Here is an 82,929-nt window from a genome sequence, read left to right as displayed (position 1 = left end):
AGCTCCCCTTGCTGAAATTTTGTCACGATCCGTTTCGCCAGAGACATAATTTACATTATTATATATATCTGTTTGAAAAAAACCTGGCTCTACCAATACAACATTTATTCCTTTTCCTTGAAGTTCATAGCGAATGGACTCGCTCCATCCTTCCATCGCGAATTTGGAAGCGCAGTAAGCACTCAAGGTAGCTGCTCCTATCAGACCTAATATAGAAGAAATGTTTATAATAGTACCTTGTTGCTTTTCCAACATAAATGGCAGTACACCACGTGTACAATTTAGAACTCCATAGAAATTGGTATCTAATTGCTTATGAAAATCATCGTTACTACTTTTACTAAATTCTCCGACAACTGCAAAACCGGCATTGTTGATAAGGACATCTATGCATTGTTCTTTTTTAAGTATTTGTTCAACACAGTCATCTACGCTTTCTGTATCACAAACATCTAATTGACAAATATGAATCGGAGTATTTTGTTGTTGGCTGGCGGCAAGCAAACGCTCTTTTTTTTGCAAATTGCGCATGGAGGCATAAACAATGTAACCTTTTTTCGCAAGCCACAAAGCAGTTTCATAACCAAGACCACTTGAACACCCTGTGATGAGTACGACTTTACTCATTGCGTTTTGTCCAAGCCAAAACACCCACTAACGAAAATACACCTATTTTCATCGGAACTGTTTCTAGAATAAGTTGGTCATCTTCAAATTTAAAGTAGCGAACATAGTCCTTTCCCACTTCGTTGGGAATTATATGACTTTCGATTTTGTGTTTCACAGTATTGTCTTCGACAGAAAAGCGACCACAGTACGTCACATAGTTACGTATAGTATCGTTCACTTCTGTTTTTTTTCCAACCCCTACCATCGCCAATGACGAACTAAACATCTTGCGCTTTTGTTTGCTCAGATGTACGGACATGTAACCACTTTCTGTGTATATTAGAACCCCGAATGGTTTTTTCCCTAAAGGATAAAACTTCACAGCACCACTTTTTGTGGACATTGTAAATCGTTCTAACTGCCAAACACCATAAAATTTGTCCATATCTTTAACTACCAATTATTCTTTCTCTGCCCAAAAAAAGTACCATCCCCAGTTTCTTTTCATTAAGCTTGGTCGTGCAAACATTCTGGCTAAGTTGAGAATAGAAGGTCTTGCCCAGAAGTAATTCTCATATTTAAAAGGTTCCAATACCGTTTTATACTTTTCGGCCTTACTCAAATCCCACGTTTTGACAAAAGCAGTCTCTGTAACATCGAGAGTTTCAATATTTGAAAAACCATGTTTTTTCATGAGTGCTTCGTACTCGCTAACCTTTTGCATAAAGCTAACGTTAAAGGTAACTGTTGCAGCAATTTGCTTTGTAAGCCATGAACTCTTCTCACCTAAAATGGGGTCACTAAAAGCAATACCTCCACCTTTTTTCAGTGCTTTAAAGGCATTCGCAAATACGGCATCTTTGTCGGGGACATGCACCAGAACTCCCAAAGAAATCACATAGTCGAATGTTTCTTCTGGAAAATCCATATCACATGCATTTAAGGCCCGGTACTCCAAACGATCTTCTAAATCGAATTTTTTCGCAAACTCTCTGGCGTGTTTTATTTGCGATTCGACTAAATCAATTCCGAGAACACGACAATCCAAGTTTCTTGCTAGCCATACAGATGTTTCCCCAAAAGCACAACCTATATCCAAAACGTACGATCCCTTTTTGATGTGCTTTGTCACTTCTCTAATGTATCTTTTTTGTGCGTCAGGAAGTGGGATTTCAGGTTCTCCCGGCGGATAGAAACCAAAATGTCGTGACGGAATTTCATCACCGATCTCACCTAATTTTAAACCATAGATTTGTTCCATTGTTTTGTCGTAAGATGTCATGTTTTTTTCCTATGAAATTATTTTATATAGTAAATTTTTTCTACTGTTAAATCGGACACGCCCTAATTCAATTGTAGACAATGATTCCACTATACATACTGTTTTTTTGAGTGTCAAGTAAATACGGCCTTTGTACTAGTTGTGATGCTTGACTAAATTTGGCTCAGCAAATACTCCACCATTTGTGGCCCTAAATCATACAGAGATAACAATAATATCAAATTATTATAATCTCAACATTGTAATATTTGGTGCATTATATTATAGTAATTTATTATTTTCATAAAAATATCGCACGGAGAAAAAAAGACCTAGGGAAAGATATGGATGCAAAAAATAGTTATATAAAAAAGCCTGTTCATGTCATTTTTGAAGAACAAGTATTGACTTTCGCGGACAAAACAGCTATACGATTTGAAGATACCCAACTCTCTTACGAACAACTCAATTCTAAAGCAAACCAGTTAGCTCACTACCTACGCGATTTAGGGGTTCAGCAAGGTGACTACATAGGTATTTTTATCGAACGTAGTTTAGAAATGGTGATATCTTTTTTGGCCGTTCTAAAATCGGGAGGCGTATATGTTCCTCTAGATCCCGTTTACCCAAAAGAACGTTTGGAATTTATGATCGAAGATACACAAATTTCGAAGTTAATTACCCACCGTCAAAATGATGAAACATCCATAACACAAATTTCCTTAGCAGACATTTCACTAGAGGAATACCCAAAGTCAAATTTAAACCTAGATTCTACCGCAGAAGATTTAGCCTACATAATGTACACTTCTGGTAGTACCGGCAGACCAAAAGGCATCTGTATTCCCCACAAAGGTATTGTACGTTTAGTGAAAAATACCAATTACATCGACATAAAACCAACACATATCTTTGCACAGATCTCCAATGCATGTTTTGACGCGGCTACTTTCGAAATATGGGGTGCATTGTTAAATGGTGGGCAATCAGTTATTATTGCCCGAGAAAATGCACTTGTGGCCTCGCGGCTAAAAAAAGCCTTTACCGACTACAATATAAATGTAAATTTTATCACAACCGCTCTATTCAATCAGTTTGTTTCCCAAGAGCCCAAAATTTTCCAAAACCTAGATTATCTCTTGTTCGGAGGAGAAGGTGCAAACACTTATTGGGTACAAGAGGCCTTTAAAAACAAACCACAACACTTGATGAATGTTTATGGACCAACGGAAAACACCACATTTTCCACCTACTATTGTATAGAAGATATAGACAGTATACAAACAACTGTCCCCATAGGAAAAGCCATCAGTTATACAGAGACCTATGTTCTTAACTCTGACTTGCAACCCGTGGTAAACGGAGAAGTCGGAGAACTTTACCTCGGAGGAATGGGCCTTGCCCATGGATACTTAAATCGCCCACAAATTACCGAAAAAGCTTTTGTAAAACATCCCGATACTCAAGAAACAATATATAAAACAGGTGACTTAGTCCGACTCAACGATAAACAAGATATAGAATACATTGGACGTATAGACCACCAAGTAAAAATACGTGGTTTCCGCATTGAAATGGGTGAAATAGAAAACAGTATAGCTCATATACCAGGTGTCAACAAAACGTTGGTTGTTGCGGAAGACACTCAATTCAGTCATAAAAAATTAGTGGCTTACGTAGAGCAAAAGAAAAATATGACTCTAACCAAGCATGAAATTCGCAATGCCTTAAAAGCAAAAATTCCAGACTACATGATACCGTCAGATTTTGTGATTATGGATAAGCTACCTATTAACGAAAATGGAAAAATTGATCGTAAAGCTATTGCGAAAATGGATTTTACTTGCCCACCACCAAAATTCGACAATGAAACACAAAGCAAAATTTATCGCTTATGGCAGAATATTTTATCTTTAGACCACATAGAACTCGACGATAATTTTTTTGAAGTGGGAGGTAACTCACTATTAGCCACACAAATGGTTTTTGACATTCAACAACAATTAGGATGTTCACTTCCCCTAGAGTCATTCTACAGTCAAGCAACGATAAAAGAGATAGCAGAACTAGTTACCAACAGCGCTCAAGACAATAACCCGTACATTGTATTGTTAAAAAAGGGAACATCTACACCTATTTTTCTATTTCCCGACTTGGCGGGAGACAACGCCCTGTATGCGGATATCATCAAATATTTATCAAATGAACAAACCGTATACTGTTTTCGTCCCATAGGTATTCACGATGAAAAAAAACCATTGAAATCCATCGCTGAAATGGCAGAATTCTATATAGAACAAATGAAAAAGATTCAACCGCAGGGGCCTTACATATTAGGTGGACTTTCCATGGCAGGTACAGTAGCTTTTGAAGTCACACAAAAACTCAACAAACAACAGGATCGTGTATCTTTGCTCTTTCTACTAGACACTGATTCGGGTCTAGATTTTAGTTTGGTCACCCTAGGCAACGTTTTTCGCATGCTTCCGTCGGTAGTTCATAACATAATATATCAGATCTACCGTCCTAAAAAGCTAAACAATAGACTCATTAAAGACACGCTACTGGCCATTCAACTTATATACAATGTGGAGATTTCCCCGAACGAACTTGCAAATTGTAAAACAGAACAACAACAATATGAGTGCATCTTACATCGACTGAAGCAGGCAAATAAATTTCCGCAAAGTACGACAATCGAAAAATTCAAAAAGATTTCCGATTTGGTAGGCTTAAACTTTTTAGCGGTTCTATCGTACTTTCCCAAAAAGTACCAAGGAAAAGTTGTATTTTTCAAACCAACGGAGAGTCCGAAACATTTTACAGCGGTAAATTACAAAAAATGGCACAAACTACTCAATAACATGGACATTCATGAGGTACCAGGCAACCATTTCAATTTTTTTCTACTCCCTTCCGCGGAAACAATAGGTAAAACTATGCAATCTTATATAACAAAGGAGTTGCAATGAAATACATACTGATGGTCACACTACTCATTTGTATATCTGCCCAAGAGGTTACCAAGCAAAGTGTCGACAAAGCCATCGCAAAAGGCATTAAATATCTTTTTGCAAAACAAAGTAGTGAAGGATTTTGGTCGAAACACAACCATGATCTCTATCCGATGGGGCAAACATCTCTTGTTGCGTATACATTGATTAAATCAGGTGTATCTCCCGAAGACTCGCGTATCGAAAAAGCGTTTAGTTATTTAGAGAAATTGCCTCTAAAAAAAACATACAGTGTCGCTCTATATTTAATGGCAACAGAAGCCAAGTATAGCGCGCTGGGTAAAACAAAGTTGAGTGAGCGCAAGCAACAACTTTTGAAAAAAAGAAAATATCACCCCTTTAGGTTGCTCGCCAACAAAAAAGAGCAAAAAAACATCCTTCGCGCAGTCAAATTTTTGGAAACATCCACGTCCACCGGTACATGGGGATATCCACAAGGGGTAGGGGATTTATCCAATACACAATACGCCTTGTTAGGTTTGTTTTCTGCGGAGCGCCTTGGTCTACCTGTAGATAAAAAAATATATTACAAAGTAGTACGCTTCTTTATAGATGCACAAGAAAAAGACGGCCCCACTATTCGCAGACCTTTTGTTGTTCCCGCCGCTGACCAGCCGATTGATTGGCAATGGCGAAAAAAACTAGAAAAACAAATTGCCAAACTCAAAAAACGCAACAAGACAGACTCTTTAAACAAACTATACCCACGCTCTAGTGTCACCGTCGTCACCATGCGCGCGCGCGGTTGGAAATATCGCGAAGATCATGGAAAAGTCACCGGAAGTATGACGACAGCAGGAGTCGCGTGTATGGTAATCGCTAAAGCTTATCTGGAGAAATGGCGAAGTAGTCGTTGGAAAAAACTTCTGCCGCAAATAAACGAAAGTATACGCGATGGATGTGCATGGATTGCGCATAATTTCAAAGTAAATAGAAATCCCAACGGTGGACATTTATACTATTACCTATATGGACTAGAACGCGCTGGTATATTATCAGGTGTAGAACACTTTGCTTCACATAACTGGTATATTGAAGGGGCAAAAAAAATGCTCAAAGACCAAAAAAGAAATGGCAAATTCAAAGATAATATTATCGATACGTGTTTTGCTTTGTTATTTTTAAAACGTGCAACGGTTCCGGTGCGCATCGAAACGCAAGCGGACGAATAGAATGTCAAAGAAGTCGACAAATTCAGAAATTGACTTTCTGCTAGAAAAGCCTGAAAGCGCTATAGACAAATACGAAATAATCAAAGTATTAGGTCAAGGCGGTATGGGTATTGTTTACTTAGCTCACGACCCACAGCTAAATAGAAATGTCGCATTAAAAATTATCCATCGCAAAAGCAGTACAACCACAAAACGCTTTCTACTCGAAGCCAAAGCCATTAGTATGTTGGATCATCCAAATATCGTCAAAATTTACCATTTATCAAATACGGAAAAAGGTGCCCCCTATATTGCCATGGAATATATAGAGGGCACTACTCTAAAAGATTACCTCAAAACAAATCCACAACTTACCATTCAGCAAAAAGTGCAACTTATCACCCCTATCTTAGATGCCATACACTACGCACATCAAAAAGGTATTATCCATCGCGACATAAAGCCAGCAAATATTCTTATTGATCGCAAAGGTAATCCTCTCCTCATGGATTTTGGACTTGCCAAAGCACTTGACCTCACTGATGAAACCTTAACTCAAGAAGGTATAGTCGTTGGTACGATAGGTTATATGTCGCCAGAACAAGCATGGAGTGCCTCAGTGAAAACAGATAGTCGAACAGACATATACTCTTGTGGAATTGTACTGTACGAAATGTTAACCAATAAAACACCGATTTCTGCCAAAAACATCATCGAATACATTCAATACCTTTCCGACAGAAAAATCACCCTACCACGAAAGCACAACAAAGAAATACCTTTGGCGCTACAAAAGATCTGTTTAAAAGCGTTAGAAAAAAATAAAAGGTTTCGTTACCAAACAGCACAACACTTTGCAAAAGATCTGCGTATCTTTTGCCATCAAAGTAACTTACGCAATGTTTTGCATTTTCATTATAAATATTTGCTAGCGATCACTTTACTAGTGATAATTGGCATCAACTGGACTATCTTTCAAAACATCGCCCTGCCCGTAGTAAAAGAAGAACCGCCTATTGACATCATTGTGCGGTGGACACAAAACGGATTTTACGACAAGGCGCGTCAAGAGCTAGACAAGATCAAAAAAAAATTACCCGACCATGTTTACCACCAATATAGATGTATGCTAGCGGCGAAAAAACAAGATGATCTGTCATTACAGCAACACTATAATTTACTCGCCGAAAAACACAAGTATGCCGATATTGTACAGCTAGCTCTTGCAGAAAACTACATGACAAAAAAGATGTGGTCACAAGCTTTACAAGCTCTTAGTAAGGCGAAAGGAAAGCTATCTGCATTTTATGTTCCGTACTACACAGGAAAAATCTACTACCATATGGAGAAATTTTCGCAGGCACGCAAACAATTTCTTCTCGCCAAATCAGTACAAACTCAAAATGACTATATCGATATTGAAATTGCCAAGTGCCATTTACAACTCCGCGAGTATGCAAAAATTTATAACGCGCTTATAAATATGCCAGACAAAGCTCGTTTTCCCGAAGTATACTTCTTACTTGGGCGCTCTGCTATTGGACAAAATCAATACTCTCGTGCACAACGTTTTTTCCAAAAACAATTACAAATCACTCAACCACAAAGTAAAAGTTATTACTGGTTAGCCAAAGCGCTCATACATCAAAAAAAGTATCGTGAAGCAAGTACGTATTTACAAAAAGCCCGCTCGCTTGCACCGACAAATTTGGAAATTTTTAAAGAATACACCAGTATCGCCATTTACGACACGAACCTAGTAAAAGATCGTTATCTAGAATTTTTTACGGCTTTGGAAAAATGGCGATATACTCCTCAAACAGCCATCAACGCTGCCATTACCAACATCCGCGATAAAAATGCTCCACATTATTTACAAATGAAAACACTTTCACAACAGAAATTCTCTCAACAACAATGCGCATTGTTCGTACAAAAACTTTCCAACGTCGCAATTGCACATCACGCCAAAAAAGCTCTGTTTCTTATGCGTTATAGTAAACACATTCATATAATGAAAGAAAAATTCCCGCGCCTCTACAATGAAATCATCGCGGTAAAACGCCAAGAACTACAAAGTGCCTTATACTATCAGTTGGCCAGCATAAGTTTAAATCCCAGCTACCAGCATAGCCTATCTATTTCGCAAATAAAGAATGTAGCAACAAATAATAAACTTTCTACCTTACATCGCTACATTGCCGTAAAATCATTGGTTCATTTATTGCAAATAAAATTTGTCAATACATTACGCCTTGATGCCATTCAAAGTCGTGATATTCACTCAGAAGCGATTTACGACTGTGCTTTGCGCTCCGTTAGTATCCATCCCCATCTTTCCCGAAGAAAGTTGCCCTATTTACCTGACGCCGAACTCATATTGTTGCCTAATTTTTTTCTGTTCTATCAACCGACCGATAACGACATACAAATTTTGCTTAAACAACGCAACTCGATCACGGCGGTCATCACCGCCTTAAATCACTATCGTCTAACGTCTCATCACAAACAGAGTATGTCAACAATACGCAAATTCATATTTGCAGAAGATTCGTCGATTTCCGACTATACTATATTTAATTTTTTTAGCTCCATGTCTCGTAACTCAACAAATTCGTCTCATAAAGAACTTTGGACAAATTTAGTTGTACGCCTTCCCATAATCAATGAACAAAGCTGCCAGGCAGCTCTACAAGTGGCCATCAACAAAGAAATGTTCATTCCCACAAAGATTATCCAACAGTTACTAAAAAAACAACCGTCTATACCCACAGCAATGCTCATATTTAACTACTTGGCGAAAACCAAACAAGACAAAGAGATTCAAAATTACTATACCAATGCCACACATAACTCCAACTTAAGACTTTATGCCTATTATAAGCATTTCACCACAGAACTATTGACCAAGTATCGAGGAGTTACACCGCAAATATTCTTTAAAGAAAAAGACGATTTTTTGCGAAGTTATGCTTACATTATGTATGCCCACCTTGGGGAAGAAATACTACATTTTATTGAAAAAGAACCTCCTCATATGAAGGCCTTTATGTTAAAAGCTTCCGTGTTACCTGTGCTACCAATTATTGGAAAAGCCAATGCAAGATTACCAAAGGATGTTCGGTACGCCATTATGCAAAAATACAGAAGTCATACCAACGACCATGTGAGAAAACACGCTTACAATGCCGAGATCTATGCACGCTACGACAGTGAAAACCTCGATGAGTTTATCGAAAACTGCATTCAGACACAAGATATGATAGTACGCGTGGGTGTCGCCAACGCCATTCGCGACCGATTGATCTCCAATATAGAGATAAATGACAGACATTTTATAGAACAACTACTGTTCTTCACTCAAAAATACCACCCGCAAGCACCTATACATATACACAGGTACTTTAAAAATTCTCTAAATAAAAATATGGCTGTTTACAAAAAAATGTTATGGCAAATAAAAAGATTAGATAAGTGGAGTGCCGGGGATTTTTATAGAAATGCGATGATTCTCGATAAGGACGGGCAGAAAAAACAAGCCATTCAGTCTCTTAAAATGGCTCTGAGTATGGATAACAACATTTTGTATCATATTGAACTAGCAAAACTTATTTATTCACAACAAAAAAGTGCCGTAGAAGATACACTAGTAGATATATATAAACTCAATCAGCAACATAGAATATACCCAGAGTATCATGTTCCTTTACTAAAAATAGAAAAAAGTGCGCTTTTGGAAAAAATTTTATTACTCAACTATATCCAACAAGCCTACAAAGGATCTCATATAGCAGCACGTCTATACGCTTTGCAAAATTTAGTAACGTACTACCGCGATACAAAAAATGACAACGACATGAAATTTTACCTGGGTGTTCTTCGCCATCAACGAAGCATAGCCCCAAAAGACTATTGAAAAATTAATGTTCACAGAAAGTCTGCTCAAGAAAACGGTACCGTCTTCGGTATTTGCGTTCCTCATGAATCGTTCGTCGGCAATAAATCGCAATTATTCGACGGCGCGTATGGTCCACGACCAGAGTAAGAAAGTCTCAAACGCCACTGCTGCATTTTCTCCATATGCTGAATTCTAAGTACCGCAATGGCTAAACCTACTGAAAACCAATAGTGAGCGTTCGCCATAAAGTTGTATATAACACCCCCTAGTATAGCTCCTTGGGTTAAACAGGCCACGGGAAAAATTAAAATAATACGTAAGGAATAATTTTTCGTACGAAAGAAAACCCCCCACACCCAAATCATAATAATGATACGTAGAACCATCACAATACAATAACCAACAAAACCAATGCCTGCCACCAAGCGGTCTTTTTCCCCCTCAAAAACAACATCAAATTGTTTACGGATGTCAAGAATCCGAGAAATTCCCTGAAACTCTGTACCAATTCCGTAGCCCAATAAACCAGCATTCTGTAACCGAGCAATGCGCACCATGTTGTACACTCGGGAAGAAACTCTTCCTCTCTCAAACCTCTTCACTAAGAGTTCAAAACTTTTCTGTCCAGATGATGAAACAGTGAAAGCAACAACGGTGAGTATTCCCACAAGTAATATACGCAACACGAACTTCTGCCAGAGAGCATTGCGGCGAGATACAGAAAGTAAGATAAAACCTATCGTTAGTATAGCACTTACGGCAACGACTCCACGCGAAGCTGTCATAAATACATTTAACCAAGCCAGTACGAAACAGCAATAGTAAACGGCAGATAGAAATTTGTTGTTTTCTTGTATAATTAAAACCATTAGAAAGCTCAGTAATACAAATAGATACTGGCCAAACGGCGCTATGTAGGAAAAAGTAGAAATAATGCGAACTTTCCCCATAAAGCCTGCGATGGAAGTACTGTCTCCGACGTACTTGTTCAAATAATGACTTGGAGGTAGGGAGTATTGGTATACACCTAATAACAGAATAGGAATCGCAAGGAATGCGGCCCAGCGAAAAAAACGCAAAATCTTTTGCTTTGTATTTAATACGGCGGGTACGGTGACAATTAAAGTGATAAACGAGTAATGAATCATCATTCCCACAAGAAAGATGCGTATATCACTTGTTGCACTCCAATTAAAAAACTCGATAATGCCCCAAAAAAAATAGAAGAAAATGATTGGGACAAAAGGATAACTATAATTTGCTTTATTTTTCAATAAGCAAAGCATGAACGGTCCTACAACAATCGCATATTTTACAAATATGAGTACCGTTGATAGGCCTGGCAAAAACCACTTGCGGAATGCGCCTTCGACAAGAAGCCACACAAAAAAGAAGTACATGGACCATCGCCACTGAAAAAAACTAATTGCTAAGCATACCATACCCAGTAACAGTAAGGAAAAATACAGTGTGATAGAACCGCTCATACCGACCTAATTCTTATCTTTGCTTTGTTTTTTATTGGGGGATTTTAACTTAAAAGAATTACGAATGCTGTACATTGTCGCCCACGTTTTATTTTCGGATGTTGGTTTGTGAGGCGAAACACATGCAAACAAAATGGATTTACTATTGTCTTCGCTATGAAACAACTCTATATCCATATGCAAAGATAATTTTTTACCGGTAACAAAAGGATCATACCAATCTACTACCGCTAAATACTTGACTTTTTTAGACTCTTTTTCTTTGGTTTTTTCCACAGAAACTTTTATATCGTCTAAATTTAACTCTAACTTTCTCTTTTCAGCAACGGCTTTACACAAACCTTTATAGTACGCCAAAAGAATTTCATGTATCTTTTTCTGATCAAGAGAAACTTTCTCTTCTATCCATAGAAAAAACACGTAGCAAAAATAGTCGTCTTTTTCTGGACTAAACATCCCAGGAGCAAAACGCAGCTCTTCAAAACCATCGTATTTTATCTCGGGAGCAAAAGATAGAGGAAAAGCAATGCGTTCTGGTCGCCAATCTTTCGGGGCAGAGAACTCAAAGGGATCTTTGTCGTCAGCAAATAACATACATCCCAAGATAAAAAGAATTATATACTTTTTCATGTTAGCACTTCCTATTTTTTGAACATTTGTTTTATCTTGTCTAATATCTTATTTGCTACATCATACTTCGACATCAAAGGTAATTTTTTACCTTTTTCTCTCGTTATAATATAAACTTCGTTCTCATCGCTGTTAAATGTTGGGTTTTCTCCCGAAATATCATTTGCGACAATTAAGTTTAATTTTTTCGATACCAGCTTTTGCAAAGCATTTTCGATGATGTCCTCGGTCTCAGCAGCAAAACCTACCTTAAAGATATCTTCGTTTACTATTTCCATCAGAATATCGGGATTGCGAATCATTTCAATGTTCCATGTTTGCTGTTTCCCTTTTTTCATCTTGTTGTCGCGAACGTCCTGTGCGCGCCAATCAGCGACGGCAGCTGCCATTACCAAAATATCATTTTGCGACGCATGCTCTTTTACCTTCTCACACATTTCCATCGCAGACTCCACGTGAATCGCTTCTACCCCCATGGGTACTTCTAAATGATTTGCTGCTGTAATTAACGTAACTTTAGCTCCGCGATCTCGCGCTGCCGTGGCAACGGCATGCCCCATTTTTCCAGAAGAGCGATTTGCCAATATGCGTACCGCATCTATTTTCTCCCGCGTTCCCCCTGCGGTAACAAGAATACGTAAGCGCGATAAATCACCATTTTCTCCCAAAATACCATTAAGATGATGAAGTATATCTTGTGGTTCGGTCATACGTCCCACACCTGTCTCTCCCGAAGCCAGGTAACCCTTCTCCGGTCCGACAATAATCATCCCGTTTTCTTTCAGTTTTTGGATATTCTCCTGTACAATAAAATTTTGGTACATGTGTGTTTCCATTGCTGGAGCGACAATAATGGGACCTGTTGTTGCCAACACTGTACATGTCAATGGATCATCACTGAAACCATGTGCCATTTTTGCAATCGTATTCGCGGTTGCTGGTGCAATCACCACAGCATCTTTTTGCGACAAGGCAATATGATCAGCCCCCAAAGACGAGTTGCCATCAAACCAATCGGTAACGACATTTCCCCTTGTTATTCCGCGAAAAGTGGAGGGGTGTATAAACTTTTGTGCTCCCGATGTCATAATAACGTCAACGTTAGCACCTTTTTGAACGAGTAAACTGGCGAGCATGGCACTCTTATAGCACGCAATACTCCCTGTTACTCCCAAAACGATATTCTTGTTTTTTATATTCATTTTTTACTCATTCGGGAAAAAACACGCGGCATAGTGACCGGGACTGAATTCTTGCAAAGCTGGTTTTTCCGCACTACATTTATCTTGTGCTTTCGCACAACGCGTACGGAAAGGACATCCCGACGGTGGATTTAACGGACTAGGTACGTCACCTTGTAACACAATTCGTTCACGAGTTCTTTCCACTTCGGGGTCGGGAACATTCACCGCAGAGATGAGAGCTTCAGTGTACGGATGACGTGGTTTTTGCTTAAATAGTTCATCAGTAGGTGCTAACTCCACAATGTTTCCAAGGTACATAACAGCTATTCGTGTACACATGTGCTTGACAACACTTAAATCGTGAGCGATAAATACGTATGTAAGATCGTATTCTTTTTGTAAATCCACAAATAAGTTCAAGACCTGTGCCTGGATAGATACATCCAGTGCCGAAACAGGTTCGTCGGCCAAAATAATTTTAGGAGAAGAAATTAAAGCTCGTGCAATTCCAATTCTTTGACGCTGTCCTCCGGAAAAAGCATGTGGGTAGCGGTTGCGAAACCGTGGCTCTAATCCTACTTTTTCCATCATGCTTACTACAGCAGAGTTGAGCTCTTCTTTACTTTTGTATATACCTAAAATCTTTGCCGGTTCACCGATAATCTCTCCCACGGTCATACGCGGATCTAGAGAAGCATAAGGATCTTGAAATACCATTTGTATTTCACTACGATGCTTCTTCATCTGCTCTTGCGTCAGCTGTGTAAGATCTTCTCCATGAAAAATCACTTGTCCAGACTTAGGACGATGCAGTTGGATGATGTTACGTGCTGTCGTCGACTTCCCACAACCACTTTCACCTACAAGTCCTAAGGTTTCACCTTTATACAGATCAAAACTCACACCGTTTACCGCACGTAGTATCTTGCGCTCTTTGGAAAACAAACCACCACTTCTGCCAACGTCAAACTCCACATGTAAGTCTTTTACTTGTAGTATTACCTCTTTATTTTGTGTCATATCTCAAACCTCTACACCTCAAGATTTATATAAAATACACGCGGCTTTGTGCTGCCGTTCTTCATCCAGAACCACATATTCTGGAAGCCCTTGTAGACACTCGTCTTTCTTCTTCGGACAACGTGTGTGGAAAGGACAAAAATCGGGTTTTTGTAATAAATATGGAGGAGATCCCTTTATCGTTGTCAGTCTTTCTTGTTTCTCGTGTAATTTAGGGATAGAACTCAATAACCCTTGAGTGTAAGGATGTCCCGTTTTTGCAAAAAGCAAATCTGTTGGTCCACTCTCAACAATTGTTCCGCCGTACATCACAAATACTTTATGACTAACTCCCGCAATAACTCCCAAATCGTGCGTAATAAAAATAATAGACATCTTGAGTTTTTCATTCAACTCTTTCAGGAGCTCTAAAATTTGCGCCTGAATGGTAACATCAAGAGCTGTTGTCGGCTCGTCAGCAACAAGTAGTTTCGGATCACACATGAGTGCCATTGCAATCATTACCCGTTGGCGCATACCACCGGAAAATTCGTGGGGATAACTATTTAAACGATTTTTTGCATCGGCGATTCCTACCAAATCTAGCTTTTCAATAGCTAGATTCACAGCGTCTTTTTTCGACAATCCCTTATGCAACATCACCGCTTCGATCATTTGTGTTTTGATTGTCAAAAACGGGTTCAATGAAGTCATGGGGTCTTGAAAAATCATGGTAATGTCGTGACCACGTAACTTGTTCAGTTTTCCTTGATCTAACTCGCCATTCTTATTCAGGAGGCTCTCTCCACAAAACTCAAGTTTATCAGCCACTACGCGTCCTGGGGGTATTGGTATGAGTCCCATAATAGAAAGACATGAGACACTCTTTCCGCTACCACTTTCCCCTACCATACCAACAATTTCCCCTTCGCGAATCGTATAAGAAATTCCATTGTTGGCATGCACAGTACCTTCGTCTGTTTTAAAGGTAGTCTGCAAATTTTTTACTTCAAGTACTATTTTGCTATCTTCGCTCATATGACATACCCTATTTCATTTTTGGATCTAGTGCATCACGTAGACCATCACCTAAAAAGTTCATGCAAAACAACGTTATGGATAAAGCTAACCCTGGAAAAATAATAAGCCATGGCGCTGTTTCCATAACACTTGCACCATCAACGCATAATTTTCCCCAGCTAGGATTAGGTTCTTGAATTCCCAACCCCAAAAAACTGAGAAATGATTCAACAAGAATTACCCGAGGAATCGTGATTGTCGTATACACGATTACCGTTCCTAGTGCATTGGGAACTAAGTGTTTAAAAATAATAGTTGCGTGAGACGCCCCATATGAGCGTGCAGCCTCAATAAATTCTTTTGCTTTTAGTGACAATATTTGTCCACGAACAATACGTGCCATCGTGAGCCAACTTACAGCTCCAATTGCCATAAAAAGAATATATTCGTTTTTACCGAAGACCACCATGAGTATGATCACCAAAAACATATATGGTAAACTATACATTACATCGACAAAACGCATCATCAAATTGTCAATTCTTCCTCCCGCATACGCAGCGGTTGCCCCGTAAGTAATACCAATAGATAAACTAATTAGCGTACATAAAATCGCAATTTTAATTGAAACTTGCCCACCGTATAAAACACGCGTAAAAGTATCGCGACCTGTGGGATCAGTACCAAAAATATGCTCACTACTTGGTGCTTGCTTAAAAGCTTTATAATCAATTTGAGAGTAGTCATAGCTTGAAATAAATGGTGCTCCAAAGCACGCTAGAATCATAAGTCCTAGAACTACCAATGAAAATACCGCCATTTTGTTTTTTAATAAACGTTTCCAGGCATCTTTCCACAAGCTAAGTCCATGCTCGTCGGCGGCCTTTTGTAATTTTGTATTTTTATCCATATTATTTCTCTTCATGCAATTTGATTCGTGGATCTATAAAACCGTATGCAATATCTACAAATAAGTTAAAAGTCATCACTAATATACTTACCAATATTACAGTCCCCATGACCATAGTGTAGTCGCGATCAATTGCTCCCATAACGAATTCACGACCAACTCCAGGAATGCCAAATATCTGTTCAACAACGATAGAACCTGTGATAATGAAAGCTGATGCAGGACCTACATAAGAAACGATAGGTAACAAGGCCCCTTTCATTGCATGACGTGTAATGATAGTCCAATCACTTAGCCCCTTGCTTCTTGCCGTTTTAATATAGTCCTGACGAATAACTTCTAGCATACTACCTCGCGCAATACGTGCGATGATAGCAATGTAGTAACAAGATAGAGTGATGACCGGTAATATATAATGTTTTAATTCTCCCCAACCAGCAACAGGAAGCCACCCCAACCATAAACCAAAAGTTACCGCTAATATTGGTCCTAGTACCAGATTCGGTACAGAAATACCTAAAATTGCAAAACTCATACATGTGTAGTCAATAAAACTATTTTGATTCAGCGCAGCGAAGAATCCAATTGTAGTTCCTAAAAGCAAAGCGATAAACATTGCCATAAAACCGATGCGTAATGAAACAGCAAACTTCTCTTTTATAATGCCGACCACTGTTTTGTTTTCATATTTCATAGAGGGGCCTAAGTCCCCTTGTAGAATCATCCCCAAGTAGTAAAAATATTGTACAACTAAGGGCTTATCCATATGATATTTTTTTTCGAGATTCTTTTTAATTTCTGCAGACAACTTTTTCTCCGACGAAAAAGGACCGCCTGGAGCAAAACGCATGAGAAAAAAAGTAACTGTAATGATAACAAGCAAAACCGGTATCATTCCCAAAATGCGTTTACAAAAATATACAAACATATAATTCTCCGTTTATCTATCTCCCCTTTGAATTGCTAGGTGTTTGCCAGTATGTGATGCCCTCTCGCCGGCGGTTAGCCGATTGTGGGGGGGCACCAAATGCCAGCATATTTATACTAAAATAGTGTACATACCTAGTTATTCATTGAGCAAATGATTACTTAACTCCAAAATATTTTTTCTTCTCTTCCATATCAATATACGCATCGCGGAAGACGGCACGCGCTTGAAGATCATAAAAACCTTGCTCTACATCTTTTTTGTTACTTGGATAAAAATTCTTCACATATGGCTTTACCAATGTATCCGCAACATAAAAGTAGATAGGCATAATAGGCATTTCGTCTAAAGCTATTTTCTCTGCTTCCTGCATTACGGCTAATCGTTTTTCAGGGGTACTTATTTTTCGCGACTTTAAAAACAATTCATCATATTTTTTGTGTTTCCAAAAAGTATCGTTGTTTTCGCTTTCACTATACATAAGTTCTAAAAAACTGTCTGCGTCATTGTAATCACCAATCCAACCAGCACGTGCAACTTGGTAGTCACCATGTCTACGTCTATCTAAATATGTTTTCCATTCTGCGTTTTCAATTTTAACATCTATGCCCAAGTTTCTCTTTAGCATATCACTTACAACAATCGCAACTTTTTGATGGTTTTCATTTGTATTGTACAAAATAGTCATTGTTGGAAATTTCTTTCCACCTTCCCCATAACCAGCTTCTTTCAAAAGTTGTTTCGCTTTTTCGACATTCTCTTCTAAAGATGCTGCGGTTTTATAACCAGCTGTACGTGGTGGAACAATGAATTTTGCAGGGATATATCCGATGCTTAAAACTTCCGCCAAAATTTCGCGATCAATCGCCATAGAAATAGCCTTGCGTACTTTAGCATTATCGAAAGGAGCTTCTTTTGTGTTGAAGATGTAATAATAAATACCAAGGTATGGTGCCATAACCCATTCTGGATTATTTTTAATACCGGGATATGCAGAAGAAGCCAATCCTGTTACGTGATAATCGGCAGCATTTGCACGAAACATTCGCAATCTAGTTTCGCCATTATCCGTGGTAAAGAAAATAATTTTGTCTAATTTAACCTCATCTTTGCCCCAATAGTTTTCATTTTTCACAACTTCCGTACGATCATTGCGACGACGCAGTACTACTTTAAACGGTCCATTGGAAACAATGTTTTCTAGCTCTGTCCATGCATTGCCATGTTTATCAATAACATGTTTTGGTGTCGCATAAAACGGGACTAAAGATAGCAGGCTCATAAAGTAACCAGTGGGGCTTTCCAACTCTATTTTGAGAGTGTAGTCGTCCACAACAAAAACCCCGAGTTCTTCCGTCTTTTTTTCGTTCTTTAAAACAGCTCGTGCATTTTTAATCACAAAATACAAACTAGCATTGCGCGACTGAGTAATAGGATCTACCGCACGGCGATATGTAGACAAAAAGTCATTTGCAGTTACAGGTTTTCCATCAGACCATTTTGCATCTTTACGTAAGAAAAAAGTATATGTTGTACCATCTTCAGATATCTCCCACCTCTCCGCAACTCCAGGAAGATATCCTCCAGTTTTATTGTTTACACGTACTAAACCTTCAAAAATATTGGACAACATACTTGTCCCAGGCGTTCCTTCACGTTTGATAGGGTCTAAAGTCGCTGCTTCGGCACCGTTTAGAACGCGTAAAACCATTTTTCCTTTGTCATCAGGCATAGGATACTTTGTCTCTCCGCTAGGGCATCCCGTCAACAGCAAACACAAGCCCAAACATAAAATAACTATACTTTTCATCGTTTTATTTTTCTCCTATACCTAAGTACTTTTTCTTTGCCTCCATATCAATCCATACACGTGTAATAGGGTGATTATCGGCAATGTTATAGCGACCCGCCTTGATGTCTTCTTGTCCGTGATTCCCGGTATTTCTTGGATAAAAACCTCGAACATATGGTTTAATCATTTGGTCAGCAACATAAAAATAAATCGGTATAAGCGGCATATTATCTAGCAATATCTTTTCGGCTTTTTGAAACAGAACTTCGCGCTTCTTTACATCTGTTTCTTGTTTTGTCGCCAGTACCAGATTATCATGCTCCGCATTCCACCAACCGGTATTGTTATTTCCACCGTCTTTCATGAAGAGTTCCATAAAATTATATGCATCATTGTAGTCGGCAATCCAACCGCGGCGAATTACATCATAGTTCATTGAATGCATCCTGTCAATGTAGGTTTTCCACTCGTTGTTCTCAATCTTAACAGGGATTCCCAAACGTGTCTGCCACATATTTTGAATGATAATACATATTTTTTGATGGTCTTCGCTGGTGTTGTATAGAATAGTGAACTCTGGAAAACCTTTGCCATCTGGATATCCAGCTTCAGCAAGTAATTTCTTGGCTTCCTCTATGCTTTCGTCTAATTTATGAGGAGACTCATAATTAAACGTTCCTTTCGGTACATAGTTAAAAGCCGGTAATTGTCCTCCCATAGCAACATTTTCGGCAATAATTTTTCGATCAATGGCAATACTCAATGCTTTGCGTACACGTACATCATCAAACGGTTTTTTTGAGGTGTTGAAGCAGAAAAAATATGTCCCCAAGTATGGAGGAGCCATCCATTCAGACTCTTGTTTTATCGTGGGGTAAGCACTTTTCGGCACGGGGCTACTCAACCAATCCGTCATACCACTGCGAAACATCCGTAGTTGTGTCTCTTGATTTTCTGTGGTAAATGCCACAATGCGATCAAGCTTCACACGGTCCTTTTCCCAATAATGCTCATTTTTCTCAAAAATCATCTGGCTACCCATGACCCTTTTTTTCAAGACAAAGGCACCATTGCCTACAATATTTTCTACTTCAGTCCATTTACTGCCATATTTTTCAACTACGTGCTTAGGAACGGGATAAAAAGTATAGTGTGTTAGGAGGTCAATAAAATATGGTACAGGTTGCTTTAAGCGCAACTCTAAAGTATGATCATCAATTGCTTTTGCCGCCAAAGCACTTAGATCTTTTTCCTTACCTTCGTTGATTTCTTGGGCATTGATAATGTCATACAACATGTAAGCATATTCGGCTCCGGTATTTGGATTTAAAATGCGTTGGTATGCCGCGACAAAATCATGTGCTGTTACAGATGTGCCATCTGACCATTTAATATTCTTTCTCAAGGTAAAAACGTAGGTTTTTTGCTCATCTTTGGTTTCATACTTTTCCGCAACACCTAACTCGGAATATTCGCCTTTGTCTCCATAACGAATAAGTCCTTCAAACATCAAATTAATGATACGATTTTCATATACTCCTGTCGCTTTAGATAAATCTAAAGTTGCAGGTTCTTGGGCATTGCTAAAACGAAATACTGTTTTGCCTTGTTTTTCCAATTCGGTCAGCTCTCCTTTGCGGCCTTCGGAATTACAAGAGCATAATGCCAACATAGCAACACACAACAATACACTATACAGTTTCATAAAAAAAAACTCCCGTTATACTATTTCCAATAAATCTTGAACATCTAACATTCCAATGCAGCGATGTTCATCATCGATGACTGGAATTTCATCAATTTTCTTTTCTTTCAACAGGTGACACGCTTCCTCAACGAGAAGAGTTGACTTTATGGTAAAGGGATTTTTTGTCATCACTTCCGCCATGGTAATTTCTTCGAGGTTAATGTTTTCTTTTAAGTGACGTCGCAGATCACCATCGGTGAAAAACCCGAGCACATGTTGTTCCTCGTCAACAACGGTCACTGCCCCAGCACGCGCCGTGGTAATTGTGGTAATGGCATCCATAACACTGCACTTTGGACCAATGACCGGATTGTATTTTCCGGTACGCATCACTTCAGCGACGGTCATGAGGCGTCTCCCCAGACTTCCTCCAGGATGATACAATGCATACTCTTCACGGGTAAATTTGCGTTCTCTTGATACACACATCGCGAGGGCATCTCCTAGAGCCAACATAGCGGTAGTACTTGCTGTTGGTGCCAAACCGAGAGGGCATGCTTCACTAATTTTCCCAATACTCAAGGTTAAATCACTACAATTTGCCAATGTCGAATGAGGCTTTCCCGTAATCGCAATCACTTTTGCGCCAATTTTTTTTAATAACGGCAAAAGACGTAAAATCTCTGCTGTTTCACCACCATTAGAGATCGCAATTACGATATCTTCTTGAAGAACACGCCCTAAATCTCCATGAATGGCCTCCGCAGGGTGTAGTGACAACGAAGGTGTTCCTGTTGATGCCATCGTCGCGGACAATTTCTCGCCAATAAGTCCCGATTTCCCCATACCCGAGACAATAACGCGTCCCTTGCACTCTAAGATCCACGATACCGCCTTCACAAAATTTTCATCAACAAGAGGTATCACTCCCAATATAGCATCCGCTTCGACGCGAAGCACTTTTTTTGCATATTCTATTGCGGGCATTTTATTCCAACTCTTCTAGTTTTTGATCAATAATTGCCAAACGTTTACGATTAATATTTTTGAAAAAGTGATATGCACGCGTAAAATTGTTGCGCGCTTGCTCAATTTGCGCTTCACGTTCATAAAGTTCGCCTAGTTGATAACTCAACTCAGCGACATACTCGTCGTGACCGAGAATCTTCCAGTGCACCACCGATTTTTCAAAATTTTCCGTTGCTTTATCCATGCGGTTTAAACGCATGTAAACGCGACCTATGTGCATATGTGTATAGGCCAATCCCTCAACATCTTGCATGTTTTCTTTTAAAATATAACTTTGCGCAAAGTGTTCCATTGCGAGCAAATAATAACCTTGACGAATGAGTACTTCCCCAATGTTATTCAAAATCTTTGAAATTTTATAGCGATCTTGTATTTTTTGGTATAATTCTAAACCTTTGTGGAAATACGAGATGGATTGTTCTAGCTCCTCGGCAAACAAGGCACATCGCCCAAAACCATAGTATGTATCCGCCATTTTCCATTCGGGCAAATCTTGCTTAAGTGATAGGGCTTTTTCTAACTGTGCACTGGCCTCATCGAATTTTTGTAGCTTGCGAAATCCCCGCGCGAGTTGTTCGTGTAACATTGCTTGCATTTCTACGTTTTCTTCTTGTTCATACAACTGCAAACTGCGGTAAAACTCCTTTTGTGCATCATCCACGCGATTCGCCACCAAATGCATGCGGCCTATGTGTAAAATGTCTTGTGCTTTACCATTGAGATCATTGAGTTTGTCGTGAATTTCATAACTATTGAGGTATTGTGTTTCTGCGTCGGTAAAATTTCCTTGTTTAAGATGCAAATGCCCTAAAATGGTATAAGTACAACAACGTTCGAGAAGAACCCCTAGTTTTGTCTGGATGGCGATACTTTTTTCCAAACTTTCATGGGCTTTCTCCCAGTTGCACTCAAAACAATAAATTTTCGCCAATTTATTTAATGTTTGCGCTTCGTAATCGGGGAAAACATCTTGGCAAATCGCCAAACTTCTTTCAAAGAACACCACGGCTTTATTGTTCTCTTTTTGGTGCCAATAACAATCCCCAAGTGAATTCAAGGTCATCACTTGCTTCTTACGCATGCCTGCCACTTCCCAAATCAATGCAGACTTTTCAAACTTAGGCTTCGCTTTTTCCCACTGTCCTTTGTGTAGAAAAAATATACCTATATTTTCCACACACATCGCCTGGCTCACAATATCGCGATGAACACGATTTATTTCAATGGACTCTTCCAATTTCTTACGTGCCAAACGAAAATTTCCCATCTCAACATATAGTTTGCCCTGCAAGCTCAAAACAACGGCTACTTTACTCATATTTTTGGCATTTTTATAATACTTATAGCTATTTTCTAATAAATTTTCGGTACGTTTATAAAAACGTCGCTGAAGTAAAACTTGTGCAAAGTCTAATTCAACTTTCACACGTTGTTCTTGGGCATCGATTTGTTCGAGTAAATTCATGGTCTTTTCATAGAATTCGATGCTGTCATTAATAAGGCCTTGTAAACTATAAATATGGGCAATAAAGTTATAACATTGCACCAAGGCAACCAAATTGTTGTCTTTTTGATAAACTTCAATACAGCGGTGGTATACGTCAAATGCCGCTTGCAAATCTCCTTTTTGCAACAAACACTTTGCCAAGTTGTATAAAACGGCCCCCAAAAAGCGCTGGTCGTCTAGTTTTAAAGCAATTTCTTCTCCGTGCCCTAGTAAATCTAACGCCGCTTGAAATTCTTTTCGTCGTAAATGCAGTTGCACAATGCGATTAATGGCGATAATTTTTTGTTCATTTTCACTAAAATCTCCATGCGCTACTTGTTGGAGGTAGTCGAGCGAATTACTAAAATTTTCTTCTAGACTTTCGATATCGGCCAACAAAAATAAGGCATTTGTGTAATCTTTTTCTTGTTGTTCGCATTCATTTAAAATTTGTAGCAAATATCCTTTTGCCTCGGGCAGTTTTTTTTCTTTTATCAGACAAGCAGATAGGCATGACAAAACTTTGTACTTTTCGCGGACATTTTCTTCTTTGTAAAGATGGGGAAGTGTTTGTCGGCAAAAGAAAATGGCGTTGGCGTATGCCAACTTTTTCTTTTCTTCTTTTGCTGCTAAATAACAGTATTTGACAAATAGAGAAAATTCTTGGGCTTTTTCGCTATGATATATCAACTGTGGTAACAGTGTGCGCAGCGCGTTATTGTGCTTACGGAAACATTGCATGGCTTTATGGTGTATGCCGCGCAGTTCTTCTTCTTCGATACGTTCGTAAATAAATTGTTTCCATAAAATATTTTTAAATCGATAATATTGCCCTATTTGCCCACGATGAATCGTACTTTCTGGAAGTGCGGCAAACAAATCTTTCTCCGGTAGCATAAAATGTTTTTCGCGACGAATGTCCTCCAGATTTTTCAAAGAAAAAATCTGCCCCAAAACGCTAGCACACTTCATTTGAAAAAAGTACGAACGCTTACAACGTATCTTTAAGCGCAAACGCTCTTGAAGTATTTCCTTGCAATCTTCAGGAAAGTAGATATCTTCTACATTTTTTCGGACATTCCATACTCCATTTTTCCACACCACTACATTTTCGTCGACAAAAAGCGCTGCTAGCTCATTCCAAAAAAATGGACTTCCCGCTGTTACTTCTGCAAACTTGTTCATAAACTCATACGAGAAAGTATTGGGGAAAAAACGCTGATGCAAATAGTTCATCGCCAAAGAATTCGACAAACGCGTCAAATGGATGCTTTTGTGTGTTCCCGAAAATTTTTCGGTCACTTCGTCGAAGCAAAGAATAATTTGGATAGGTAACTCACCAACCTCACGCGAGAAAAATTTGAAGAAATCAAGTGTGCTGTTATCACAATAATGAGCGTTATCTATACACAAGACGACTGTGCCATGCTGGGCAATTTTCTTTAGTAGTGACGCAATTTTAAAATACAAAGTCTTTAAATTTTCATTGGACTTAAAAAAGAGAGGTGTTGGAAAATCAATTTTCAGGTTTGTTAGTATCTTTGGTGGGGAACAAAATATTTTGATTAACGGCTCAAAGGCAATATGTTGAGAAATTGAATCACAACAGTTATATCGCAAAAAACAAGTTTTTTGCTGTGACATATTACTTTGAAAAAAGTGCTCCAACAAAAAGGTTTTACCATATCCAGATTCACCATACACAACGCATATATTGCCTTGACCACTACTCGCCTCTTTTAGAGATTTTTCCAGAATAGCTAACTCGGCTTCACGACCTATAATATTCATTGTAGACGTGGGTATCTGATTCTTTGCTTTTTGTTTTGAATATATATAGTTTATTATCCAATCATAAATCTGCATACTCTTACCACTACGTTTCCATTTTGAGTGAAAGCAACCGGCCTCGTCACATTATGACAAAAATTTACTAAAAGTCTAGAAAGGTTTATAATTTTACCATTATTCCAAACGTACGTTAGTGCACAAAAACAACTCGTTCAAATTTTACCCCCTGGCAACGAGGGCAGCTGACGTTTCTTCTTCCTGATTTAACAAAGCCTTGGGCGCGGCATTGCGGACATATTTTCCATTGTTCTTTTTGTATTTGCAATTTGTTGAGCCAGAAAAAACCATGTAGCCATTCTCTCTTTTGTGAAGAGGACTCTTTTTTCCACCAATCTTCGGCACTAATTTTTTGGGAAACAACTCGCCGACCTTGCGACTGCGCCAGCGCTTTTACTTTGGCAAAATTTTCTACCTTTGACGTATCGCGCCCCAAACCAACCACGAAAGTACCACGTCCAAAGTTGTGATTGCTCAAATTGCGTTTTTCGCGCTTTTCAATATAGGAAGTAACTTGTGCTTCAGAGAGCGAGTATTTCGTGGCAACATCTTTGAGTGCTTGATCGTAAACATCCCCTAGTAATTTTTCTTTTGCTTCGTCAATGGTAATTTTACGGTCTAAACTCAACGAGGTAATTTGTGAAGAAATTTTGCTAAAAAACAATGACGCTACATTTTTAGTATAATACGTCGCTTCTTTTTCATCTATTTTTTTTATATACTCTGCGATCTCTTCTTCTGTTTTATAAGTACCTAGTTCCTTTAACACTTCTTTAGCGTCTTTGTAGCGCCCCGCTCGCAAATATAATTGGTACTTGCGATAAATTTTTTGTTCCTCTTGTTGCTCAGAAAACTTATCAAACTCACCAGCTAAAGCTTGCGACTTTTCCGCATACTCCGGGGACAACTCTTGTGCGCGATCAAAATGTTTTTTCGCTTGCTCTACAGCGCCAATGGCAACTAAATAATTTGCTAGCTTCCACTGTTCGTCAGCGTTGTCAAAATCGTAGCGACCTTCGACTTTCTTGTATATTTCACTGACAGAATAAACATCGGTTATCGGTACTTTTGCCTTCTCAACCTTCACGATGTTATTACGCGGAACAGAAATGTTGCCATTCTTGGTTTTCACAACCACTAGATCTCCTTTAGAGACAACACGACCTCGCAGGGTAGCTCCATTGCGCAAATACATGACAACGCCCTTGACCAACTCAACCTGTGGTGTTTTTGTTGCCAGTCCCAATTTTTGCTGTAATTCATCTCTATTTATTTGGTGAAGAAAACTCCAGTAGACTGTAAATTCTCGATTATCAAAGGTTTTTAGAACAAAAGATTCTTCTGTGTACTGAGAAATTACCCCGTGTAGCACCGTTCCATCTTTTAAGGTAATCATCTCCGCAAAAGAAAAACTCCCTAATACACATAGCAAAATCAACCATCTCTTCATGATCGTTTCCTAACAAACATAGAAAATTAACTATACAACTGTATATCACACCGAGCAAGTAGCGATAAATACCTTAATATCACTACCTTACGTTCATTTTTCACTATTCACAGCCAATAAATTTTGTAAATTGACGTATATTATATTATAATAGAATGCTTTACTTCATGAAAAGGAGTAAATTGACTGATACCAATTTTTTGGTGATCACCGTGGTGTTTCATGGGAATGAGCATCTTAATTACCATCTTGCGTGAAAACAATACAAAATATATTCCAAGTTGAACATGTAAACACCTCAGCTAACACGTTTTAAGAAAGGTCTACAGTGGTCTCTGAAAACAATGATGAGCAAAAATTACGCTGGCAAAAAATGAAAAATGATCTCAAAGGAAAATTGGGAAAAGACAACGACGTAAAGCCCAGTAAATTTGACAAGCTCACCGACAAACAAAATTTTAATACTGTCAAAAAGAGAGAGTATCCTGTTGGAGCTGAAAGTATCTTCGTTGAAGCTGGAAGAAATAAAACTCAGCTTGGCGCAGAAGAGCGCAAAAAACTGGCTAGTTTACAAGTATCCATCAAAAAAATTTCGGAAGTACTCAAAAAAGTACAAGTAGAAAAACCACCAGCAGAAGAAATAGTCGAAACTCCCGCAAGAGAGTTTACCACAAATATTCCAAAAGAAGAGTGGGATTTATTGTTTAATAGTTTAACGACAATAAGACAAGGCGAGCAGCCGCTGCTGCATTCAGAATTGTCCTATTTTATCATTAAGCTAAACAAAATTGTCACAGAGCACATTGATGTCATATTGCAACTTCTCAAAAATGACGAAGAGCAACATTCGTTTAGTAAAATACTTTCTCCATCATACTTATCGGTAGCACAACGTAGTGAAAACGATCCTTTAGAGTTGATTATTATTCGTTTTTCCAAAAGTCAAAAGAAACTCATCATGATTTACTTAGATGAGTTGCCAAACGAAAAAGAAAAAAAAGAACTATTGGTGAGTTTTTTACTTGGGCAAAACCCCAAATTTTTAATTACTCACAAAGAAGCCAAAAAACTTGCTTTTCAAAAGAGCGTGGCGAGTAGGAAATTTAAAAACTAATGTGCCATGTCAAAACAGCAATTGATTATTCTAAAAAAAATGTTATCGAAGCTTATTACTACCTAGTAGAACGTTTCGCCCCTGTGGTCTACTTCTCAGCTCTTGTAAAGCTACAAGACCATGATCTAGCACAAAAAACAACAGAAGAAGTTTTTTTTTATGCCTATAACAACATACATCGCTATCAATATAAGATAGGCTTTGTCAAATGGCTTACAATATACACAAATAAAACTTGTCATGAAATAGTACTGGGACGAACACCGAAAACAATGCAAGAGTTACAACAATTAACGCATGTACCTGAAAACCATAAAGTTTGTTTATTACTCAAAAACTCACATTTTTCTACAAGAAAGATAGGTGCCATGTTAGACACCGCGGAACATGAGATTGACTACATACTCAACAAGTACCCACATATACACATGAAAAACGCCTATCTCAATGTAGATGTTGACAAATGCAAAAAAAGAATTACAAACAAATATCGCAACCACCACTTTGCGAATTATCTCAACAATTTTTTTTTGGGGTTTGTCACAATATTGCTGTGTGTCTATTTATTTTTTGCCTCAACACCTCAATTTTTTTATGCTCTCATCATACCGTTTTTCGTTGCGGTTTGTATTTGTAAACTATACTCATTTATCTCACAATACATATACAGCAAATCTTGGCAAAAACTGACTATTTTATTTGCCATGCTCACAATGGCTATTGCCGAACCTAGTTTTTGGGCTGGCGTAGACAAGCAAAAAGTAAACGAGCATGACAAACTCACCTTGACAATACTGTTTCTGGGGAAATCATCGATAAATCCTCCCTCATTCTCATTGGATAACCTAACCTTATCTTCCCAACCACAAACAGTAGTAACAACAGAAGTTATTGACGGAAAACAAATCATTCTTCACAGATATCTTTACACATTATCTCCACGAAAAGTAGGCCCTGCAACTATATCCGAAATACAGTGCCGCTTACAAAAACAAGTATACACTCAGCCGTCAATCACACTAGACGTTACAAAGAACAAAACAGCGGCATTTCCACATTTTTTTGCAGAAATGCGCCCACAAACATTTCAACTCTATATGCAACAAATTTGCCCGCTCGCTTTAACCGTCTATCATCCCTACTCTACAAAAATAGAAAATATCCTATTTTCTTTGAAAAAGTCACCAAATTACAAGAAGGTTGGTACACAATATAAAGTAGAGGCGTTAGAACGACGAGGTCCTTTCTTATATAAAAAAACAGTACATCATCTGTTAGTACTTCCGTTAAAAGCGGGCAAACTCAATATTTCATTAAAAAAGCTCCAACTCGACACTTTTACTACCCAGAAAGAAAACCTGTTTGATAAAGAATTTGGTAAAGATGAAGATTTTTCCGACGATTTTTTTCGCCAAAATCCACTCAACGAAAACTTCGGTGCTGAAAGAATCACTTTACCTTTGAAGGTAGCTGATGTGGCGGTTAATGTAGCTTCCCTTCCAACTTCGCCTACAAATTTTATAGGCGCTGTGGGAGAGTTTTCTGCAACAGCAACGTGGGAGGACTTCGACAAATTGAGCATTACTTTACGTGGCAAAGGTAATCTCGAAACGGTAGAAAACATATTTTTGCAAAAAAATGATGCTTTTACAGTAAAGAAATTCGAGAGCGATTTAATCCAGTATTTATCGCCCAAATCGCAACAAGTACAAAGAACATTTTTTGTAAATTTACAATATTTAAGAAAAGGGAATATTGCTATTCATCCGTACTTTTGCTATTTTCAACCTCAGAAACAAAAATACCAATATATAGATATGGATATACCTCCGATTACAGTAACATTGAGTGCGTTACCAAAGTCAAACGTTATGTTGATTACCCTGTTGACGGTTTTGACGGGCGTTATCATGGGAATTTTTTATAAATTCGTAATACGTGGAAAATAAATTTACTATTCTGAAGAAGTGTGCACAAAACAAATGACCAATAACTTTAACAAGCAACTACTAAAACTATCTCATTCTTTTCTGAGACAATTGCCTACGGCAATTGCAGAAATAGAATTTATTTGGCGGGATATCTGTGATAAGGATTGGAGCCAAGAGCAGTGGTATGAAGTGCAAAAGCAATTTATTGGAATAAAACAAAACTGTAATGTCTTCAATTACCAAGAGTTGAATGATAGTTTAAAAGAGCTTATATATATCTTCAAAAAAATAAACTCTCAAAAAAAGTGCATGCCTCTACAAAAAACGCAAGTACATGTTTACATTGGCGAAATTAAACGTAAAATTTTAAGCAAGATAGAAAGCCTCGAAGAAGTAGAGATTGAGAATCATCATCTACAAGACCATGGGGAAGACTACACCACAGTATTTATTTATCAAAATACACCAGAGGTCACAAACTTAGACATAGAAAAAAATCTCAATTGTAAGGTATTTAATTGCGAAAAAGATTTACTGGAATCTTTGGAGTTGTACATACCGAGATGTGTTGTATTTAATATATTAGATGCAAAAGAAGACTTTCCAATTGCCGAAAAAATTGCCCAAAATAAAATCATTAAAAACTGCACAATTCCCACACTGTTCATTATAGAAAGTAGCCACTTTGCCCTACAGCTAAAAATTGCCAAAATAGGCAGTGTTGCACTTACCAAGCCGTTAGATTCTGAAAAACTGCAACAAGCCATCGAAGAACTGTGCCCTGAAAAAAAAGCCATACCACGCATTTTAGTTGTGGACAGCGACACCGCTTGCGCTACATTTTACTCGTTACTTCTAAAGACATTCGGTTTAAAAACAGAGGCGGCAACAGATCATCAACAAGCGATTACATCGGTAATTTCTTTTAAACCGGATATCATTTTAATGGACTTACACTTTGGTGATAACGATGCTATTTTTATTGCACGAGAGATTCGTGAAATCCGCCAACATAAAAACACCCCCATCATTTTTATATCTTCAGAAACACAAACAGATAAACAATTCCAAGCGATGCAGTATGGCGACGACTTCATTACCAAACCAGTCTCCGCCGATATATTGGTAAAACTCATTCGCGTATGGCTACAATTCAAAGATTCAAAGGTACAACATAGCTCGGTACGTTTAAATCGCCAAAAATTTATTTCGCAAGTCAATTCGAAAGAGCAAGAAGTAAAAAAAGCGCAATCCACCCTTGTCGACTTAGAAATCAAAATTAAACAGTTGGAAAAAGAAATTGGTGATATAAAACAACTTCCGGAAACCAGCGATATTCCTAGGAATACAATTATTCCAGGAACAAAAGGGAACTCGTATACCATAGAAGAAGTGATGGGGCGCGGAGGAATGTCCGTCACCTATATTGCCCGCGAAAACGACAGCAAAAAAAGAGTTGTTGTAAAAGTACTATCTCCCGAGTATACCGCCAATATTAAAGACTCTATGCGTTTTTTACAAGAGGCGGAAACCATCATCAATTTAAACCATCCGAACTTAATCAAAGGATATGATTACTTCCAAAGTCGCAAAATATGCTACATTGTCATGGAGTATCTCCCAGGAACTTCGGTGATGGAAATGATTGAATTAAGTGGACAAATATCCCCCAAAGTTTGTTTGTCTATCGCCAGGTCAATTGCGGAAGCTTTAAAATACATGGAAAGTAAAGGTGTGGTGCATCGCGATATAAAGCCAGAACACATTATTATTACCGAAGATAATGTCACAAAACTCATTGACTTCGGCATACTAAAAACAACACAACGTCCGTGTTCACTTACCACAGTAGGTGTCGTGTTGGGAACGCCATACTATATGTCCCCCGAACAAATATATCAAAGTAATATCGATATTCGCAGCGATATATATTGTTTGGGAGCCACGATGTATCATATGTTAACCGGAGAGGTTCCCTTTACGGGAAACACTCCGATAGATGTTATGCAGCAACGATTGTTTGCCACTCCTGATCCAAGGAAAAAAAACATTCTCATTCCCCAGCAAGTTTCCCAACTTGTACAAAAAATGATGAGTAAAGAACTGAAGTATCGCCACAATACAGTTGATGAACTCATCCAACACATCGATGAAGTGCTAGAAAATTTTGCATCTCCCTCCATAGTAAACCGCAAAACAAAAAGAATTTTCCCGCAAAATCTCGATGGCAATAATTAGGGCAGGTCATTGATGACACGCCCTAGTTTTGATTTTTGACTCCTATTTTGAAGTGTACTTATCTTCATAGCTATTGATGACCGTGCGCCACATTGGCAAACCATTTTCGTCTTCTTCAATGACAGTTTCAATATTTTCAAACGATAGGAAAGTTCCTTCAGAACGCTTCAAATTTGTAATCGCTAAATTATAATCGATCATAGATTTGACTAGCTGAAATTGTGTTTCCAGATAGTTATTTTGCGACTGCAGTAACGCTTGCAAGAAACTACTCACACCTTTATTTCCCTGCAAAACAGTTTCTAAAACACGGCGATTCTTCAGCGCATTTATCTCTTTTTGTGCCGCAACAAAAGCTTTTTGCCGCGCTAAAAATTCTTGGTATGTGGTTTCTACCTCACGAATAGAAACTTTTACTTCAAACAGCACATTTTCCATCGTCGTTTTGAACTGGTTAATGAGTTGGCGCTTTTCCACCTGGCGGCGCGTATGTCGTGCTCGTGCCTTGCGGTTCCATATGGGGTACTCGAACCGAAAGCCGAATCGTGCCCCCGGATCTCCACCTGCAAACTGGTCACCTATTGCTCCGCCCATATCATTTTCGGCGCGCAATCCGGTAAAAGCAAACTCAACAATACCATCTAAGATAGGAAGTAATTCATTCTTTGTCATATTTAAACGAATGGTAGAAGCGCGTATTTGTAAGTATGCCTGTTCTAACTCAGGACGATTTCTCATCGATTGCAAGAGTGATTTTTTTAGCTCGATATCATTCCATTTGGTAAATGGAATGTCTCCGAGTACCAAAGTATCGCTATCATATATGTATTGCGGATCATTTATTAAAGTCAACAAACGATCTCTGGAGTTTTTCACCACTGTTTCCGCACGAATAATACGTGCGCGATGAAATGCCAAAGCTGACTCGGTGTGATATATTTCGCTCTGTAGTGCATCAAGTTCACTGCGCTGTTTTATCTCACGATTGATATCTTCGATATTTTTTACCATTTCCCGACGCAATGTTAAACTTGCTTGTGCGAGATAAAGTGCCCAATATGCGCGTGTTACTTCTAAAAGATGCGTTTCGAGCTGGCGTTTAAATTCTTTTTTGGCAATCTTCGAATCAATCTTTGCCAAACGATACAAACTTTCATTATACTCGATACCTGCGCCACGTAGTAACGGCTGAATAATACTAACCGACAGCGTCGCTATTGACTGCGGGTTTGGATCTGTAAACTCCGAGTTATTTTGAATTCTCTGCAATTTTTCACTTACTTGAACCTCGGTCCCGGGGGAAAATTTCTTTTTAATACCTGCTTCAAAATACAACTCATTTTCCTTGAAGTCATTGTCATCGCCTGTTTTTAAGACATTTCCCACAGGTTCATTCACGCGATTATATCCGCCTTCCGCATAGATGACAGGATCAAACTCCCCTTCGGCCTCTTGTATACCCGTACTACGTATAATGGGTATATCGGAAAAAACCTTTACCTGATTTGAATGATTTAGAGTTTTGACATAAAGATCTTTTAGAGTTACAGGCGCCTTTTTCGACTCTTCACTGTGCATTTTTTTATACCACCACAATTTGTGTATGTCGACGAGGGAGTCTCTGTTGGGTTTTATGTCAACTTGCTGTTGTTTTTGCTGTGGCTTTTGTTTTTTCTCTGGCTCTTTATATTTGTTATTCACGCGTTCTACATAGTCTTCCGTCAATTCCTCACGATACTCTTGAACCGGTTGAACTTCTTCTTTTGGAGAGCCATAAGGTGTACAACCGACGATGATAAGGGCAAGAAGTGAATAATAAAAAAATTTATGCATTTTTTTCCTCCGTTTACAACGGTGTCATGTACAACACCTTATGAATTTTGATTCCAAGTGTTTTGTACCCAGTCTTCCAAAATATAGTAAATATGCATGCCTATGGTTTTTTGTTTTCCATAAATACGTACATAACCGCGATGACCGCATTTCAGAGCGCCATGTGCCGGTAGAAATATATCTGCGCGAAAGTATGGCGCCACAAAATGATAATTTCCTTGCGGATCGTTTCGCACAACAATATCCCCTCCTCCCACAGCGGTCAACGCCGGGTGTATAATCGTTGTTGTCGCTGTAGGACTTATATTGTCGAGTTCCCCTTGGAACTCCTTATCTATGCTAGGAATATACACATGTAGATCATTGCGACGTAAAAGTATCCGATATTCGTCTATGTCATCTTGGTGAATGGCGATTAAAAGTTCTTTTGTTTTCGGATCAAAAACATTCATCACTTCGTCACCCGTTTTCAAATATGCCCCAACCAAGTCATGTAGACGACGCGTTTCGATAAATCCGTCAATAGGAGAGTAAAGAGTCAAAGTTTCGAGCAAATTTCGCTGTTCCACACGTCGTTTTTTCAAATACTTTAGCTTTTCTTTTTCGATTTTTTCTTTTACCAAGTCTTGTTGCCGGAACTGGCGTATTTTTAAATTTGTTTCTTCTATGGCCAGTAACAGTTGTTCGTAATCCGCGCGCGCTTCTTTATTTTCTAAAAGCAACAATTTTTGCCCGCGCTTTACAAACTGTCCGGTTTTGACATACATTTTTCGTACAAATCCAGGACAGTAAACCCTTATTGTCTCTTGTTTTTGATAAACTACGATGCCCGAGGTCTCAATACTTTTCTCCCAAGTCAATGTAGAAAAAATAGCATGAATAAAATAGGCAACACCGCAAATAATAATCGCTGAACGCCATAAAGAAGGTCTCTCCAGACCTTTTCCAAAAAGCATATAATAAAATAACTTTGCGAGTGGCAACACAACAAATACGAAAAAGTATAGTATACTAAGAGCGATACCTGCCCCCAAAAACAATAAACTTGTTGCCAATGCGATACTTGCATATATGACAATTCTCCATAAAAATGCACAAACACCGTATACAAATAAAAGTAGCCGTGTTTTTATGGATGCCTCACTAAAAGAGCAAGTAATGCCAAGTAAATATCTTCGCCCCAGATACTTAAGATAATACTGTGCTCGCGAATATAAATTTACCTCTTCTAGATAATCTGCCAAAGCATAGTAGCCGTCGAAGCGCATTAGGGGATTTGCGTTAAAGAACAACGTCGTCAAACTCGCCATCAACACAATTTCATAGCAAACTTGATTCACAACACCTGCGGAAGTTTCATTCCAAATTATGGCAGCGACCGCCGCGATAAACAATTCAATTTTCATCCCGGCAAAGGCCACATGAATTCTTTTCCATTTGGACGGTAAATTCCAGCAACTACTGGCATCAACGTATCCCATGGGAATGAATAAGATAAACAAAATTCCGGTTTCGCGGACGTCGGCATTGTGATATTTACACACCAAAGCGTGCCACAATTCATGAATAATTTTTAATACCACCCAAACTAGCGCCAAATGCCACCAGTTGTTGACACTCAATATGCGATTGGCGGTACTAGCAAAGTGGGACCATTGACTGAAAACTACATATATAGCATACAATACTACCACAAGCCATATGACAAAAAATCCTTTACCTAAAAATAGACGCGCTAACGGCAACATTTTGTCGAGAATCTTATTGGGGTTACCAAAGGGTACTTTGGGAAAAAGTAACTTGGCAACACCTGCTGAAAATCCCAGCATATTGTCGTCTTCATGAGGTTGGTTTGTGTCTAAAAGCTTTACGCTGCCTAGCCAGTGCAAAATTTGTACGACCTCGTTTTGCATCAATGCATCTTCGCCTAGGGTGTCGGCCATAATGCGCATCGCTTCTGCGACAGATCGATGCCCATTTAATAACGAAATAAATTTATACTCATTTACCCCCACACGATAGTAGCGCGAATTGACCGGATCTTCAATTACATAACAAGCTACGCTTTTAATTATATGAAATGTGAATGTCAAATTGTTGCGTATACGCGGGTATAAATTCTCTAGATCTTGAACAGCAACATCGGCTTGCACACTCATTTTACCACCATACTTTTGTTTTAAACCACGCAATTGGTCGATGTAGCCACAGCCACCATAAAGGTTCTTCACCTACAAGAATTTTTACTTCACCACGCATTCCTGGCAACAACTTCTCGTGCTTATTTCCCATATTCATTTCGCAAACAAAAATATTTTCTCCGTCTTTTATTTCGGAGCTAGGAGCAATATACCGCACCGTACTATTCCAAACTTTATCTGGATACGCATCAACGCGTAACTCGGCGGGACAATCCAAACGCACATAACCAACATCACGTTCATCTACAGACATCTCAATCACTAAATCACTAATCGATGCCACTTCAAAAAGAACTTCGCCCAATGAAACAGGTGTTCCGATAAAATCCTGTAAATCTCCTTGCAACAAAATGCCACTGTGTGGTGCGCGAATCTCTAGATGTCCCAGGCGATACTCTAAAAGTTGTAGTCGCTGCTCATTTTTTTTCTTTTCTACTTTGGCAATATGGTAATCCGCCATTTGTTCTTGTGCAAATAGTAGAGAAAGCTTCTTGTCTGTCGCCGCAAGAGATTGTTGTAACGCGATGTACTCCAAGCGTAATTCGCGATCATCTAACTTCGCGAGTAATTGATTGCGTTTGACAAAATCTCCAGGCTTACAAAAAGCCGACTGCAAAATACCCGCAAAAGGAGCAGCAACCGAGTGGCGTTTTAAAGGGACCACTTGGGATTTTGCACGTACATAATGATTCCAGGGTAACTGTGTTCCCCAAAGAGTAGCACAAACAGCGGCAATGATCACCCATGTTTTTAATCTTTGCATGACAGCGACGCACTTTTTCGCGCTGCGCATCATCAAATTTCCCCGTGTGTTTCTCAGTAAAAACATCACATCGGCAACATGAGGGGTGATTGTTTCAATTAGATTCATATCGTGTTGTTGTGGAGCAAGGTCTTCCCACAAAAACATCCACACAGCAAACACCTGTTCTTTGTCATTAAACATGGGAACTGTGATAATGTAATCACAGGCAGTTTGAATCTTTAACTCTTTGTGTGCTACATCAACTTGTAAAGTATGACTATCTTTTGGTAGCGGATACAAAATCGTTCTTTTTTCGCGTACGGCCTCTTGCATCGCCGCTTCTATTTTTTTTACAAAATTGCTGCGCCGATCAAATTTTTTACTATCGGATATCGCGATTAAGCGACTTCCCCAATTTTTTATGAGCCCCATTGCCACATACTGACATCGTAAGTACTTTTGCAACTTTTCCACGACATTCTGCGAAGATTTGTATAAATCACCTTCGCGAATCGCATGGTTGACAAGCTCCATAGCGACCGCTACGCGTTCGGCGACGATCTCTTTTTTTTGTGCAAGTTCTCCTATGTGTGCAAAGGGAATATATCCCGCAATGAGTTGCAAAATTAGAATAAACGGAGTAAGTTGCTCTTCATCTTCTAGTTCAACCACAAGACACAAAAATTTTTTTGTGGTACTAATGGGAGCAATGGCAAAATACCACTGACGACCACGCAATGACAAGTTCCCCACGTGAGCTTCTTTACCACTATATTTTTCCACACTTTTCACGATGGCTTTACGCACCAATTGCCAATGAGCATTCTCTTTTTCCACCAATTGTTGTGCCATAATTTTGACTTGCTTATTACGCAACTCTAGCAAAAAAACACCGCGTGGATTTGTCAGGGTTGCCACAAACTCAAGAAGAGAATGATAAAAATCCTCCTCGTTTTGGTAACCATCAAAAATTTGCACAATGGTGCTGTGAATCTCCAAAGGATTTATATTTGGCTGTTGTCGTGAAACATTGGCATCCATATAACTACCTGTTTATTTTAGGAAAAGAAGCTGTGGTACTCGACATCGAATTTCCTTTATCTTTCGGAAGTTCGCTTTTCACCACATCTTTAATTTCCCCATATTCGTTCTCGTATTTCTGCACGGTTTCGGCAAGAACAGCGAGAAGGCGTTTCGCATTGACATAATTCATTGCTACCCGGGTATGAACGGGTAACACAATCTCTCCAGGATTGGTTCCTGGAAACAAAGACGCGGCAAAATTCAAGAAGACTTCCTGAGTCGTTGCCTGTACACTAAATTGGCTACAATACGATACATCCGTGCTCTCAAAGCTCAGTTTTACGGGAGCGGAGGTTTGTTTTTTCTGAGAGGGACGTACAGTGATTTTTTTACGCGATTTTTGTTCCGACATTATTTATTCTCCTGTTTTTCACGAGTATCGTATCTAAATTGTCGTTCATTGTCTTCAAATATACGCACATTTTTTTGTAGATTATATGCATCCAAAGATTCATCGAGAATAGTTTCCCAGGTAGGCAAACCTTTTTCATCCTGTTTCTTTTCCTTACGTAAACGTTCAAAGGCAAGAAACGTTCCTTCGGCGCGTTTTAAATTTGTCAGAGCTAAATTGTAATCAATCATAGATTTGATCAACCGCGCTTGAACGTCAACATGCCTATTTTCTGCTTGTAAAAGTAGTTGTAGAAAATAAGAAGTACTCTGGCCTTCAAGTACCGTCTCCAATACACGTCTTTTACTCAAGGACTCTAACTCTTTTACGCTGGCGATGTACGCCGCTTGCTGTGCAATAAATTCTTGGTACGCCGTTTGTACTTCGCGCACCGAAACCTGTACTTCAAATGCAATCCCTTCCGCCGTCGTCTTAAACTGGCTAACAACCTGACGTTTCTCCACTTCTTTACGCAAGTGCCGTGCGCGTGCCACATTATTCGGTGGTGGAAATTCAAAACGAAAACCAACACGTACTCCGAGATTTCCTTCGGAGAATTGGTCCCCCATAGCTCCTTCCATATCGTTCTCGGCGCGCAAACCGCTCAGGGCAAACTCCAAAATACCATCTAAGACCGGAAGTAGCTCATTTTTACTCATATTCAAACGAACCGTCGCAGCGCGAATTTGTAAATACGCTTGTTCTAGTTCCGGACGATTACTCAGCGCACGTTGGATAGACTTTTGCATATCAATCTTTGCCCAGTTGGTCACAGGCAAATCCAAAGGAATAAAGTTTTCTACTTTTATTTCCGTGTATTCCGGTGCATTCACCAGGGAGATCAAACGATCACGTGTATTTTTTACTTCGGCCTGTAAACGAATGATTTGAGCTTCGTGAATCGCGGCGTTGGCTTCAGTTTGATAAATTTGGCTTGCCAACGCATCGAAATTGCCGCGTTGTTTCATCTCCGCAACAATTTTTTGAACGCGTTCATACGACTTCACCTTCAATTTCAAATTCATCTGCGCAATATACAACGTCCAGTACACACGCGTAATTTCTAATAGGTGAGACTCCATCTGCCTCTTAAATTCGTTTTTGGCAATTTCGGTGTCTAGTTGTGCAAGGCGTATAACACTCTCGTTATACTCCACACCTGCTCCACGTAAAAATGGCTGTATAATGGATAGTGTTAGGGTAGCGACAGACTGCGGATTGGGATCGAAAAACTCAGAGTTGTTTTGAATGCGCTGCAACTTCTCTTTTAACTCCACACGGGTCCCAGGAGCGAATTTCTTGCGAATCCCAAACTCACTGTACAGTTCATTTTCCTTAAGACGATTATCCGTTCCGCCCACTTCGAGAACGCTCGTCACCGGACGATTGATGCGATTATATCCGCCCTCGGCGAAGATAATAGGATCAAAATCCCCTTCCGCTTCCATAATACCCGTTTCGCGAATAAGTGGTATATCGGAAAATACCCGTACCTGATTGGAATGCTCTAAAGCTTTTTGGTAAAGATCTTTTAGCAGTAAAAAATCACTTTGATCTTTTTTCGCATGTTTTTGTATTTCCTGGAACCAAGGTAGCTTGTGTATGTTGAGCAATGTTTTTTGAGCAGGCCTTTGTACAGTTTGTTTTGCACGTCTCTCATAGTCTTGTGTCAAAAAATCTCGATATTCTTTTAATGGCCTAACCGTATCTCTTGATGCGCCGTATGGAGTACAAGCACATACACATAAAAAAGTGCACAACACTAATATCATATTACCCATACCACATCCTTACATTTAAGTTTTAGTTGAAAATAGTTCTTTAGAGAATATTTTTTATATGATGACGCTACAATATAAACAAAAAATAATTGCTGTTTTTACTTAGTTATAGTATTATATTCGGATGTACTACTAAATAATAAATACCTAATTTTCTAGTATTTATCAAAATCAGTTATCCAGTGCAATGCTTATTCGCAAAACTCATGCCATAACAACAGAAAACTCATTTTTATGAAATATGTACTACCCTTTTTACTTATCGTAGCCATATACAGCGAAATAAATTTTCCAGGTACGACCAAACCCTTTCGAGAAATCGAAGTTGCGGTACCGGAGGCGGGAATCATATATAAAATAAACGCCAAGGAGGGAGATCTTGTTCGCCGTGGTCAAATCATTGCGTATTTGGACGCCACATTATTGCGTTCTTCTCTCAAAATTGCGATGGCACGTTTTAAAAGCAAGGGTAACATCAATGCGGCACAAACCACACTAAAACTAGCGCGTAAAAAACTACAGAAAATTTTACAACTACAACAACAAAACCACATACGCGCCGAAGAGGTAGAAAAAGCCCAAGCAGAGGTAGACCTAGCCACAGCACGCTTGTTGTCAGCCAAAGAAGCACAACGCATACACTACTACGAGGTACAACGCATAAAAACACAAATAGAACGCCACATTGTTCGTGCCCCCGCGACAGGTATTATTCGCGAATTTTTGAAGGAAAAAGGCGAAAGTATTTCACCCGCGCAGCCTTTGTGTACACTAGTACAACTAGACCCCATTAAAATTATTGCTTATCCGAGTTTTGAAGAAACGCAGCAATTAAAGGTAAAACAACAAGTACAGGTAACCACCTCCTATAACAAAAAAACCTACAGTGGTAGAGTATCTTTTATTGATCCCGTTACCGACGCCGCAAGCAACACGGTGAAGGTAATCATCACCATCGACAATAAAAATCAATCTCTCAAAACAGGCGTTATTTGTACCATAAATACGCAAAGTAAACCTTAAAAAACCTAGAAAAATTTTTCCACATAAACGCACAAAAAACAAACAAGCAACGACGAAATAACGTCAAAAACATAAAATAGACGAAGAAGCGCCACAACAATATTAAGAATGAATACACAATACTTAACATCGATCGTGCTTTAATTTTAAGAAAATAAAGTCTGTAGGTATTCTTTACAAAAAATCTAAAAATAGGCACAATAATTGCGTATTATTACCGACAATATAATATAGTATATATATAGTAGTAGATTTATAACCGCACTCATAAAAATAATGTTCGTATACTTTTAGGGAATACAAAATGGCCAGTCGCAAAAAGAAATTATTATTAGAACCTTTGGAACAAAGGATCATGCTCGACGCGGTTCCCGATGTACAACAACTGGACGTACCCGCAACAGGATTCTTAAACGAAGCCTTCTCGTTTGACATCACCTTTGAAAACGACGGTGACCAAGAGGGTTTTCGTCCCTTTATCGATTTGACGATTCCCAACGGAATTGATGTCGATAGCATTCAGTTTGCTGGCACAGAATTGGCAAAATCAGAAATAGAATTTAAAGACAAAGATGGAGACGGAATCTTTGTCGCGAAGCACCCCATCACTGGTGAAACTTTAATACAAGACACCCAAGAAGGAACAATACCACTCGAAACGGTATTTGCCGTAGAGATTCCTTTTGGTAGTTTTACCAATGAGCAAGTGGTGGACATCACAGTAACGGGAACTCTCAACAACCAATCGTTGTTAGGTGTGCCTCTCGACATCAAGGCCCAAGGGATATTTGCATTTGGAAACGATGCTCTTAATAACCCAGGAGAAGATCCACCGATCCGCGGAGAGTTGAAAACCTCTTCGATTACCCCAACAGTGCTTCAACTTGATAAAGCAAACGATGCCCCAGAAGGCGAAACAGCAACTGGCCCTAACTTTGCACGTACTTTTACTCTAACTATAGATGTCGCCGACCAAGAAACGGTCGACAATATAGTTGTTATCGATACCCTGCCCGACAATCTAGAGTTTTTAGGTGTCACAGATGATGATGGTATTGTTGCCGAAGGTGGCGTTATTAGTTTTGATGCGGCAACAAATCAACTACGGATAGACATCGCGAGTATATCGGGAGAACTTGGCCCAGAAAAAACCATTGACTATCAAGCCTTTGTCAAAGAATTTGATGGCAACAACAACAATGTTGTCGACCCAGTAAATGGTGCCCCAGGTGTTTCGATCAACCAAGCGGTGGTCACCGCGGACTTTACAGATCCCGATAATCTCGTCATCGACACCGATGGCGATGAAATTCCCGATGCGCCAGAAACAGTAGTGATAACTGATGACGCCGAAAGCACGATACAAGACCTTGCTCTGGCCATTCAAAAGAGCGCCACCATTATTGAAAATCCCAACACCAACGTTGTAGGCGTATCTCCGGGGGACACCATCGAGTACACGATCAATTTTCAAGTATCTGATTTTTTTGACCTACAGAACTTGGTTTTCAATGATCAGTTCTCCGACGGACAAATATTTGATAACGCGTTTACACCGACCTTTCAAATATTCAATAATAATGGCCTTGAGGTACCTGTCACACAATTCGCCGCAGAAGACTTTGATGTGGTGGTCAATGCCGACGAAACAACAAATGTTACCTTTCGCATAGACGGTGACTTCACCGGTGGACTGTCCGATGATCCCAATCGTTTGCAAAACAATGGTGGTTTAACCGGACAAATCAAATTCCAAACCACCGTCTTGGAAGAATTTAAATTAGACGGATCAAACCTAGATGCGGGGGACAGCATCACCAATGACATCACAGTCAGTGCAGAAATCGACGGAAATCGTTTTACTTTCGATGACAGCGGTACGGTGCTTACCATCAACGAAATACAAGCGCAGAAAAAAATCATTGCCCTAAATGGTATTGCCGCAGAGGCAGGGTCTGTTGTTCCCGGTGACACAGTAACATTTAGTTTATTCACCGCTTTGCCCACAACAGATGTCGAAGATTTCTTCATCAAAGACTTTTTACCGCTACCTATTTTTGAGGCCATAGAGTTTAACAATGTTAACTTCACCAACGAGATAAGCGCAGATCCACCTGAAGCAGGTGTCATACGTTTTGGTGCACGTACGTCTGGACTACCCACCAATCCCGACGGTACAATTGACGCACAATTTATTCCCGACATCACTGTAGATGCCGCACAAAACTCCATTCTATTTGACTTCGGTGATATAGAATTTGAGAATGCCAACAGCGCAGAGGTTGAAATTGTATTTACCGTGACAACTACCGACGCACCTTTTGGAGAAGGTTTACTTCTTACCAACCAAGCGATCAATAGTTTTTCGGCATTACAAGAACAAAGTATCATCAACTTCAAGGTGCGCGAAGCTGTCCTTGACATCGATAAGGCCGTGGTTTCCACGTCAAATCCCGATGCCAATTTCCTAGACTCCATCGGCCCAGTTGTCTTTGATGATCCGGGAAGTGCTGGCGTGGCATTTTCGGAAACTATTAACTCGCAAAATATCAAAGACAACCGTATCAATTCCAACGTTGAAGATGTCAACGGTGGCGACTTGGTAAAATTTGCCATTGTCGTTGAGAACACAGGAACAGCACGCAATGGTGCTTTCGACATTCTTATTACCGACAACATCCCTCCTGGATTTGAAATTCCCGACATTGCCGATTTTCCACAGGGAATAAATTTACAAGTGACAGATGGCGCTGGAAACGTTCTTGACTTCACCAATGCCAACGACGGAGCCATTGTCGACGGGTTGGAGCTTTTTGCTGATGGTATTAAATTGGTCGACAACCCTGGAGATCCGGCCAACGATATTGAACCTTCAGGTGCCCTTGCTACGGCAGCTTTCTTACAAATAGACCCAGAAAACGGCGAAGTAGAAATTCCCAATACAACGGGTTCCAATATCTTGGTCATCACCTATGATTTAGCTGTTATCGAAGAAGTACCGGCAAATTCCAAACATGTCAATGAAGCATTTATCGAAAATTTTGCCACCGCGGAAGGTGGAGAAAATTTTGCTGTTGCCGACAATGGCAACGCTGGGCTTGATTTAAGCGATAAGGCCGTGGCCATCATCCAAGATGTGCAAATCGATAAGCAAATCATCAATACTTCCGTAGGCGATGACGTAAATCGTGAAGTGGCGATTGGCGAAGTGGTCACCTTCCAACTAGAAGTGACTTTACCAGACGGACAAAACGACCTCAACTTAATCGACAACCTTCCACCAGGATTTGATTTTATTGAAGGCAGTGCGCGCGTTATTACCGATATAGACGGTGATGGAACGGACGATTTTGACGGACAAAACAACGCCGATGGTTCTTTTGATTTTACCGAAGTTATTGTGGGCGATACAGTACTTGCCCCTGAAGTCGACGTACAATTAGAGGCTTTTGTCAACGGTGTTCTTGTCGATAACGCTTTCGATGCTGCAGAAAATACAGAAGGCGGAGATAGCTTAGTCTTTGTCACCACCCTAACCGGCGGTGGTGATGCCGATGCCCTAGATATTGTTCTCACACAAGAAATTCCACCGGCCAGTGTCATCAACAATATCACTCTTGACATACCAGGCACAAGCGAAGGTGCGATTACTTTAATAGAAGACAAACATTTCACTGTATTCGATGGCACCATTATCTTTAATGGAATTGATGACATAGAGCGAAGTCTCATCAATGATCTTGGTCTTGGTGCGCAGATGATTTTCACCATTGATACTACCGTTGCCAACGTAGAACCAAATACTATAGATATTGCACAACAAGCGGAAGTAAACGGGGTTGTACTAGACGCAGATGGTGTTGCAAATCTCCAAGACGGAGATATCATTGAGTTTACCACAACACTTACACATAACGGCACAACACCTTTTACCATAAATCCACCGGTATCTTACTTGGAAACATTGCCCGCCAATACAACTTTTGACCCCAACTCTGTTCGCGTAGTGTCGGAAGGTTTCATTAGTACTTTAAGTTCGGGTTCTTTTGAATTCAATGCCGCAAATAACACCCTAGAAATCACCGAATTTGGTCGTACACAAGACCTAACGATTGGCGAAGTAATGGAGATACAATTTAGTGTTGTTGTCGGAGAAGACCCTGTTGCAGAGCAGGATATTTTAGAGAATGATGTTGTTGTCGATGTAAAACCCGTATCGGTGGAAGACCTTACGGAAATCCCCAGAGCAACATTTGGTGGCGATGTCGCCGGAAATCTAGCCTTTACGTTTCGCGATGTAGAAACGTTTAACGACAGCGGGACATTTTTAGTCGAATACAAAGCCATTGTGACAAACGACGCCGCGAATGTAGGGCTCAACAATCCACAAACGGCCGCCAACGTCACCAACACACAAGTCACACTGTTTTCTTTTGATAGTGAGAAGAATCGCACCACAATCTCTTATCAAAACCAGCTAGAGAACCTGGATACGGACGATGGAGATATTACCAATGAAGACGGGGCGACACGCATTGTTTTCAATGATGTCATTACTGGTAAACTAGATAAAAACTCCATAACAGCCGACGGCATTGGACTTGTCGAAGGTACACACTTTGTGGTGGAAGGTAACAATTTAAAAATATTTGACCTAAGTAGTATAGAAGAACTTGGTCCTGACAGTACCGCACTTATTCGTTATGTGTCCGTCGTCGATGGTGAGTTTAATCAGGTGATCAATGACCAAAGTTCTGTTACGTTCTTAGACGCAGAACAGACTGTCCTCAACAATGAAGTTTTTGCTGATGTACTAAACGATGGTACCGCGGCAGTAAAAGATATCGAACATGTCATCGTCACTGAACCACAACTCATTATCGATAAACAAATGGGCGATGGTATTTTTGATGCGGGAGACACTGTCGAAATTACACTAACAGTAGCAAACCCAAGTACAACAGACCCTTTCACTGGTGCCGAGCTAGAAAACGGAGCCACCGGCGCTGCTTTTGATATTGTCATCGAAGACATACTTGACAACGAACTATTTGTGGCAGGTTCTGTGGTATTCACGGAAACGCCGGCAGGATTTGTTGGTACAGAAACAGATAATGGCGACAACACAAGCACAATCGAGTTTGCCAAAGCGGTAGATGCGACCTCCTCCAACACAATTGGAGTGGACGAGGAACTAACATTTACCTTTAATGTGACGCTTGCCACCACCGTAAACGGTAACGAGTTTATTTCAAACACCGCGCAAATAACGGAATATTCGTCCGTTCCCAATATTGCAGACAGTGTACCTGTTGACGAGAACAACCCTTCAGAAGACGAACTACGTTTGCTCGCTGATGATGCACTTGCCATCGCCAACCAAAGAACTTTTGACGCTGTAGACTCTAACGAAGATCAACTGCGAATCAACACCATTGAAGTGCAAAAAGCAATCGTGGGAGACACTGATTTTACGGTAGGAGAAATCATCAACTATCGTGTCATCATAGATTTACCAGAAGCGACATTGCCACAGTTTACTTTCAACGACATTCTTGATGAAGGATTGGCCTTCGTCGGTGTTACTTCGATTACAGCAGCCACTGGCATTACAACGACCATTGGCAATAACAACTTTGACGTTGTCGCAGCCAACCAAGTCATCAGTGATGAAGGTAATGGTGACACGGCCGTAGCGCGTAAGTTAGACCTTAACTTTGGAACGGTTGTCAATACCAACTTTACGGATGGTCTCGCCACAGATAACAACACTATTACCATTGAATACCAGGCTGTGGTACTCAATGCCAACGTTGTTCAAGACGGTGAAACACTTGACAACACTGTGACCATAAGTTATGAAGGACGTGAGCCAGATAGCGACGACGCCACTGCAACCGTGAACATAGTAGAACCAAACATAAGTATTGACAAAGTGGTCCTCGACGCTGAAACGGGCGATCCTGTAGAAAATACAGGCGGTGATGCGGGAGACCAACTCATCTTCCAGATAACTCTCACAAGTGACGGCAACGCCGATGCTTTTGATATCGTACTTAGCGACGCAATACCCGATGGTATTTCACTGGTACCAGGCACGTTACAAACCGTAAGCGGCACTACAGATCAACTCAACGAAGATATTGCCAACAATAGCATAGAAGTTGTTGTCGAAGAGCTGCTCATCGGGCAAAGCGTCACAGTACAATTCCAAATTGATGTTGACGACGACGTCGTACTGGGTGAAGCAATTCAAAATAATGCGGATGTTACTTTCACAAGTTTGGGAGACGATGCGGAGTTACAGCTTGCCGGCAGCGGAGCGGCAAATATTCTCGCGGTGGAGAGAACTGGTGACCCTAACGACCCAGGGGAAGACAATAATTTTACCGCCGAGGACGATGCGTCGGTCACCATATTTGAACCTGTACTGACGAAATCTATTGTGGCAACTTCCGCTGCTCACACAGACGCAAACGCCTCAGACAACGTGCAAGTCGCCATTGGTGAAGTGGTACGTTTTCGTCTAGACATAGAGTTTCCGGAGACGGTTCTCGACGATACGGTTATCCGTGATCAATTGGCAGAAGGACTTGAATTTTTAGGAAATACAACACTGTCGTTTGTTGCCGAAGAAGACTTTGGCAACCCCGCCAATATCGAAGGTGCCGATAACGATGCCATTCCGCCAACATTTGATCTAGACGCTGTTGCTGGAGCTGTCGTACAAAACGGACAGGACTTACAGTTTAATATAGGCGACATCCAAAACAACGACCGTGATGACAACGCCGAGAGAATTATTATTGAATTCGACGCTATTGTGAAAGATAACTTGGCCATTAATCTCAACAATACACAACACCAAAATACTTTCGACTTAGACGGCGAACAACTACAAGATGTTCGTACCTCAAATCAGGTACAGCTAAATGTCGAAGAGCCGATACTGCAAACAAAATTAACCCAACAAGTGAATGGCGAAACAGTGGACAACGACAAGATCGGTAACTTTGACGCAGGAGACATCATTACCTACACCGCAGAAGTTTCCCATGCCGGTGACAGTCAAAGTGATGCGTTTGATCTCACTATTGCTCTTGACATTCCTGCACAAACAGTGATCGATGCGACGAGTTTTGTCATCGGAGGAATTGCCGTTGATCCAACACCATTTATCGTTGATGATGGTAATGGAAATTTAAGCATCGAGCTAAACGCCGACGACTTAAACAACATCGCGGCCAACTTAGACGACTTAGCGCTAAATGACGCGCTAGTCATCACCTATGATACCGTTGTACAGGACCAGGCGAATCCAGGAGATACGTTTGCCATCGATTTTGATGTAGATTTTACAACGCTACCAGGAGATGTTGATGATGATGCTAACGACCAACTCATTGAAGAGCGCACACGCAGTGTAAATAATTCGATACAAATGGATTCGGTTAAGCAAATTGCCGTAGAGACAAATATTGGCGTAGACAATGACAATGACGGTGTCGTCGACCTCACGGATTTCCAAATCGGTGACGATGTTCCGGTACAAATCGACGCCGACGTCCTCGAAGGTACTAACGAAAACGTTGTCATTACTCAGGTGATTCCCGCAGGAATCGATTTTGACCTCAATACTTTTGTCATCAACCTTGACAATGGCGTTACTGCGGAAAATGTCACCGATAACGGCGATGGTACATTCACCATTGATCCAACAAAAGTGACCACCGCCGTAGACGGTGATGGCAATACCGTTCTCACCATCGAACTCGGTGACGTGGTCAATGAAGGCTCTACCGATTTTAATCCCGAACAACTCGGTGACGCAAACACCCGTGGCGATATTCAGCCGGACATCACCATCAACTTCGATGGTACTGTCCTCGATGATGCAGTCAACAATAACAACGGTGACACCAAAGACTTTGCCACCACCATTACCACAGCCGATGACGCAGGTAATGAAGTCGCTTCTGATAATGACAACGATCAGGTCGCTATCATTGAAGCGGTTCTCGACGTTGCAGTTACACAAGCCGTTACCAACGACGGTGTGACCACCGCGGTCAATGACGATGATGTTTTCGATTTCGATGCCGGTGACACGATTAGCTACACCGCCACCATCAATCACAATGCTGCAAGCGCAAACAACGCCGAAGCTTTTGATCTAAACATTGCTCTGGACATACCCGTGAACACCGAACTGCGAACACTTGACCTCGGTGATGGTAACATCATTAACGATCCAGTTGTCCTCGCGAATTTCACCGTAGACACCAACGGCGACGGTATTGATGATCAAATTCAGATTAGCGACGCACAGCTCGAAGCTGTTGGCTTGGAAAACTTAGCTCGTAACGACACTCTTGTCGTCAACTACAATGTCGAAATTCTCGACACCGCTGTCGTCGGCGACAACTTCGCTGTCGACGCGACTGTTGACTTCGACTCGCAAGAAGACGTTGGACCAAATACCGATGCCGCTGGCAACGAAATATCTCGCGCCGGACAACAAGCGCAAGATAATATTGCGATCAATTCCGCCGCACAAATCGCCGTAGAAACCAACATTGGAGTTGATAACAACAACGATGGTGTAGTTGACCTCACCGATTTCCAAATTGGTGATGACATTCCGGTACAAATCGACGCCGACGTTCTCGAAGGTACCAGTGAAAATGTCATCATTACGCAGGTTATTCCGGCGGGAATCGAATTTGACCTCAACACTTTTGTCATCAACCTTGACCCAGGTGTTACCGCCGAAAATGTTACTGATAACGGCGATGGAACGTTTACCATTGACCCAACAAAAATAATCACCGCTGTCGACGGTGATGGTAACACCGTTCTCACCATTGAACTCGGTGACGTAGTTAATGAAGGTTCTGCGAATTTTAATCCGGAACAACTTGGTGATGCAAATACACGTGGCGACGATCAACCGGATATTACGATTAATTTCGATACGGTTGTTCTCGACGATGTTGCAAACAATAACAATGGTGACGCGAAAGATTTTGCCACCGCCATCACCACAGCCGATGACGCGGGCAATGAAGTCGCGTCTGATAATGACAATGATCAGGTACAAATTGCCGAACCGATATTAGACATTGCACTAGCACAACAAATCAACGGTGAAAGCGTAAACGATGGTGTTGCTTTTGATTTCGATGCTGGTGACACCATTACCTACAATGCCATTTTTTCACATAACAACGCGAGTACTGCAGAAGCATTCGATTTAAATATAAGTCTTGATATACCACAAAATACAGAAATACAGCGTCTTGACATAGGCGGAAATATTCTTGACGTCAACAACGGAGACGATCTTACACCATTCTTGACAGATGATAACGGTGATGGTGTTTTTGACCGCATTACCATTAGTGATACACAGCTCCAACTACTGGGCCTAGATGACTTACCTCTAGGAGATGACCTCCAAGTAAACTTCGACGCCCTACTTCTAGACACGGCAAATCCAGGAGACGATTTCATCGTTAATGCTAATGTTGATTTTGATTCACAAGATAACGTTGGTGACAACGACATTCAGAGACCAAATAACGCTGTAAACAGTATCAACGTACTTTCAACAAATGTCATCAATGTCGAAACGACACTGGGCAATGATACTGCCCAAGTTGGTGATAGTGTACCTGTCACAATTGACACAGACGTTGTCGAAGGGACTACAGAAAATGTCATTATTCGACAAGTGATTCCAGCAGGAATCGAAATTGATGAAGCACAAATTTTGGCTGGCATTACTTTAGGAAACAACATAACAACAGATGATCCACAAGTACAAATCATCGATAACGGTGATGGCACACAAACACTTGTTGTCAATTTCGGTGATGTGGTAAAACAAGGTAATGATGGTTTCAATATCGACAACCTCGGCGATACCAACGATGTCAATGATAACGACTTCGACATTCGCATTGAGTTCGACGCAGAAGTTCTCAATGATGTGGATGTCAACAACAACGGAAATCGCAAAGACTTTCAAACAACTGTAGAAAGCCAAGATGACGCGGGCAACATTAAAGTTTCTTCATTACAAGATGCTGACTCTTTTACGATTGTCGAACCAGTACTCGATATACAACAACAACAGTTTATCGATGACGGTGCAGGAAACCTCGTTGAGGTAAACGATGGTAGTTTGGATGTCGCAGTTGATGCGGGAAATATCATCACATATGTTTCGACCATAAGTCACAATGCTGCTAGCAGCGGCGATGCATTTGATCTTACTTATAGCGAGGTGATTCCAGAGAATACATTGCTTGACACCAACAGTGTCGCAGTTACCTTTACCGACGAAAATAATGTCGCAAATACAGTAAGTTTGGTGGAGAATACACACTTTACCTTTGATGCCGACACCGGAGATTTCATCATCTTCAATCTGGATGATGCTGGGCTCGGCATTACCGATAATCTACCGCAGAACAATACATTGACGGTCACTTACGATACCATTGTACAAGATGACGCAAGACCAGGGGATGTTTTTACCACCAACGCACAAATTGATTTTGATTCTGTCGACGGTGATGATGTCAACGAACGCGATGGCAGTGCCAATGATGATGTTTCACTGGCATCGGCAAAATTTATCAACGTCGAAGCACACGTAGGCGACGGTGTTACCGATTTTCAAATTGGGGATAGTATACCGGTCACTATTGATGGCGATGTCCTCGAAGGAACGACAGAAAATGTCGTATTTACACAAGTAATTCCTGCGGGGATTGATTTCAATCTAGACACATTCGTGATCAGTCTTGACGATGGCGTTACCGCAGCAAATGTTACCGATAACGGCGATGGAACCTTCACCATAGATCCAACGAAGGTAACCACCGCATTGGACGGTGACGGAAACACCATACTGACGGTAGAACTCGGTGATGTGGTGAATGAGGGGAACGCTCCATTTAATCCGGAAGTGTTGGGAGACCCTAACAATGTCAATGATAACGATTTTGACATTCGCATTACATTCGATGGCGAAGTACTAAATGATGACGCCCTCAATAACAACGGCGACAATAAGGGATTTGTCACTTCGGTAGAAAGTCAAGACGACAATGGTGACGCCATCATTGCGTCTGCAGAAGATAACGACACAGTAAACATTGTCGAACCAGTCCTTGACATTGTACAACAACAATTTATCAATAACCGTCTGGTTGAAGTCAACGATGGAAGTCTTGATATTGAAATAGATGCTGGTGACATTATTAGCTATACATCTACCATTACCCACAATGGCAGTAGCGCTGCGGATGCTTTTGATCTAAATTACACGGATGTCATTCCCGCAGGCACACTACTCAAGACCGACACTGTGGTGGTGATATTTACAGATGCACAGGGTAATACAACCGGTGAGTTACCACTCAATGTAAATGAACACTTTACTTTTGACGCCGACACCGGAGATTTTACAATATTGAATCTCGACGGAGTCAATGGTATTAATGATAATTTACCACAAGGCGCAACATTGGAGATTAGATACGACACCATCGTGCAAGATACCGCTAACCCTGGCGATGTTTTTGCCACCGATGCACAAATCAATTTTGACTCCGTCGATGGTGACAATGACAATGAACGTGACGGCAGTGCCAACGACAAAGTATCACTGGCATCCAAACAGTTTATCAATGTAGAAGCCCACGTCGGTATTGACAATGATAATGATGGAGTAGTTGATGTCACTGATTTTCAAATCGGAGACAATATACCTATCACCATTGATGTTGATGTTGTCGAGGGTACGACGGAAAATGTTGTGGTACAACAAATCCTTCCTGCAGGTATTGAGCTAGATGCTGCGGAAATTCTCGCAGGTATTACACGTGGAGCCGACGTAACTACTGATGCTCCGCAGGTACAAATTGTCGACAATGGCGATGGTACACAAACACTTACCGTTGACTTTGGCAATGTCGTCAACGCCGGAAATAATAACGATTTGTTTAATCCAGAAGAATTGGGAGATCCAAACAATGTCGACGACAACAATTTCGACATTCGTATTGAATTCGGTGGTGAAATTCTCAATGACGAAGCGCTTAATAATAATGGTGATAACAAAGCTTTTGTCACTTCAGTCGAAAGTCAAGACAACAATGGTGATGCGGTCATCGCATCTGCAGAGGATAATGACGCCATTAGTATCATCGAACCTGTACTTGATATCGTACAACAACAATTTATCGACGACGGTAACGGTAACATTGTCGAAATTAATGATGGAGATACAGACATTGCACTGGATGCAGGAGATACAATATCATATACCTCCACTGTTACTCACAATGCCAGCAGTACCGCCGACGCATTTGACTTGACTTATACCGATATTGTACCTGAGGATACGTTACTTGACACCGATAGTGTCACAGTTACATTCAACAACGGTGCTCCTATTGCACTTGTGGAAAACGTGCATTTCACATTTGATCCAGTGACACGAGAATTTAATATTTTCAATCTAGACGATGCCAATCTTGGGATTGATAACAATCTTCCACAAGACAATACACTTGCCATTTCGTACGATGTGGTCATCCAAAACACTGCGGTAGTGGGCGATACATTTGCCACCGATGCCCAAATTAATTTTGATTCTGTAGAAGGTGTTGATGCCAACGAGAGAAGTAAGAGTGCCAACGACAATGTCATTTTGGCTGCCGAAGCCAATATCGACCTCGAAGCTCACGTGGGTATTGACGCCAACAACGACGGCGTTATTGATGATACCGAATTTCAGATTGGTGAAAGTGTTCCCATTTCACTGGATGTCAGTCTCGTTGAAGGGGTAACGGAAAACGTCGTCATCGAGCAAATCATACCCGCAGGCATTGAAATTGATGTAAATGATGTTCTTGCAGGAATTACATTTGACGCCGATGCTACTCCAGAAAGAGCGCAACCTATCGTTCAAATTGTGGACAATGGTGATGGGACACAAACATTGAGTATCGACTTTGGCGATGTTACCAACAACGGTAATGACGGTGCTGCCGATCCAGAAGGAGCACTAGGAGATCCGCAAAACGTTGATGACAACCAATTTGACATCAGAATTGAATTCAATGGTGAAATTCTCAATGACAATGCGCTTAACAACAACGGTGATGTCAAGAGCTTTTTCTCCACAGTACAAAGTAGAGACGACAATGGCAATGTTGTTATCGCTTCGGGTGTTGAACAAGACAGCATAACCATCATAGAACCAGTCCTCGACATTGTGCAACAACAGTTTGTAGACAACGTCGAAATAAACGATGGTGACATTGATGTGGAACTTGACGCGGGAGATACCATATCATATATCTCCACGATAAATCATAACGCGAGTAGCACTGCGGACGCATTTGACCTAGTCTACACCGACACAGTTCCAGAAAACACACTACTCGACCTCAATAGTGTCGAAGTAAGCCTTGTTGATCAGAATGGAGACCCTGTTCTCGATGAGAATGGCGCCCCAGTTATTGTTGAACTTCAGGCAAACCAATTCACTTTTGATGAAGTAACACGGGAGTTTACCATTGATTTCGAAGATTTAGGAATCGACAATACGCTAGCGCAAGACAACGCATTTGTCATTTCTTACGATGTCACCGTACAAAACGCAGCAAAACCACTTGATACGTTTGCGACCAACGCCCAAATAAACTTTGACTCCATCGCAGGTGACGATGCCAACGAGCGTAGCGGAAGTGCCAATGACGATGTTAAGCTATCGAGTAAAAATGAAATTAATGTCGAAGCACACATCGGTGTTGACGAAGATAACGACGGAGTCATTGACATAACTGATTTCCAAATTGGGGACACGGTTCCTGTGACGATAGATGTCGATATTGTCGAGGGTACTAACGAAAATGTTATTGTTTCACAAGTCATTCCTGCGGGAATCCAAGTGGATATCAATGATGTTTTGGCAGGCATCGAACCAGGAAATGGCGTTACCACTGATGATCCACAAGTGGAAATTGTCGACAACGGTGATGGAACACAAACACTCACTATTGATTTTGGTAATGTTGTCAACGAAGGCGATCCTGGCTTTAATAATCGAGTTCTTGATCTTGGCCAAATCGACAACAACGATTTTGATATACAAATTAAGTTCGGTGCCGTTGTTCTCAACGATGACGTCAATAACAACAATGGAGAAAATAAAGCGTTTGCCACTACCGTACAAAGCCAAGACGATAACGGCGACGCCATCATTGTATCCAGTACGGATAACGATGCGATTACCATAGTCGAACCAGTACTCGACATTGTACAACAACAGTTTGTAGACAACATCGAAATAAACGATGGTGACATTGATGTGGAACTTGACGCGGGAGATACCATATCATATATCTCCACGATAAATCATAACGCGAGCAGCACTGCGGATGCATTTGACCTAGTCTACACCGACACAGTTCCAGAAAACACACTACTTGACCTCAATAGTGTCGAAGTAAGCCTTGTTGATCAGAATGGAGACCCTGTTCTCGATGAGAATGGCGCCCCAGTTATTGTTGAACTTCAGGCAAACCAATTCACTTTTGATGAAGTAACACGGGAGTTTACCATTGATTTCGAAGACTTAGGAATCGACAATACGCTAGCGCAAGACAATGCATTTGTCATTTCTTACGATGTCACCGTACAAAACGCAGCGAAACCACTTGATACGTTTGCGACCAACGCTCAAATAAACTTTGACTCCATCGCAGGCGACAATGCCAATGAGCGTAGCGGAAGTGCCAATGATGATGTTAAGCTATCGAGTAAAAACGAGATCAATGTCGAAGCGCATATTGGAATTGATGGTGATAACGATGGAGTGGTAGACATCACCGACTTCCAAATCGGCGAGAGCGTTCCCGTTGCCATTGATGTTGATGTTGTTGAAGGTACCACCGACAACGTCATCGTTTCACAAGTAATTCCTGCGGGAATCGAAGTGGATATCAATGACGTTTTGGCAGGCATTACACGCGGTAATGGCGTAACAACTGACGATCCACAAGTGCAAATAGTCGACAATGGTGATGGTACACAAACTCTAACCGTTGATTTTGGAGACGTAGTAAACGTAGGCAACGACGGTTTTAACAACCGCGTTCTTGGAGATCCAGCGAACATCAACGACAATGATTTCGATATTCGCATTGAATTTGATGGTGTGATACTGAATGAAGATGTCAACAATAACGGTGACAACAAGGCATTTGTTACCACCGTGGAAAGTCAAGATGATAACGGTAACGTACTTATTACATCTGCCGCAGACAACGACAACGCAGCCATTGTAGAACCAGCTTTAGATATTACCATTACGCCGGATAACAACACCCCGTTTAATGGTGATACGGTAAACTTTACCGTTGATATTACCCATCTGGCAAATAGTGCCGCCGATGCCCATGATTTGCAAACCACAATAGCGATACCTGACGGATTTACATTTAATGGTGATGCGAATGTGCCTGATGGTGTTGTATTGCAACAAGTTGGTAACGAACTCATTGTGACATTAGAAACCTTGCCACAGGGAGACGCAGTCACTTTTGATTTTGATCTCGACTTACTCAACGTCGCCATAGGCACCAACATTGATGTCGATGCCTCACTGGTGTTTGATTCACAACTAGGTGCGGGAGACAACGATGTACAGCGCACAGGTAATGCAAACGACGACGGCGGCGATGTCAACGATCTAAACAACATCAACAGTACACAATTGACCGTATTTGGTTCTGACCTAGAGGTAACCGTGGACGATGGAGTCGAAGAAGTACTGCCAGGTGATGATGTTAGTTTTACACTGAACATCACAAACAACGGTAACACCAACTCCACGGGTATCGTTCTAGAACACACATTGCCTGCAACAGTTGATATCAACGAACTAAATATCTTAGACGAAAATGGCAATGATATCACCGCAAATGTAAATGTTGTGCCCAATGGTGATGGGACTTTTACCTTAGAATTTCCTAATTTTGATTTAGGTCCTAACGGAAGTACGACAAACTTCACCGTAAACACAAAAGTTCTTGATGTTATTCCGGCGGCAGTGGTCGACTTCAACTCAACGGCAGCTGTAAATGATGATGGTGCAAATGGAATCGATCCAACACCAGAAAATAATGCCAATGATGACGCAGACAATCTAATCGCCGCACCAGATTTATTCATCGATAAATCTACGGATGAAACGGAGTTTTTCGCAGGGGATACTGTTACATACAACATAGTTGTACAAAACAATGGTAATCAAGATGCTACTGGTGTTTCTGTGAGTGACACATTACAAAACGAACTCAATTTTCAATTTGCTACGGCAGTTTTGGCAGACGGAAGTAATGTCTTACTGACAGAACAGCCCATTACAGTGGTTTCTTTTGCGAATCTACCACAAGAAATTGATCCAGAAGACGTCATCACCGAGTTCAACGGCGAATTTGTGGTTGCTCTAGATGATGTACCACAAGAAGTGATTGACAACGGGTTTGCCAATAATACCTTTGATACAACAGGTGCTTTTGACGTCGCGACCAATAATTTTAGTCTTGCCATAGGTGACTTTGCTGTCGGAGACGAAGTAACCATTCAACTTGTTGCCACGGTAGACGATGTTGTGGCGGCCTTTGTAGAAGATATTACCAACACAATCACGGTCACTGACGACGGAGCAAATGGCGAAGACCTAAATGCAGCGGATAATGTTGCTCAAGAAGTCGATTTGCTAGTTTCTACGCCAGACCTACAAATACTCAAAACGAATAATGTTGGTACACTGCAACCTGGTCAGCAGACAACGTATGAACTGACGATTCGCAATCTTGGCCAACAAGAGTCCATTAATATTGAAGTCATCGATACACTTCCTGAGGGTGTTTTTGATTTTGTAGAAGCATCTGATGACGGAGTTTTTGATCCAGATACAGAGCAGATTACTTTCAATATAGATAGTATCGAAGGACTTTCGGAAAAAACGGTCACCGTGACACTACAGGTAAAAGACGACTTATTGAGTAGTGGAATAAGAACCATCACCAATATTGCTTCGGTTGCCGATGACGGTAGCCAGGGAATTGATTTAACACCAGAGAATAATATTGCCCAAGATGTGGACGACTTCTTGTTTTTTGTCTTTGATGCTTTGGATTCTAATCCAGTGTTTGATCCTGCGGACCCATCCGGCAACGACAATGGTTTTGGTGACCCTGTAAGACTGCGCCGTCAACCGTTCTTGACGATTGACCCTATTTACAGTGGGACAGCTGCGCCAAACTCTTCGCAACAAGTGGTGATTTATGGATCGAATGGTAACATCATTGGAACGCAAACGGTCATGGCAGATACAGGAGGAAACTGGTTGGCGACATTCCCGAATACAGTGATCTTTGAGCAGCCTCACCACATAGAGATCGTATCACAACAATCTCATGTGATCGAGGACGCGGGGTACAATATGCGCACCTACTTCTCGTCGGTATTGCACAGTAGTGTCTTTGCAAAGGAATTGTCATCTATCGATGATTTAGAGGCACAACTTACACCAGAGCAGGTAGAGACGTTGGTGGAATGGCAACAACAAGCGTTATTGCAATTGCAAGGAAACAGTGGCTTCCTATACGAATTCTTACCACAAGGAGCTATTCCTTCTACGAAGTAACGAGTTACTTCTTAAGTATAGATAGTCACTAGTATTTGATGCCCACAATCGGCAAGCCGATTGTGGGCATCGCTTTATTCAGAACGTTCCGTTCTAATGCCCGATCATCTGCAACACTTCTTCCACCCAGGTATCAAAGTGAAACATTTTCTTGCGCTGTTCAAAATGTATGGCGTCCAATTGATGTTGCAAACGCGTAAAAATCTTAATGTAATGCGATGGTAATTCACCCTTTGTACTAAATCGTGCTGTTAGTTTTGGTAAGTGTTGCACGATCAAATCATCGGCAAAGGAAATAAAAAACTGTGTGGTACCAACATTTCCCTGACGTCCACATCGTCCAATCAATTGGCGGTCCACACGCTGCGATTCATGGCGCTCGGTTCCTAAAACAAACAAACCGCCCAAACTCTCCACGCCTTCACCTAACTTAATATCCGTACCTCGTCCCGCCATATTTGTGGCAATCGTAATTTTACCTTTTTGACCAGCATCGGCAATAATTTCAGCTTCTTCTGCATCCTGTTTGGCATTTAGAACTTGAACTTCGAGTCCTAATTTTTGCAAACGCAGAGCTAACAATTCGCTGTTTTCGATTGTGCGTGTTCCAATCAGCAGTGGTTGCTGTTTCTCATGTACTTCACATACTTTATGTTCCACAGCTTGCCATTTTGCTTCTAAATTACCAAAAATACGATCTAATAATTCTGTGCGTTGCATGGGTTTGCGCGGTGGAATTTTCATCACCGGTGAGTGATAAAATTTCCAAACCTCCCTCTCACTCCCCTGTGCTGTTCCGGTCATGCCAGCAATTTTTTCATAAAAAGAAAAATATCGCTGTCGGGTAATGCGTGCTGCGGATTTACTTACTTCGGTGATTACCAATCCCTCTTTTGCTTCAATGGCCTGATGTAAGCCATCACGCCATGTTCTTTCCGCAAAACGTCGTCCGGTGTACTCGTCGACGATAACAACTTTCCCCTCATCAACCATATAGTGTACATTTTTTCGAAAAAAATACTGTGCGGATAACGCTTGGCGAATATAAAATGACCAAGGAGTCACCAAACCCTTTGGAGGAGATACTTTATACATTTTTTCGTGTGCGCATGGTAAGATGTCAATGGACTTCTTACTTTTATCTATCACAAAATCTTCCTCTTCCACAAGTCCCTTCGCCGTTTTTTCCGCAAGTTGATAAATATGTGCATTTGGATTTGCACCACCTTGCGCACCGCTAATCACCAAAGGACTTCGCGCTTCATCAAGTAGTACACTGTCTACTTCGTCAATCAATGCAAATGCCAATTCACGCTGCATTTTAAAAGCTTTACGCTGCTTGTAACCATGCATCGAGGCCATAAACGTCTTCCCGAGTTTTGGCTTGGCACTATTTAAAATCGCCAATTGATCGCGCATATAATCGAAACCATATCCTGATCCCACTCCGTAGGTAATATCGCAATCATAATTTTTCTTCTTTTCCACCGAGGTATGTTTTTGGCGAAGCAACCCACATGACAATCCCAAAAACTCATATACGGGTAACATCAATTCAAAATCGCGTTCTGCTAGGTAACTATTTGTGGTATGTACATGAACCCCCTTGCCATGTAAAGCCCACATCGAGACAGGGAGAACTGCGGTAAGCGTTTTGCCTTCTCCTGTGGCCATCTCGGCAAACGCCCCTTCAAAAAGACAAAGTCCCGCCAATATTTGAACTTCGTAATGCCGCATTTTCAAAGTGCGCCATGCGGCTTCCCGTATTAAAGCAAAGCCTTCACTGAGTAACTTTTCGGCACTTTGTCCCGTTTGAATAGCCTCGCGCATCTCTGCAAAGCGCTTGCGAATTTCCTCTGAAGACAACAGAGATATTTTTTTTTCAAGGTGGAGTATTCGTTTTGCGATTTTTTTGTGATAGGAGGAAACATTCAAAGTGCGAGGATAGATCCCCAGGAAATAGCGGCTTAGCATAAATTTCTCTCAAAAAAACTACTTGTAAAATGACAAAAGGTACTCCCTGGGGAGTACCTTTTTTTTGTGCGAGTTGTATTCAAATGGTCATCGTTTTGTCTTTTCGGTGACGGTCACGGTCACGGTGACGACTACGACCCGGTTACGGTGACGACTACGACCCGGTTACGGCTACGGTGACGATATCCGTAATGAGTGTCTATGGTGTTTTTAATAGTCGTCTTTTAGGTATTGTAGACTGCGTAGGTCAATCACCATGTGTCTGTATGGAGGTTTAAATTCTAATTCTCCTAGTACCTCTTCTTCGATAAAAACGTCGTGTTTGCGATTGTAGTCTACCATGTAGACATCTTCTTTGATTTCTTTGATAAAGAGACGAAAACGCAGAGGAGATTTGTGATAGTAGTTTCCTTGTTCAGGCGCAAAATAGCGTGTATAGTTTTTCGTTACTTCTAGCTCAATGAAGCCTTTTTTCTTTACATCAGACAAAGCAAAAGCCTTTTCGCTTACTATATCAAAGTCTGCGCTGAGCATTGTTTCGTTTGTTGTTTTGCGATGTAAATGATATTTCCCAAAACCATCAATGTAAAATTTATTGTGATCTTGCGGATCAAGGGACAGGGTAAATATGATACGCCCTTCGATGACAAAGCGCCCCTGCATCATATCGTCGACAACATCACCAAAGACATAGTGATCTTCGATGATCTTCCAGTTCTTGGGCCCCACCACCTTCATAAAGACATTACGCGCTTGCTCATCATTGTCGAATTTATAATTTTGCGTATAGCGGGCAACTTGTACGACTCGCGCCATTTGAATGGGCACAATTTTGGTGCTACAGCCACACAAAGCGACAAGTAATAATAGGTATATACAACGTAAATACATACATTTAGTCCTTTAACTCTAATTTAATTTCTTTTTCTCTTTCTTTTCCACCTCGAACCATTCTCTTTTGCATTTTTATACCGAGTTTATCCATTATAGCAACAATGTAATCTATTTTGTTTTCCAATTCGGGGGCAGGAGGATTTTTTTTCGAAAAATATACGCATACATTTTGTGTTTTTGTTACACCAACAGGTCTACGCATGTAAAATCCTTTGTCGCGTAAGTGGCTAAAAATTCTTTTGGTATCCTTTGACCTTGTAATTAAAGTAATTTTATACAAAGAGTTCTCAAACTTCACTAGGCGGTCAATTTCATTCTGTAGCTGTTGATTTTGATTTTGTGACTCGGTATATTTTTCTTTCCACAAGGATGTTTGTTGCAGCTTGTTGTTGTCGACTTGCTCGGTAATTTTTTGTTGCAAATTTTGATTTTTCTGTCGTTCGATAATAAGTTGTTTGAGATTGGATTCGTACCTCTGCGTCAGTTCCGTTTTTTGATTTTCCCATTGTGTTGCCAAAACCTTTTTCTTTTGTTTCTCGTCTTGTAATTGAGACTGAAGTTGACGTAATTCTTCGTCATATTGCTTTTTGATTTTTTCAACATCGGTGTTTTTGTCGTTTGCGATATATTGTTGACGCTCTTTTAGTAATTCGATTTGCTGTTTTTGTAAATCGCTTATTTGTTTCTCGTACAAGCTCACTTTAGCTGTCTGCTCTTTGAACTTTGCCTTGTACTCTGCTTTTAAATCAGTTAATTGTTGTTGACGCTGTTTGGCAAGGTTTTCTTGTGTTGTGTGTTTTATTTGGAGTTTTTGCAATTGACTACTATGCTGTTTTTGTAAAAATACCAAAAGCACAGCCATCAAAACCACGACTAAAGCCACCCACCCCAATTTTACTAATTGTGGCCGATGGGAACTGCTGTATTCTCTTAATCGTTCTGCCGTTGCAGAAAATGATATGGGTTTCGAGCGTTCTTCTGTTGATGCTGCGATCTCCATCGTCTCGGCGTCGATGTTAAATATCTTTTCTAAATCTTTCGCCATTTCATACGCAGTTTGGTATCTTTTGTTCAAATCGCGATTTAATGCTTTCATGCAGATTGGTTCTGCGATCTTGTCCCATAAGTTTACCTTTTTGTTTATCCTACTTGGTGACAATATCGGTTTGCGAATAATGGCGTCGGCCAATTGAAATCCAGATAAATCGGCGAAAGGATTTTCTTTAGCGATCACCTCGTAGAGCATTACCCCTAAAGACCAAATATCACTGCGACAATCTATCACCTTCGAATCTTCCCATTGTTCGGGCGACATATATCTAGGAGTTCCCACAGACAAAGATCCGGTTAAGTCGTCTTGTCCAGCTCCCGCCAACCCAGTATTTTTTACCAAACCAAAGTCGGTAATTTTGGGAATCATATCTTTGGTAAAAAGGATATTTCCTGGTTTTAAGTCGCGATGTATTAGTTCCTTCTCATGTGCAAAATGTAAACCTTTGGCAACCTGATATAAATGTTTAATCCCTTCGTAAGAAGAGAAATCTTTTTGCTTGAGCCAACTACTAAAAGACGTTTCTAAATACTCCATAATAAAATATAGTTCATCGGGTTTAGCGTAGTATACCGTTACTATATTAGGATGGTTTAGAGTTGCTATTGTTTCGATTTCACGACAAAAACGATGATAATCCGTTTCGCCCTTACGAAACAATATCTTAATAGCCTCATCTCTTTTTACATTATTGTTGTGTACTAACCAAACAATTCCATAGTTTCCAGAGGATAGTTCGCGAACATACTCATAACCAGGAGGGAGTTGCGGAAGATTTTTATGATAACCTGTGCTCATTTATCGTCCTTTTGCCGATTTGTTTCGTATGGTGAAAATGTCTCACACCACATCTTTACACAAAAATACAGGGATTGCCCAAACATAAGTGATCAAAATTATTTATACATTTGATCGAGAAATACAATTGTATCATATCTCAATGAGTTCACTCTACAGAATAGTGAAATGTATGTTTTTTTTTATTCCGTCTATTCAAATCCAACACGTAAAGCTAGAGATTTCCTATGTAAAGTTTTTCTGATGCTGTACTCTAAGTCATAACATAACAATTATTTATAATAATAAAACTAAAAACATCAAAAAAAAAAGAAGTTTTTTCGAAAAAAGATCTTGACGATGTACAAACCTTGTGATATTATTCTCACATCATTAAGCGAATCGGCCCTGTCGTCTAGCCAGGCCTAGGACACAAGGTTTTCAACCTTGCAACACGAGTTCAAATCTCGTCAGGGTCATTCCTTTTATTTCCCCCCCAAACTCTTCAAAAATTACATCCAGAATTTTAAACGAACTTTATATTATTTATTAATACCTAGCAGAGAGGATTTTTAGTGTCTAAAGAAGAAGCAATTTTAATGGAAGGTCAAGTCTTAGACGCACTGCCTAACACCAAATTTCGCGTTAAACTAAGTAATGGTCATGTTGTCCTGGCACACATTTCAGGAAAAATGAGACAGAGATATATTCGTATTGTACCTGGTGACACCGTACAAGTAGAACTCTCTCCGTATGATTTGGAAAAAGGCCGCATAACATATAGACTACCATCGAAATAAGTTATTTATACATGATATCTGCACCAAGAAGAGATAGCTTTGCCTGTAGATTTTCATAACCTCTCTCAAGATGATGAATATGTTTGATTGTAGTCTCCCCAATAGCGACCAAACCTGCCAATACTAACGCCGCACTTGCTCTTAAATCAGAGGCGAAAACAGTCGCTCCCTTTAATGTTTTTCCTCCTTGGATGTAAACACTTGCCCCTTTTTGTTCTATAGAAGCCCCCATTTTAACCAACTCATTCACATAAGCAAATCGCTGTGGATATATTTTTTCCGTAATACAGCTTTTTCCTAAAACGATCGCCAACATCGAAGCGAGCTGCGCTTGCAAATCTGTGGGAAATCCAGGGTAGGGTTTTGTACATACTTGAGTGGGAGAATACGAATTGTTTCCTTCAACAACAATTCGGTCAAAGTATTCAACAATCGTGACACCTATTCTTTTCAACGTTGTAATAACGCATGCTAAATGAAGAGGGCTTACATTTTGTAACTCAATACGACCTCTGGTCATGGCCGCAGCGATTATAAAAGTGCCGGCTTCTATTCGATCGGAAATGATTCGATATTCTGTACCATGAAGCTCTGCGACACCCTGAATTGTTAAAACATTTGTACCCAGACCACTAATTTTTGCCCCCATTTGATTTAAAAACTTGGCGAGTTCCTCTACTTCAGGTTCGCGGGCCGCATTTTCAATAACAGTTGTACCTTCGGCAAGAGAAGCGGCCATCATTACATTTGCTGTTCCCAGTACGGTAGAACCAAACTCACTTCCTAGAAACATTTTTGCTCCACAGAGAAATTCACTTGTTAATTCAACGTGACTGTCTTTTGTTTCCACATGGGCGCCGAGGTATTGCATCCCTTTCAAATGTAAATCAATGGGTCTCTCACCAATGACGCAACCACCAGGAAAAGCAATTTTTGCTTTTTGACGCTTTGCAAGAAGTGGTCCCATGACACAAATAGAGGCACGCATTTTCTGCACTAATTCACAAGGTGGTGTACAACAACTTTCATTTTTTACGGTACAAACAAGGGCTTCATCTTCACGGCGATATATATCCACTCCAAGAGCATGCAAAATTTTAATAATAATGTTTACATCACTCAGTCGTGGAACGTTGTGTATAACGCTTGTTCCACGACTGAGGATAACAGAAGCCAGAATTGGCAAAGCTGCGTTTTTAGCTCCGCTAATTTTTACAGTCCCACAAAGTGGTTTCCCACCTTTTATACATAACGATTTCATTATCGCAGTTTGCCTTTCCAGGTAAGTTTTTTACCTAGACTTTTCCACAGCATTTCTTATGTTTTTTACCACTACCACATGGACACGGATCATTGCGACCAACTTTCGGAGTAGCACGTTTTATTGTCTGTACTGCCGTAGCGCTAGCGGCCACTTGCGCTTGTTCATACGCTTCACGATCAACGTTACCACCACCAAAATCAACACCAAGCTCATCATGGTTAAATTGCGAAGGATTCCAAATATCTCCTAATTGCTCCATGTCAGGTTCTTCAATTTCCAATTTGAATATAAATTCACAAACATCTTCCTGAACAGCAACAATCATCTTGTCAAAATACTCGTACCCTTTGCGTTTATAAGCTACCTTAGGATCTACCTGAGCATAGGCTTCATAATTGATACTAGAACGAAGAACATCCATCGCGTATAGGTGATCTTTCCACCTTGAGTCTATGGTATCTAAGAGAATATATTTCTCTAGGTTATCCATCATTTCTTTGCCCAACTGTTTTTCGCGTTGGTCGTATTTTTTGCTCAAGATGTCGAGTATCTTTTGACACGTTTCATCAATTTTTCTAGAAGCAATATCACTTGGCTTTACTTCGGTGTTAAATTTGCGCTTTACCCATTCGCAGAGTTCCACAAAATCTTCTTCATTTCCCGTGAGCCTTTCCGGCAGAGTCGAATACACTGTATCTTCAACGCGCTCTTCCATCATGGTCCACACCATCTCGCGAAGGTCTACGCCTTTGAGTACTTTTAGTCGCTTGTCATATACAATCTTACGTTGCTCGTCCATCACCTTATCATAATCGAGTAGCGACTTACGCATTTCAAAGTGAAAGCCTTCCACTTTTTTCTGTGCTTTTTCAATACCACGGTTGATCATTCCATGCTGGATATCTTGACCATCCTGCATACCGAGTTTCTGCATCATTTTAATCATTGTCGGTGGAGCAAATTTTCGCATTAGTGCATCTTCAAACGACAAGAAAAATCTTGAACTCCCTGGATCTCCTTGACGCCCAGAACGTCCACGTAACTGGTTATCAATACGTCGCGAATCATGGCGCTCTGTACCGATAATATGTAGTCCGTTTAGTTCAGAGACTTTTGTACACAGACGCAAGTCTGGTAAGGCCAATTCATCCCATGTTTCACGCAACTCTTTTTGCAATTCATCCAGAGGCGCGTCATCGTCGCGTTTTAGGTAAACTTTCGCCCAGTGACGGGTAATTTTTTCTTCAAATTTATCATCATTTACCGTCAAACGCTTTGGAGCAAGGCCATTTCTCTTCCAATGCTCTAAGAGCTCTTCATGAGTAAACGTCCCTAGTACGATGTCCGTTCCACGACCGGCCATGTTCGTCGCAATCGTCACACTGCCGAGTTGACCTGCGTTGGTGATAATATGCGCTTCTTTTTCGTGGTGCTTTGCGTTGAGTACTTGGTGAGGAATGTTCCGTGCTTGTAGTACCGCAGAAAGTTCTTCTGATTTTTCGATGGAAATGGTACCGATCAACATCGGGCGTCCAACGCTGTGATATTTCATTACTTCGCGAATAATCGCTCCAAATTTTTCTCTTTCCGTACCATAAATCACATCATCATGTGAAATACGTGCCAATGGTCGGTTTGTCGGAATAGCAAAAACTTCCAATTCGTATATCTTGTGAAATTCCATCGCCTCGGTCATCGCTGTACCGGTCATTCCCGCCAGCTTGTTAAACAAACGAAAATAATTTTGTAGAGTAACCGTTGCCAACGTTTGGTTTTCTTCGCGTAACTTCAACCCTTCTTTTGCTTCGATGGCTTGGTGCAGACCATCGCTCCAACGTCTTCCGGGCTGTGGGCGCCCTGTATTTTCATCAATGATAACAATCTCACCTTTTTGTTTGATGTACTCGACATCGTGTTTGAAAAAGTGTAGTGCCCGCAAGGCTTGAGTAATATGGTGCGGCCAATCCATATTCTTGCCTTTGTAAAAAGAGTCGACACCAACTAGTTTTTCGGCTTTTTCGATACCTTCATCGGTAAGCAGTGCCAGTTGCTCTTTTTCTTTTAGCTCAAAATCTTCACCTTCTTTAAGTTGTTTAACAACTTTTGCCGCTTTGTAATATTTTTCGCTGGATTCTTCCGCAGGACCGGAAATAATAAGTGGCGTACGTGCGTCGTCAATCAAAACAGAGTCGACCTCGTCGATAATCGCGAAGTTTAATATACCTTGACTTCTGTCTTGCATCGACATTTTCATATTGTCGCGCAGGTAGTCAAATCCAAATTCATTGTTTGTTCCATAGGTTATATCACACCCATATTGTTTCTGACGTTCCTTTGGACCCATGTACGACTGAATGCAACCCACCGTTAGTCCCAAAAATTCATAAACCGTACTCATCCAATCACGGTCACGCTTTGCAAGATAATCGTTTACGGTAACAACGTAAACTCCCTTACCAGAGAGAGCATTCAAATATGCAGGAGAAGTCGCCACCAATGTTTTCCCTTCCCCCGTTACCATTTCTGCGATTTTTCCACGGTGAAGAATAATACCGCCAATTAACTGTACATCGTAGTGACGCATTCCCAGGGTGCGACGCGCACCTTCTCTTACTGTAGCAAAAGCTTCCGGAAGGATGTCGTCCAGGCTTTGGCCTTTTGCCAAACGCTCTTTAAATTCACTTGTTTTTCCGCGCAGCTCGTGATCACTTAATGTCATCCACTCTTTCTCTAGCGCATTGACTTTATTTACAACAGGAATAACATCTTTTACAACATAGCGCTCATTGTAAGATCCGAAAACACTTTGTATTCCTTTTCCTAATTTTTCGACAAAAGACATAGCTTCTTCCTTATTCTATTGCTGCTAAAACCTATAAATATTTTTATATCAAGAACCACATTCGCTGCGGTTTGTGCCTAAATTTTGCTTGTTTATCAGAAAAAAACTGTTAGGATTTTTTTATTGTATGAAAATCTACCATATACTTCAACCTCTAGGTTTTGGCATGCATAAATACATATTTATTTTTTTTTGCATTTGTAATATATATACGCAAGTTCAAGTTGATCCGTTGTATTCAAATTATTATCGACCAGGAATGTGGTGGCCTGTGCGTTTTATCGCAAAAAACAAAACGCCTCTCAAGGTTTCTGTTGGCAATTTCAATATTGACTTCCCACAAGCGAAAACACAACACATTGGTTACTCTCTTGTGGACAAGCCACTCCTGTACATAAAGGCTGCGCAAACCAAAAAACATATTTCACTACGCGCGTTGCAAAAAACGCAACAACTTGTAGGCATTTACACAGACACCCATTTTATTGCACCACCATCACATAAAAATTTTCATTACGTACGTCTCAAATGGCTTCCTGATCTATGGGAAGGACTTACACCACTCAACTGTTTATTTGTAAATTGCGAGTTAACATCTACCCAACAACAAATGGTTAAAAAATGGGTCGCGGCAGGCGGTTATCTATTTGTAAAAGCAAATTTTATGCCTGAAATAAATTCGACTTTACAAAATACCGCAAAATACGGCTTAGGACAAATTCATTTCCTACGTGAATTCTCTCCCTCTCACATAAAAAATTTTACACAGAAAAGCAATCATTTCATCGCTAAGGCGCAATCGTTAAAAACTATTCCTACATTCTCTTTACAGTTGTGGTCAAATAACTTTTATCTGTACATAGTATTGTTTTGTTCCCTACATATTGTTGTGATATTTTTACTCAAACGTGTCAAAAAAATATGTTATTCATGTCCATTTTGACAATACTAAACACTTTAGTAATTACCTTTTGGCTAAGTAAATATCACTTAGTTCACTATCATGTGACACAATTGCGCGAATGTACCTCTAACAACCCAAATGTTTTCACAACGACAGTCCACAGTTTTATGTCCCCAAAGAATATTGAACTACAACAAAAATTTACGCAACTCCCCATGCCTTTACTTGTAAAACATCCCCAATTTTTGACAAGAAAAGATAATTCGTGGTTTATTACAATTACGAATACACGGCACTACGTTTGTCAAACTTTTCATGTAGAGGAGTACATTGGAAGTGTCGCGTATGATCAGAGTAAATTTATCAATGATAGTGAAAAAGACTGGTTAAATCTTTATTTTCGCGACCAAGACAATAACGTGTTTCTCGGTGATTGCCTAAGTGGAAACTCGGTGGTTCTTTCACAAGGAAAGCAGGCCAAACAACATGATTTCCCCACATTGCTATTGGGTGACCGTGTCATATACAGCTTGCACAAAAAAAACGCGCAAACGATGTCCCATTTCGCTTTTTTTGAAGAATATGAAATTCATTATATCAATGTGGACTAAACAGAGGAGTTTAAAATGAAACAGCAAGGTAACACACGCAAAAAAATGACATGGATAGTGAAATCTATTGTACTTGTTTTCATTTTATGCAGTCTCGCTGTTGCGATATTCTCCGCAATATATCTAAAAGCATGTAGTGACTTGCGCAAACACTATGGTGATAACTACCGCATATGTGCTTTTTCTTTCCACGATTATTTTTCTATTTATATTGCTGTTGGTCAACAAAAATACACATTAGTTGTGTGGCGTACAAAAGATTGGGAAATATCAAAGCTAACTGTAGAAGACCTACCATATTTTCGTAGTGCTCCCGAGCGAACGTTTATCAATTTAAGTTGGCACAATCTTTCACAAGTCCCCCAACCACTCAACAATGTTAACAAGATGTCTGCGTTGGATCTATCAAACAACAACTTGACAGAAATTCCGCCCCAAGTGAACAACCTACAGCAACTGGAGACTCTAGACCTAACAGGTAACCAAATTTCCTCTCTCGCCGCAAACTTTTGTTTATCAAACTTAACGACAGCAAAACTTTCCCATAACTATTTGCAAAAAATACCACACAGTTTCTGTTACCAACAGAAATTACAATACCTAAATTTGCAACACAATGCACTCACTTCATTACCCAAAGACCTAGGCGCGTTAGAAAAATTGACACACTTGTTTCTCACCAACAATAATTTGCAGTTCCTTCCCCAAAGTTTTTCCAAACTCACACAGCTACAAGAATTAACCCTCAAGGATAATCGACTACAGAAACTACCGAACATAAACACGCTTAGAAATATTAAAAGCATTGATATTCAAGGAAATGAGCTAGTCGCTTTACCGGAAAATTTGCGAGGAATGAGTAACCTAAGTCGTTTGGATGCAGCAGAAAACAGCCTAAAATCATTGCCTGTTGATTTCGGTTTTTTATCAAATCTACAGACTTTAAATATATATAAAAATCAATTGTGCGCTTTACCACCACAGTTTGGCAACTTACAAAATTTACGCGAAATCGATTTATCCACAAATTTTTTAGTCGCTTTACCAAAAGAATTTGGCAACCTAAAAAACCTTTATCGACTAAATTTGGCCGACAATCAGTTGGAAAATTTACCTGGCGAATTTGGCTCACTACAAAAGTTAACAATCCTAGACTTAAGTAATAACAAACTGCAATCGCTCCCCCCACAATTTGGCAACTTATCTTCTTTGGAAATTTTGAGTTTAGACAACAACAAACTCCAATCCTTGCCACAGGAAATAAAAAATCTACGTAAACTTTCACAAATTTATTTGATAAACAATAACTTCCCACCACACGAAAAACTCAAAGTGCGCAAGTGGCTACCCAACTGTAAGGTAGTATTTACTCCTAAGGATATGAAATAAATTTTAGGTAACAATTGTACAACATCTTGCTGTTGAAGTAGTTTGATTTTAATAAAACAATAGCTTGCTGTTGGACACAGTAATCCCTGACTTGATCACATATCTGTCAAGCTAAGATGTAAAATATTTCTAAATAAAGACTTACAAAACCGTGTCATTCCTGGCTTGACCAGGAATCCACAAAACAAAGTTAAATTGTATGCGCCTGGATCCCTGATCAAGTCAGGGATGACACTGGTAAGGTAGTTTTTTAGTTTTAGAGAAAAAATGTAGTTCTTTTATTTGTAGTACTTTATGTCTTAGCTTGACAGCCATGCGCTTTCGCGGGAATGACATGGATTCGTAAGTCTTTCATTGAATAACACTTACTTCTTAAGTCAATGGCATTTATGGTCACGGTGACGATTACGGTTACGATGAAAAAACTAGCACCACACGGTTTCACGAAATAGCCAATTGCGATTGTCTTGGTTGTCCCATACTTCTTTTTCGTTGGTAAATGCCAATTCAATCTGTTCGGTTTTGTGTACTTTGTCAACCATGATCATCCAGTTATTCCCACAACGTAGCATTTTTTTTAAAACGTGCGAATTCCATTCATCTGTGGTAAACATACAATATACCTGTTGTGAGTTCTTTAAAAAGCCATTGTAGTAAACGGCTATTTCGTTTTCCGAAAAGGGGAACAGCGTGACAGGTTTATAGAAAAAGCTTCTTCGCATAATCACTGGACGTATATAAATATCTAAATTTACGTAGCCTACACGTAAATTATTTTTATAAATGTATACTTGCTTGTAGTCGAAAAGCGGTAGGGTCAGGGAGCGTGAAAAGGTGAGAATACTTTTGCCCAGCACTTTCATTTTTTCAAAGGAAGTATTTGCGGTAACCAATGTTCCTTCTGGAACTTGTAGAAAATACAGCGTTACCTGTAAGAACTCTCCCACATAGTTGCTGAAAAGGATGTCGTCCATAATAGGATGCCATTTTTTGTTGGAGCGTTGAAGATTGTACAGACAACTTTCGCTTATGTTATCGGGAGAGTGCAGTAGGGGAAAACGACTTTTTGCAATGATGGCTGGGGGTTCATTGTTATTTTGTAGAAATAGATTTTTGCAATGTATTTCTACATATTTACTTAGATTCATTTTTGGGCATTTTTTTTAATGAGAATGTAACGGTAATCGCCGTTCCAACTTTGGGAAGTACATCACTATTCGCATAAAAAACTGTGTCATCTGCACGCTCAGGCAATGGATTGTTCACTATGGCATCGGGATCATAAAAAGTCGCAATAAGTACACCACTGATGTTTGCCATGTAAATACTTTTACCACTTTTTTGATCTTTGTTAAAACGACTTCCTGTAAACACCCATTTACATAATGCCATGGGCTTTTTGGTTCGTTCGTTTTTTACTAATTCTTCGGCACGAAGTAGTTGGCGTTTTTTTCCTTCTTTCCACGAAACGTAGATATACATTTCATCACCGTATATAGGATCGGCATCGCCCTGTTTTTTTCCTCCACCACCTGTTTCTAAACCAAGAAGTAGCAAAGCAGTGTGTAAAAGTGACGGATTGCAATAGAGTTTAAGAACACTTTCGTGTTCTTTTCCACCTGGAGCCGTTGCCAACAATTCCACAAGCCCTTTGTTCATATTAACCACACCATCTATTTCAATGGTTTTTTGTTGTAAATTAACCTTAATGCCTTTTAGGTTAATAATAGGAGAGTCGGCTTTTTGTGCAAAACACCACGAGATCAAAACAATGGTAATAAAAAAAATGCGTTTCATGCCTAACCTTTCATTACATAGCTAACCAAATCACGCCATTTTTTCACTTCTTCGTCTCCAGGAGAAAGAATGGACAAACGTCGGCACGACTGCATCACTTCGCCAAGATCTCCTTTTTCTAAATTGAAGATCGCATATTTCTTATAAAAATTAATGGCTAGGTCATTCTTATTTTGTCGTTCACAAAGTTTTGCCATATCCAAAAATGCCGAAGGGTCATGTTCGGGGGCTAGTTCTACAATGTGAAAGAGTGCTGTAAGGGCATCGTGATAGTTATTGACCGCTTTTGTCATATGGCAAATCAACTTGTATTCTTCAATAGCACTTTCTACATGATTTAATTTATGGAGAAGCTCGGCTCTTTTTTGACGTATTTCTAGATCAAAAGGATTCATGGTGAGTACTTCGTTAAAAGCTTCGAGGGCCTCTTCTTGTAAACGACGTGCGTCATCGGCCTTACCTGCCATTTCTTGTTTTGACGCTTCGTTTAAGCAAATTTCCCCCGTATGAATAAAGTCACGCGCCGCATCATCGAATAAATTCAATCGTTTGTAAATATGCGCCAGTTTTTTCAAGTATGATCTATTCTGTGGCTCAATTTCAACCAGTTTTTGCAAAATAGACAATAATTCTTCTGGATTATTGGCATTTTCTAAAAAGCTCAATAGGTCAACAAGAACCTCTTTAGCTTTATCGTATTCCTTTTTGAAAATGTAGGTATCCGCTAACCACTCACGCGCAGACAGGTTTGTTGGTTCAAATTCAATAATTTTTTCGCAAATGTTAATAAGGTATGTATAGGTGAAAGGATTATCGGAAAAGCCGGCGTCTGTTAAAATATCTCCCAGATGCTTATATTCAGCAATTCCCTTGTCGTGTTGCCCCATGATAAGATATGTATCGGCAAGCTTAATACGCGCTTCGATATTGGCATAATCTAATTCTAGTATTTTGTGATAGGCATCAATGGTATCTTGATACAAACCACGGCTTTTGTATAAATTGGCTACGGTTGTATAAGTGAACATGGCATCGACTGTTTCGCTAAGATCACAATACAGTTTCGCCATCTTCTCTAGAACTTCTGGACTAAGAGGATTATGCTGGTAAGCGTTTTCTAACGCCAATATTGCTCTACGCTTATCAATAATAGATAACTTATCCGAGTAAGTAATCGAAGCTTTGGCTCCATCTTGAAAGTTACCTTTTTTAAACAAAGCATCTATATACTTTTCGTGAGCATCCATGTCATCTTGAAAAACATCGAGTACTTCTTTATATGCTCTTATAGCACCATCATATTGCTCAAGTTCAACGTATTGTTCACCTAATTGTTTGTACTTTCGAACGGCTTTATTGATTAAATCTCCCTGCTGGTAAGCTTCGGCAAGCCATGTAATGGTTTCAATACTATTGTCGCCCAACTCTTCTGCGCGTTCATAGAGTTTTATTCGTTTGAACAAGTCATCGCTAAATTCATCAAGAGAAGCGAGTTCTTTTAATTCCTCTGCGGTACGTAGTGCAATGTATCCTGCTTCGTAAAGCTGTGCAAAAATTTCCCAGGCATGAAATTCAGAAATTCGACAATCTTTGATAATTTCATCAAAATCGTGCACACTGTCTAAAAGAGAAAGAATATGCATAATTTCTGCGGTCAAGTTGTCATCGTATATATCTTCCGATATATAGGCTACATCTTTTCCGGAAGGCAATATTCCGGTAATTTTTTTCCATTCATCAGAGCGTCGTGCGGCTTCCATAAGCAGAAAGTCAACTTCGATGGCGATGGGAAGTGCCAAAAGTTCTTCAGGAAATTTTTCGTGATCTATGTCATCTATTAGCTCTATTTGTAGATCTTCCCACAAAAATAGATCGTATATTTCCTCCGATATTTGGAATCCGCAAACATCGACAATAAAGTTGTCGTCTGCTCCAATTTCTCTTAAGACCGTAGTCAAATGTTTTCCGCTAGAGAGCTGTTCTTGGAATGCAGAGGATAAAGTTTCATCATCAACTAGATTAAAGGCTCTTTGTAGACCTTCTGCAAGCACACTGGAACGGTTGGGAGATGTAACGAGTTTAATGAGACCTTCTTTAAAATAAACATATTTTTCTTTATCATGGTCATTGGAATATGCATACAAAATTGTTGTGCGCCTGTTGTTTTGTAAGTCTTGTAAAACACCAGAGAGGCCAATAATTTCTATACCAACTTTTTTACTGCCTTCACTCATAATGTGATCCTGAGCTTAATGTAGTTTATCGAAACAGAAAGAGGGGAGGTCCTCACCTAAGTTAATATTATAAAACGATGCGCTTACACAGTCAAGAACAGAAGGGCTTTGTAAATTTATTTTTATGTTATTATTAAAGAATTTCCTTTCATTGAGTTGCAATAAAAGGATTGTATCGTTTTTTTCAAAAAAAAATTTTCTTTAGACAAAAACTCCACATTGTGAAGTCTATAGGGCAAACACTCATTTTATTTTAGGAGACTTCACATGAAAAACATGAAAAACAATTTTCTTTCTATCGCAGCATTAATAATTATTATTTTAAGTACAGGCGCCCTTTATATTGTTCGCAATACTACATCTTCAGGGCACTTCACATGGTCAAATATCATACCTTTTGTGGCGATAATTGCCTTGTTTACGTGTATCTATTTCGCAATAAAGCGTTATGGACAACGTTATATTTTGCCGGTTCTACAGTTTACTTTTTCCGCCGGTGTCATTTTTACATGCGTTGTATTGTTTTTTCTTACCGCAGATTCGATTGCGTTTTTTGCTGTAGTAAATATATTTATCGTACTACTTGCCTTTACAACAAAAAACTTCACGTGGATAAAATTTCGCAAAGCAAGTGCCTATATCTTAGTATTCTTCAGTTGCTTCATTTTTTTGACCTTGCATGTGTGGAATATTATAGGGAGTCGCCAATTAAACACCGTTTTAACCCAAATAAAAGATTATGGCTATGCAACATCGACGCAACAAGTAAACCAAATGTATTTAAAATCAGTGGATAGCAAAAACAATGGGGGAGCAATCGTCATCGCCTTGTCGAAAGTTATCGAAGACCGCATGAGTGATTTTTTTATACAAATGAATAAATATGACTACGAGGACGAAAATCAATTATTTTTCACTCATAAAGATATGCAAAAAAATCTACAAAAAATTCTATCGGAATCTAGTAAAGAGTTGTCAATGTTGCAACATGCATTGTCTTATCCGCAGCTCATCATCCCACTAGAGTTTCAAGAACCAGTGTACTCCATGCCACTCCCACACATATCCGCTTTATCGACAATAACAAAGATGCTCAAATATAAATTTTCATACGAAATACACAAAAAACAACGTCAGCAAGCAATTGAGACACTAAAAAACATTTTTAAAGTAAGTGATATGTTCAAGTTCGAGCCAATACTTATTTCGCAACTAGTTAGATATGCCATTGAAAAAAGAACCCTTATGGCCATAGGTCATGCCTTAAATTATGAAGACGACGCGCAAACGATACAGCAATTTATCGAAATTGTAAAACCAAGATGCGAGCACTCCCCTTCGAACTTTGAGGGAGAACTATTGTTATTGTGTAGTATATTCTCGGTAACAGAGAAGGAAACGATTTTCGATTTTGAAGATACATCCGCTCTGGACATACCATTCGTAAATTTTCTTCCGCGTGGATTTTTAAAACAAGACATTGCTTACGGCTTAAAATGTATTTTAAATAATGTTTCATTGAACAAAAAAGGAGAAAAAGCGATACGGCTTTCTTTTGGTCAAAAAGAAAAAAGTAACAACTGGTATCCAATTTCCATGATGACAACGCCTTATTTCAGTGGTATAAACAAAAAAGACCTCAATTGCCTTGCCGTAGCGCGCTGTGTTTTTACAGCTCTGCATTTACGTTTGCAGCAACTCAAGTCACAACAAGTTGACTTCACTGCAATTCAAAAGAAGTACCCTTTGCATACAACAGATCCATTTACGGGAAAAAGTTTACTCAACACAAATACCGATAACGGATACGTGATTTACTCTGTGGGAGAAGACTTAAAAAATGGTGGCGGGATTATCACAAAGCGAGTAGATACGGGGATTTTATTACGAAAAGAGAAATAAGTGGCAAAGTCGACAAAAGAACTGTGGATGGAAAATGTTTTTGATGATTTTGGTGGACTCATACTCAACTACATAAAAACAATTGTAGGTGATGCACATCAAGCGGAAGACGTTATGCAAAACGTATTTATCAAATTGTGGAAAACCGAAATAGAGACATTGAGTAATGTGAAGGCCTATGTCATTACCGCTGCACGCAACGAAGCGTTAACCTACATACGCAAACGTAACAAAACGCATTTGCGCCCCATCGCCAAAGAGTGCCAACTTTTCTCTCGCGAAGAAAATACTCTGCGCAAAATGTGTATCGAGGAGGCTCTTTTAGAGCTTCCTCAAGAACAACGCGAAATTGTTTTTTTAAAAATCTACGCACAGTTGACATTTCAAAAAATAGCGGATACTCTAAATATACCGCTAAATACTGCCAGCAGCCGCTATCGCTATGCCATGGAGAAACTGTCACAAATTTTGGGAGAAAAAAACCATGAGTGAACCGCAATGGAAAAAACTCGAACAAGAAATGTTGGGGTTTCAATTACAAAAGCCCGCACTCGATTTAAAGCAAAAGTGCCTTACAACACCACCGGCCCCAGGAACATTTTTCTCGTGGCCATTGTTAGCCGCCGCTGCCGCGTTGATTATTGTTGCTTCGTGGAGTTCATACGAAAACTTTGCCCAACAAAAAAACTTCAATAACAACGATACTACGTCTGTCAGTCACCTTTTGAAGAATCGGTTAGACACCAACACATTACCAAGATACAAAAAATTTAGTACGACGTTTGTAAAAGATAACAACACTTACACAATTGGTGGGAGTCGCGCTAAGTGGTTACAATAAGTCGACAATACGATCCGCATGACTATAAACATTAAATCTATTCTCGCGGGTAAACCCAATAAGTGTAATGCCACTTTCATTGGCTAGGCGCACTGCTAAACTAGAAGGTGCGCCAACAGCGACAAAAACGGGTATGCCCGCCATCGCACTTTTTTGAATCAATTCGAAACTAGCGCGTCCACTGGCGACAACAACACACTCACTCAGCGGCAAGTTGCACTTTATTAAAGACGCACCGTACAACTTATCAAAGGCATTATGTCTTCCCACATCTTCCTTGATATCCAAAAGTAATGCCTTGCAATCGAATAACCCCGCAGCATGCAACCCTCCGGTGTGTTTAAAATTTTGCTGCGCTGCGTATAATTTTCCTGGTAGGCCACAGATCAAACTACTGTGCATTTGCAGAGGTGATGTTTTCGTTTGTGCAAGAAAAGTACTTTCGGTTACAAGATGTTCGATTGCCGCCTTTCCACAAACACCACAACTTGAAGTCATATAGAAATTTCGTTGATGAATATTTACCTTTACGTTTTGTTTTAGTTTAACGTAAACAATGTTGCGCTGTGTATTTTTTTGGCAATGATAAATACTATGCACCTGCGAAAATTTTTGGATAATTCCTTCACTGAATAAAAATCCAAGTGCCAATTCAAAATCATCCCCAGGGGTGCGCATAGTCACCGCAATACTTTCCCATTCGCGTTCTTCGCGATTTCCATACTCTAAACGAATTTCTAACGGCTCTTCGACAGCGACAACATCAAGTTTTTTTTGGACATTATCTTTATTGTATTTTACAATTTCGACGGAATGAACGGACATGACGACCTCAAAACTTTGTGCGTAAAATCTCACCGAGTTTCGCAAAATTATCGACGACAAAATCGGCGTCTTGTAATTCTTCTACTTTACCAAAACCTTTTGTAAATGCGACGCTTGGTACACCGGCATTTTTCGCTACTTTAATATCCACTTTACTATCACCAATCATGACTGTTTTTTCATTGGTGTATTTTTCGATCAAATACAAAAGCGTTTGTGGATTTGGCTTGAGTTTTTCAGGTTCTTTTCCTCCGACCACTTCGCAAAAATAATTCTCTATTTGCAAATACTTGAGTAATTTATCTGCCATCTCTTGAGGTTTATTCGTTAGAACCGCGCAATGATGATCTCGCAGCGAATCCAAAACTTCCACAACACCAGGATAAAGCTGCGTACATTTTTCTACATTTTCGTAATAGTACGCAAAAAGTATGTCCCATGCCCGGGAGTATGTATCTGGGGTGTTGGCTCCATGGTAATCTAAACAGCGCTCAAGGAGTCTCTTTGAACCGTCTCCCACAAACGAAGCAATGATAGCTACGGATATTTCAGGAAGACCAATTGCTTTCATCGTATGGTTCGCTGCAAGTGCGATGTTTTCCTTGGTGTCTACGAGTGTTCCATCTAAATCAAATACAAATAACTTCATCTAGTCTTTCCTCAAAATTTGCTTTCAACAATAATAACACGATCTATACCAGCGTGATCTTTGATAACATCTTTAAACTGTAATTCTTTGGGGATCATCGCTTTTATTTGCGGAAACTGCAAATACCCCATTTCCATAATGAGTTCTCCCCCCGGTTTCAAATAACCATACGCTGCCTCTAAAATAGTGCGATAAAAATACAACCCATCTTCCTCTGCGGTAAGAGCCATTTGTGGTTCGTATTTTAGTTCTGGGCATAAATTTTCATAGTCGTGAAACGCTATATACGGAGGATTACTGACAATCACATCAAATTGTTGGTGTGCGTCAAAAGGCTGCAACATATCACCATTTACCAAACGAATGCGTTCGTATACCCCATTTACAATAGCATTTTCTTTCGCCTTTTGTAATGCGGCAAAAGACAAATCACTGGCCACAAAAAAGGCCTGTGGTAGGTAGTGCAGAATACTAATAGCAATACAACCGCTCCCGGTGGCCAAATCAAGACCGCAAATCTCTTGTCTCTGGTATGTTTCCATAACATATTCGACAATCAGTTCGGTTTCAGGACGTGGAATCAATACATTTTCATCTACAGCAAAAGACAAAGACATAAAGTTTTTACATTGTAATATGTAAGAAATGGGTATGCGTTGCTGTCTTTTTTCTAAAAGAGTCTGCAAAAGACAATCTTCCTTTAATGTCATCTTTTTTTCGGGAAAGGTGTACAGAAAAGAAGTATTCTCTTGCAAACAGTGCTCGACGAGCATTTGCGACTCAATACCCCGGTCGTCACTAAAGTAAAGATTCAAGTTACTCCACAAAACCGCAGCACGCACAGATAAAGTATCATTATCTGTTATACACGGCTGGCGCATGATGGTATAATTTTCAAACGTAACCGCGGAAGGACTTTCCTTGCTATTTTGTAGCACCAAAAATCCTCCTGGACGCACCAAGGCAAAATAATTTTCGGAAAACTCTGGCGCCAAAATAGCATCAAAGGACTTTTTTTTGTAGCAGTGAACGTCTTCAAGTGTCAAACTTATACATGGAGCCTCTATATGCGAAGAAAAACTTCCAATGTGTGGTTTTTTTTCGGGGTATAGCAGGCGAATAATTGTTGTTATTATTTTCATAAAGATTACAGGAGAATGTAATGAGAGTACTCAATATTGTGTTGGTGATTACTATATGCTTAGGGCTATGTGGGTGCCCATCGGTTCCACATGATGGTCCTTACTATCCTTATGAACCCACTCCAGGTAGCTCACATAAGCTTCAAGGTGTTAAGGTCGCCTTTGTTGCAGACTACGATTCCATGGGACAACACGAACCAAATAGCGATGTCATGTTCGCAACAATCCAAGATCGACTAGGGGAATATCTTACAATAGTCACCAACCCAAATCAAGCGAATGCTTTAATCTATTTGTGGTTAAAAACTTCAAGGCGCTATGACCCTGCTGGTGGTGTAAGTTGTTGGTACGCAAACGTGGGAACACGTGCCGTTCGAAAAGAAACGGGACAACAGTATTGGCGTTTTCAACTCGCTTCCGGAGAGAGATATAGAGAGAGCTATATTGGTTTTGGTTGCGAAAACGAAATAACTGTTGATCCGCAGAAAATAAGTGTTGAAGAAGTTTCGCGAAAAGTTGCTGACAAAATCATAGAAGAAATACACACGGGTAACGCCATTCCCAACACCAATGAATATGAAATTAAATTTATTTACAATACCCGTGAACAAAAAACAAAATTCCGCGATACGATAAAAGATTTGGAAGGTACACTAAATATAGCTCCTGGTGGGGCCGAATCTCCTGGATATTTGGTATACCAAGTCACCAATGTACGCAGTGGCTTATCGCAAGCCGACATCATTAGTATCATTCAAGAAAGAGCTGAATTCAATGAGTTGTTAATTGAATGTGTTAACTCCTCTCCTGGGGTATTGTTGTTCGAAAGCCAAGGTGGGTTTATTGACGAAGATTATTAAAAATTACAGGCGGGCACAATGTCCGCCTTGTAATTTTCAACCACATAATATTTCGTAAAAAACATACACCTTGATTAAGGTAACCATTTGCTTTCGTATTGATAGTTCGCAAAAATATGGACAAATGTTACACTTGTACTACTTATTCCGTCACTAATAAAATCATTTTACGCTTATAAAGTTGCAAACAAATTTTTTCGCAGTACAATTAAATGTTAGTATTTTTTATTGTATATAAAGGCTCTTTTAAATGAACAGTAACACAAACAACCCACATCGACGTAATCGCACGCAGTTTGTCATTGGTCATGTGATTGTGATATGTTGGGCAATCGCATTTCTCGCACCGTTCATACTTTTCTTAATACCGATGTGTACTCCAAATACCTTTTTGTATTGCACATTTGTTTTTGCTTTAGCGATTGTAATTGCGTTAATGACTCCGATCACCGTAAATATGAGTGGTCGTCTGCACGATACAGGCATTCCTGGCTATGACATTTTTAAAATTTTCATTCCGTTTTCTGGCATATTTACACGCCTGTGGTCCAAAGGGGATCAAGAAGCAAACGAATTCGGACCACCATCACAGTACAAAATTCCCTCCATTTTTTATTTCCTCAAAATACTTTTCATACAGGGACTTGTATTTTCTATTGGTACTACTATTTGTTTTTGTTTACCACCGTACATCGTATTAACTTCACCTCTACCGATGGAACTCGAACACGGTGCCACTCTTGACGAAGTACAAGATGCTTACAAAAAAGTACGACAAGCCAAGAAAAAAAGGGGAGTCTGTCTCTTAACCACCAAAGAACTAAATGCTCTCATAAACGCAAACGAATCTTTGGCGGAAAAAATACACGTTCATTCCATGAACGCAAGTGCCGCAACCACAGATAAAATTGAATTTGAAGTGGATGTGAACTGCAGGCTAGATTTTGTACTTGAACGTTATTTAACGGCAAGATTAAAGTTGGAAGTAATGAGAAAAACTACGCCAAAAATGCGATTCTATCTCAAAGAAATGATAGGGAAAGAAGGGAAAGAAAGTCCACCGTGGTTGAACAATCAAGATATTACCAAATATGTATATAAATATTCTTCTGAGTTACGACAACTACAAAAAATACTCAATCAATTGGATATTGATTATGATTTGAGTAGTAAACGACTGAAGGTTACATTTTAACATCGTTCACACTTCACGCACATCGTTTACATCGTAAATCTTATATCAAACGATGTTCAAACGATGTGCGTGCAGCATGAGCCTATGGGCTATTGAAACTAAAGCTACATGACAAAACTTACGTTATTTCCATTTTTAACTGATCCAAAAAACTCTGCAAAAACAGACTGCGCTCTTCTGCCATTTTACGACCAGCTGTTGTTTTCATTTGTTCTTTTAGTTTCAACAATTTACAGTAAAAGTGATCTATGGTGTATAAACGATCATTCCCCTGTCGACTTTCACAAAACGGATCGTCCAAAGAATACAAGTCTAAGTTGAGTTGGGCTCCCGTAATCAAGCAACGCGCAAGACCTACTGCCCCTAAGGCATCTATACGATCTGCATCTTGGACAACCTTTGCCTCCAGAGTTTTCGTTTCAATATTTGCCGAAAAGCTGTGTGCGGCAATAGCGTGTTCAATCGCCGGCAAATGTTCGCGGGGATAGTTAATTTCTTCAAGAAACTCTATCGCTTGC

49 protein-coding genes and 1 tRNA gene (2 of these 50 running past the window's edge) are annotated in these 82,929 nt (G+C 40.0%); 18 read left to right on the top strand and 32 right to left on the bottom strand.

All coding sequences use genetic code 11. The annotated features are described in order from the left end of the window. The 3 genes in view from UABAM_RS18070 to UABAM_RS18060 are tightly spaced (at most 15 nt apart) and all read right to left on the bottom strand, a layout consistent with a single transcriptional unit that may run on beyond the window. Window positions 1–627, bottom strand: the 5' portion of a protein-coding gene (locus UABAM_RS18070) for an SDR family oxidoreductase (RefSeq protein WP_151969413.1). The gene continues 147 nt to the left of window position 1, outside the view; 627 of the gene's 774 nt are visible here — the first part of the coding sequence; the start codon lies at window positions 625–627; its stop codon lies beyond the left edge, outside the window. Then, a complete protein-coding gene (locus UABAM_RS18065; RefSeq protein ID WP_151969412.1) occupies window positions 620–1,054 on the bottom strand; it encodes a lipocalin-like domain-containing protein in 435 nt (144 codons plus the stop codon). Before UABAM_RS18065 ends, UABAM_RS18070 begins: the two co-directional genes overlap by 8 nt. 15 nt (window positions 1,055–1,069) lie before the next feature. Next, complete coding sequence (locus UABAM_RS18060; RefSeq protein ID WP_151969411.1) at window positions 1,070–1,891, bottom strand: SAM-dependent methyltransferase; 822 nt, start codon at window positions 1,889–1,891, stop codon at window positions 1,070–1,072. A gap of 323 nt (window positions 1,892–2,214) precedes the next feature. Here UABAM_RS18060 and UABAM_RS18055 point away from each other — a divergent pair, with 323 nt between their 5' ends. Genes UABAM_RS18055 through UABAM_RS18045 form a run of 3 tightly spaced genes read left to right on the top strand, consistent with a single transcriptional unit; the run spans window position 2,215 to window position 9,951 of the window. Further along, the gene (locus UABAM_RS18055) at window positions 2,215–4,842 is read left to right on the top strand and encodes an amino acid adenylation domain-containing protein (RefSeq protein WP_151969410.1); all 2,628 of its coding nucleotides are present in this window, start codon (window positions 2,215–2,217) and stop codon (window positions 4,840–4,842) included. Further along, window positions 4,839–6,056, top strand: a complete 1,218-nt coding sequence (locus UABAM_RS18050; protein WP_151969409.1) for a prenyltransferase/squalene oxidase repeat-containing protein — start codon at window positions 4,839–4,841, stop codon at window positions 6,054–6,056. Before UABAM_RS18055 ends, UABAM_RS18050 begins: the two co-directional genes overlap by 4 nt. A 1-nt stretch (window position 6,057) precedes the next feature. After that, window positions 6,058–9,951, top strand: a complete 3,894-nt coding sequence (locus UABAM_RS18045) for a serine/threonine-protein kinase (protein WP_151969408.1) — start codon at window positions 6,058–6,060, stop codon at window positions 9,949–9,951. Between the two features lie 62 nt (window positions 9,952–10,013). Here the strand turns inward: UABAM_RS18045 and UABAM_RS18040 are convergent, their stop codons facing one another. From UABAM_RS18040 to UABAM_RS17985, 12 genes are all read right to left on the bottom strand, one after another. Further along, entirely contained in the window at window positions 10,014–11,420 is a 1,407-nt protein-coding gene (locus tag UABAM_RS18040; protein WP_151969407.1) for a hypothetical protein, read from the bottom strand. Window positions 11,421–11,426: 6 nt separating this feature from the next. After that, the gene (locus UABAM_RS18035; RefSeq protein ID WP_151969406.1) at window positions 11,427–12,050 is read right to left on the bottom strand and encodes a hypothetical protein; all 624 of its coding nucleotides are present in this window, start codon (window positions 12,048–12,050) and stop codon (window positions 11,427–11,429) included. Between the two features lie 11 nt (window positions 12,051–12,061). Then, a complete protein-coding gene (coaBC, locus tag UABAM_RS18030) occupies window positions 12,062–13,252 on the bottom strand; it encodes a bifunctional phosphopantothenoylcysteine decarboxylase/phosphopantothenate--cysteine ligase CoaBC (RefSeq protein WP_151969405.1) in 1,191 nt (396 codons plus the stop codon). Between the two features lie 3 nt (window positions 13,253–13,255). Continuing rightward, window positions 13,256–14,254, bottom strand: coding sequence for an ABC transporter ATP-binding protein (locus tag UABAM_RS18025; RefSeq protein ID WP_151969404.1), 999 nt, complete (start codon window positions 14,252–14,254; stop codon window positions 13,256–13,258). 18 nt (window positions 14,255–14,272) lie between these two features. Beyond that, entirely contained in the window at window positions 14,273–15,271 is a 999-nt protein-coding gene (locus UABAM_RS18020; RefSeq protein ID WP_151969403.1) for an ABC transporter ATP-binding protein, read from the bottom strand. A 10-nt stretch (window positions 15,272–15,281) separates the two neighbouring features. Then, window positions 15,282–16,163 carry an ABC transporter permease gene (locus UABAM_RS18015; protein WP_173013399.1) on the bottom strand — a complete coding sequence of 294 codons (882 nt, stop codon included), beginning with the start codon at window positions 16,161–16,163 and terminating at the stop codon, window positions 15,282–15,284. 1 nt (window position 16,164) lies between these two features. After that, complete coding sequence (locus UABAM_RS18010) at window positions 16,165–17,091, bottom strand: ABC transporter permease (RefSeq protein ID WP_151969401.1); 927 nt, start codon at window positions 17,089–17,091, stop codon at window positions 16,165–16,167. Between the two features lie 157 nt (window positions 17,092–17,248). Beyond that, window positions 17,249–18,901 carry a peptide ABC transporter substrate-binding protein gene (locus UABAM_RS18005; RefSeq protein ID WP_151969400.1) on the bottom strand — a complete coding sequence of 551 codons (1,653 nt, stop codon included), beginning with the start codon at window positions 18,899–18,901 and terminating at the stop codon, window positions 17,249–17,251. 4 nt (window positions 18,902–18,905) lie between these two features. Next, on the bottom strand, window positions 18,906–20,588 hold the full coding sequence (locus tag UABAM_RS18000; protein WP_151969399.1) for a peptide ABC transporter substrate-binding protein: 1,683 nt from the start codon (window positions 20,586–20,588) through the stop codon (window positions 18,906–18,908). Window positions 20,589–20,603: 15 nt separating this feature from the next. Further along, window positions 20,604–21,557, bottom strand: coding sequence for a KpsF/GutQ family sugar-phosphate isomerase (locus UABAM_RS17995; RefSeq protein ID WP_151969398.1), 954 nt, complete (start codon window positions 21,555–21,557; stop codon window positions 20,604–20,606). A 1-nt stretch (window position 21,558) separates the two neighbouring features. Then, a complete protein-coding gene (locus UABAM_RS17990; protein WP_151969397.1) occupies window positions 21,559–24,951 on the bottom strand; it encodes a tetratricopeptide repeat protein in 3,393 nt (1,130 codons plus the stop codon). Window positions 24,952–25,066: 115 nt separating this feature from the next. Beyond that, window positions 25,067–26,383, bottom strand: coding sequence for a hypothetical protein (locus UABAM_RS17985; protein WP_151969396.1), 1,317 nt, complete (start codon window positions 26,381–26,383; stop codon window positions 25,067–25,069). Between the two features lie 328 nt (window positions 26,384–26,711). Here UABAM_RS17985 and UABAM_RS17980 point away from each other — a divergent pair, with 328 nt between their 5' ends. From UABAM_RS17980 to UABAM_RS17970, 3 genes are read left to right on the top strand one after another with little or no spacing between them, the layout of a single operon-like run. Then, window positions 26,712–27,497, top strand: coding sequence for a hypothetical protein (locus UABAM_RS17980; RefSeq protein ID WP_151969395.1), 786 nt, complete (start codon window positions 26,712–26,714; stop codon window positions 27,495–27,497). Continuing rightward, complete coding sequence (locus UABAM_RS17975; protein WP_151969394.1) at window positions 27,497–29,446, top strand: BatD family protein; 1,950 nt, start codon at window positions 27,497–27,499, stop codon at window positions 29,444–29,446. The genes UABAM_RS17980 and UABAM_RS17975 overlap by 1 nt, the downstream gene beginning before the upstream one ends. A 33-nt stretch (window positions 29,447–29,479) precedes the next feature. Then, window positions 29,480–31,666 (top strand): protein kinase domain-containing protein, encoded by a 2,187-nt coding sequence (locus UABAM_RS17970; protein WP_151969393.1) that lies wholly within the window; start codon window positions 29,480–29,482, stop codon window positions 31,664–31,666. Window positions 31,667–31,708: 42 nt separating this feature from the next. On the opposite strand, the gene UABAM_RS17965 is transcribed toward UABAM_RS17970, so the two are convergent. From UABAM_RS17965 to UABAM_RS17945, 5 genes are read right to left on the bottom strand one after another with little or no spacing between them, the layout of a single operon-like run. Next, on the bottom strand, window positions 31,709–33,499 hold the full coding sequence (locus UABAM_RS17965) for a TolC family protein (RefSeq protein WP_151969392.1): 1,791 nt from the start codon (window positions 33,497–33,499) through the stop codon (window positions 31,709–31,711). 38 nt (window positions 33,500–33,537) lie between these two features. Continuing rightward, complete coding sequence (locus UABAM_RS17960; protein ID WP_151969391.1) at window positions 33,538–35,730, bottom strand: efflux RND transporter periplasmic adaptor subunit; 2,193 nt, start codon at window positions 35,728–35,730, stop codon at window positions 33,538–33,540. Then, the gene (locus tag UABAM_RS17955) at window positions 35,660–37,486 is read right to left on the bottom strand and encodes an efflux RND transporter periplasmic adaptor subunit (protein WP_151969390.1); all 1,827 of its coding nucleotides are present in this window, start codon (window positions 37,484–37,486) and stop codon (window positions 35,660–35,662) included. Before UABAM_RS17955 ends, UABAM_RS17960 begins: the two co-directional genes overlap by 71 nt. Window positions 37,487–37,490: 4 nt before the next feature. Next, entirely contained in the window at window positions 37,491–37,880 is a 390-nt protein-coding gene (locus tag UABAM_RS17950; RefSeq protein WP_151969389.1) for a DUF3467 domain-containing protein, read from the bottom strand. Next, window positions 37,880–39,700: a TolC family protein gene (locus tag UABAM_RS17945; protein WP_151969388.1), complete on the bottom strand. Its 1,821-nt coding sequence runs from the start codon at window positions 39,698–39,700 to the stop codon at window positions 37,880–37,882. The genes UABAM_RS17950 and UABAM_RS17945 overlap by 1 nt, the downstream gene beginning before the upstream one ends. 234 nt (window positions 39,701–39,934) lie before the next feature. On the opposite strand from UABAM_RS17945, the gene UABAM_RS17940 reads away from it, so the two are divergent. Together UABAM_RS17940 and UABAM_RS17935 are read left to right on the top strand one after the other, a co-directional pair. Next, window positions 39,935–40,723 carry an efflux RND transporter periplasmic adaptor subunit gene (locus UABAM_RS17940; RefSeq protein ID WP_151969387.1) on the top strand — a complete coding sequence of 263 codons (789 nt, stop codon included), beginning with the start codon at window positions 39,935–39,937 and terminating at the stop codon, window positions 40,721–40,723. A 304-nt stretch (window positions 40,724–41,027) separates the two neighbouring features. Then, a complete protein-coding gene (locus tag UABAM_RS17935; RefSeq protein WP_151969386.1) occupies window positions 41,028–58,460 on the top strand; it encodes a DUF11 domain-containing protein in 17,433 nt (5,810 codons plus the stop codon). 93 nt (window positions 58,461–58,553) lie between these two features. Here the strand turns inward: UABAM_RS17935 and UABAM_RS17930 are convergent, their stop codons facing one another. The 3 genes from UABAM_RS17930 to UABAM_RS17920 all read right to left on the bottom strand — a co-directional run bounded on the left by UABAM_RS17930 (window position 58,554) and on the right by UABAM_RS17920 (window position 63,177). Beyond that, complete coding sequence (locus tag UABAM_RS17930) at window positions 58,554–60,434, bottom strand: preprotein translocase subunit SecA (RefSeq protein WP_151969385.1); 1,881 nt, start codon at window positions 60,432–60,434, stop codon at window positions 58,554–58,556. A 210-nt stretch (window positions 60,435–60,644) separates the two neighbouring features. Beyond that, window positions 60,645–61,325 carry a hypothetical protein gene (locus tag UABAM_RS17925; protein ID WP_151969384.1) on the bottom strand — a complete coding sequence of 227 codons (681 nt, stop codon included), beginning with the start codon at window positions 61,323–61,325 and terminating at the stop codon, window positions 60,645–60,647. Between the two features lie 4 nt (window positions 61,326–61,329). Next, entirely contained in the window at window positions 61,330–63,177 is a 1,848-nt protein-coding gene (locus UABAM_RS17920; RefSeq protein WP_151969383.1) for a serine/threonine protein kinase, read from the bottom strand. Between the two features lie 383 nt (window positions 63,178–63,560). Here UABAM_RS17920 and UABAM_RS17915 point away from each other — a divergent pair. Together UABAM_RS17915 and infA are read left to right on the top strand one after the other, a co-directional pair. Beyond that, a tRNA-Glu gene (locus UABAM_RS17915) sits at window positions 63,561–63,635 on the top strand. Window positions 63,636–63,731: 96 nt separating this feature from the next. Continuing rightward, window positions 63,732–63,956 (top strand): translation initiation factor IF-1, encoded by a 225-nt coding sequence (infA, locus tag UABAM_RS17910; protein ID WP_151969382.1) that lies wholly within the window; start codon window positions 63,732–63,734, stop codon window positions 63,954–63,956. A 1-nt stretch (window position 63,957) separates the two neighbouring features. Here infA and murA read toward each other — a convergent pair whose 3' ends face one another. Both murA and secA read right to left on the bottom strand, forming a co-directional pair. Further along, window positions 63,958–65,217 carry a UDP-N-acetylglucosamine 1-carboxyvinyltransferase gene (murA, locus tag UABAM_RS17905; RefSeq protein ID WP_151969381.1) on the bottom strand — a complete coding sequence of 420 codons (1,260 nt, stop codon included), beginning with the start codon at window positions 65,215–65,217 and terminating at the stop codon, window positions 63,958–63,960. Between the two features lie 34 nt (window positions 65,218–65,251). Continuing rightward, window positions 65,252–68,062 carry a preprotein translocase subunit SecA gene (gene secA, locus UABAM_RS17900; RefSeq protein ID WP_151969380.1) on the bottom strand — a complete coding sequence of 937 codons (2,811 nt, stop codon included), beginning with the start codon at window positions 68,060–68,062 and terminating at the stop codon, window positions 65,252–65,254. Window positions 68,063–68,228: 166 nt separating this feature from the next. Here secA and UABAM_RS17895 point away from each other — a divergent pair, with 166 nt between their 5' ends. Genes UABAM_RS17895 through UABAM_RS17885 form a run of 3 tightly spaced genes read left to right on the top strand, consistent with a single transcriptional unit; the run spans window position 68,229 to window position 70,966 of the window. Next, entirely contained in the window at window positions 68,229–69,005 is a 777-nt protein-coding gene (locus UABAM_RS17895; protein ID WP_151969379.1) for a hypothetical protein, read from the top strand. After that, window positions 68,993–69,577 carry a hypothetical protein gene (locus UABAM_RS17890; protein WP_151969378.1) on the top strand — a complete coding sequence of 195 codons (585 nt, stop codon included), beginning with the start codon at window positions 68,993–68,995 and terminating at the stop codon, window positions 69,575–69,577. Before UABAM_RS17895 ends, UABAM_RS17890 begins: the two co-directional genes overlap by 13 nt. A gap of 15 nt (window positions 69,578–69,592) precedes the next feature. Then, window positions 69,593–70,966, top strand: a complete 1,374-nt coding sequence (locus UABAM_RS17885; protein ID WP_151969377.1) for a leucine-rich repeat domain-containing protein — start codon at window positions 69,593–69,595, stop codon at window positions 70,964–70,966. Between the two features lie 425 nt (window positions 70,967–71,391). Here the strand turns inward: UABAM_RS17885 and UABAM_RS17880 are convergent, their stop codons facing one another. The 3 genes from UABAM_RS17880 to UABAM_RS17870 are packed head-to-tail and all read right to left on the bottom strand — an operon-like array spanning window position 71,392 to window position 74,997. Continuing rightward, window positions 71,392–72,114, bottom strand: coding sequence for a hypothetical protein (locus tag UABAM_RS17880; protein ID WP_151969376.1), 723 nt, complete (start codon window positions 72,112–72,114; stop codon window positions 71,392–71,394). Continuing rightward, window positions 72,101–72,763 (bottom strand): YdjY domain-containing protein, encoded by a 663-nt coding sequence (locus tag UABAM_RS17875; protein ID WP_151969375.1) that lies wholly within the window; start codon window positions 72,761–72,763, stop codon window positions 72,101–72,103. Before UABAM_RS17875 ends, UABAM_RS17880 begins: the two co-directional genes overlap by 14 nt. Before the next feature lie 2 nt (window positions 72,764–72,765). Next, window positions 72,766–74,997: a tetratricopeptide repeat protein gene (locus UABAM_RS17870; RefSeq protein WP_151969374.1), complete on the bottom strand. Its 2,232-nt coding sequence runs from the start codon at window positions 74,995–74,997 to the stop codon at window positions 72,766–72,768. Window positions 74,998–75,264: 267 nt separating this feature from the next. Here UABAM_RS17870 and UABAM_RS17865 point away from each other — a divergent pair, with 267 nt between their 5' ends. Genes UABAM_RS17865 through UABAM_RS17855 form a run of 3 tightly spaced genes read left to right on the top strand, consistent with a single transcriptional unit; the run spans window position 75,265 to window position 77,740 of the window. Then, window positions 75,265–76,899: a hypothetical protein gene (locus UABAM_RS17865; RefSeq protein WP_151969373.1), complete on the top strand. Its 1,635-nt coding sequence runs from the start codon at window positions 75,265–75,267 to the stop codon at window positions 76,897–76,899. Further along, window positions 76,900–77,391, top strand: coding sequence for an RNA polymerase sigma factor (locus tag UABAM_RS17860; RefSeq protein WP_151969372.1), 492 nt, complete (start codon window positions 76,900–76,902; stop codon window positions 77,389–77,391). After that, entirely contained in the window at window positions 77,384–77,740 is a 357-nt protein-coding gene (locus tag UABAM_RS17855; RefSeq protein ID WP_151969371.1) for a hypothetical protein, read from the top strand. Before UABAM_RS17860 ends, UABAM_RS17855 begins: the two co-directional genes overlap by 8 nt. Here the strand turns inward: UABAM_RS17855 and fdhD are convergent. Genes fdhD through prmC form a run of 3 tightly spaced genes read right to left on the bottom strand, consistent with a single transcriptional unit; the run spans window position 77,732 to window position 80,356 of the window. Then, window positions 77,732–78,598, bottom strand: a complete 867-nt coding sequence (fdhD, locus tag UABAM_RS17850; RefSeq protein ID WP_229759272.1) for a formate dehydrogenase accessory sulfurtransferase FdhD — start codon at window positions 78,596–78,598, stop codon at window positions 77,732–77,734. The genes UABAM_RS17855 and fdhD overlap by 9 nt on opposite strands. Next, window positions 78,573–79,214, bottom strand: coding sequence for an HAD family hydrolase (locus UABAM_RS17845; RefSeq protein ID WP_151969370.1), 642 nt, complete (start codon window positions 79,212–79,214; stop codon window positions 78,573–78,575). Before UABAM_RS17845 ends, fdhD begins: the two co-directional genes overlap by 26 nt. Before the next feature lie 11 nt (window positions 79,215–79,225). Beyond that, entirely contained in the window at window positions 79,226–80,356 is a 1,131-nt protein-coding gene (gene prmC / locus UABAM_RS17840; RefSeq protein WP_151969369.1) for a peptide chain release factor N(5)-glutamine methyltransferase, read from the bottom strand. Between the two features lie 20 nt (window positions 80,357–80,376). Here prmC and UABAM_RS17835 point away from each other — a divergent pair, with 20 nt between their 5' ends. Both UABAM_RS17835 and UABAM_RS17830 read left to right on the top strand, forming a co-directional pair. Next, entirely contained in the window at window positions 80,377–81,216 is an 840-nt protein-coding gene (locus tag UABAM_RS17835; RefSeq protein ID WP_151969368.1) for a hypothetical protein, read from the top strand. A 250-nt stretch (window positions 81,217–81,466) separates the two neighbouring features. Continuing rightward, window positions 81,467–82,411 carry a DUF805 domain-containing protein gene (locus UABAM_RS17830; protein ID WP_151969367.1) on the top strand — a complete coding sequence of 315 codons (945 nt, stop codon included), beginning with the start codon at window positions 81,467–81,469 and terminating at the stop codon, window positions 82,409–82,411. A gap of 118 nt (window positions 82,412–82,529) precedes the next feature. Here the strand turns inward: UABAM_RS17830 and UABAM_RS17825 are convergent, their stop codons facing one another. Then, on the bottom strand, window positions 82,530–82,929 hold the 3' portion of the coding sequence (locus tag UABAM_RS17825) for an HD domain-containing protein (protein ID WP_151969366.1). Its footprint extends 227 nt past the window's final position; 400 of the gene's 627 nt are visible here — the last part of the coding sequence; the start codon falls outside the window, past its right edge; it ends in the stop codon at window positions 82,530–82,532.

It is taken from the genome of Candidatus Uabimicrobium amorphum, from assembly GCF_009002475.1.
GTDB classification, from domain to species: domain Bacteria; phylum Planctomycetota; class Uabimicrobiia; order Uabimicrobiales; family Uabimicrobiaceae; genus Uabimicrobium; species Uabimicrobium amorphum.
Note: the sequence above shows the minus strand (reverse complement) of the source record. Positions and strands in the feature narration are given on the sequence as shown.

What these genes read in the sequence shown, in the direction of transcription:
- murA (WP_151969381.1), bottom strand. Translation starts at nt 65,217, where the DNA reads ATGAAATCGTTATGTATAAAAGGTGGGAAACCACTTTGTGGGACTGTA.
- UABAM_RS18045 (WP_151969408.1), top strand. Translation starts at nt 6,058, where the DNA reads ATGTCAAAGAAGTCGACAAATTCAGAAATTGACTTTCTGCTAGAAAAG.
- UABAM_RS17950 (WP_151969389.1), bottom strand. Translation starts at nt 37,880, where the DNA reads ATGTCGGAACAAAAATCGCGTAAAAAAATCACTGTACGTCCCTCTCAG.
- UABAM_RS17995 (WP_151969398.1), bottom strand. Translation starts at nt 21,557, where the DNA reads ATGCCCGCAATAGAATATGCAAAAAAAGTGCTTCGCGTCGAAGCGGAT.
- UABAM_RS17975 (WP_151969394.1), top strand. Translation starts at nt 27,497, where the DNA reads ATGTGCCATGTCAAAACAGCAATTGATTATTCTAAAAAAAATGTTATC.
- UABAM_RS18000 (WP_151969399.1), bottom strand. Translation starts at nt 20,588, where the DNA reads ATGAAACTGTATAGTGTATTGTTGTGTGTTGCTATGTTGGCATTATGC.
- coaBC (WP_151969405.1), bottom strand. Translation starts at nt 13,252, where the DNA reads ATGAATATAAAAAACAAGAATATCGTTTTGGGAGTAACAGGGAGTATT.
- UABAM_RS18065 (WP_151969412.1), bottom strand. Translation starts at nt 1,054, where the DNA reads ATGGACAAATTTTATGGTGTTTGGCAGTTAGAACGATTTACAATGTCC.
- secA (WP_151969380.1), bottom strand. Translation starts at nt 68,062, where the DNA reads ATGTCTTTTGTCGAAAAATTAGGAAAAGGAATACAAAGTGTTTTCGGA.
- prmC (WP_151969369.1), bottom strand. Translation starts at nt 80,356, where the DNA reads ATGAAAATAATAACAACAATTATTCGCCTGCTATACCCCGAAAAAAAA.
- UABAM_RS17855 (WP_151969371.1), top strand. Translation starts at nt 77,384, where the DNA reads ATGAGTGAACCGCAATGGAAAAAACTCGAACAAGAAATGTTGGGGTTT.
- UABAM_RS17925 (WP_151969384.1), bottom strand. Translation starts at nt 61,325, where the DNA reads ATGTATTTACGTTGTATATACCTATTATTACTTGTCGCTTTGTGTGGC.
- UABAM_RS17970 (WP_151969393.1), top strand. Translation starts at nt 29,480, where the DNA reads ATGACCAATAACTTTAACAAGCAACTACTAAAACTATCTCATTCTTTT.
- UABAM_RS17870 (WP_151969374.1), bottom strand. Translation starts at nt 74,997, where the DNA reads ATGAGTGAAGGCAGTAAAAAAGTTGGTATAGAAATTATTGGCCTCTCT.
- UABAM_RS17845 (WP_151969370.1), bottom strand. Translation starts at nt 79,214, where the DNA reads ATGAAGTTATTTGTATTTGATTTAGATGGAACACTCGTAGACACCAAG.
- UABAM_RS18060 (WP_151969411.1), bottom strand. Translation starts at nt 1,891, where the DNA reads ATGACATCTTACGACAAAACAATGGAACAAATCTATGGTTTAAAATTA.
- UABAM_RS17955 (WP_151969390.1), bottom strand. Translation starts at nt 37,486, where the DNA reads ATGGATGCCAATGTTTCACGACAACAGCCAAATATAAATCCTTTGGAG.
- UABAM_RS18035 (WP_151969406.1), bottom strand. Translation starts at nt 12,050, where the DNA reads ATGAAAAAGTATATAATTCTTTTTATCTTGGGATGTATGTTATTTGCT.
- UABAM_RS18040 (WP_151969407.1), bottom strand. Translation starts at nt 11,420, where the DNA reads ATGAGCGGTTCTATCACACTGTATTTTTCCTTACTGTTACTGGGTATG.
- UABAM_RS17875 (WP_151969375.1), bottom strand. Translation starts at nt 72,763, where the DNA reads ATGAAACGCATTTTTTTTATTACCATTGTTTTGATCTCGTGGTGTTTT.
- UABAM_RS18010 (WP_151969401.1), bottom strand. Translation starts at nt 17,091, where the DNA reads ATGTTTGTATATTTTTGTAAACGCATTTTGGGAATGATACCGGTTTTG.
- UABAM_RS17935 (WP_151969386.1), top strand. Translation starts at nt 41,028, where the DNA reads ATGGCCAGTCGCAAAAAGAAATTATTATTAGAACCTTTGGAACAAAGG.
- UABAM_RS17930 (WP_151969385.1), bottom strand. Translation starts at nt 60,434, where the DNA reads ATGCTAAGCCGCTATTTCCTGGGGATCTATCCTCGCACTTTGAATGTT.
- UABAM_RS17965 (WP_151969392.1), bottom strand. Translation starts at nt 33,499, where the DNA reads ATGCATAAATTTTTTTATTATTCACTTCTTGCCCTTATCATCGTCGGT.
- UABAM_RS17890 (WP_151969378.1), top strand. Translation starts at nt 68,993, where the DNA reads ATGTCCATTTTGACAATACTAAACACTTTAGTAATTACCTTTTGGCTA.
- UABAM_RS17835 (WP_151969368.1), top strand. Translation starts at nt 80,377, where the DNA reads ATGAGAGTACTCAATATTGTGTTGGTGATTACTATATGCTTAGGGCTA.
- UABAM_RS18015 (WP_173013399.1), bottom strand. Translation starts at nt 16,163, where the DNA reads ATGGATAAAAATACAAAATTACAAAAGGCCGCCGACGAGCATGGACTT.
- UABAM_RS17920 (WP_151969383.1), bottom strand. Translation starts at nt 63,177, where the DNA reads ATGAGCACAGGTTATCATAAAAATCTTCCGCAACTCCCTCCTGGTTAT.
- UABAM_RS17880 (WP_151969376.1), bottom strand. Translation starts at nt 72,114, where the DNA reads ATGAATCTAAGTAAATATGTAGAAATACATTGCAAAAATCTATTTCTA.
- UABAM_RS18025 (WP_151969404.1), bottom strand. Translation starts at nt 14,254, where the DNA reads ATGACACAAAATAAAGAGGTAATACTACAAGTAAAAGACTTACATGTG.
- UABAM_RS17985 (WP_151969396.1), bottom strand. Translation starts at nt 26,383, where the DNA reads ATGAAGAGATGGTTGATTTTGCTATGTGTATTAGGGAGTTTTTCTTTT.
- UABAM_RS17945 (WP_151969388.1), bottom strand. Translation starts at nt 39,700, where the DNA reads ATGGGTAATATGATATTAGTGTTGTGCACTTTTTTATGTGTATGTGCT.
- UABAM_RS17885 (WP_151969377.1), top strand. Translation starts at nt 69,593, where the DNA reads ATGAAACAGCAAGGTAACACACGCAAAAAAATGACATGGATAGTGAAA.
- UABAM_RS18055 (WP_151969410.1), top strand. Translation starts at nt 2,215, where the DNA reads ATGGATGCAAAAAATAGTTATATAAAAAAGCCTGTTCATGTCATTTTT.
- UABAM_RS17895 (WP_151969379.1), top strand. Translation starts at nt 68,229, where the DNA reads ATGCATAAATACATATTTATTTTTTTTTGCATTTGTAATATATATACG.
- UABAM_RS17865 (WP_151969373.1), top strand. Translation starts at nt 75,265, where the DNA reads ATGAAAAACATGAAAAACAATTTTCTTTCTATCGCAGCATTAATAATT.
- UABAM_RS17940 (WP_151969387.1), top strand. Translation starts at nt 39,935, where the DNA reads ATGAAATATGTACTACCCTTTTTACTTATCGTAGCCATATACAGCGAA.
- UABAM_RS17990 (WP_151969397.1), bottom strand. Translation starts at nt 24,951, where the DNA reads ATGCAGATTTATGATTGGATAATAAACTATATATATTCAAAACAAAAA.
- UABAM_RS18020 (WP_151969403.1), bottom strand. Translation starts at nt 15,271, where the DNA reads ATGAGCGAAGATAGCAAAATAGTACTTGAAGTAAAAAATTTGCAGACT.
- UABAM_RS18005 (WP_151969400.1), bottom strand. Translation starts at nt 18,901, where the DNA reads ATGAAAAGTATAGTTATTTTATGTTTGGGCTTGTGTTTGCTGTTGACG.
- UABAM_RS18050 (WP_151969409.1), top strand. Translation starts at nt 4,839, where the DNA reads ATGAAATACATACTGATGGTCACACTACTCATTTGTATATCTGCCCAA.
- UABAM_RS17830 (WP_151969367.1), top strand. Translation starts at nt 81,467, where the DNA reads ATGAACAGTAACACAAACAACCCACATCGACGTAATCGCACGCAGTTT.